The organism is Kitasatospora sp. GP30 (assembly GCF_029892145.1).
Classification (GTDB): Bacteria; Actinomycetota; Actinomycetes; order Streptomycetales; family Streptomycetaceae; genus Kitasatospora; species Kitasatospora acidiphila.
Window position 1 is genome coordinate 1 of record NZ_JARZAH010000023.1, and the last position, 115,073, is coordinate 115,073.

The window sequence follows — 115,073 nt, forward strand, 5'->3', positions numbered from 1 at the left end:
TGGTCCGCTAGCGCCAACCGGCGTTACAGGCCCGCTGCCCTGCTGGCGCCGACCGGCAGTTCGGGCCCGCTGGTCCGCTAGCGCCAACCGGCGTTACAGGCCCGCTGCCCTGCTGGCGCCGACCGGCAGTTCGGGCCCGCTGGTCCGCTAGCGCCAACCGGCGTTGCGGGCCGCTGCCCTGCTGGCGCCGACCGGCAGTTCGGGCCCGCTGGTCCGCTAGCGCCGACCGGCGTTGCGGGCCCGCTCGACCACCGGGCCGATCGCCGCCGCCAGCGCGTCCACATCCGCCGGCGTGGAGGTGTGCCCGAGCGAGAACCGCAGCGAGGAGCGGGCCAGTTTCGGCTCGGCCCCCATCGCCAGCAGCACATGGCTGGGCTGCGGCACCCCGGCGGAGCAGGCCGAGCCGGTGGAGACCTCGATGCCGGCCGCGTCCAGCAGCATCAGCAGGGCGTCGCCCTCGCAGCCGGGGAACGAGAAGTGCGCGTTGGCGGGCAGCCGGCCGGCCGGATCCGGATCGCCGTTGAGGATCGCGTCCGGCACCGCCGCCCGCACCCGCTCGATCAGGTCGTCACGGAGCTTGGTGAGCTCCAGCACATGCCCGGCTCGCCGCTCGACGGCGAGCGCGGCGGCCGTCGCGAAGCCGGCCGCGGCGGGCACGTCCAGGGTGCCGGAGCGTACGTCGCGCTCCTGGCCGCCGCCGTGCAGCAGCGGCACCGGCGCCGCGCCACGGGACAGCACCAGCGCGCCGATCCCGTACGGGCCGCCGATCTTGTGGCCGGTCACCGTCAGCGCGTCCAGCCCCGAGTCGGCGAACGAGACCGGCACCTGGCCCAGCGCCTGCACCGCGTCGGCGTGCATCGGGATGCCGAACTCCCGTGCCACGGCGGCCAGTTCGCGGATCGGCTGGACGGTGCCGACCTCGTTGTTGGCCCACATCACGGTGACCAGCGCGACCGCCGCCGGATCGCTCTCGATCGCCTCGCGCAGCGCCTGCGGGTGCACCCGGCCGTGGGCGTCCACCGGCAGGTACTCGACCCGGGCGCCCTCGTGCTCGGCCAGCCACTCCACGGCGTCCAGCACCGCGTGGTGCTCCACCGGGCTGCACAGCACCCGGGTGCGCGCCGGGTCGGCGTCGCGGCGGGCCCAGTAGAGGCCCTTGACAGCGAGGTTGTCCGATTCGGTACCACCGCCGGTGAGCACGATCTCGCTCGGCCGGGCGCCCAGCGAGGCGGCCAGCGACTCGCGGGACTCCTCGACCACCCGGCGGGCCCGGCGGCCGGCCGCGTGCAGCGAGGAGGCATTGCCGGTGACGCCGAGGTGCGCCGTCATCGCGGCGATCGCCTCGGGGAGCATCGGGGTGGTGGCCGCATGGTCGAGGTATGGCATGGCGGCACCAGTGTAGGCGGAACGCGGCCGGGCTCCCCTGCCCAAGTGTCGATTTGGCCATTGCACGCCATGCAACGCGCCATTAGCGTGCTGCGGCACGACGGCTGGGGCGTGTTCACGTTTGGGGGTGGGGCCCGATGTCGCAGACCGTGGACCGAGCGCTGACCATTCTGACCTCGCTGGGCGACGGCCCGGCCTCCCTGGAGCAGGCCGCCAACCGGATCGGGGTGCACAAGTCCACCGCGCTGCGGCTGCTGCGCACCCTGGAGGAGCACGGCTTCGTCCAACGCCAGGCCGACCACCGCTACCGGCTCGGCGGCCGGCTGCTGTCGCTGGCCCACACCGCCCTGGAGGACATCGACGTCCGCCAGGTCTGCGCGCCGTACCTGGCCTCGCTCAACGAACGCTTCGGCCACACCGTGCACCTGGCGGTGCTGGACGGCGGCGAGGTGCTCTACGTCGACAAGGTGGACGCGCGCTACCCCGCCCCACCGCACTGCCGGCCCGGCGAAGCCTCCCGGATCGGTGGCCGCGCCCCCGCCGCGGCCACCGCCGCCGGCCGCGTCCTACTGGCCGACCTGACGGATGACCAACTGGCCACCGTCATGGAGGATGCGCGGTTGCCCGTCGACCTGCACTCCGACCTCGCCGCCGTACGCCGCCAAGGCTGGTCCCTGGAGCAGGCCGACTACGCGGCGGGCGTCAACTGCCTGGCCGCCCCGATCAAGGGCAACGACGGGCGCGCCATAGCCGCGTGCGCCATCTCGGTGCCGACGTCGGTGGCGCCGCTGGGTGAACTGAACCGCCTGCTACCCGAGTTGCTCTGCACGGTGGAGGCGGTGTCCCTGGCCTACGGCGGCTCCCCCACGCCCCGCTGGTGCGACAGCCGCTGCGGGGCAAAGGCGGCGACGCAGGGCTGAGGCGTCACCCACCGAGGGCCGGGCCATTAGGTTCCGCTCGTGGATCGTCTACGCAGAGCAGCCGTGCGACTGGCCCTCGCCAACCAACCCTCCGAGGAGCTGCCGATGCTCGCGGCCGAGGCCCTCGCCGCCGGCGTCGACAGCCCCGCCCTGCGCGAACTCGCCGGGCTCTCCCGCTCGGACGCGTCCCAGGACCTCTTCATCCAGGCGATGACGGAGCTCGGCCACCCCATCCCCGGCCGACAGGACGCCTGGCGCCGGCTCATGCTCTGGGAGGCCGAGGCGCTACTCGAAGGCACTCGCCAGCCCTACCAGGCCGGCCACGAAATCTACTGGTGCGCCTGCCACTTGGAGCGCTCACCGCACATCGAGAGCGTGATCGTGGAGTTCCTCGGCCTCTGGAGCACCTGGGAGGACCACCCAATCGACCGGGAAGCCACCGAACGCGCGATGCGCGAAGCGGCCGCCAGGCTCCTGGCCCACCACCAGAACCCCCAGGCCCGCTAGAGTCTCGGCGACCCGCGTCGACCACTGCCGCGACCCCACCGCACTGGTCCGCCCTGGCCGGGTGGGTGCTGGGCTGCAGGGGCTCCTTCAGCTACCTTCTGCCTTGCCGGTTGAGCCTGGCGGCAGACCGCAACATGGATGCCAGGCTCGCAGGGCCGAGCACTGCCAGCGCCCACAATGCCGTTACGCGACTTCCCTGCTCCCATACGTCGTCCGGTGGCGTGCTGAATGGGATCACCGCGATTCCCTGCGCCCTGAAGGGCGTGTGGTCGAGGTACCGCATGCCGCCGGTCCCGCACAGGTAGCTGGTCGATCCGGATGCCACCGCGAGGTCGGCAAGGCGCTCGGAGCGCCCGCGGCGGGCTGTTAGTTCCCAGCTGTGGCGGATCTGCCCTTGCCAGTCGAGGGCGGCCAGCAGCGCCCGGGTGGAGATCTCGGCGACCACAGCCGTCCGGTCCGTTTCACGGAGGGTTGCGAGGACTGGCGCAAGCACGGCTTCGATCGCGGGCCAGGGTGGGCTGCGGCGGTAGGCGTGGTGGATCATGCCCTCCATGCGGCGGGAGCTCGGTTCGGGGTCGGCGAGTCGGGCGTCCTTCACGATGGTGGAACGCCCGCCCGGCAGGTGAGTCGGCAGGGACAGCCACCGCCAGTGCTCCGCGTCTCCGAGAGCAGCGAGACGCGTACGGTGCTGAAAGTCGCGGCGGGCGAACTGGACGTCGTCCAGCACCACCCACACGTCTGCTGCAAAGAGCTTGGCCAGGGTGCTCAGCCGTGGAAGCAGGTTGGGCTGATGGACCGCACATGCCTGGGCAAGCGGCAAAAGCAGATCAGGACTTGATGAGCCGTGTGTCGAAACCGGCACGGCAGAGCCGGTCGTAAGCGTCATGCACTTCCTCCGGAACCTCCTGCTCAATGGCAAATCCGAGCTTCGGGTACTCGATCACCCGCTGCATGTCCCCGACGAGCATGTCGATGACGTGCTTCTCGTTGCCGATGACCTTCACGTAGTCGTTGAACTCCAGCGGCGCCGAGGCACAAACCACCTCGACGGCCGGCCACACCTTGCGGCAGGTGGCGAACGCGCGTCGCTCCATGTACGGCATCGCGATCAGCATCACCGACCGGACGCCACGGCCGGCCGAGGCCAGCACCTCCCGCGAAAGTCTGATGTTCTGACCAGTGTTCGTGGCATTCGGCTCCAGCAGGATCGCCGAGTCCGGGACACCGAGTTCAAGGGCGTGCTCGCGGAAGTGCACCGCCTCGCCGCGTGGGAAGTGCTCGGGGTGAGTCGGGTTGGACCCGCCGGTGAAGACCAGGGTCGGGAACAGGCCCTGGTGGTACAGCTCGGCAGCATGGACGGGCACGCCGAAGTCGTGGCTGCCCAGCCCGATCGCCGCGTCGCACGGCCGGAGCTCGTGGTGCATCTGGTGGTAGTCCCAGATCGCCTGGGCATCACGCCACTGTTCATCCGTGATCGCAAGCTGGTTGTCCGTCACCACGTACTCCTTGATCACCGGTGTCGCAGAGCGGGCTGGCGGTCGTAACCTCGCCGGATGCCATCGATGCTCTGCAGTTGGTGACTCATACCGTACTTGGCAGCCAGATCGGCAGCCTCCGCGAGAACGGCCAGCCCATCACCGGCAGTGGCGGGATCCGACAGCAGGATGTGCCCGTGTGCCGTGTCTAGCCGGACCCGTTGCATCGGCGAGTCGGGCACAGTCGTAGCGCGGGCGACATCGATGAAGTGCAGCGCGGTCGACAGGTCACCGGCCCCACGATGGGCCAGCGCGAGCTTCTGCTGCGCAACCGACCAGTCCTCAGCCTCTGACAGGTTCTCGAAGTCGCGGCTGGCGGCCTGAATCACCGTGGCGGCGTAGTCGTGGTTCCCGTTCTTACTGAGCGCCGTTCCGACCCATAGGTGCGCCCTTGCCCGGTCGCGACGGCTGAGCCGGTCATCCGTGGCGAGCCGCTCGTACTGGCTGGCCGCGGCGTCATGCTGACCTGACATCCCCGTGACCACCGCGAGAGACAGTTCGATCTGGGCGATCCGGCGGGGAATATGGAGTTGGGCGAAGATGCTCCGCGCAGCGGAGTACGAGTGATGAGCCGAAGCCGATCCGAGCAGCTTGCCCTGGTCCCGCCGCAGATCTCCCAGCAGCGTCGTCGAACGGGCGAACAGGTAAAGCCCCTTGTCGTCCAACTCCCGTGCCGGCCAGCGGGCCAGCCATCTGCCCAGCAGGCTGCCCGCCGCCGCGAAGTTCTGGCGTCCCAGGGCCACCACAGCCCGCTCGATATCCTCCGCCCAGGACTCGTACTCCCACAAGCGGGGCCCCGTGCGCACGATTCTGGAGGAACCGCCGGTCGAAAGCCGATCGGACAGCTCAGTTTCGAAGCGCAGATGAACTGCGGAATCTGCCTGAGCAAGTGCGGTATCCAGGATCGCCTGGGTATCCGGGCGCGGGTGTGTCGCGGCGCCCAGGGCTTCCCACTTGGAGATCGTCCGCTCCGCCACACCAAGGCACTGCGCGAAAGCGCGCACACTCAACCGGAGGGCCTTGCGTAAGGCGGTGGCTTCCAGCCCTGTCCACTCGTGAACGCTCGCCATACCGTCGGCCCTCCTTTCCGGGCGCAACCATCGAAGCACGCTCCACCCGTGCGATGCAGGGGAAGTGCAGCGGAAGTGCGACAGCCGGTCATTTCGCGACCTGGTGACGAACCATCACGCTGAAGTCACGTTCGGCAGCAGAAGGCTGCAAGCCGTTCGCCGGCACCCGGATCCCCTGGATGGTCTGATCATGGACTCCTTGACCGAAAACCGCGACGTCCCCGGCCCTGTCGTCTATGGCTACCTGCGGGTCGTTGGCAGTCTCGCCAGCCAGCGGCAGTCCGCCCTCCAAGCGGCGTTGCTGAGGTACTGCCAGCAGCACGAGCTGACTCTGTCGGGGACTTTCACCGAACGCGAGCACTCCGGCAGCAGCACGCACTCGGCGTTCACTGAATTGCTGGACGTCCTACTGCTTCCCGGGACCTACGGTGCCGTCGTGCCCGCACCGGCCCACCTAGGGCCGCGCCACGTCGCGGCCGAACGGCACCGGCAGATAACCGCCATGGGCCGTCGTCTGCTGGTCATTCGCCCCATTGCAGGGCGCCGCAGCGCTGCTTCGGCAACCACAGCCGACCTTCCTCCCCCGCTCTCCCTCGGAGACCCCGTCATGCCCCAAGCCACCTCCCCGCCCACGCGCAACGCAGCCCTCAACCGCGCCGTCGACCATGCTCACCCTGCCACCCCGGCCGGAGCGAACCAATGAGCCATCAGAACCTTTCGTCCGGACCGGCGCCGGGCATGCGTCCGTTGCCGTGGGGCGCCCGTGGGGAGACTTGGACCATCGATCCGGACGCGGCCGGCGTCGGACCAACGCGGCGTCGCGCGGTCGCCGCCGTCCGCTCCTGGTACGCACAGGAACTGCCCGACCAGATCGTGGCAGCAATCGAGCAGGTCGTCTCCGAGCTCGTCACCAACGCCATCCGGCACGCCGGCGATGCCGGGCCTATCACCGCCCACCTGTGGCCCACTCCTCGGGGGAACGTCGCGATCGTGGTGACGGACGGCTCGTCGACCCCGCCCACGCCCCGCGATCCGTACAACGATGGGGCGTCCGGCTACGGTCTGGCAGTGGTCGCGTCGGAAACCCTCGCCTGGGGCTGGCGGCCCGATGGGGCCGGGAAGGCCGTATACGCCACCATCGCTCTGCCTAGTACCAGCACGATCGAGAGCGACGCCACCGCCCTCGCCCAGCCAATCGATGACGCCGAACTGGGCTCTGCATAAAGACCGTGACTTCTCGTCAGGCTGCTTCCACCATCGCCTGACCCAACAGTCTCCGCCCCGGCGTCGCCTTCCCCGTGGCGCAACTGGCCTGGGCGGACCACGGTGCCGGCCACCCATGCGTGGCCTCCTCGCAGGTGGTCGGCACCCCCCATGCAGCACGACACAGCCCGCTCCACCACACCCACCTGGAGTGTGTGATGAACCTTCTCAACGTCACGAGCGCGCAGTCCTCATCGAAGCTGGACATGACCGCGTTGCACAACTTCGCGATTCTCCGGGGGCAACTGCGAGTGTCGCTCACGCCTGACTGCAACATCGGCTGCCTGTTCTGCCACAACGAGGGCGATGTTCCTCCGGGGACCACCAGGGCAGACCGCTCCCAGCTGCCGCGTACGGGCGTCCTGTCGGCCGGGCATTTCGTTCCGATCATCGGCTCGCTGATCGCCGCTGGGCTGAAACGCGTCTACTTCACCGGTGGCGAGCCCCTGATGTCCGCCAAGGCCCGCCCGGTACTGGAGGGCATGCACCAATTCGCCGCCCCGGACGTCACGTTCAGCCTCATCACGAACGGCATCCTGCTGGTCCGCCACCTGCCGTGGCTCCAACGGACGGCGCTCGACAAGATCAAGGTCTCGCTGCACTACTTCAGCGACGACACCTTCCGCGAGATCGCCCAGACCCGGCTCCCGATCTCCACCGTCCTCGACGGCATCGAGGCCACCCGCGACGCGTTCGAGCGCGTGGAGCTGAACACCCTGCTACAGCGGCAGAACCAGCATGAGATCCCCGCGATCCTTGAATACGCGCTTGAGCGCCGCCTGCCCGTGCAGTTCATCGAACTGGTCGACACCGACTTCAACGCGACCACTGGCGCGTCATCCGTCCCCGCTGACGACCTCATTGCGCTGCTGCGGACGATGACCCACGACGAGCGCGTGGAGATCGCCGGAGTCGGCCAAGGGCGCCGTGTCTTCACCATCGACGGTCTGGAGATCGAGGTCATCCACCGACAACTCGGCCGACACCACGTCGGGCAGTGCGGCAACTGCCCTCTGCGACGCAGGTGCGTCGAAGGGTTCTGGGCCCTGCGCCTCGACCACGCGGGCGGCCTGGCGCCCTGCCTGCTACGAGAGGACCTTCGGCTCGACCTCACGTCCCTCGCCGGTCCCGCTCCGACCACCACCGTCACAGCAGCCGTCGCCCAGCACGTGGCGGCCTTCACGGAGGGAACCCTGTGACCAACGAACTGCCTGCCTGCTACCAGCCGCCCCTCACCGGCCGCGACGGCTCTCTGCTCGCTTTGGAAGGGATCAGCGGCTCCGGGAAGTCCACGCTGACCGCCCTGCTAGCCGAACGCCTCGGCGCCGAGACCCTGCACGTCATCCCGCAGCCGCTCAGCACGCTCATCGGCTACGTCAACGACCACGGCGGCGCGCTCACCCAGTTCGCCTTCCACCTCACCGGGGCCCTGGACGCCGCTGACTACGCCCGCCACCGACTCGTCAGCGGCAACCTCATCGCGGACCGGTGGATCGGCTCCGTCGTCGTCAACCACGCTGCCGTCAGCAACCTAGACCTGGATGTGGTCGTCACCATGTTCAGCCCCTACCTGGCGTATCTCCCCAAGCCCGACCTGACGGTCTACCTGGAGACCTCCGAGAAGGAGATCCGCCACCGGATGGAGACCCGCCCCCGCCGCGCTCCGCAGGACCGCTTCCTGACCCGCAGGCTCAGTCTGCTCTCCCACGTGCAGGAGCTGTACCGGCTGTTCGCCGCCAGCGACCCCACGGGTGTGCAGATCACCACTGACGGCCGTACCCCGGAGGAACTCGCCGAGGAGATCCACCTCCGCTTGGAGTCCGGCCGTGCTCAATCCCGTTGACCTCGGGGTCGTTTTCGGCGACGACCGCATTCACGGCCGCGTGCCCGACGAGATCCATCCCGCCGTCGCGTGGTGGGTCGGCTCCTGCCTCGTTCTCACCACCCGCGCACACGGTGTCGCCCTCGTTCACGACGGCACCGCACTGGCAAAGGAGTTCGCTGACAGGTTCTGCCGGGGAGCGATCAATTGCCAGCACTACGCCGCCACTGTCTCCCTCGTCGGCGAAGGCGGGGACGACCTTCTCGCCTACGCCATTCGCACTCTCCAAGTCCCCGGCGCAACCATCACCGCGAGCGGGCGGTACATCAGCATCCGCCTGTTCACCGCCAACAACGAGCCCATCGCCTCGGGCACCGGCCTGGAGCGGGTCTGCGACCTCATCGCCCGCGACAAGGTTCCCATCCCGGTCAACGACACCGCCAAAGGCCGCATCGTGCACCGCCGCGACCTCGCCCAGTACTACGCCGCCGCCGAAGGGTGAAACCTGTGATCGACGCAGCTCAGATCATCCGCTCCGGAACGAGCATCCTCTTCATCACGCTGGACTCCTTGCGGTACGACGTCGCACGGGCCACCCTCCATGCCGCACAGACCCCGCGCATCGCCGAGATCCTCCCAGGCGGCCAGTGGGAGGAGCGTCGCACCCCCGGCACGTTCACGCTGCCCGCGCACATGGCGCTCTTCTCCGGCTTCCTCCCCAAGCTCCCGCAGCCCCACCAGCCGCCCCGCCTTTGGGAGTGCCGCCCGCCCGCGTTCAAGAAGGTCGATCCACGGACGTTCGTCTTCGACGCCCCGAACCTCCTCGACGGTCTTCAGCAGCACGGCTACCGCACAGCGTGCGTCGGCGGAGTCACCTACTTCTCCCGCGAGACCCCGCTCGGGTCGGTCCTGCCCGACATGTTCCAAGAGGATCACTGGCGCCCCGAATTCTGCTCACCGGAGATCGACTCCACCCGCCACCAAGTCGACCACGCCCTCACCATCGCCCGGCGGTACGACAAGCGGCCGCTGTTCCTCTTCGTCAACGTGTCCGCCACCCACGTCCCCCACGGCCACTATCTAGGCAGCAGCACCGACACCTGGCAGTCGCAATGCGCGGCGCTCGCCTATGCGGACGCGCATCTCGGCCGCCTCATCGCCACCTTGACCGCCACGAAACGCTGGCTCGTCATCATGTGTGCCGACCACGGCGACGCCTTCGGCGAGGACGGCTACCACGGTCGCGGGATCATCCACCCGACGGTGACAAACGTTCCGTTCACCTGCACCGTGCGCTAGGTCCATCTACCCTCCGTTTCATGACCGATGACACCCGCCTGCCAACCCGAGACGCATGCGTGGTCGTCGCCCGCGACGACCACGACCTGGTCGCAGTGCTGAGCGCCTGGTTCCCCCTCCACGAGGGCGAGTACCTGTTCCTCCCGGGCGGGCGGCAGGAGGCCGGCGAGACCCTGGAGGAGTGCGCCCGGCGTGAGCTGCGTGAGGAGGCCGGAATCACCGCAGAGCAGTGGCGCGCTCTCGGGTCCTACGCGATCACCCCCGTCACCACCGCCCGCGTCCACCTCTATGAAGCCCGGTGCCTGGCCCTCGGGCCACAGCAACTCGCGCCCGGTGAGGAGGGCTTCAAGCTGACGTGGTGGCCGATGGCCGATGCCGTCACCGCAGCGGTGGACGGCCGGTTCCTCCTGCAGGGCGGACCGCTCGCGCTGCTCCTCGCAGACCGAACGGCAGCGGTCGGCCGCTGACCGGAGGAAGCCGGGCCCCTTACTCCTCGCTCACCCGCGCCCCGTTGCGGTGCCAAGCCCGCGGCGCCCGCCAGCCGTACCGCAGCGCCAGCATGCGCAGTACGAACGCGGTGAGGGCGGCGCTGGTGGCGGTGAGGGTGGTGAGGTGGTGGGCGGCGATGAGGATGGCCACCATGGTCGCGCCGACCAGGGCGGGGACGGCGTAGATCTCGCGGTCCCAGCGGAGCAGGGACGGCGTCTCCTGGGCGAGGACGTCGCGGATCACGCCGCCGCCGGCCGCGGTCAGCATGCCGAGGGCGATGGAGGGGACCGAGCCGAGACCGTAGTCGTGGGCCTTGGCGGTGCCGGTGACGCAGAAGAGGCCGAGGCCGAGGGCGTCCAGGGTCTGCACGCTGCGGTTGATCCGCTCCACCTCGGGGTGCAGGAAGAAGACCACCAGGCCGGCCACCAGCGGGGTCACGAAGTAGCCCATGTTGGTGAAGGCGACCGGCGGGACGGCGCCGATCAGCAGGTCCCGCATCACCCCGCCGCCGAGGGCGGTGGCCTCGGCGAGTACGCAGATGCCGATGATGTCCATGTTCTTTCGGACCGCGAGCAGACCCCCGGACAGGGCGAAGACGAAGATGCCGATCAGGTCCAGGGTCTGCTGCACGTCGTGGCTGAAAATCTGCGATGTCACCGGCACAGTGTCACCCGATGGAGGCCCGCCCTCCGAATTCCGGACCCCGCCCTTCCCGTCGGCAGTGCCGTTCGCCACACTGTGGGCCGTGCCCAGAACGTCATCTCGAAGCGAGATAGCCCCGTCCGCCGGTACCGTCCGCCGCGTCACGCGGTGGGCGGCCTTCGGCCCGCCGCTGATGGCCGGATTGGCACTGCTGGCCACCAATCCGGACTGGACACCGCTCGCGATGATCCTCGGGGTGCTCGTGCTGATCAGCACGGTGATCCTGATGCTCATCACCGGCTACAAGTGGCCCGGGTTCGTCGGGATCCTGGTCGGGATCGGTGTGCTGGCGCTCCCCGGCATGGCGTTCCAGGCCGAGATGATGGGCGCCCGGGGGCAGCACACCGACGTCCGGGTCGTCTCGGTGCAGACCTCGCATGGCAAGCACGGGCTGGTCTACACCTGCAAGATCCAGCGGGTGGACGGAAAGCCGCTGCCGCACGCCGAGCTGGGCAGCGACTCCTGCTACGGACCCTCCCAGGTCGGCGCCACCGAGGAGGTCCTGGTCGACCCGGCCGGCTGGTTCGCACCCGAGCCGGGCGACATGGACAACCAGGGCGCGGGCATCGGCCTCGCCGCGGCGGCCGCCCTACTCGCCCTGTACGAGCTGCTGATCTGGCTGACCTACCGCGGCGGCGTGCGCAAGGCGAAGGCCGGTTCGGCGGACAAGGCGACGAAGCGGCCGGGCCGGCCGGGAAGCGGTGCGTCGCATCGGTGACGTCGTCCCGTGCCGCGGCCGGCCCGGTGCGCACAGCTCCGGGCCGGCCGCGAAACGCAGGTCACTCCGAGGCGTCCGCCACCGGAGTGGTGGTCGCCTCCTCCTGGTTCTCCGGGAAGTGGCAAGCCACCCGGTGCCCGGTGCTCAGTTCCGCCAGCGGCGGCTCCTGGGTCGCGCACACGTCCTGCGCCTTCCAGCAGCGGGTGCGGAAGCGGCAGCCGCTCGGCGGGTTGAGGGGCGAGGGCACGTCGCCGGTGAGCAGGATGCGCTCGCGGCGTTCCTTGCGGCGCGGGTCCGGGACCGGGACGGCGGACATGAGGGCGTTGGTGTAGGGGTGGGCGGGGCTGCGGTAGAGGGCCTCGCGGTCGGCGATCTCCACGATCTTGCCCAGGTACATCACGGCGACCCGGTCCGAGACGTGCCGGACCACGGAGAGGTCGTGCGCGATGATCAGGTAGGTGAGGCCGAGCTCCCGCTGCAGGTCGTCCAGGAGGTTGACCACCTGGGCCTGGATGGAGACGTCGAGCGCGGAGACCGGCTCGTCGGCCACGACCATCTTGGGCTTGAGCGCCAGGGCGCGGGCGATCCCGATGCGCTGCCGCTGGCCGCCGGAGAACTCGTGCGGATAGCGGTTGTAGTGCTCGGGGTTGAGGCCGCACAGCTCCAGCAGGTCCTGCACGGCCCGCTTGACGCCGTGCTCGGTGGCGACCTTCTGCAGCCGGAACGGCGCGCCCACGATGGTGCCCACGGTGTGCCGGGGGTTCAGCGAGGAGTACGGGTCCTGGAAGATGATCTGGATGTCCTTGCGCAGCGGCCGCATCCGGCCGGTGCTCAGGTGGGTGATGTCCTGGCCCTCGAACTCGACCTTCCCGCCGGTGGGTTCGTCGAGCCGGGTGACCAGCCGCCCCATGGTGGACTTGCCGCAGCCGGACTCCCCCACCACGCCCAGGGTCTCGCCCGCGTTGACCGAGAAGCTGATCCCGTCCACCGCCCGCACCGCGCCGCGGTTGCTGCGCAGCATGCCACCCTTGACCGGGAAGTGCCGCTCCAGGTCGGTGACCCGCAGCAGCGGCTCCCCGGCGGACTTGCGCACCGAAACAGCGCCCTGAGTGCTCTGAGTGCTCTGAGTATCCGTCATGATCCTTGAATCCTTAGGCAGTTCAGAGCCGCGGTGCGATCTCTTCGGCGAAGATCCGGTGCCGTTCGGCGGCCGGCAGGTGGCAGGCGGCGTGGTGCCCGGTCGTCACCTCGGCCAGCACCGGCCGGTCGGTCATCGACCGGCCGCCGGTCTGCTCGGCGTAGGGGCAGCGCGGGTGGAAGGCGCATCCGCTGGGCACGTTGATCAGGCTGGGCGGGCTGCCCTTGACCGGCACCAGGCGGTCCTGGAGTGCCCGGTCCAGTCGCGGCATGGATCCCAACAAGCCCCAGGTGTACGGGTGTTCGGGGTTGTCGAAGAGGGTGGCCGCAGGGCCGCGCTCCACGCACCGCCCGGCGTACATCACCATGATGTCGTCGGCCAACTCCGCGACCACGCCCAGGTCGTGGGTGATGATGATGACGGCCGAGCCGAACTCCTCCTGCAGGTCCCGGATCAGGTCCAGGATCTGCGCCTGCACGGTGACGTCGAGCGCGGTGGTCGGCTCGTCGGCGATCAGCAGCGACGGGTCGTTGACCAGTGCCATGGCGATCATCGCGCGCTGGCGCATACCGCCGGAGAACTGGTGCGGGTAGTCGTCGACGCGGCGGTCCGGCTGCGGGATGCCGACCCTGGCCAGCATCTCGATGGCCCGGGTGCGGGCCGCCTTCTTGTTGGCCTCGGGGTGGTGCACCCGGTAGGCCTCCATGATCTGGGCGCCCACCGTGTAGTACGGGTGCATCGCGGTCAGCGGGTCCTGGAAGATCATCGCCATCGAGTGGCCGCGCAGCTTGCGCACCTGCTCGGGCCCGGCGCCGACCAACTCCTGGCCGTCCAGCCAGATTTCGCCACTGATCCGGGCCCGCTTGGAGCGGTGCAGGCCCATGATGCCCATCGAGGTGACGGACTTGCCGGAGCCGGACTCGCCGACGATGCCCAGGGTCTTGCCGCGGGCGAGGTCGAAGCTGACCCCGTCGACGGACTTCACCAGGCCGTCGTCGGTGTCGAAGTGGATGCGCAGGTCGCGCACCGAGAGGAAGGAGTCGTGGTCCTCGGCAAGGCGGTCGGTCACGGGTTCGACGATCATGAGAGCCTCACCCGGGGGTCGACGGCGGCGTACAGGAGGTCAACCAGCAGGTTGCAGAGCACGATGAAGAAGGCGGCGATCATGGTGACGCCGAGGATCTTGGGCAGGTCGTTGTCCTTGATCGCGGAGACCGCGAAGAAGCCGATGCCCTGCATCGAGAAGACCTGCTCGGTGATGACCGCGCCGCCGAGCAGCAGGCCCAGGTCCATGCCGAAGATGGTGAGGATCGGGGTGAGCGCGGCGCGCAGCCCGTGCCGGATCACCACCTTGCGCTCGATCAGGCCCTTGGCCCGCGCGGTGCGGATGTAGTCCTCGCTCATCGTCTCCAGCATCCCGGCGCGGGTGAGCCGGGCGTAGAGCGCGGAGTAGAGGAAGGCCAGCGACACCCAGGGCAGGATCAGGTTGGTGAACCAACCGACCGGGTCATCGGTGAAGTTGACGTAGTGCAGGTTGTCGAAGACGACCCACTTGTAGCTGAACAGGTAGTGCAGGATCGCGCCGGTGAAGAAGATCGGCAGCGAGACGCCGGCCAGCGCGATGCCCATCGAGAAGCGGTCGAAGAAGGACTTGGGCCGCAGCGCCGAGATCACGCCGGTGGTCACACCGGAGAGCAGCCACAGCACCGCGGCGCCGAGCGCCAGCGAGAAGGTCACCGGGATCCGGCTCTCGATCTCGGGCCAGACCTCGATGTGGTTCTTGAACGAGTAGCCGAAGCAGGGAACGTGGCAAGTGGACGCGTCCGGGCCGTACTTGTACGTGGCACCGACGAAGATCTGCTTGACGAAGTGCCAGAACTGCTCGTACAGCGGCTGGTCGAAACCCAGGTTCTTCTTGACCGCGGCCAGCGCCTCGGGGCTCGGGTTCTTGCCGATGTACTGGGCGGCCAACTGGTCGGTGGTCTCACCGGCCAGGCGCGGTAGCAGGAAGAAGATGCCGAAGGTGACCGCGCTGACGACCAGTAGCAGTACCAGGGCGGCGAACGTCCTGCGGAGGATGTAGAAGAACACAGTCGGACGGCTTGGGGCCCGCCCCGACCTTGGGTCCCGGTGGGGACCGGCGGTCGGGGCGGGGCTCCGCTCGCCTTCACCTGCCTTCAGGGATGGTGAGCCGGACTCTTACGTGGTGGGTCTCGATGACCCGGTGGTGCCGCTTAGTTGTTGCCGGTGGTACCGATGTTGAGGTAGTCGTACTCGCCACTGAACGCCGAGGTGGAGACCATGTTGGTGGCGCTGGCCGGGCGGTAGTTGAAGACCTTGAAGTCGGTCAGCGGCACGTAGGCCGCGTCACCCATGACCTGCTTGTCGATCTGGACGTAGTCCTGGTTGCGGGCGTCCCCGGAGTTGTTGGCGGCAGCGTCGTCGAGCAGGCTGTTGACCTTCGGGTCGTTCAGCAGCGCGATGTTGCTGTTGCCGGAGGCCTTGATCGCCCGGCTGTCGGTGATCTGCTGCAGGAAGCCGTAGCCGGTCGGCCAGTCGGCGCCCCACTGCATCATCATCATGCCGACACCGTGCTGGTTGATGAAGTCCGGCACGCCCGCGTAGTCGGTGAAGTACTTGCCCTGCGGGTACTGCTGGATCTCCAGCTGGATGCCGACCTTGGCCAGCGCGCCCTGGATCGCGGTGGCGGCCTTGACCTCGGTGTCACGCTCGGTGCGCGCCGTGATCACGGTCTTGAAGCCGTCCGGGTGGCCGCAGGCCTTGAGCTCGGCCTTGGCCTTGTCGTCGTCACCCTTGTTGCCGGGGGTGGCGTAGGTGTCGAAGTCCTGGTGGCCGGTGACGTCCGGCGGCAGGATGGTGGTGGCGATGTCACCGCGGATCGGGCCGCCCTCGGCGGTCTGCACCGCGACCTTGTCGATCGCGTACTCCACGGCCTTGCGGCAGTCGACGTTGTCCAGCGGCGCCTGCTTGGTGTTGAGCGCCAGATAGGCGAGCCGGCCGCCGGCCGCGTTGTCGCTCTGCGCCTTCAGCTTCGGGTCCAGCAGGATCTTGGCCTGGGTCTGCGGGTCGACACCGCCGCCGACCAGGTCGACCTGGGCGTTGCCGGACATCAGGTCCTGGTCGATGGTCTGCTGGTCGATGTTCATCTTCAGCACGATCTTGTCCGCGAGCTGCTTGCGGAGCGGGTCGGTGCTCGGGTCCCAGTTGGTGTTGGGCACCAGCACGGCGCCCTTGCCGTCGTCGTACGACTGGAACTTGTAGGAGCCGCTGGAGACGATGTGCTTCACGTAGTTGGCGCCGTCGTCCTTGGCCTGCGGCACCGGCGCGGTGTCGGGCGCGCTGACCAGGTAGTCGAAGTCGGCGAACGGCTGCTTGAGCTGGAAGGTGATGGTGGTGTCGTCCGGCGTCCCGATCGAGTGCAGGCCGGCCGGGTCCTTGTCCTTGTAGGGACCCTGGTACGGCGTGGGGTTGTCGACCAGGTACTGCTGGAAGTAGGTCGGGCCGTTGGAGAGCACGTCGGGCGCGAAGTTGCTGCGCTCGATGGCGTACTTGACGTCCTTGGAGGTGATCGGGGTGCCGTCGTCGTACTTCAGGCCCGGGCGCAGCTTGTAGGTCCAGGTCTTGCCGTCCGCGCTGACCTGGCCCATGCCCTGCGCCAGGTCCGGGGCCAGCTTGTTGCCCTGCTGACCGGCGGCGGGGGTGAAGGTGGTCAGCGAACGGGCGTACAGCCGCGCGAAGTTGTAGATGTAGGCGTAGTAGGTGTTCCCCGGGTCCAGCGAGTCCGGGGTTCCCTTCATCTCGTAGGTGACCGTCCCGCCCTTGTGGTCGGAGGCGTTCGCGATGCCCTTGGTGGCGGCGTTGGCACCGGCGGCGGACGAGGATCCGCCCGTGGTGCCGCCCTTGCTGCTGGCGCAGCCGCTCACCACCAGCACAGCGGTGGCGGCTGCCGCGGCCAGGGCGAGAGTACGATTACGGCGCATTGCTGGATCAACCCCTTGCAAGTGTGTCGTGGGTCAAACGAACTGAGTGGGACTCAGGCGAACTGAGTGGCACTCAGACGAGCCGAGTGGGACTCAGAGGATCAGTTGCTGCGCGGGTCGAGCGCGTCGCGCAGTCCGTCACCCAGCAGGTTGAAGGCGAGCACGGTGATGAAGATCGCCACGCCCGGGACGATGAGGTACTGCGGGTCCACCTGGTAGTAGTTGATCGCGTCGTTCATCATCCCGCCCCAGGAGGCCTGCGGCGGCTGGATGCCGACTCCGAGGAAGCTCAGGCCGGCCTCGAAGAGGATGTTGGTCGGGATCAGCAGGGTCGAGTAGACCAGGATCGGACCGACCAGGTTCGGCAGCAGCTCCTTGAACAGGATGAACGGGCCTCGGGCGCCCAGCGATCGGGCCGCGAAGACGAACTCCCGCTCGCGCAGCGAGAGCGTCTGCCCGCGCACGATCCGGCCCATGTAGGGCCAGTTGAAGAAGCCGATCACGAAGATCAGCACGCTGATGTGGAGCGGCAGGCCGTGCATTCCGAAGGCGCCGCCCTGGAGCGAGGCCGAGATCGAGATGGCGAACAGCAGCAGCGGGAAGGCCAGGAAGGTGTCCATCACCCGGCTGATCGCGGTGTCCACCCAGCCGCCGTAGTAGCCGGCGATCACGCCGAGCACGGTGCCGATGGTGTTGGACAGCAGGGTGGCGCCGAAGGCGACCAGCAGCGAGACCCAGGAGCCCTCGATGATCCGGGAGAGCAGGTCGCGCCCGAGCCCCGGGTCGATGCCCAGCAGGTGGCTGCCGCTCATGCCACCGAAGTTGCCGTTCGGCAGGCCGCCGAGGTCGGCGTTCAGCAGGTCGGGGTTCTGGGCGTTCGGGTCCAGACCGAAGGCCGATTCGATCGGCTTGGCCAGCACCGCGAGCAGGATCAGCAGGATGACCACGATCCCGCCGGCCATGGCCGCCTTGTCGCGCTTGAAGCGCAGCCAGGCGATCCGGCCGAGCGAGCGGCCCTCGATGCGGGTCTGCGGCGCGTCGGCGATCGGCGCCCCCGGGTCCGGCGGAATGGCGGCGGTGGTGTCGGTGGTTGTGCTCATCAGCAGTTGGCGTCCCCTCGCCGACGGTCGTCGGCCCAAGGCAGCCCGAAATCGGGCATGGCGGTGTCAGGTCCTGGTCAGAGCCTGCTTGCCATACGTTCGGGCTGCTCGGCTGGTGCGGTGCGCAGAACTCTTCACGTTCTCGCCAGTTCGGCGCCAGCCCCCATTGGTGAAGGATGCCCAACTGTGATCTACCGATTATCGAGATCCCTAAACCCGCCATGCGCACACCAGCTATGACCGCCTGGTCCAGCAGGCCACTGGATACGGTAGTTGACAGCCCGTCAGAAAGCGTGGAGGACGACATGGCTGTGCCCGGGCCGTTATCGACGACCCGGGCACCGGATACTCAGGTTCCGCTCAAGTCCCGCATGAGCGTTCGTTATGCGAACAGGGGTGTCCGCTCAGCGGCCGGGCCAGGGCTGCTGCGGCCACGGGCTCGGCGTCGGATAGCCGTAGCCGGTCGGCATCGGATACGGCGGCACGGCCGGCGGCGGGGTCGCCTCGCGGTGGTAGAACGGCCGGGCGTTGGCCCGCATCCAGAGCGCCACCGGGTCGTAGTCGTCGCTCAGCGCCACCGTGGAGACCGCCAACCCCTGCGGGGCCTGTGAGATGGCCCGCTGCATCAGCGCCCGCACCGCCTCCACGGCCGGCGGCGAGTTGTCGTACAGCTCCAGCCCGATCGCCAGATAGGGCTCCCCCAGCACCGGCCGCACCCAGGCCCGGCGCAGCGCCCGCACCGGACGCACGGAGGGCGCCTGGTGCTGCAGCAGCCCGAAGAACGCCTCGGTGCCCGGCACCTGGGGCTCACTCAGCCGCAACGGCCCGGCGGGCAACCGGTCCAAGCCGGCCGCGATCCGGCGCAGGTCGGCCCACGGCACCCCGACCCCGCCGCCGGGCGTGTGCGGGTTGAGCCACAGGCCCCAGCGGGTCCGGTAGAGGGTGGCGGCGATCTCCTTGCCGCTGATCACCTCGTGCGCCCGGCTCCAACCGCTGGCGGTCAACTGCTCGGGCGAGGTGACGGCCGGCGCGTAGCCGTGGCCGCCGATGTCCATGTTCCCGTACTGGGCGTCCGGGCTGCCCGGGCTGCCGTGCCACAGCAGCATCCACACCCGGCCCGCCGACAGCTCCCGCAGCAGCTGCTCATAGGCCTCGAACCGGTCCGGGGCGACCTCTTTGAGGGCCCGCTCCAGGGTGCCCGGGTCGGTTCCCGGGACCGAGGCCGGGCTCCACGGCCCTGCTCCGCCCGTCGCTCCCGTCGTCACCGCACGCGCCCTTCTCTCGACTCGCCCATCGCCGGATCAACCCCGCTGGTAGAACGGGCGCACCTGGGTCAGCATCCAGTCCACCACCGGGTCCGCCACCAGGTCCAGCAGCACGATGTGCACTCCCCCGGGGAGGGGGGCCACGCCCAGCGCCCGGCCCAGCGCGGCGTTCGCCCCGGCCGGGTCGGCGGGTTGGGACGGATCCAGCTGCACGCCCACGAACAGCACCGTCGGCTCGCCCTCCACCGAGGCCAGCGCCCGACGGGCCGTCAGTACTCCTGGCAGCGCGGCCAGCTCGGCGCAGACGGCGGTCAGGAACGCCACCGGCTCCTCGTTCGGCTCCGGCTCGCGCAGCGCCACCCGGGCGCCGTCGCCGACCGGCGCGTCCGGCGCCCCGGCGACCGCGTCCCAGCGCTGCTCGCGCGGCCCGCGGCGCAGCTCGCCGACGCCCTCGGGCGGCACCGGGATGCCGACGGGGGCGTCCGGGTTGACGGCGATGCCGAGCCCGAGCGGCAGCCCGCGGGCGAACTCCCAGGCCGGGGCGACCGCGCAGGACATTCCCGGCGCATGCCGGACGAACTGCTCCTCGGAGGAGAAGACCGGGACATAACGGGCGCCGGCCAGCTCGATGGTCGGCAGGTCGAGCGCCTGACCGGATGGATCGGCGCCGACCGGCAGCGGGATCCACACCTGACTGCGCGCCAGCACCTCGATCACCCGGGGCGTCGCGCCCGGGTCCCCGATCGCCGCGCTGAGCACCTGCTCCAGCTCGTTCGCCGGCCACCCTCCGCCGGTCGGCGGCTGCCCCGGCTCGGCCCACGCGGGCGCGGGCACGGCAAACCCCTGAGTCTCCACCGGAGCAGACTACTAGGCGGCGGCCGGCCGACTGGCCACTGTCCCGCCGCCGGCACCGCCCCCACTCCCGCTGAGCGAACGGGCATGCCATGATGTGCGCGACAAACCGAACTTCATACTGGCCGTTCGAACCCGCGCGGGAGAGTCCGGAGGTGCCGCAGGGCACGGACCGGCGCCGAAGGAGCAAGTCCTCCCCGGAATCTCTCAGGCACCCGATACCGCGTGGGCGAGGCGAATCTGGAAAGCGGAACACGGCCGTGCCGTGCGCCCACCCACGGTGCAAGCCGCGCCATGCTGGTCGCGGTGAAGCTCTCAGGTTGTGACGACAGACGGGGAGACTCCACCGTCCCTCCTTGCCCACCATCGGGCGAGAAGGGCCCATCTGCCTGTTACAGACCGGAGTCCCGCCATGTCCCCGCGCCTGACCGCGCTCGACGCCCTGCACCGCGCCCTCGGGGCGACCATGACCGACTTCGCCGGCTGGGACATGCCGCTGCGGTACGGCAGCGAGCGCGAGGAGCACCTCGCCGTCCGCACCAAGGCCGGCCTGTTCGACCTCTCGCACATGGGCGAGATCACCGTCTCCGGCCCGCAGGCCGGCGAGCTGCTGGACCACGCGCTGGTCGGCTTCATCTCCGCGCTCGGCGTGCTGCGCGCCCGCTACACCATGATCTGCCGGGAAGACGGCGGCATCCTGGACGACCTGATCGTCTACCGCACCGCCGAGAACGAGTACATGGTGGTCGCCAACGCCTCCAACGCCCAGGTGGTGCTGGACGCGCTGACCGAGCGCGCGGCCGGCTTCGACGCCGTGGTGCGCGACGACCGCGACGCCTACGCGCTGCTCGCCGTCCAGGGCCCGGAGGCGAACGCGATCCTCTCCTCGGTCACCGACGCCGACCTGCCGGGGCTGAAGTACTACGCGCTGCTGCCCGCCACCGTCGCCGACAAGCAGGTGTGGCTGGCCCGCACCGGCTACACCGGCGAGGACGGCTTCGAGATCTTCTGCGCCCCCGCCGACGCCGAGCACCTGTGGCACGCGCTCACCGAGGCCGGCGCCCCGCACGGCCTGGTCCCGGCCGGCCTGTCCTGCCGCGACACGCTGCGCCTGGAGGCCGGCATGCCGCTCTACGGGCACGAGCTGGACACCTCGCTGACCCCGTTCGACGCCGGCCTCGGCCGCGTGGTCCGGTTCGACAAGACCACCAACGGCGGCGACTTCGTCGGCCGCAAGGCCCTGGAGGCGGCCGCCGCCCAGGCCGAGGTGAACCCGCCGCGCAAGCTGGTCGGCCTGGTCTCCGAGGGCCGGCGGGTGCCGCGCGCCGAGTACGCCGTGGTCGACGCCGAGGGCAACCCGATCGGCCGGATCACCTCCGGCGCCCCCTCCCCGACGCTGGGCAAGCCGATCGCCATCGCCTACCTGGACGCCGCCTTCGCGGCTCCCGGCACCGCCGTCGCGGTGGACGTGCGCGGCAAGCACGAGCCGGTCGAGGTCGTCGCGCTGCCGTTCTACAAGCGCGCCCGCTGATCCCGTCCCCCACACCGTCCGCCGGACCGCGGTCCACTGAGCGGACCGCTTCCGCACACCCGCTTCGCGCTAATGGAGAATGAGCTCATGAGCAACCCGCAGAACCTGCAGTACAGCAAGGAGCACGAGTGGCTGACCGAGGCCGACGCTGACGGCGTGTCGACCGTCGGCATCACCGAGCACGCCGCCGGCGCGTTGGGCGACATCGTCTACGTGGACCTGCCGTCCGTGGGCGACACCGTGACCGCCGGCGAGACCTGTGGCGAGCTCGAGTCGACCAAGTCGGTCAGCGACCTGTACTCGCCGGCCACCGGCGAGGTCGTCGCGGTCAACCAGGACGTCATAGACGAGCCGGCCCTGGTCAACTCGGCCGCCTTCGCCGGTGGCTGGCTGTTCAAGCTCAAGGTCACCGACACCGACGACCTGCTGAGCGCCGACGAGTACACCGCGTTCACCGCGGGCTGACTCATCTGGAAGGGCGGCCGCAGCGCGGCGGCCGCCCTCCGTCCCACCCGTCGCCCGCCGCCGCCCTTCCGGCGACGCGCTGCGCGCGACACCCCCTCAGCACCAGAGCCCCACGGGAAGACGCCACCATGACGGTTCTCAACCAGTCCCTCCACGCTCTCGACCCGGAGATCGCCGCCGCGGTCGACGCCGAGCTGCACCGCCAGCAGTCCACCCTGGAAATGATCGCCTCCGAGAACTTCGCCCCGGTGGCGGTCATGGAGGCCCAGGGGTCGGTGCTGACCAACAAGTACGCCGAGGGCTACCCCGGCAAGCGCTACTACGGCGGCTGCGAGCACGTCGACGTGGTCGAGCAGATCGCCATCGACCGGATCAAGGCGCTGTTCGGCGCCGAGGCCGCCAACGTCCAGCCGCACTCCGGCGCGCAGGCCAACGCCGCCGCGATGTTCGCGCTGATCCAGCCGGGCGACACCATCCTGGGCCTCAACCTGGCCCACGGCGGTCACCTGACCCACGGCATGAAGATCAACTTCTCCGGCAAGCTCTACAACGTGGTGGCCTACCACGTGGACGAGAAGACCAGCCTGGTCGACATGGAGGAGGTGGAGCGCCTCGCCAAGGAGCACCAGCCCAAGCTGATCATCGCCGGCTGGTCCGCCTACCCCCGCCAGCTCGACTTCGCCGAGTTCCGCCGGATCGCCGACGAGGTCGGCGCCCTGCTGATGGTCGACATGGCGCACTTCGCCGGCCTGGTCGCGGCCGGCCTGCACCCGTCCCCGGTGCCCTACGCGGACGTGGTCACCACCACCACCCACAAGACCCTGGGCGGCCCGCGCGGCGGTGTGATCCTCTCCAAGGCCGCGCTGGCCAAGAAGATCAACTCCGCGGTCTTCCCCGGCCAGCAGGGCGGCCCGCTGGAGCACGTGATCGCCGGCAAGGCGGTGGCCTTCAAGGTCGCGGCCTCCGAGGAGTTCAAGGAGCGCCAGCAGCGCACCCTGGAGGGCGCCAAGATCCTGGCCGCCCGCCTGCTCCAGGACGACGCCACGGCGGCCGGTGTCTCCGTGCTCTCCGGCGGCACCGACGTCCACCTGGTCCTGGTCGACCTGCGCAACAGCGAGCTCAACGGCCAGGACGCCGAGGACCGCCTGCACGAGGTCGGCATCACGGTCAACCGCAATGCGGTGCCGAACGACCCGCGCCCGCCGATGGTCACCTCCGGCCTGCGGATCGGCACCCCGGCGCTGGCCACCCGCGGCTTCCAGGCCGAGGACTTCACCGAGGTCGCCGACATCATCGCCGAGACCCTGCTGCCGAACTTCGACGAGGCCAAGATCGCCGCGCTGCGCACCCGGGTGACCGCGCTGGCCGAGAAGTACCCGCTCTACCCGGAGCTCTAGGCAGCACCCGGCACCGTGGCCGACGTCACCCCCGTCGGCCCGGTCCGTTCCCCCGGGGCACCGCGCACACTGGAACGTGAGCCGGTGCCCCGCACCATGCAGTTCCCCGCTTTCCTTCCGGTCCACGAGACCAGACAAGGACGTCCCCCGTGGCCATCAGCGTCTTCGACCTCTTCTCCATCGGTATCGGCCCCTCCAGTTCGCACACCGTCGGCCCGATGCGAGCCGCCCGGATGTTCGCCCGCCGACTGCGCTCCGAGGACCTGCTGGACCAGGTCGCCTCGGTCAAGGCCGAGCTGTTCGGTTCGCTCGGCGCCACCGGCCACGGCCACGGCACCCCCAAGGCGGTGCTGCTCGGCCTGGAGGGCAAGTCCCCGCGCACCGTGGACGTCGCCAAGGCCGACCTTGACGTGGAGCGGATCAAGGAGACCAAGCGGATCGCGCTGCTCGGTGTCCACCTGATCGACTTCGACCCCGACCTCCAGGTGGTGCTGCACCGCCGCAAGTCGCTCCCGTACCACGCCAACGGCATGACCCTGGTGGCCCACGACGCGACCGGCGCCGAGCTGCTCACCAAGACCTACTACTCGGTCGGCGGCGGCTTCGTGGTGGACGAGGACGCGATCGGCGCCGACCGGGTGGTCCCGGACGACACCCAGTTGCGCTACCCGTTCCGCACCGGCGAGGAGCTGCTCCGGCTCACCCGGGAGACCGGCCTGTCGATCTCCGGCCTGATGCTGGAGAACGAGAAGGCCTGGCGCTCCGAGGAGGAGATCCGGGCCGGCCTGCTGGAGATCTGGGCGGTGATGAAGGAGTGCGTGTCGGCCGGCATGTCCCGCGAGGGCATCCTGCCGGGCGGCCTCAAGGTGCGCCGCCGCGCCGCCTCCGGGGCCCGGGCGCTGCGCGCCGAGGGCATCGGCCCGGCCAACGCGATGGAGTGGGTGACCCTCTACGCGATGGCGGTCAACGAGGAGAACGCCTCCGGCCAGCGGGTGGTGACCGCACCCACCAACGGCGCGGCCGGCATCATCCCGGCCGTCCTGCACTACTACCAGAACTTCGTACCGGGCGCCGATGACGAGGGCATCGTCCGGTTCCTGCTGGCGGCCGGTGCGATCGGCATGCTCTTCAAGGAGAACGCCTCCATCTCCGGCGCCGAGGTGGGCTGCCAGGGCGAGGTCGGCTCGGCCTGCTCGATGGCGGCCGGCGGCCTGGCCGAGGTGCTCGGCGGCTCCCCCGAGCAGGTGGAGAACGCCGCCGAGATCGGCATCGAGCACAACCTCGGCCTCACCTGCGACCCGGTCGGCGGCCTGGTCCAGATCCCCTGCATCGAGCGCAACGGCATGGCCTCGGTCAAGGCCGTCACCGCCGCCCGGATGGCGCTGCGCGGCGACGGCCGCCACCACGTCTCCCTCGACAAGGCGATCAAGACCATGAAGGAGACCGGCGCCGACATGAAGGTCAAGTACAAGGAGACCAGCCGCGGCGGCCTGGCGGTCAACGTCATCGAGTGCTGATCACTCATCGGGGGCCCGTGCCGTGGTGACGGTGCGGGCCCCCGGCGCGTTCTCAGGCCCGTTCGCGGACCTTGAGTTCGAACCAGACGCCCTTGCCGCGCGGCAGCAGGTCGGCGCCCCAGCGGTCGGCCAGGGCGTCCACCACGGTGAGGCCGCGGCCGTACTCGGTCAGACTGGGCTCGGCGACGATCAGGCAGGGCAGCGCCCGCGAGGAGTCGCGGACCTCCACCTTCAGCCAGCCGGGCCGGCGTTGGAGCTTCAGGCCGATGGTCCGCCCGCCGGTGTGCCGCACGGCATTGGCCACCAGCTCGGCGGTGAGTAACTCGCCGATCTCCAGCAGGTGGTGCAGGCCCCAGGACTGCAGCACCGAGAGCACCAGCCGCCGGGCCAGCGGCGCGGACTCGCACCGGGCCGGCAGCCGCACCTCCTCGGCGCCCGCCGGGTCGCGCAGCCGGGGCAGCACGGCCCGCTCCAACTCCCATGCGGAGAGCCGTTCCAGGGCGGCCAGCGAGGACCGCTCGGGTACCGGTGGGGCGTCAGCCGTCAGACTGAGCCCGAGATGTGATGACTGATCGACTTCGCCCCATCCCGCCATGCGCACCATCATCGCGGTTCGCACCCGCCCGCGTACGGACAATGACCAAAGGATCACTATTCAGTTGGCATATGACTGGAACAAGCCCGGCGGCCTACCAAGCGCTCCAGTCCATGTTCCAGCCGCTCAGGCCGTTGTCCGGGGCAACCTGGGCGCCCTTGGAGTTGACGACCTTCACGACATCTCCAACCAGCGACGAGTTGTAGAACTTCGCGGCGGGGGTGTCCGGGCCGCCCTGGTTGCCGGGGTCGTCCTCCAGACCGATGCAGCCGTGGCTGACGTTCTCCGAGCCGAAGGTGTCGTGCGAGGACCAGTTGTTGCCGTGCACATAGGTGCCGGAGTCGGTCAGCCGCGCCGAGTGCGGCACCTGCAGGTCGTACTCGCCGGGCTTGAGGCCGGGCACCGAGGCGGAGGTCATGTGGGCGGTGCCCTCCTTGGCCTCGATCACCATGGTGCCGTTGTAGGTGGGGTGCTCGTCGGAGCCGGAGCTGATCGGGATGGTCTGGTCGGGCTGGCCGTCGGTCTGCACGGTCATGGTGTGCTTGGCGGCGTCCACCGTGGAGACCTGGGAGCGGCCGATGGTGAACGACTCGTCGCGGTCGGAGTTGCCGTAGACGCCCGGGGAGACCTCGACGTTCTTCAACCGGAAGTGGACCTTGACGGTGGTGCCGGGCTTCCAGAAGGTCTGCGGGCGCAGGTCGAGGCGCTGGTTGCCCATCCAGTGGCCCTTCACCTGCTGGCCGTCGGAGGCCTCGAAGGTGATCCCGGCCTCGGCCGCCTTCTGGTTCTTGATCGGCATGCCGAAGTCGACCGAGACGATCATGCCGACGCCGTAGGTGGACCCGGTGACCACGTTGTCCTGGCTGCGCGAGGTCTTCGACGGGGTGAGCGTGGTGAACGAGCTGGACGCCGTGGTGGCGACGCCCTTGTCGTCCGTGGCCGAGGCCTTGACCTGGTAGGTGTCGGAGACCGAGAGGGCGGTGGCCGGCACCCAGTCGGTGCCGTCCGCGGAGATGCTGCCCTGGACCGCGGCGCCGCTCTTGTCGGTCACCGTCACCTGGGTCAGCTTGCCATTGGCAACCCCGACCTTGAGGGCGGTCGGCGCGGCGTCCTGGGTGCCGTCCTTGGGCTCGAGGTCCAGCACCGCGCTGGACGCGGTCGGCGACGGCGAACTCGCCGCACGGCCCTTGCCGCCGCCCGGCGGGACGGGTGCCGGGGTGCCGCCGGCCTTGGGGCTGCTACTGCCGCAAGCAGTGGCCAGCAGCAGCGTGCCGCCGACCGCCAGTGCCGCGCCCACGCGTATCGAACGCATTCCACTACTCCCCATCACTCGATCCCCGACTTCTACACGCAGCCCCGTCGCCGCCCGGTTCCCGGGCGGAGGGCCCTGGCCCCGGCTGTGACACCAGAATGCCCCGCGGCCCGTACCGGTGAACGAGGTGGCACGGGCCGCGGGTTGCGTCATGCGCCGGACTACCAGCTGCTCCACGGCATCGTCCAGCCGCTCAGGCCGTTGCTGCCGCTCACCGTCTTGCCCTTGGAGTTCTTGATGATCACCACGTCGCCGATCAGCGACGAGTTGTAGAACTTGCCGGCCACCGAGTTGTCGTCGCCGCCCTTGCTGTCCTGCAGGCCGACGCAGCCGTGGCTGGCGTTGGAGACACCGAAGGCGCTGCCCCAGTAGTTGCCGTGCACATAGGTGCCGGAGTCGGTCAGCCGCATCGCGTGCGGCACGTCCGGCACGTCGTACTCGGCGCCGACCACGTTGGACACGGTGGCCGAGTTCATCCGGGTGACCCGGTCCTTCTCCTCGATCGTCATGGTGCCGTTCCAGGACGGGTTCTGGTCGTTGCCCGCGGTGATCGGGATGGTCTGCACCACCTGGCCGTCGCGGCTGACGCTCATCTTGTCACTGGAGGCGTCGACCGTGGAGATCTGCGAGCGGCCGACCGTGAACGCCTCGTCGCTGTTCTTGGGGCCGTAGACGCCGGTGGCCACCTCGGTGCCGGCCAGCCGGAAGTGGATCTTCACATTGGTGCCGGACTTCCAGTACTGCTCGGGCCGGAAGTCCAGCCGGCGGGAGCTGAACCAGTGGCCCTTCACCTGGGTGCCGTCCGAGGCCTCGAAGGTGATGCCCTTGAGGACGTCGTCCTTGTTACTGACGTCCTTGCTGAAGTTCACCGAGACGATCATCCCGACGCCGTAGGTGGTGCCGGTGGTGACGTTGTCGTTCACCGCGACGGTCTTGGCGGGGGTGAGCGTGGTGAAGCTGCTGTCCAGCGCGGACTGCAGGCCGGCCGCGTCCACCGCCTGGGCGTTCACCTTGTAGAGCATGCCGACCGCCAGCGGACCGGACGGCGTCCAGGAGGAGCCGTCCGCCGCGATCGCGCCCGTCACCTTGTTGCCGTCCTTGTCGGCCACCGTGACCTGGGTCAGCTTGCCGTCGGCCACCGAGACCTTGACCGCGCCGCTGGGCGCCACGTCGTCGGTGCCGTCCTTGGGGCTGACGCTCAGCACCGCCGCCGAGAGCTTCGGCGACGCCGACGCCGCCGGACCGCCGGAACTCCCGCCGGAGCCACCCGCCTTGGAGGTGTCGTCCGGGCCGCAGGCGGTGGCCAGCACCAGCACCCCGCCCGCCAGCAGCGCGGCGGCCGTTCGCCGGTACCCGGCCCTGACCTGGCTGCTTCCTCTCGCGGCGGCTGCCGCCTGCACCGGCTCCACTAGGGTGGCCCCTCCCGTTCACGTCCATGGGTCCGCGCCTCAGCGTCCGGGCGCGCGCGAGCGCCAGGATAACTGGGCTGCATGAGTGGATCCCCGCCAGGAGGGCGGTGGCCCGCGGGCGGAAGATCACCGATCGGAAAGCGGCCAGTCCGCTGCGTGTCAGCCGGATTCCCACTGGTACACGAGGGAACGATTCCACTCGGCGGACATCTGCCCGTAACAGAACCCTCGGCTCGGAAGGGCACGGCTCATGACGGCATCTCAGGAGGCGTCGCGCCCGGCGCCGGCGCACCTGCCCCCCGCCGCCCCGTGGCCGGGCAGCTGGCAACCGCTCGGCGCCTGCTACCGGCCCGGCGCCGACGGCAGGGGCGGCACCAACTTCGCGCTCTGGGCGCCCGGCGCCGAGGCGGTCGAGCTCTGCCTGTTCGACGAGGACGGCGCCGAGACCCGGCACCCGCTGCCCGAGCAGACCTTCCAGACCTGGCACGGCTACCTGCCCGGCGTGGACCCCGGCGCCCGCTACGGCTACCGGGTGCACGGCCGCTGGGACCCGTGGACCGGCGCCCGCTGGAACCCGGCCAAGCTGCTGCTCGATCCGTACGCCAGAGCCGTCGACGGGGTCTTCACCGGCCACGCCGCCTGCTGCGGCTCGGTGCGCGACTGGCCCGAGCCGCAGGCCGCGGACACGGTGCGCGACAACCGCGACTCGGCGCCGTACACCGCCCGATCGGTGGTGGTGCACGACGATGACGACTGGGCGGACGACCACCGCCCCAAGACCCCGTGGGCCGAGACCGTCATCTACGAGCTGCACGTGGCCGGCTTCACCCGCCGCCACCCCGGGGTGCCGCCCGAACTGCGCGGCAGCTACGCCGGGTTGGGCCACCCGGCGGCGATCGAGCACCTGGTCTCGCTGGGCGTCACCGCGGTCGAGCTGCTGCCGGTGCACCAGTTCGCCGACGAGGACTTCCTGCGCGGGCGCGGGCTGGCCAACTACTGGGGCTACAACTCGATCGCCTGGTTCGCCCCGCACGGCGGCTACTCCGCCTCCGGCACCCGCGGCCAGCAGGTCGGCGAGTTCAAGCGGATGGTGCGGGCCCTGCACGCGGCCGGCATCGAGGTGATCCTCGACGTGGTCTACAACCACACCGCCGAGGGCGGCGAGCAGGGCCCGACGCTGTCGCTGCGCGGCATCGACAACGCCGGCTACTACCGGCTGGGCCGCGGCCGCCGCGGCTACACCGACTACACCGGCTGCGGCAACACCCTGGACACCCGGCAGCCGCAGGCCGTGCGCCTGATCACCGACTCGCTGCGCTACTGGGCCGCCGAGATGGGCGTGGACGGCTTCCGGTTCGACCTGGCCGCCGCCCTGACCCGCGGCAGCGACGGGGTCGACATGCACCACCCGCTGCTCGCCGCGATCTCCCAGGACCCGCTGCTCAGCCGGGTCAAGCTGATCGCCGAGCCGTGGGACCTCGGCCCGGGCGGCTACCAGGTCGGCAACTTCCCACCGCTGTGGGCCGAATGGAACGACAAGTACCGCGACGGCGTACGGGACTTCTGGCGCGGCGCCCGGGCCGACGTCGCCGAGCTCGGCTACCGGCTCTCCGGCTCCTCCGACCTCTACCAGCTCGGCGGCCGGCGCCCCTACGCCTCGGTCAACTACGTCACCGCGCACGACGGTTTCACGCTGCGCGACCTGGTCTCCTACAACGCCAAGCACAACCAGGCCAACGGCGAGGACAACCGGGACGGCACCGACGACAACCGCTCCTGGAACTGCGGCGCCGAGGGCGAGACCGACGACCCGTCGGTCATCGAGCTGCGGGACCGCCAGATCCGCAACCTGCTGGCCACCCTGCTGCTCTCCACCGGGGTGCCGATGCTCACCGCGGGCGACGAGATGGGCCGCACCCAGGGCGGCAACAACAACGCCTACTGCCAGGACAACGAGGTCAGTTGGGTGGACTGGAGCCTGCTGGACGAGCCGCGCTGGCAGTCCCTGCGGGAGCTGACCGCCCGGCTGATCCGGCTGCGCCGCCGGCACCCGGTGCTGCGCCAGCGGGCCTTCTTCTCCGGCCTGGCCCCGCTGCCCGGCCAACTGCCCGACCTGACCTGGTACACCGCCCGCGGCAACGAGATGACGCCGGCCGACTGGCCCGCCCCGACCGCCGTGCTCGGCATGCTGCTGAACGGCGGCGCGATGTCCGAACGCGACCGGCACGGCTGCCCGTTGACCGACGACAGCTTCCTGCTGCTGCTCAACGGCAGTGCCCGCCCTGTGGAGTTCACGCTGCCGCCGCGCGGGCCGTTCGAACTGCTCCTCGACACTGCCGGAACCACCGCCGGAACCACCGGCGGAGCCGTCGGCGGACCGTTGGCGCCGCGCTCACTCCGACTGCTCCGACTGCTCCGGTTGCCGCAGTCCTGACCGGAAAACCTGATGAGAACAGGTACGGGTGCGGCCTACCCTCCGAAGGATGGCAGAGAACCCCGCTCCCTTGCCGCAGCCGCCCACCCCCGAACCCACCAGGTCCACGGTGCGCTCGCTGCTGAGACTCCGCGCCTACGCGTACCCGATCCGCTGGCACCTGGCCGGAGCCGTACTGGCCGCCCTGCTGGCCTCCGGCGCGGTGCTGGTCACCCCGCTGGTGCTCGGCCGGATCGTGGACGGCCCGATCGCCCACCGCGACACCGGCTCGCTCTGGCCACTGGTCGGGCTGCTGCTGGTGCTGGGGCTGGCCGAGGCCGGCCTGTTCGGACTGCGCCGGATCCTGGTCGCCCGGCCGCTGGCCCGGGTCGAGGCGGCGATGCGCGGTGACCTGTACGCCAAGCTGCAGCGGCTGCCGGTGGCGTTCCACGACCGCTGGGCCTCCGGGCAGTTGCTCTCCCGGGCCACCTCGGACATGTACACCCTGCGGCTCTTCCTGGCCTTCGGGTTCATCTTCCTGATCGTCAACTCGCTGACGTTCCTGGTCGGTTCGGTGGTCATGCTGGTCCTGGACTGGCGGCTCGGACTGATCGCGCTGGCACCCTCGGTGCCGCTGATGCTGTTCTGCACCCGGTTCGAGTCCAAGTACTCGCTGGCCGCCCGCACCGCCCAGGACCAGAACGGCGACCTGGCCACCGTCCTTGAGGAGTCGGTGCTGGGCATCCGGATCCTCAAGTCGTTCGGCCGGCACCGCACCATGGCCCGGCAGTTCGCCGAGCGCGCCGCGCGGCTGCGCGGCACCGAGCTGCACAAGACCCGGCTGCTGGCCGACCTGTGGGCGGTGATCGTGCTGCTGCCCGAACTGGCGCTCGGCTCCGCACTGGCAGTCGGCGCGGTGCTGGTCGCGCATGACCAGCTGAGCACCGGCGCCCTGGTCGCCTTCCTCTCCACCGCGCTGGCGCTGCGCTGGCCGGTGGAGTCGATGGGCTGGCTGCTGGCCTACAGCAACGAGGCCGGCACCACCACCGACCGGCTCTTCGAGGTGCTGGACGCCCCCGAGCCCCCGTTGACGCACGGCACCGCCGGCACCGCCACCGGCGACGGCATCCGGCTGCGCGACGTGCGGTTCCGCTACCCCGACGCCCCCGACGGCACCCCCGACCTGCTGCGCGGCGTCGACCTGCACGTCCGGCGCGGCGAGACCATGGCCCTGGTCGGCGCGACCGGCAGCGGCAAGACCACGCTGACCGCGCTGCTGCCCCGGCTCTACGACGCCACCGCCGGCAGCATCACGCTGGACGGCCGGGACACCGCCGCGCTGGAGCCGGCCGAGCTGCGCTCGCTGGTCGCGGTGGCCTTCGAGGACCCGATCCTGTTCTCCGCCACCGTCCGGGAGAACGTGCTGATGGGCGCCCCGGAGGCGACCGACGCGGCGCTGGAGAAGGCGCTGGCCGTGGCGCAGGCCGACTTCGTCACCGACCTGCCCGACGGCGTCGACACCGAGGTCGGCGAGCAGGGCCTGAGCCTGTCCGGCGGCCAGCGGCAGCGCCTGGCGCTGGCCCGGGCCGTGGTCGGCGGCCCGCCGTTCCTGGTGCTCGACGACCCGCTGTCCGCGCTGGACGTGCGCACCGAGGCGCTGGTCGAGGCCGCGCTGCGCGACGTGCTGGCCGACAGCACCGCCCTGGTGGTGGCGCACCGACCGAGCACGGTGCTGCTGGCCGACCGGGTCGCGGTGCTGGCCGACGGCCGGATCCTCGACGTCGGCACCCATCCCGAGCTGTTGGCGCGGTGCCCCGAGTACCGCGCGCTGATGAGCGGTGCGCTGGAAGGGAGCGTGGCCTGATGGCGGTGCTGGAAGCCCCCGCCCCCGTCGCCGACGAGGAGATCCCGGTCCCGCCCGGCGCCCCGGCGAGGCTGCTGCGTTCACTGCTGGGCCCGCAGCGCGGCCGGGTGGTGCTGGCCGCCGTGCTGATCCTGGTGCAGCAGGCCGCGCTGCAGTCCGGGCCGCTGCTGGTCGCGTACGCCATCGACCAGGGCATCCCGGCGCTGCGCCGGCACGACTCCGGTCCGCTGGTCGCGATCATCGCCGGCTATCTGGGCTGCGCGCTGCTGAGCACCGTGCTGCAGCGTGCCTTCATCCGGCTCACCGGGCTGATCAACCAGGACATCCTGCTTCAGCTGCGCACCCGGATCTTCCGGCACGCCCAGGCGCTCGGCCTGGACTTCCACGAGCGCTACACCTCCGGGCGGATCATCTCCCGGGCCACCAGCGATGTGGACACCCTGCGCGAGCTGCTCAACGAGGGCCTGCAGGAGCTGCTCTCGGTCGCCATCTCGGTCTGCTACATCGGGGTGCTGCTGCTGGTGATGGACTGGCGGCTCGGGCTGCTGGCGCTGGCCTCCGTGGTGCCGATGGGACTGCTGGTGCGGATGTTCCGGCGGCGCAGCACCCGGGTCTACCGGACCGGGCGGACCGCGGTCGCCTCGGTGATCGTGCGCTTCACCGAGACCATGAACGGCATCCGCCCGGTGCAGGCGTTCCGCCGCGAGGACGCCAACCTGGCCGCCTTCGCCGAGTCCAACGAGGCGTACACCCGGTCCAACGCCGGCGGCCTGCTGGAGATGGCCCGGTACGTCGGCTTCTCCCGGGCCACCGCCAACGTGTGGATCACCGCGGTGGTGCTGGCCGGCGCCTACCTGGTGACCGACCGCAGCCTGGAGATCGGGGTGCTCACCGGCTTCGTGCTCTACCTGCGCCGGCTCTACGACCCGATCGACCAGCTGGCGATGTTCCTGAACAGCTATCAGGCGGCGGTCGCGGCCCTGGAGAAGATCTCCGGCCTGCTGGCCCACCAGCCCTCGGTGGCGCCGCCCGCCACCGCGCGCCGGCTGCCGGCCGGCACCGGCAAGGGCCGCACGGTGGCCTTCGACCGGGTCGCGTTCGGCTACCGGGACGGCACCGAGGTGCTGCCGCTCTTCGACCTGACCCTGGCGGCCGGCAGCACCACCGCGGTGGTCGGTGCCACCGGCGCCGGCAAGTCCACCCTGGCCAAGCTGCTGGCCCGGTTCTACGACCCGTCGGCCGGCCGGATCACCCTGGACGGCGTGGACCTGCGCGACCTCGCCACCGAGGAGCTGCGGCGCGGCGTGGTGATGGTGACCCAGGAGTCCTTCCTGTTCTCCGGCACCGTCGCCGAGAACATCGCGATCGGCCGCCCGGAGGCCACCCGCGCCGAGATCGAGCAGGCCGCCCGGGAGATCGGCGCCCACGAGTTCATCACCGCCCTGCCCGACGGCTACGACACCGACGTCCGCAAGCGCGGCGGCCGGATCTCCGCCGGCCAGCGCCAACTGGTCGCCTTCGCCCGCGCGTTGCTCGCCGACCCCGCCGTCCTGATCCTCGACGAGGCCACCAGCTCCCTCGACATCCCCGGCGAACAGGCCATCCAGCACGCCATGCGCACCGTCCTCGCCGGCCGCACCGCGGTGATCATCGCCCACCGCCTCTCCACCGTGGAGATCGCCGACCGCGTCCTGGTCATGGACCGCGGCCACATCGTCGAGGACGGCACCCCCGCCGCCCTGATCGCCGGCACCGGCCGCTTCGCGCAGCTGCACTCGGCCTGGCGGGAGAGCCTGGTCTGAGCCCGGTGCGCGGGAAGTCGGCCCACCCGACGTCCCGCGCACCCTCTTGGCGGGCCCGCTAGCGCAGCACCCCCGCGTCCATGCCCGCCGACTCCACCGGCAGTGCCACCAGGCCCAGTTCGGCCGAGGCGGCGAGCAGCGGGTGGGAGGGGAGGACGCGGACGGTGTAGCCGAACGGGCCGGTGCGGTTGAGCTCCAGGGTGCCCTCGTAGCGCTGGCAGCCGGTCAGGTCGGGGCCGCCGGCCGGCTTGAGGGTGCCCAGGTCGATCTCGCGGAGGCGGTCCTGTTCGTCGACCGTGCCGGAGACCACCTGCACCTCGACGTCCTCGGCGGTCAGGGTGCCCAGGGTCACCTGCACTTTCAGGGCCAGCGCGGTGCCGAGCTCGGCGGCCTCGGCGACCGCCGCGTCCACCGGGCCGACCACGATCTGGGGCCAGGCCTGGCGGACCCGGGCCTTCCAGTCGGCCAGTTGCCGGGCGCCCGGGCCGTCCAGCCGCCGCTGGGCCTGCGCCGCCGGGGCGTAGAGCCGCTCCACGTACTCGCGGACCATCCGGCCGGCCGGCACCTTGGGGCCCAGGGTGGCCAGGGTGTGCCGGACCATGGCGATCCAGCGGTGCGGCAGCCCGTCCGGCCCGCGCTCGTAGTAGCGGGCCGCCACCTGGTGCTCGATCAGGTCGTAGAGCGCCGCGGCCTCGATGTCGTCGCGCTGGTCCTCGTCGATCCCCGCGGCGTCGGCGGTGGGGATCGCCCAGCCGTTGCGCCCGTCGTACCACTCGTCCCACCAGCCGTCCAGCACCGAGAGGTTGAGGCAGCCGTTGAGCGCCGCCTTCATCCCCGAGGTGCCGCAGGCCTCCAGCGGGCGCAGCGGGTTGTTCAGCCAGACGTCGCAGCCCGGGTAGAGGCGGGTGGCCATCGCCATGTCGTAGTCGGGCAGGAAGACGATCCGGTGCCGCACCGCCGGGTCGTCGGCGAACGCCACCAGCTGCTGGATCAGCCGCTTGCCGCCGTCGTCGGCCGGGTGCGCCTTGCCGGCCACCACGATCTGCACCGGGCGGGTCGGGTGCAGCAGCAGCGAGCGCAGCCGCTCCTGGTCCCGGAGCATCAGGGTGAGCCGCTTGTAGGAGGGCACCCGGCGGGCGAAGCCGATGGTGAGCACCTCCGGGTCGAGCACCGTGCCGGTCCAGCCCAGCTCGGCGTCGCCGGCGCCGCGGACCCGCCAGGAGGCGCGCAGCCGCCGCCGGGCCTCCTCGACCAGCTGGGCCCGCAGCCTGCCCCGGACCTCCCAGATCTCGCCGTCGTCGATGTGCTCCACGGCGCTCCACGGCCCGGCCTCGCCGGCCGTCATCGCCGCCTCGGCCTGGTCGGCGCCGATCCGGGCGGCACCGAGGCGGACCACCGCCGGGTCCATCCAGGTGGGCGCGTGCACCCCGTTGGTGACCGAGGTGATCGGCACCTCGGCGGGGTCGAAGCCCGGCCAGAGGGCTCCGAACATGCCGCGGCTGACCGCGCCGTGCAGGGTGGAGACGCCGTTCGCCCGCTGGGCCAGCCGCAGGCCCATGGCGGCCATGTTGAACAGCTTGGGGTCGCCGCCCGGCCAGTTCTCCAGGCCGAGCGCCAGCACCCGGTCCACCGGCACCCCGCGCAGCGCCGCGTCGCCGCTGAAGTGACGGGCCACCAGCTCGGCCTCGAAGCGGTCGATGCCGGCGGGCACCGGGGTGTGGGTGGTGAACAGGGTGCCGGCCCGCACCGCCTCCAGCGCGGCGCCGAAGTCGTGCCCGCGGTCGTCGGCCACCAGCTCGCGGATCCGCTCGACGCCCAGGAACCCGGCGTGGCCCTCGTTGGTGTGGAAGACCTCGGGCGCGGGGTGCCCGGTGATCCGGCAGAACGCCCGCACCGCGCGCACCCCGCCGATGCCCAGCAGCATCTCCTGGAGCAGCCGGTGCTCGCTGCCGCCGCCGTACAGCCGGTCGGTGACGTCCCGTTCGCCGGCCGCGTTGGCCGCCACGTCGGAGTCGAGCAGCAGCAGCGGCACCCGCCCGACCTGGGCTCGCCAGATCTGCGCGGCGAGCCGCCGCCCGGCGGGCAGTGCCAGCTCGACCCGGGCCGGGGTGCCGTCGGCCTCGCGCAGCAGGGTGACGGCCAGCTCCTCCGGGTCGAGCACCGGGTAGCGCTCCTGCTGCCAGCCGTCCCGGCTGAGCGACTGGCGGAAGTAGCCGTGCCGGTAGAACAGCCCGACCCCGATCAGCGGCACCCCGAGGTCGCTGGCGGCCTTGAGGTGGTCGCCGGCCAGGATGCCCAGGCCGCCGGAGTACTGCGGCAGCGCGGCGGCGATGCCGTACTCCGGCGAGAAGTAGGCGATGGCGGCCGGCAGCGCCTCGGCGCCCGGGGCCGACTGGTACCAGCGCGGCGCGCCCAGGTAGTCGGCCAGGTCGTCGGTGAGGTCGCCGAGGCGGCGCAGGAAGCGGCGGTCGCAGGCCAGTGCGGCGAGCCGGCGGGCCGGCACCTCGCCGAGCAGGCGGACCGGGTCCTCGCCGACGGCCTCCCAGACTCCCGGATCGACCGCGCGGAACAGCTCCCGGGTCTCCGGGTGCCAGGACCAGCGCAGGTTGAGCGCGAGCTCGTGCAACGGCTGGAGCTGCTCGGGCAGGACGGTGCGGACGGTGAATCTGCGGATGGCCTTCACGGCTCGAAGCGTAGACCGCCGAGGGTGGCTGATGTGGCGTCAACTCCCGTAGCTGCTACCCATTCGGGCGATTGAAGAGATCACGTCCGGCGCAGTCGAAGCTCCCAGGGGCGCACACGGCGCACTTGCCCCGCGAGGCGCACGCCGGGCGCGGATTTCCGCCACCCGGGGGTTGAGACGACTGGCCGAACTGCTCCCCCGCACCACCGCGCTGGCCTCATACCGAGTGGTAAGAGCTACGAACAGTGCGAGGATGTGCACAGGCCGCGCTCGCAGGGTCGGCATGGGTGGCGATTCCCGTGCGGCTCGGCCGGTCCTCCGCGTATCCGTTGCCTTCCCTGACCGTCCGTTAGCCCACTCGGCTCACCGGAGTACTCCCTGGTGGGTCGTCGCGTGTCCTCACCCCTGCCCCGGTCGTTTCCGCGGGTGGGTCGGAATCGCCCTACCGGGCGTGCCACGAGGCCGCGCGCCGGGACGTGCGCCGTCTCACCGTCCCGGGCCCCGTGGGCGCCGCCAGCAGCAAAACAGCTGTCGGCCATACCCCGGACACGGCGGTACGGGCAGGCACCGGTCGCTCCTCAGTCCCCCCACCCAGAAGTCCTCCGGCACTCCCCGGCGCCCTGACGCCCCGGGACTGCCGCCGATCTCGGGCAGGAGTCTCGGCATGCACGGCGATACACGGAATCAGTCCGCACTGGTGTCCGAAGGATTGGAGTCATCCGCCCTGCCTTCGGTATCGATTCCGGCCATAGCGGCACCGGCTCCCACGCCGCTGCGGCGCCGCGCCACCCGAACGGCCGAGACGCCCGCGAAGTCCGGCGGTGCCAAGCCCGCCACCCCCAGGAAGCGCACGGCCGCGCCCCGGACGAAGACCAAGGAGAGCGACCCGATGATCGGTCGGATCCCCGTGCTCGACGTCGCCCCCGTGGTGGACGGCGGCCGACGCCCGGCCCGCGCGGTGGTCGGCGAGACCTTCCTGGTCACCGCGACGGTGTTCCGCGAGGGCCATGACGCGGTGGGCGCCAATGTGCTGCTGCGTGATCCCAAGGGCCGCGGCGGACTGAGGGTTGCGATGCGGGAGCTGGCGCCCGGCACCGACCGCTGGGGCGCCGAGGTCACCCCGACGGCCGAGGGCCGGTGGAGCTACACCGTGGAGGCCTGGAGCGATCCGGTGGCCACCTGGCGGCACGCGGCCGCCATCAAGATCCCGGCCGGCCAGGACGTCGAGCTGATCCTGGAGGAGGGCGCGCTGCTGCTCGAGCGCGCCGCCGCCGAGGTGCCCAAGCGGGACGGGCGCCCGCTGGTGCTGCGCGCGGTCACCGCGCTGCGCGATCCGTCCCGCCCGCCGCTCACCCGGTTGGCCGCCGCGCTGACTCCCGAGGTGACCGCCGTGCTGGCCCGCCACCCGCTGCGGGAGTTGGTGACCTCCTCGGCGCCCCTGCCGCTGCAGGTGGAGCGGCGGCGGGCGCTGTACGGGTCGTGGTACGAGTTCTTCCCGCGGTCCGAGGGCGCCACCTTGAACCCCCCGCGCTCGGGCACCTTCCAGACCGCTGCGGAGCGGCTGCCGGCGGTCGCCGCGATGGGCTTCGACGTGGTCTACCTGCCGCCGATCCACCCGATCGGGCAGGCCTACCGCAAGGGCCCCAACAACACCCTGACCCCGGGCCCCGACGACGTCGGCTCGCCGTGGGCGATCGGCTCCCCCGAGGGCGGCCACGACGCGATCCACCCGGACCTGGGCACCATCGAGGACTTCGACGCCTTCGTCGCCCGCGCCGGCGAACTCGGCCTGGAGATCGCCCTGGACTTCGCCCTCCAGGCCTCCCCCGACCACCCCTGGGTCAACAAGCACCCCGAGTGGTTCAGCCACCGCATCGACGGCACCATCGCCTACGCCGAGAACCCGCCCAAGAAGTACCAGGACATCTACCCGATCAACTTCGACCAGGACTTCGACGGCCTGGTGCGCGAGACGCTCAAGCTGCTGCGCCACTGGATGGGCCACGGCGTGCGGATCTTCCGGGTCGACAACCCGCACACCAAGCCCGTCCACTTCTGGGAGAAGGTGATCGGCGAGATCAACCGCACCGACCCGGACGTCATCTTCCTGGCCGAGGCCTTCACCCGCCCCGCCATGATGCACACCCTGGCGAAGATCGGCTTCCAGCAGTCCTACACCTACTTCACCTGGCGCAACAGCAAGCACGAACTCACCGAGTACCTCACCGAGCTGTCCGGTGCGGCGGCCGCCTACATGCGGCCCAACTTCTTCGCCAACACCCCGGACATCCTGCCCCGGCACCTGCAGCACACCGGCCCCGCCGCGTTCGCGGTCCGCGCGGTGCTGGCCGCCACCCTCTCCCCCAGCTGGGGCGTCTACGCGGGCTTCGAGCACGCCGAGTGCGTACCGGCCGGCCCGGACACCGAGGAGTACCTGGACTCGGAGAAGTACCAGCTGCGCCCGCGCGACTGGACCCGCACCGACACCCTGGCCCCGCTGCTCACCCGGCTCAACGAGCTGCGCCGGGCCCACCCGGCGCTCCAGGAACTGCGCAACCTCGCCTTCCTGCCCACCGACAACGACCAGGTGATCGCCTACACCAAGCGCACCGGCGAGGACGAGGTCATCGTCGTGGCCAACCTCGACCCGTGGCACCCGCAGGAGGCCACCGTCACCCTTCCGAGTGACGGTCCGTTCGCCGTCACCGACGAGCTGAACGGCGAGCAGTACACCTGGCACCGCCACAACTACGTCCGGCTCGACCCCTCAGCGTCGCCGGCCCACCTCCTCACCGTTCGGAGGATCTCCCTGTGATTGTGAACGAGCCCGTCCCCGACACCTTCGCGGACACCGAGCAGAAGGACCTGGACCCGGAGTGGTTCAAGCGTGCGGTCTTCTACGAGGTGCTGGTGCGGTCCTTCCAGGACAGCAACGGCGACGGTGTGGGTGACCTCAAGGGGCTCACCACCAAGCTCGACTACCTCCAGTGGCTGGGAGTGGACTGCCTCTGGCTCCCGCCGTTCTTCGCCTCCCCGCTGCGCGACGGCGGCTACGACGTGGCCGACTACACGGCGGTGCTCCCGGAGTTCGGCGACCTGGCCGACTTCGTGGAGTTCGTGGACGCGGCGCACAAGCGCGGCATGCGGGTGATCATCGACTTCGTGATGAACCACACCAGCGACCAGCACCCGTGGTTCCAGGCCTCCCGCAACGATCCTGACGGCCCGTACGGCGACTTCTACATGTGGGCCGACGACGACAAGCAGTACCCGGACGCGCGGATCATCTTCGTCGACACCGAGACCTCCAACTGGACCTACGACCCGGTCCGCAAGCAGTACTTCTGGCACCGGTTCTTCTCCCACCAGCCGGACCTCAACTACGACAACCCGCGGGTCCAGGACGAGATCATGGCGGCCCTGCGGTTCTGGCTGGACCTGGGCATCGACGGCTTCCGGCTGGACGCGGTGCCGTACCTGTTCGCCCGCGAGGGGACCAACTGCGAGAACCTGTCGGAGACCCACGAGTTCCTCCAGCGGGTCCGCAAGGAGATCGACGCCGACTACCCGGACACCGTGCTGCTGGCCGAGGCCAACCAGTGGCCGGAAGACGTGGTGGACTACTTCGGCGACTTCACCTCCGGCGGCGACGAGTGCCACATGGCCTTCCACTTCCCGGTGATGCCGCGGATCTTCATGGCGGTGCGCCGGGAGTCCCGCTACCCGGTCTCGGAAATCCTCGCCAAGACGCCGGCCATCCCGCACGGCTGCCAGTGGGGCATCTTCCTGCGCAACCACGACGAGCTGACCCTGGAGATGGTCACCGACGAGGAGCGCGACTACATGTACGCGGAGTACGCCAAGGACCCGCGGATGCGGGCCAACGTGGGCATCCGCCGCCGGCTCGCCCCGCTGCTGGAGAACGACCGCAACCAGACCGAGCTGTTCACCGCGCTGCTGCTGTCGCTGCCCGGTTCCCCGGTGCTCTACTACGGTGACGAGATCGGCATGGGCGACAACATCTGGCTGGGGGATCGCGACGGCGTGCGCACGCCGATGCAGTGGACGCCCGACCGCAACGCGGGTTTCTCCTCCGCCGACCCGGGCAGGCTCAGTCTGCCGCCCATCATGGATCCGGTCTACGGATACCAGGTGACCAACGTCGAGGCGCAGCAGAGCAGTTCGTCCTCGCTGCTGCACTGGACCCGGCGCATGATCGAGATCCGCAAGCTCAACCCGGCCTTCGGGCTCGGCAGTTACACCGAACTCCCGTCCAGCAACCCGGCCGTTCTGGCGTTCGTCCGGGAGTACGAGGGTGACCTGGTGATGTGCGTCAACAACTTCTCCCGCTTCCCCCAGCCCACCGAGCTGGACCTGCGGCAGTACGGCGGGCGCTACCCGGTCGAGCTGATCGGCGGGGTGCGGTTCCCGTCGATCGGCGAGTGGCCGTACCTGCTCACCCTGGCCGGGCACGGCTTCTACTGGTTCCAGCTGCGCAGGCCCGTGGCGCAGTAGCGATCCAGCGGCCCCGGGGGCGCACGGCGCGAGGCAGCTGCGCCCCCGGGCACACCGCGCGCCACCTCGTACGGAGAACAGCCCAATGCCTACCCCTCAGGCGTGACACCCGAGCCAGACTCGCGTGCCGCCGCCGCAGCGCCGCCGAAATCCGGAAGACTGGCGGGCCCGGCCTGATCCACCGGGCCGTCAGCCTGTTTCCGGGGAAAGGGAGTCATGTCGGAAATCTCCCGTTCTCAAGCCCACGCCCACCGCGACGCGGGAACCGCGCCCCGCGGCCAGGGCGGCGCGGGCGGTCCACACGGTGCCGGCGGCGCGGGCCGCGGCGTCGGCGGGCAGTCCGGGCACACCGACAGACCGCGCGGCAGCACCTCCCTGGCGGTCGGCGAGCTGGTCGAGGCCGCGCTGCCGATGATCGCCGACTGGCTGCCCGGCCAGCGCTGGTACGCCGGCAAGGGCCAGGCGATCACCGGCCTGCGCCCGGTCACCGCGACCCCGCTGGTGACCGGCGACCCGGCGATGCTGCACCTGCTGCTCAGGGTGGAGCACGGCGAGCAGTCCGACCTCTACCAACTACTGCTCGGCCTGCGGGCCGAGGCACCGGCCGACCTGCTGCCCGAGGCCTCGCTCGGCAGCCTGACCCACGGCCCGTACGACGGCGCGGCGCTCTACGACGCGGTGCACGACCCGGAGCTGACCGGCCGGCTGCTCGCCCACCTGGCCACCGCCGACCGGTTCGGCCCGCTGGCGTTCCGCCGCACCCCCGGCCCCGGCCTGCCGAGCGATCTGCTGGGCCGGGCCGGCACCGCCGAGCAGTCCAACACCTCGGTCATCTTCGGCACCGCGTTCATCCTCAAGCTGTTCCGCCGGATCAGCCCCGGCACCAACCCCGACCTGGAGCTCTCGCTGGCGCTCTCCAGGGCCGGCAGCACCCGGATCCCCCGGGTGGCGGCCTGGTTCGAGAGCCGGATGGCCGGCTCCGAGCCGGCCACCCTGGGCCTGCTGCAGCGGTTCCTACCGGACGCGGAGGACGGCTGGGAGCTGGCCCTGGACCAGGTGGCCCGGCTCAAGGGCGACCCCAGTCCGGGCAACTTCGCGGTGGAGGCGCACCGGCTCGGCCGGGCCACCGCCGAGGTGCACCGGGTGCTGGCCCGCGCGCTGCCGGTGGCCCGGCTGGACCGCGAGCAGACCGGGCGGCTGGCCACCGGGATGGCCGAGCGGCTGGACGTGGCCGCCGCCGCGGTGCCCGCGCTGCGGCGCTACCGGCCGGCCCTGCACGCCGCCTTCCAGCAGCTGACGGCGGACCACCTGACCGGCCTGATGGTGCAGCGGATCCACGGCGACCTGCACCTGGGCCAGGCGATGCGCACCCCGCACGGCTGGGTGCTGCTGGACTTCGAGGGCGAGCCGGCCAAGTCGGTGGCCGAGCGGCGGCTGCCGCAACCGGCCCTGCGGGACGTGGCGGCGATGCTGCGCTCCTTCGACTACGCGGCCGCCCACCTGCTGGCCGGCGCACCGCAGCCGGACCCCCAGTTGGCCCATCTGGCGGCCAGCTGGGCGGCCCGCAACCGCACCGCCTACTGCGCCGGCTACACGGCGGCCGGCGGCACCGATCCGGCGGCCTGCCCGGAGCTGCTGCGGGCCCTGGAGATCGACAAGGCGGTCTACGAGGTGGTCTACGAGGCCCGGCACCGGCCCAGCTGGCTGCCGATCCCACTGACCGCCATCCACAGGCTCGCCACCGCGATCTGACCTATGGTCAGAGCAATTGCCCCGCCCGTTCCGTAGCCGTCCCAGGAGGATCCAGCCGTGGCCCCGCTCGACCGCCCCACCCCGAACGTGCCCGCCACCTTCCTGCCGGGCCGCCCGGGCAGCGGCGGCGGCCGAGCCCAGGCGGCACACCAGGCCGGTCAGCCGGGTCAGCCGAACCGTCGGAGCCGGGGCGGGGGCCGGTCGGCGCCCGTGCCGGTCGTCCCGAAGGCGCCGGCAGTCCCGGCCATCGAGGCCCCGGCGGTGGACGGTCCGGTGCTGCGGCTCGCCGAGGCGCCGCTGCCGCCCGCCGAGATCGAGCGGCTGGTGAGCGGCGCGCACCACGACCCGCACGCACTGCTCGGTGCCCATCCGACCACCGGGGGGACGGCCATCCGGGTGCTTCGCCCGCTGGCCGAGCGGGTCACCGTGGAGACCGCCTACGGCCCGGCCGAGCTGACCCACCAGCAGGGCGGCCTCTTCACCGGGCTGCTGCCGGGCTCGGCGATCCCCGCCTACCGGCTGCTGGTGAGCTACCCGGGCGGCGAACCGCTGCCCCAGGAGGACGGCTACCGGTTGCCGCCCACCCTGGGCGAGCTGGACCTGCACCTGATCCGGGAGGGCCGGCACGAGAGGCTCTGGCAGGCCCTGGGCGCGCACCGGCGCACCGTGGCCGGGGTGGCCGGGATCGGCTTCGCGGTCTGGGCGCCGAACGCCGTCGGGGTCCGGCTGGTGGGCGACTTCAACCACTGGGACGGCACCGGGTTCCCGATGCGCTCGCTGGGCGCCAGCGGGGTCTGGGAGCTGTTCGTGCCGCACCTGCCGGTCGGCACCCGGTACAAGTTCGAGATCCGCGGCCGGGACGGGCAGCTGCGGCAGAAGGCCGACCCGCTGGCCCGGCAGGCCCAGCTGCCGCCGGAGACGGCCTCGGTGGTCGCCGACTCCGACTACGTCTGGGGCGACGCCGAGTGGCTGGCCAAGCGCGCCGAGGCCCACCACCACCGCGAGCCGATGTCCGTCTACGAGGTGCACCTGCCGTCCTGGCGCCCCGGCCTGGACTACCGCCGGTTGGCGGTTGAACTCCCCGCGTACCTACGGGAGTTGAACTTCACGCATGTGGAGTTCATGCCGCTGCTGGAGCATCCGTTCGGCGGGTCGTGGGGCTACCAGGTGTCGGGGTTCTACGCGCCCACGTCGCGGCTGGGCTCGCCCGACGACTTCCGCCACCTGGTGGACGCGCTGCACCGGGCCGGCATCGGCGTGATCATGGACTGGGTGCCGGCCCACTTCCCCAAGGACGACTTCGCGCTGGCCCGGTTCGACGGCGAGCCGCTCTACGAGCCGGCCGACCCGCGCCGCGCCGAGCACCCCGACTGGGGCACCCTGACCTTCGACTACGGCCGCACCGAGGTGCGCAACTTCCTGGTCGCCAACGCGGTCTACTGGTGCGAGGAGTTCCACATCGACGGCCTGCGGGTCGACGCCGTCGCCTCCATGCTCTACCTCGACTACTCGCGGGCCGACGGCGAGTGGGCGCCCAACCAGTTCGGCGGCCGGGAGAACCTGGACGCGGTGCGGTTCCTCCAGGAGATGAACGCCACCGTCTACCGCCGCTGCCCCGGCGTCGTCACCGTCGCCGAGGAGTCCACCGCCTGGGACGGCGTCACCCGCCCCACCGACAGCGGCGGTCTGGGCTTCGGCCTGAAGTGGAACATGGGCTGGATGCACGACTCGCTGGTCTACATGTCCAAGGAGCCGGTGCACCGCAAGTACCACCACAACGAGATCACCTTCTCGATGGTGTACGCCTACTCGGAGAACTACGTGCTGCCGATCTCGCACGACGAGGTGGTGCACGGCAAGCGGGCGCTGGTGAGCAAGATGCCCGGCGACTGGTGGCAGCAGCGCGCCAACCACCGGGCGTACCTGGGCTTCATGTGGGCCCACCCGGGCAAGCAACTGCTGTTCATGGGCCAGGAGTTCGCGCAGGGCGCGGAGTTCCACCACGAGCAGGGACCGCAGTGGTGGGTGCTGGACGAGGGCTGGCCGGCCGCCGAGGACCACCTCGGGGTGCGCCGGCTGGTCGCCGCACTGAACCGGAGCTACCTGGACGTCCCCGCGCTCTGGGAGCAGGACACCCGGCCCGCCGGCTTCCGCTGGCTGGACGCCGGCGCGGCCGAGGACAACCTGCTCGCCTTCGTCCGCTACGCCGCCGACGGCACGCCGCTGGTGGTCGTCTGCAACTTCTCCCCCGTGGTCCGGCACGGCCACCGGATCGGGCTGCCCAAGCTGGCCGGCACCGACCAGCTCTGGCGCGAACTGCTCAACACCGACGATCCGCGGTTCGGCGGCAGCGGGGTGGCCAACGCCGCGCCGATCAAGGCCGAGAGCATCGCCTGGAACGACCAGCCGCAGAGCGCGGAGCTGATCATTCCGCCGCTCGCCACCCTCTGGTTGCTCCCAGCCTGATTCCCAGCGCTCTCCCAGTTACGCAACCGAACACCCGTACTGGCAGTCTTTGCTCTCGTGGAACTGACCGGCACGCCCTTCTTCATCCTGACCATCGTCCTCTTCGCGGCCTCGATAGCCCTGGCCCTGGCGTACTGGGGACGCGGCCGGGGCGGCCACGCGGAGGCCCTCGGCGGCCGCCGACGCGGCCGGGGCCGCCGCACGGGCGGTGCCACCCCGCTGGGCTACCTCGGCTCGTTCGCAACCGTCCTTTTCTGCCAGTTCACTGCCATTGCGGTGGTGTTCACCTGGGTGAACGACGACAACCAGCTGTATGCCAACTGGGACGACCTGCTCGGCACCACCAGCCACGTCCGCTCGGTACCGGTGCCGCCCAAGGACAACGGCCTGGCGGGCGACCAGAAGTCCGGCACCCCCAAGGTGGTCGCCTCCTTCCACGCGCCCAGCTCCGACGCGGTGCCGCGGGACGTCAAGGAGACCGACCTGAAGGGCCGGCTCTCCGGAGTGGACGGCGAGGTGCTGGTCTGGACGCCGCCGCAGTACGACGACCCGGCGTACAAGGACAAGAACTTCCCGGTGGTCGAGCTGCTGGCCGGCTACCCCGGCAGCACCAGCACCTGGTACGGCGCCACCGGCATGAACGTCACCCAGCAGCTCGCGCCGCTGATGAAGTCCGGCCAGATCACCCCGTTCATCCTGGTCACCCCGCGGGTCAACCTGCTGCAGAACGCCGACACCGGCTGCGCGGACGTCCCCGGCAAGGTCAACGCCGAGACCTGGCTGTCCCGCGACGTGCCGCAGATGGTCCTGGACAACTTCCGCACCACCGCCTCCCCCGACCAGTGGGCGGTGGCCGGCTACTCGGCCGGCGCGCACTGCGCGGCGCTGCTCGCCCTGGGCCACCCGGACCGGTACCGGGCCGCGATCGCCATGTCCGGCTACAACGACCCGAGTGGGGAGAGCGACTCGCTGACCGCCAAGGACCCCAAGCTGAGCCAGACCTCCAACCCGCTCTACCTGCTCACCCACGCCGCCACCCCGCCGAACGTCTCGCTCTGGGTGAGCGGCCGCAAGACCGACGGCCTGCCGGACGCCACCGCGCTGCAGCAGGCCGCCAAGCCGCCGACGTCGGTCACCCCGATCGAGACCACCGGGGCGCACCTGATGTCCACCTGGCGGCCGCTGGTGGTGCCGTCCTTCAAGTGGCTGAGCGGCATCATCCCGGCCCCCAAGTGATCTTCGTCCCTTGCCCCGACCGGCCACTGCACATGCGAACGCCTGACCCGGCTGCGAAGGTATGGTCGAAGCGACCCGGCCCGCTGGGGCCTGAGGAATCGGACGGAACGGGGTAGCACGCGTGGCACGCAGTGTGTACGTGACCGGGATCGACCGGGGGGACGGCCGGCAGGCGGTCGAGCTCGGGGTCATGGAACTGCTGAGCCGCCAGGTGGACCGGGTCGGGGTGTTCCGCCCGCTGGTGCACACCGACGCGCCGGGGCGGGCCGACCACATGCTGCAACTGCTGCGCTCCCGCTACCGGGTGGACCTGCCGGCCAGCGAGCTCTACGGGCTCAGCTACGAGGAGGCGGCCGCGCTGGCCGCCACCCTGGGCCAGGACGAGCTGGTCTCGGTGCTGGTCGAGCGGTTCCGCGCCCTGGAGCGCAAGTGCGAGGCGGTCCTGGTGCTCGGCACCGACTTCGCCGACACCAACATCCCCGACGAGCTGGCCTTCAACGCCCGGCTGGCCAACGAGTTCGGCGCCCTGGTGCTGCCGGTGGTCGGCGGCCAGCAGAAGGACCAGCAGACCGTCACCGCCGAGGTGCTCAACGCCCACCGCGCCTACGCCGACCTGGGCTGCTCGATACTGGCGACGATCGCCAACCGGGTGCTGCCGAGCGCCGAGTCGCAGGTGCTGCTCGGACTCGCCGGCAAGCTGCCGGAGCCGGTCTACGTGATCCCCGAGGAGCCGGCGCTGGCCGCCCCGACGGTGGCCCAGCTGGTCGAGGCGACCGGGGCCGAGGTGCTGCTGGGCGACGCCGCCGGGCTGGCCCGGGACGTCCGCGGCTTCGTCTTCGGCGGGGCGATGCTGCCGGCCTTCCTCGGCGCGCTGACCGAGGGCGCCCTGGTGGTCACCCCCGGGGACCGGGCCGACCTGCTGATCGGCTCGCTGGCCGCACACGCGGCCGGCGCCCCGCCGCTGGCCGGCGTGCTGCTGACGCTGGACCAGCACCCGGGCCCCGACGTGCTGGCGCTGGCCGCCCGGCTGGCCCCCGGCACCCCGGTGGCCGTGGTGCACGAGGGCAGCTGGCCGACCGCCGCGGCGCTCACCCACATCGAGGGCCGGCTCGGCGCCGCCAGCCCGCGGAAGGCCGAGATCGCCCTGGGCCTGTTCGAACTGCACGTCGACTCCGCCGAGTTGACCAGCCGGATCGAGCTGGGCCGGTCGGACCGGGTGACCCCGATGATGTTCGAGCACGAGCTGCTGGAACGGGCCCGCACCGACCGCCGGCACGTGGTGCTGCCGGAGGGCACCGAGGAGCGGGTGCTGCGCGCCGCCGAGATCCTGCTGCGCCGCAACATCTGCGACCTGACCCTGCTCGGCCCGGAGGACGCCGTCCGGCGCAAGGCGGCGAGCCTGGGCATCTCACTGCCGGAGCCGGCCGAGCCGGTGGAGCCGGCCGACCGGGCCCGGCTGTGGATCGTCGACCCGGCCACCTCGCCGCTGCGCCGCCGGTTCGCCCAGCGCTACGCCGAGCTGCGCGCGCACAAGGGCATGACCGTCGAACTGGCCCTGGACGTGGTCACCGACGTCAGCTACTTCGGCACCCTGATGGTCCAGGAGGGCATCGCCGACGGCATGGTCTCCGGCTCGGTGCACTCCACCGCCGCCACCATCCGCCCCGCCTTCGAGGTGATCAAGACCTCGCCGGGCGCCTCGATCGTCTCCTCGGTCTTCTTCATGTGCCTGGCCGACCGGGTGCTGGTCTACGGCGACTGCGCGGTCAACCCCGACCCGGACGCCCCGCAGCTGGCCGACATCGCCATCCGGTCCGCCGAGACCGCCGCCCAGTTCGGGGTCGAGCCTCGGGTGGCGATGCTCTCCTACTCCACCGGCAGCTCCGGCTCGGGCGTCGACGTGGACAAGGTCCGCAAGGCCACCGAGCTGATCCGCGAGCGCCGCCCCGACCTGCTGGTGGAGGGCCCGATCCAGTACGACGCCGCCGTCGACCCGCAGGTGGCCGCCACCAAGCTGCCGGGCTCCGAGGTCGCCGGGCGGGCCACCGTGCTGGTCTTCCCGGACCTCAACACCGGCAACAACACCTACAAGGCGGTGCAGCGCTCGGCCGGCGCGGTGGCGGTCGGCCCGGTGCTGCAGGGCCTGCGCAAGCCGGTCAACGACCTGTCCCGCGGCGCGCTGGTGCAGGACATCGTCAACACGGTGGCGATCACCGCCATCCAGGCCGCCAAGGAGATCGACGGTGTCAAGGAGTTCGGCGGTGCGTGAGGCGACCCGGATCCTGGTGCTCAACGCCGGCTCCTCGTCGGTCAAGTACCAGCTGATCGAGATGCTGGACGGCCGGCGGCTGGCGGTCGGCCTGGTGGAGAAGATCGGCGAGCGCACCGGTCGGCTGGTGCACACCCCGGTCCACGGCGAGCGGCGCGAGTCGGAGCGGGTCTTCGCCGACCACGCGGCCGCGCTCAAAGCGGTGGCCGCCGAACTGGCCGCCGACGGTGTCGGCCTGGACTCCCCGGAGCTGGCCGCGATCGGCCACCGGGTGGTGCACGGCGGCAAGCGGTTCACCGCACCGACCGTGATCACCGACGAGGTGCTGAAGGAGATCCGCCGGCTGGTCCCGGTGGCCCCGCTGCACAACCCCGCCAACATCACCGGCATCGAGGTGGCCCGGGCGCTGCGCCCCGACCTGCCGCAGGTGGCCGTCTTCGACACCGCCTTCCACACCACCATTCCGGACTACGCGGCCCGCTACGCGATCGACACCGCGGTCGCCGACGAGCACCGGGTGCGGCGCTACGGCTTCCACGGCACCTCGCACCAGTACGTCTCCCGGGCCACCGCCCGGCTGCTCGGCAAGGACCCGGCCGAGGTCAATGTGATCGTGCTGCACCTGGGCAACGGCGCCTCCGCGGCCGCGGTGGCCGGCGGGGTCTGCATGGACACCTCGATGGGCCTGACCCCGCTGGAGGGCCTGGTGATGGGCACCCGTTCGGGTGACATCGACCCGGGCGTGGTGTTCCATCTGCACCGGGTCGGCGGGCTCTCCATCGACGAGATCGACGACCTGCTGAACCGCCGCAGCGGCCTGCTCGGGCTGTGCGGCGAGAACGACATGCGCGAGATCATGCGGCGGGCCGAGGACGGCGACCAGGCCGCCAGGCTCGCCTTCGACGCCTATGTGCACCGGCTGCGCAAGTACCTCGGCGGCTACTACGCGGTGCTCGGCCGGGTGGACGCGATCGTCTTCACCGCAGGCGTGGGCGAGAACGCCGCGCCGGTGCGGGCCGCCGCCTGCGCAGGCCTGACCGAGCTGGGGATCGAGGTCGATCCGGAGCTCAACTCGGTGCGTTCCGACCAGGCTCGGGTGATCTCACCGGAATACTCGCGAGTAGTGGTCGCGGTGGTGCCGACCGACGAGGAACTGGAGATTGCCCAGCAGGCGTACACCGTGGTCCACCAGGGTTAATGGCCGGGGCCAACGGCTCGTCCCCCGTTCCGGGATTAACTCATACGGATAGGATCATCGATATGCGCCGAGCAAAAATTGTCTGCACCCTGGGTCCGGCGACGGACTCGTATGAACAGTTGAAGGCCATTGTCGAGGCGGGCATGAACGTCGCCCGGCTCAACATGAGCCACGGCTCCCACTCGGAGCACGAGGAGCGGTACCTGAAGGTCCGCCAGGTGGCCGAGGACACCGGCCGCACCATCGGTGTGCTGGCCGACCTGCAGGGCCCCAAGATCCGTCTGGCGACCTTCGCCAACGGCCCGGTGACCGTTGACAACGGCGACACGTTCACCATCACCACCGAAGACGTCCCCGGTGACCAGCACATCTGCGGCACCACCTACAAGGGCCTGCCCGGCGACGTGAAGCCCGGCGACCCGATCCTGATCAACGATGGCGTCATCGCCCTGGAGGTCGTCAGCGTCGACGGCCCGCGGGTGAAGACCGTGGTGGTCGAGGGCGGGGTGCTCTCCAACAACAAGGGCATCAACCTGCCCGGGGCGGCCGTCAACGTGCCGGCCCTGTCCGAGAAGGACAAGGACGACCTGCGCTTCGCGCTCCGCCTCGGCGTCGACATGGTCGCGCTCTCCTTCGTGCGCAACGCCGCCGACATCGACGACGTGCACAAGGTCATGGACGAGGTCGGCATCCGGGTGCCGGTGATCGCCAAGATCGAGAAGCCGCAGGCCGTCGAGGCGATGGAGGAGATCGTCCTCGCCTTCGACGCGATCATGGTGGCCCGCGGCGACCTGGCGGTGGAGTACCCGCTGGAGAAGGTGCCGCTGGTCCAGAAGAAGCTGATCACGCTGGCCCGCCGCAACGCCAAGCCGGTCATCGTCGCCACCCAGATGATGGAGTCGATGATCCACGCCTCCCGGCCGACCCGCGCCGAGGTGTCGGACGTGGCCAACGCCATCCTGGACGGCGCGGACGCCGTGATGCTGTCGGCCGAGTCCAGCGTCGGCAAGTACCCGGTCGAGACCGTCAAGACGATGAGCCGGATCGCCGAGCAGGCCGAGGTGGAACTGCTCTCCCAGGGCCTGCAGCCGCTCAACCCGGGCCGCAAGCCGCGCACCCAGGGCGGTTCGGTGGCCCGCGCCGCCTGCGAGCTGGGCGACTTCCTGAACGCCCAGGCGCTGGTGGCCTTCACCAAGTCGGGTGACACCGCCCGCCGGCTCTCCCGCTACCGCTCGCCGATCCCGGTGATCGCCTTCACCCCGGACTCGGCCACCCGCAACCAGCTGTCGCTGAGCTGGGGCGTGGAGGCCTATGTGACCGAGCAGGTCGAAACCACCGACGAGATGGTGCTCCAGGTCGACCAGGAACTGCTCAGCATGAAGCGGCTCGGCGCGGCCGAGACGGTGATCGTCACCGCCGGCTCACCGCCCGGCATCCCGGGCAACACCAACATGGTCCAGGTGCACCACCTGGGCTCCCGGGTCGGTCACTGACCCCGGACACGTCAGTGGGCCCCGCCGGTGGTTGACACCGGCGGGGCCCACCGCGTTTGTCGGTCAGAGCCCGTCGTAGGGCTGGTCGTCGTTGTAGAGGTGCATCCCCGGGATGTGCAGGTCACCGCCGAACTGGCCGGCCTGCACCGCCTTGACACCGGTCAGCGCCATGTCGATCGGGATCGGGATGGCGCCGATCAGGTTGTAGAGCCACTGCGGCAGGGTGTCCGGGGTGAGCGTGATGGTACCCAGCGGCGGCAGCGGGATGCCGTACAGCGAGGCCAGCTGGCCGCTGAGGCTCTCCACGTACATGGTGATCGGGCCGTTGCGCATGGTCGAGGTGGTGTTCGGGCCGCCCTTCACATGGAAGGTCTTGGCCTGGTTGCCGCCGGCCGCGGTGTCCTCGACCGTCGACATGTCGAGATTGTCGATGTCCACCGAGGAGACGGTGAACTTGAGCACCCGGTAGGTGCGGGTCGGGCTGTGCACCTCGTAGACACCGCCGAAGACCGCGCCGTAGAGCGACAGCTTGGTGGTGTGCAGGGTCCAGCTCTGGTCCGGCACCACATTGCCGGTCAGCGCGCCCGACGCGGTCAGCTTGCTGGTGTCCACCGGGCAGAGCGGGCGGGTGTCGCCGTTCGCCAGGGCCGAGGCGACCGCGGAGGGCGAGGGGGTGCCGGTCGGCGAGGCGGAGTCGCTCGGGGACGGTGACGCGGTGGCCGAGTCGCTGGGGGGCGCGCCAGGGCCGTCCGAGGATGCGGCGGCCGACGGGCTCGTGACAGTGCCGCTCGGGGTGGCACCGGGTGCCACCGGGACGGCGTCCCGGGGCGCCGGGGCGGCCGGGGAGCTCGCCGCGGTCGGGGAGTTCCCCGCCGTCGGGGCGCCGCTCGGGCTCGCGGCGCTGCTCGGCGACGAGGTGCCGCTCGGGCTCGGGCTGCTGGACGGGCTCGGCGGGTTCTGCTGGTTCTGGTGGCCCGGGTCGAAGATCCCGGCGATGCCGCCCAGGATGCTCCCGATCAGGTCCTGGCTCTGCGCGGTGCCCGGCTGGGTGGCGGCGGTCTGCACCGCCTGCCGGGTCACGTTGGTGGCGGCCTGCTGCTGGGCGGCGCTGGCCGGGGCAGCGGCGGGCTTGGCGGCGCCGGCGGGCACGGCGGCAGCGGGCTTGGCGGCAGCGGGCTTGGCGGCAGCGGGCTCGGCGGCGCCGGCCGGCTTGGTGCCGGTGGCCGGAGCCGACTGGGCGCCCCCGGCAGCGGCGCCCGACTGGCCGGAGGCTCCGGCGGGAGCGGCCGCCTGGCCGCCCCCGGTGGCGGCGCTCGGCTTGCCGCCCGCGGTCTGGCCCCCCGCGGCGGCGGGCGTGCTGGGCCCGGGCAGCGGCGTGAGCGAGCTCTTGGGCACCGGGGTGACGGTGGTGGCCGGGGTGGTCGCGGGGGTGCAGTTGGCCGCGCTGCCGGCGGTCGCCGCGTGGGCCAGCTCGGGGGCCACGGTGGCGGCCATCAGCAGCGCGGTCGGCACCGCGGCGGCGCCCAGCAGCTTGGCCCGGTTCCGGCCCCGCACCCGCGGCGCGGCATGCCGGCCGGAGCCGCGGCGCCGGTCGGGCTGGGCCGGCTCGGCTTGGTTGTCGCTCCCGCTCACTCGTCCGCTCCCGTCTGCTCGGCCTGAGCCGCCCCGGTGGCGGCGGACTCGGCAGGCGCCCCGTCGGCCTGCCCACTGGCCGCCTCCCCGGCGGCCACCGACTGCGCCAGCCCGGCCGGCGCGGTGCCATCGCCCGCCCAGCGGGTGCCGAGCTTCTCCTCGACCGGGCGCCGGAAGGCCTCCGCCTCGGCGTGCGCGGCCAGCTGCTCCTCGGTCAGCGGAGTCCAGGCGCAGAGCAGGCCGCCGCCGATCAGGCCCAGGATCAGGCCCGTCCCGAAGCCGCCCAGGTTGGAGACCGGGATCGAGATCAGGGTCAGGATGGTGACGCCGACCCCGCAGAACACCCGGCTCATCGGCTGGAACCAGGCGGCCACGCCGAGCAGCATCAGCAGCAGCCCGATGACCAGCGAACCGGCTCCCGCGGTGGTCGCCATCGCGATGCTGAGCCCGCCCAGGCTGAGGTGCGCGTACGGGAAGTACAGGATCGGGACACCGGCGAGGACCGCGACCATGCCGCCCCAGAACGGCCGGCTGCGGCGCCAGGCGCGGAACCGCACTCCCAGCGGGACTGAGCGGTCGGCGCCGTCGGGCTGAAGGTTGGCAGTTGCGGTGGTCACGATGGAACTCCTCGCGGATCTGTCCGAGGGTGAAGACTCTGGGTGTGCGGCCAGGGGACGGCTCGAAACAGCCGCCCCCTGCCCAACGGGTCCGCGGTCGCGGTCCCGGTTCCGTTCCGTCGGTGCCGCCCGGCGCTGTGACCCGGCCGGACGGACCGTCAGATCCGGATCAGTAGCACTCGTTGGCGCCCTGCGAGATGTTCAGCTTCAGGCCGGGGAGCTTGAAGGTGCCCGCCGAGGTGGCCCAGGCGGTCTGCTGGACGTTGTGCAGCTCGGCCTTGGGGGCGGACTGGGCGAAGCCCATGGCTCCGGTCGGCAGGCCGCCGCCCTTGATGTCCTTGTAGCCCTGGGCGGCGCTGCCCGGCAGGGTGGACGCGTCCTGGCCGATGTTGATCGAGTGGAAGGTCGCGTCCGCGTTCAGGTCGGTCATGTCGATCAGCAGGTTGCTGGCCTGGATCTGAGTCGGGTCGCTCGACGGGTCGTAGCTGTTCTGGTCGTCGGTCGGGTTCTGCTCGGGGGCACCACCCGCGTGCAGCTGCAGCGTCCACTTGCCGAGCGGGCCCAGGTCGGTGACCACGGACTGGCACATGTCGTGGAGGGTGGCCTTGTCGAACGCCGAGACGGCCACGGGGTGCGCGGTCTTGCCGTCGGCCTGGACGTCGACCGAACCGAACTGCGCGAAGTTCGAGCCGCGCAGGTGGTTGACGGTGACCTTGAACTGCTGGCCGGAGACGGCGAACGAGGCGGCCAGGGTGCTCTGCGCGATGCTGATGCCGATACCGGCGGTGGCGGCGATGCTGGGCACCATCACGAGGGCGAAGCGCTTCCAGCGGGTCTTGCCATAAGTCTTGGACATGCGAGTCCTCCTTCTCGGACGTACATCTCCGGGCGGCCGGAGGGACCGGCCGGGGATGGGAGAAGAGCTACGTCCTCGGTGGCGACGAGCACCGGTAAACAGCGAGCCGACAACCGGTGTTCACCCCCCGAGCGACAACCAGCCGGGCACGCGGGGTCGCGTGACCGGAACGAGGACAGGAACCGCGGTGGGACGCGGACACCCCCCTGCCCTCTCAACCGCCGAACGGGTCCGGCGGTTACCCGGTGGGGATCCCGCACTCCAGGTGTCCGGCAAGCTGCCGGGGGATGAAGTGAGGGACCGGGCGTCGCCGATCGTGCTGGAATCCTGGCCGAAGCACAAGAGGCGCCTTACTGACGGGTAATCCAACATTTGGTGATGATGATCATGAACCGGCCATGACATTGACGCAGAGTGACGAAACTCGGCGGCAGGCTCGGAGAAATCTGCTGGAAACAGGAATGAAACACCCGCACACCGTCACCTGAGGTGATGATGCGCGGGTGTTGTCAAGATTTGATAACCCCTCGTCCGGGTCGCCCTTTGTCGCCTTGTCTCTGACGACACCGCAGGTCACCCGCCGTGCCACCGGCGGCACCCAGGGACGGTCCGACCGGACGTCAGAAGAGCAGCCGGGCCAGCGCGCTGCGCGCCGCCGTCACCCGCGGATCGTCCGGGCCGATCACCTCGAACAGCTCCAGCAGACGCACCCGGGCGACGTTCCGGTCGGCGCCGGCGGTCCGGCCCACGGCGTCCAGCAGCCGTCCGAAGGCGTCCTCGACATGGCCGCCCACCAGCTCCAGGTCGGCCGCGTCCAGCTGGGCCCGCACATCGGAGGGGTTGTCCGCCGCCGCGGTCCGCACCGCCTGGGCGTCGAAGCCCTCCACCCGGCGCAGCAGCTCGGCCTGGGCCAGGCCGAGCTGGGCCTCGGTGTTGCCCGGCTGCTCGTCCAGCACGTTCTGGTAGGCCTGGATCGCGCCGCCCAGGTCGCCGCGGTCCAGCGCCTCGTGGGCGGCGTTCAGCGCCGGGTCGCCGGGCGCGGCCGGGGCCGCCGGGGCACCCGCGCCGACCGTACCGGCCGTGCCGCCGACGACGCCGAAGCGCTGCTCGGCCACCATGATCAGCTGGTCCAGCACCTGGCGGACGTTGGCCTCGTTCTCCGCACCCTGGAAGAGCGGCACCAGCTGGCCCGCCACCACCGCCATCACGGCCGGGATGCCCTGGATACCGAACTGCTGGGCGATCAGCTGGTTGGCGTCCACGTCGATCTTGGCGAGCACGATCCGGCCGGCGTACTCCTCGGCGAGCCGCTCCAGGATCGGGCTGAGCTGCTTGCACGGACCGCACCACTCGGCCCAGAAGTCGATCACCACCGGAACCTCGGTGGAGCGCTGCACGACCTCGGCCTCGAAGGTCTCCTCGGTGACGTCGATCACCAGCGGATAGCCGGCCGCCGGGGCGCTCTCCCCGTCGCCCCCGGCGGCGGCCTGACGGGCGCGTTCGGCGCGGGCCTGCTCGGCCTTCTGGGCGGCCTCCCCGGCCGCCTTCACCGCGGCGAGGTCGACCGCGCCGCGCAGGGCGGCGCTGTTCAGATGCGTGTTCCGTGGCTGCATGGCACCATCCTCCCCCGTCCGCGCCGGTGCCGGGCGCCATCCGCGAGGAAAAGCCGCGGACGCCCCCGGTAGCTGAGCCTCTCGCGCGGATCCCCACCCGCGCTGCCGCGCCCGCCCCTCCCACAGGGCCGGCGCGTGGTTGTCGCTCTATTCGCTACAGGTCGTAGCGTATCTCCCTCGATCCCCCGGGGCGCAACCCCCACCCGGCGCTCGCCGACGTGACGTGGCCCACTTTCGACGACGACTTCCGCCGCCCGGCCCGGTGCGGCTACCGTGGCAGTTCCCCACCCAAGCTACTGACCAGTACCAATGAGGAGACGCGGTGGCCCCCACCCCGCAGCCCGCGACCCAGCCTGCGCCACCCCGTGCAAAAGGCCGCCCGCGCAGTGCCGCCGCGGACCGCGCCATCCTCGACGCCACCCGCGAGGCCCTGGCCGACCTCGGCTGGGGTGGCCTGACCATGGGCGATGTCGCAGTGCGGGCCGGTGTCGCCAAGACCACCCTCTACCGCCGCTGGCCGTCCAAGAACGAGCTGGTGGTGGACGCAGTGGCGAGCCTCTTCGACGAACTGTCGATCGCCGACCGGGGCAGCCTGCGGGCCGACATCGCCGACGTGGTCACGCAGTTCGCCGATCTGCTGGCCCGCCCGGAGAGCCAGGCCGCGCTGCTCGCGCTGTTCGCCGAGGGCAGCCGCGACCCGCAGCTGCGCCGGCGGATCCGCGAGCACATCGTCGACCCGCAGAAGCGGCTGGTGCACGAGGGCCTGGCCCACGCGGTGGCCCGCGGCGAGATACCGGCCGAGGGCGACGCCGTGGAGATCGCCGAGCAGATCGACATCATCTTCGACACCATCGCCGGCGCGGTCGAGCACCGGATGCTGGTGATCGGCGAGCCGGCCGATCCCGACTGGATCAGCCGCTTCATCGACCTGCTGCTCAACCAGGGCCTCGTTCCCGGCTGCCCCGGATGCTGACATGACGAACCGCCGGGCGGCGAGGCCGACCCGGCGGTTGCGTTCGGAGCGACCGACTCAGAAGCCGGCCGGCTCCCGGTAGATCCCCCACTCCTTGCGCAGCACGTCGCAGATCTCCCCGAGGGTGGCCTCGGCCCGCACCGCGTCCAGCATCGCCGGGATCATGTTGGCGCCGTCCCGGGCGGCGGCCAGCATCGCGTCCAGCCCCGCGCGCACCGCGGCCTCGTCGCGCGCCGCCTTGCGCGCGCCCAGCGCCCGGACCTGCTCCCGCTCCACCTCGTGGCTGACCCGGAGGATCTCCAGCTCCTTGGTGACCGAGCCCGGGAAGCAGTTGACGCCCACCACCCGCTTCTCGCCCTTCTCCACCTTCTGCTGGTACTGGAAGGCGGCCTCGGCGATCTCGCCGGTGAAGTAGCCCTCCTCTATCCCGCGCAGGATGCCGGCCGTCATCGGGCCGATCGGGTGGTCCTCGGAGCCCTTGGCCAGGATCTTCGCGAAGATCTCCTCGGCCTGCGCCTCGATCCGGTCGGTCAGCGCCTCCACGTACCAGGAACCGCCCAGCGGGTCGGCCACGTTGGCCACCCCGGTCTCCTCCATCAGCACCTGCTGGGTGCGCAGCGCGATCTCGGCGGCCTGCTCGCTGGGCAGCGCCAGGGTCTCGTCGAGGGCGTTGGTGTGCAGCGAGTTGGTGCCGCCGAGCACCGCGGACAGCGCCTCCACGGCGGTGCGCACCACGTTGTTGTAGGGCTGCTGGGCGGTCAGCGAGACACCGGCGGTCTGGGTGTGGAAGCGCAGCCACTGCGCCTTCTCGGTCTTCGCGCCGTACCGGTCGCGCAGCCAGCGGGCCCAGATGCGGCGGGCCGCACGGAACTTGGCGATCTCCTCGAAGAAGTCCAGGTGCGCGTCGAAGAAGAACGACAGGCCCGGGGCGAAGACGTCCACGTCCAGCCCGCGGGAGAGGCCCAGCTCCACGTAGGCGAAGCCGTCGGCCAGGGTGTAGGCGAGCTCCTGGGCGGCGGTGGCCCCGGCCTCGCGGATGTGGTAGCCGGAGACGGAGAGCGGCTTGTAGGCGGGGATGCCCTGCGCGCAGTACTCCATCAGGTCGCCGATCAGGCGCAGGTGCGGCTCGGGGGCGAAGAGCCACTCCTTCTGCGCGATGTACTCCTTGAAGATGTCGGTCTGCAGGGTGCCGTTGAGCACGCCCGGGTCGACCCCCTGGCGCTCGGCGGCCACCAGGTACATGCAGAAGATCGGCACGGCCGGGCCGCTGATCGTCATCGAGGTGGTGACGTCGCCCAGCGGGATGCTGTTGAACAGCACCTCCATGTCGGCGGCCGAGTCGATCGCCACGCCGCAGTGGCCGACCTCGCCGAGCGAACGGGCGTCATCCGAGTCGTAGCCCATCAGGGTCGGCATGTCGAAGGCGACCGAGAGGCCGCCGCCGCCCGCCTCCAGGATCATCCGGTAGCGCTCGTTGGTCTGCTCGGCGTTGCCGAAGCCGGCGAACTGGCGGATGGTCCAGGTCCGGCCGCGGTAGCCGGTGGGGTGCAGGCCGCGGGTGTAGGGGTACTCGCCCGGCCAGCCGATCCGCTCGAAGCCCTCGTAGGACTGGTCGGCGGGCGGGCCGTAGACCGGCTGCACCTCGTCACCCGAGAGGGTGGTGAAGTCGGCGTCGCGCTTGCGGGCCCGGTCGTAGCGCTGCTGCCAGCGCTGCCGGCCCTGCTCGATCTCCTCGGCGTCCATGGGCTCCGCTCCGGTCAAGTAGTAGGACGTCCTATCAATTTACTCGGACGTCCTAGTAATTGTCGATGGCAGTCTCGCCCCTCGAACGCGCGAACCCCCGCCGTGGCGGGGGTTCGCGGGTGCTGCGTGCGGTCGTCAGGCGCTGACCGGCTCCTTGGCGGCGGCCGGGGCGGTGGCGGCCGCGGCCTCCCGGACCACCCGGCGCTCGGCGATGAAGGAGGCGAACGGGATGCAGCCGGCCGCCAGCGTGAAGATCAGGCGACCCAGCGGCCACTTGAGCTTCTGGCCCAGCAGGAAGGTCACGATGAAGTACCCGATGTACAGGTAGCCGTGCAGCATCGCCACGTACATGGTGGCGTTCTGGGCGACGTCGAAGCCGTACTTCGCGATCATGAAGCCGCAGAAGATCAGCAGCGCGCAGCCGGTGGCGATGGCCAGGGCGCGGTACCAGGCCAGCAGGGGGGTGGGCTTCATTGGTCGACAGCCTTCACTAGACAAGGGGCTCCGGTAGAGGGTAACCGGCTTTGTTCAGGACTCCTCGGCGCGCCCCTCGGCGAAGTCCCCGGCGGCCACCCGCAACGGCTTGAGCAGGTCGAACACCTGTCGGCACTGCCCCTCGTCGTAGGCCTCCAGACCGAACTCGATCGCCATCAGCTCCCGGGTGGCCCGCTCCACCACCTCCCGGCCGCGCGGGGTGATGGTGGCCAGCACCCCTCGCCCGTCCAGCGGGTTGGGGCGGCGGGAGACCAGCCCGGACTTCTCCAGCCGGTCCACCGTGTTGGTCACGCTGGTCGGATGGACCATCAGCCGCTCGCCGATCTTGGAGAGCGGCAGCTCGCCGGTCCGGCTGAAGGTGAGCAGCACCAGCGCCTCGTAGCGGGCGAAGGTCAGGCCGTAGGGCTTGACCACCGCGTCCACCCGGGCCAGCAGGATCTGGTGGGCGCGCATCACGGAGGTGATCGCCGCCATCGCGGGCACCCGACCCCAGCGCTGCGTCCACAGCTCGTCGGCGCGGGCGATCGGGTCGAAGTCGAGCGAGAGGGGTTTGGCCACGTCCCACACCGTACCGGCGGCCCGAGCGGCCTCCGGCCCGCGCCCGCATGGTGGACCGCCCACCTGCCAGGACCGGCTATGCGGCCTCGGCCGCGAACTGCCCCTTCTCCTCCTTGGCGAGCATCCGCTCGGCGAAGAAGCCGCCGGTCGGGAGCACCGAGAGGACGAACAGCAGCGCCACCTTCTTGAGGTCCCAGCGCTGCTTCTGCCAGGCCAGGTAGAGGAAGGCCACGTAGGCGATGAACAGCATCCCGTGGACCCAGCCGAGCACCGGGACCGGGTTGAAGCTGGTGTTCGCCTTCAGCACCACCCCGACCAGCAGGAGTATGAAGGACAGGCCTTCGGGGGCGGAGACGAGACGCAGGCGGTGCGCGGCGCTGTTCTGCATGGCGGGGATTACCTCACGGGGGCGGAGTGCGAACGGGGGAGCTTGTGAAGGAGAGCACAAGCCGCCGCCCATTATGTGTCGCTCGTTCGGGCGAACGGGGAGCGGGGCCGGGTAGCGATGGTCACACCCGTGGCCGGGCGTCGGAGGGCATCGCTATCCTGCTGGCGCACGGCAGCCATCAAGGCCCGACGGGGGAAAGCACCACATGTTCACACGCGACTGGAACCGCCGTACCTGCGCCAAGCGCGGCCACATCACCTACGCACCGACCGAGCCCGACCTGCGCTCCCGGCTGCACGCCGCAACCGCCATGGGCGACGCCTGGCGCTGCCTGCGCTGCGGCGACTTCTCGCTGGGCGCGCCGCACGGCGGCGGCCCGGCGTCCGACGCCCCGCTGGTGCCGCGCGGCAAGGCGCTGCGCGAGCTCTTCGTGCTGCGCTTCCTGGCGGCGGAGCGGGTGCTCCGCGCGGTGCTCGGCCTGCTGATCGCCTGGGCCGTCTGGAAGTTCTCCAACAGCCAGGACGCGGTGCGCCAGCTCTTCGAGCACGACCTGACGACACTGAGGCCGGTGGCCGACCACTTCCACTGGGACCTGGAGCACGCCTCGGTGGTGGACACCATCCGCAAGTCCTTCGACTACAAGCCGAAGACCCTGGTGTTCGTGGCCCTCGGGGTGGCGGTCTACTCGCTGATCGAGGGCGTCGAGGGCGTCGGGCTGTGGCTGAACAAGCGCTGGGCGGAGTACCTGGCCGTGGTGGCCACCGGCGTGTTCCTGATTCCCGAGGGGTACGAGCTGAGCCACCACGTCTCGGCGATCAAGATCGCGACCACCATCGTGAACATCGCCGCCGTCCTGTGGATCCTGCTCTCCAAGCGGCTGTTCGGCCTGCGCGGCGGCTTCGCGGCCTTCGAGGCGGAGCGCCACTCGGCCTCGCTCCTCGAGGTGCGGACCATGGCCGCCCCGGCGCCGGCGGCCGCTTAGGCATGGGCGAGATTGTAGAAGATTGAACAATTCCGGGTATGCTGTCGATATGGATACGCACGCTGACGAGCCGACGGAGCTGCCGGCCGCTGCCACGGAGGACGACGCCCCCTGGCTGACCGCCCGTGAACAGCGCTTCTGGCGTGCCCATCTGGAGGTCAGCAAGCTGCTGGAGTACCAGCTGGGCCGCGAACTGGCGCAGTACGACCTGGCGATCAACGACTACGAGATCCTCGTGGTGCTCTCCGAGTCCCCGGACCGACGGATGCGGATGACCGACCTGGCCGCCGCCACCCTGCAGTCCAAGAGCCGGCTCAGCCACCAGATCACCCGGATGGAGAACGCCGGCCTGGTGCTCCGCCAGGAGTGCCCGGGCGACCGCCGGGGCCTGTACGCGCACCTCACCGAGCAGGGCTGGCAGACCCTGCGCAAGGCCGCGCCCGACCATGTGCGCAGCGTCCGGGCGCACTTCATCGACCGGCTGGACGACGACCAGCTGGACGCCACGTACCAGGCGCTGGCCCCGATCGCCGAGCATCTGCGCGGCCTGCGCGGCAAGCCCTGACCGGGTACTGAAAACGCTGATGGGCCCTCAACCGAGGGCCCATCAGCGTTTCGGTGCTCAGCGGTCGGTGAGGCCCGCCACCAGGCGGTCGGCCGCGCCGTACGGGTCCAGCCGGCCACCGGCCACCTGGTCGGCCAGCGAATCCAGGTGGCGGTCGCCGTGCAGGTCGCCGATCCGGGCCCGCAGCTGGGCCAGCGCGATCGCCTCGATCTCCTGGGCGGCCCGGCGACGCCGGCGGGCCGCCAGCTCGCCGCCCTCCTCCAGCCAGGCGCGGTGCTTCTCCAGCGCCTCGACGACCTCGTCCACGCCCTCGTTGCGGGCCGCGACGGTCTTGACGATCGGCGGGCGCCAGTCCCCCGGCTGCCGGGCCTCGCCCAGGCCGAGCATGTGGCTCAGCTCCCGCGCGGTGGCGTCCGCGCCGTCCCGGTCGGCCTTGTTGACCACGAAGACGTCGCCGATCTCCAGGATGCCCGCCTTGGCGGCCTGGATCCCGTCGCCCATGCCGGGCGCCATCAGCACCACGGTGGTGTCCGCCTGGGCGGCCACCTCCACCTCGGACTGGCCGACCCCGACGGTCTCCACCAGGATCACCTCGCAGCCGGCCGCGTCCAGCACCCGCAGTGCCTGCGGCGCGGCCCAGGAGAGCCCGCCCAGGTGGCCGCGGGTGGCCATGGAGCGGATGAACACGTCCGGGTCGGTGGCGTGGTCCTGCATCCGCACCCGGTCGCCGAGCAGCGCGCCGCCGGAGAACGGCGAGGACGGGTCGACCGCCAGCACCCCGACCCGCTTGCCGAGCCGCCGGTAGGCGGAGACCAGCGCGGAGGTGGAGGTCGACTTGCCCACCCCGGGCGAGCCGGTCAGACCGACCGTGTAGGCCTGACCGGTGTACGGCGCCAGCGCGGCCATCGCCTCGCGCAGCTGCGGGGCCGCGTTCTCGACCAGCGAGATCAGCCGGGCCACCGCACGCGGGCGTCCCGCGCGGGCCTGCTCGACCAGGGTGGGCACATCGATCATCGAACTGTTCTCCTCGCTGGGGTTCAGGCCTTCGGCACCCGGATGATCAGGGCGTCGCCCTGGCCGCCGCCACCGCACAGCGCGGCCGCGCCGATGCCGCCGCCGCGCCGGCCCAGCTCCAGCGCCAGGTGCAGCACCACGCGGGCGCCGGACATGCCGATCGGGTGGCCGAGGGCGATCGCGCCGCCGTTGACGTTGACGATGTCGTGGCTGACGCCCAGGTCCTTGACGGACTGGTAGGCGACCGCGGCGAACGCCTCGTTGATCTCGATCAGGTCCAGGTCCTCGACCGCGATGCCCTCCTTGGCCACCGCGTGCTTGATCGCGTTGGACGGCTGGGACTGCAGCGAGGTGTCCGGGCCGGCCACGTTGCCGTGCGCGCCGATCTCGGCGATCCAGCTCAGGCCCAGCTCCTCGGCCTTGGCCTTGCTCATCACGACCACCGCGGCGGCGCCGTCGGAGATCTGCGAGGAGGTGCCGGCGGTGATGGTGCCGTCCTTGGTGAAGGCCGGACGCAGCTTGCCCAGGCTCTCGGCCGTGGTGTCGGCGCGGATGCCCTCGTCCAGGCTGAACAGCACCGGGTCGCCCTTGCGCTGTGGGATCTCCACCGGCACGATCTCGGCCTCGAAGACGCCGTTCTTCTGGGCGGCGGCGGCCCGCTGGTGCGAGCGGGCGGCGATCTCGTCCTGCGGCTCGCGCGGGATGCCCAGGCGGGTGTTGTGCTTCTCGGTGGACTCGCCCATCGGGATGTTCGCCCACGGGTCGGTCAGGCCGTCGTAGGCCATCGCGTCGAGCATCTCGACCGCGCCGTACTTGAAGCCCTCGCGGGACTTCGGCAGCAGGTGGGGGGCGTTGGTCATGGACTCCTGGCCGCCGGCCACCACGATGTCGAACTCGCCGGCCCGGATCAGCTGGTCGGCCAGCGCGATGGCGTCCAGCCCGGAGAGGCAGACCTTGTTGATGGTCAGCGCCGGCACCGACATCGGGATCCCGGCGGCGACCGCGGCCTGGCGGGCCGGGATCTGGCCGGTGCCGGCCTGCAGCACCTGGCCCATGATCACGTACTGCACCTGGTCGCCCGCCACCCCGGCGCGCTCCAGCGCGGCCTTGATCGCCAGGCCGCCGAGCTGGGCACCGGAGAAGTTCTTGAGCGAGCCGAGCAGGCGGCCCATCGGAGTGCGAGCGCCCGCGACGATCACGGACGTAGTTGCGGAAGCAGTAGGCATGGCACGAGCCCCTTCGCACGTCTTGGCCAGCGAGTCCGTCGGATCGATGCGTGAGCACGGCGACGAGCCCGGGGAGAGGGATGCTGCTCAATGTACTGACCCGTAACTCGGGCGTCACCGGAGCCGCGGTGTGATCAGGCTCGCACGCGACCGCCACCCGCCGAGGTGGGACACTGCGCAGCACTGGCCGCGACCGCTTCTCCCCAAGGGGGCCCCGAGTGCTGACCCGCATCGACCACATCGGCATCGCCTGCTTCGACCTCGACAAGACGGTCGAGTTCTACCGTGCCACGTACGGCTTCGAGGTGTTCCACTCCGAGGTCAACGAGGAGCAGGGGGTCCGCGAGGCCATGCTCAAGATCAACGACACCGGCGACGGCGGCGCCTCCTACCTCCAGCTGCTGGAGCCGACCCGCGAGGACTCCACGGTCGCCAAGTGGCTGGCGAAGAACGGCGAGGGCGTCCACCACATCGCCTTCGGCACGGCCGACGTCGACGGCGACGCGGCCGACATCCGTTCGAAGGGCGTCCGGGTGCTCTACGACCAGCCGCGGATCGGCTCGATGGGCTCGCGGATCACCTTCCTGCACCCCAAGGACTGCGGCGGAGTGCTGACCGAGCTGGTCACCTCCGCCGAGCACCCCGAGCAGCACTGAGCCGCCCGACCCGCCGGTAACCTGGTTAGCGGCCACCCTCGGCGGTTACAACGCCGCATCGGCCCACTACACTGCCCAGGGTCACAGGGGAGTCCATTACCAGGGCACGGCTGAACAGTCGCTCGTCGGATCTGTCACCATTCTCCACAGGCAAGAGTTCGCCCAGGAGTCCACCCGGTCGGCGGAGTGCGGTGCCCCGCGCTCTGGCGGCCGTTCGGCTCCGACCGTGACCGTCCGGACTGGTCGCGGATGCAAGGACCGGCACGGCCGGCCCCCGGGCGGGGCCGACAGCCCTTCGGGGTACGGGGGACCGTACCGGTCGAAGACGCGACCAGGAGATGGATGGGACCGCGCAGTGCGGGGCAACGACCGCTACGAGGTTGAGGATCACCTCTCCCAGTTCGAGGCCGAGATGGAGCGGCTTCGCAAGGAGCGGGACAAGACGGTCGAGCATGCCGAGGACCTCGCCTACCAGGTGGAGGTGCTCCGGGCCAAGCTGCACGAATGCCGTCGGCAGCTCGCCCAGCCGCGCGCCTTCGACGCCGTCTCCGGTCAGGCCGAGCAGATGCTGCGCACCGCCGAGATGCAGGCCCAGCAACTGCGTGAGCAGGCCGAGCGGCAGCTGCGCGAGTCCCAGGCGGCCACCCAGCGGATCATGGCCGAGACCGCCGAGCGCACCGCCCGGCTGGAGGCCGAGCTCACCGCCCGCCGCCGCCAGCTCGAGGAGGAGCTGGCCGACCTGCGCCGGGCCGCCGAGCAGCACGTCAACGAGAACGTCAACTGGGCCGAGCAGACCCGGGCCGGCACCGAGCAGGAGGCCCAGCGGCTGCTCAAGGAGGCCCGGGCCGAGGCCGAGCGGCTGATGGCCGGCGCCCGCGCCGAGGCCACCGCACTGGCCGACCAGGCCCGCGCCCAGACCGCCGCCGACCTGGACGCCGCCCGTGGCGAGGCCCAGGCCGCCGCCCAGGCAGCCCTGAAGCGCGCCCAGAGCGACGCCGAGCGGCTGCTCGCCGGCGCCAGCGCCGAGGCCGCCGAGCAGCGCTCCGCCGCCGCCAGCGAGGCCCAGCAGCAGCTGGCCGGCGCGCAGGCCGCCGCCGAGCGCGGGCTGGCCGAGGCCCAGGCCCAGATCACCGAGCTCAAGCAGGCCGCGATCCGCGACCGGGAGCTGGCCGAGGCGGCCGCCGCCCAGGCCGCCGCCGAGATCGAGCGGCTGCGCGAGCACGCCCGGGCCGAGGCCGAGCGGGCCCGGCTGGAGGCCGGCGAGCTGCGCGAGCAGGCCGCCCGCGCCGCCGAGCGGCTGCAGGCCGACGCCGAGGCCGCCGCCACCCGGCGGGTCGCCGACGGCGAGGCGGCCAGCGAGCAGCGCTCCCAGACGGCCAAGGCCGAGGTGGCCCGGATGGTCGCCAAGGCCACCGAGGAGGCCGACCGGATCCGTACCGAGGCCGCCGAGCAGCTGGCCCGGGCGCAGACCGCGCAGGCCGAGGCGGACGCCGCCAAGGCCGCCGCCGACGACGAGAACGCCCGGCTGCGCGCCGCCGCCGAGACCGTGGCCCAGCAGCTGCGCTCCGAGGCCGAGGCGGCCATCGCCGAGCTGCGGTCCGCCGCGCTGGCCGAGGCCACCGAGGTGCGCGCGCAGGCCGAGGCCGCCGCCGAGGCGATCCGCGACGACGCCCGCGAGCAGGGCCGGGCCGAGGGCGCCAAGGACGCCACCATGCACCTGGCCAAGGCCGCCAAGAGCGCCGAGGAGGCGCTGGCCCGGGCCACCCAGGACGCCGAAGCCACCCGGGCGGCCGCCGCCGCGGAGGCCGAGCGGATCCGGACACAGGCCGCCGCCGAGGCCGAGCTGCTGCGCGAGCAGGCGCAGGAGGCCGTGGCGCAGGCGCAGAACGCCGCGCTGGACGACGCCGCCGACATCCGCGCCCGGATGGAGCGGATGCAGGACGAGGCGGCCCGGCTGCGGGCCGAGGCCGAGGAGCTGCGCGCCCAGGCCGCCGCCGAGGCCGACAAGACCCGCGGCGACGCCCGCCGGCAGGCCGTGGCGCAGATCGAGGAGTCCGCCAAGACCGCGGAGGAGCTGCTCACCAAGGCCAAGGCCGACTCGGACGAGCTGCGCGGGGGCGCCGCCGCCGAGGTGGTCCGGATGCGCGCCGAGGCCACCGAGCAGGTGGGGCAGAAGCAGGCCCGGGCCGAGCAGATGCTGGACCGGGCCCGCGCCGAGGCCGAGAAGCTCACCACCACCGCCACCCAGCAGGGCAAGGACGCGCTGGCGGCCGCCAAGGCGGCGGCCGCCGAGAACCGTGCCGCCGCCGAGCGGGAGACCGCCGAGCTGCGCCGGACCACCGCCGAGTACGACCAGCGGGTGCGGACCGAGGCCGAGGCCGCCGCCACCGCCGTGCAGGCCGCCGCCCAGCAGGCCGCCGAGGAGCGCGAGGCGCAGGCCCGCACCGAGGCGGAGCGGCTGCTGGCCGAGGCCGAGGCGGCGGCTGCCGCGGCCCGTGCTCAGGCCCAGCGGGACGCCGAGGAGATCGCCGCCACCGTCGCCCGGGACCGGGAGGAGACGACGGTTCAGCTGACGGCCGCTCAGCAGCTGCGCGAGCAGGCCGAGGCGACCGCCCAGCAGGAGCTGGAGGCGGCCCGGACGGCCCGCCAGGAGGCCGAGACCGCCGCCCGCCAGACCCATGAGCAGGCGCAGGCGGCGGCCGCCGAGCTGACCGCGCGCACCACCGCCGAGCTGGCCGAGCTGCGGGCCGCGACCGACCGGGAGACCGCCGAGCTGCGCGAGCGCACCGGGGCGGAGACGGCTGCCGAGCGGGCCGGCGCCGAGCAGGAGGCGGCCCGGATCGCCGCCGACGCGCAGAGCGCCGCCGAGGCACTGCGGGCGCAGGCCGCCGACCAGCTGGAGCAGGCCGCGGCCGCCGCCGACCAGGAGCGGGCGCAGGCCGCCGAAGAGGCCGTCACGCTGCGCACCGAGGCCGCCGAGGCGCTGGAGCAGGCGCTGTTGGAGGCCGCCGAGGCCACCGCCGCCGCCACCGCGCGGGCCGCCGAGCTGGTCACCGCCGCCGAGGAGGAGGCCGCCGCGGTCCGCCACTCGGTGGCCGGGCTGCACGAGCGGGCCGCCCAGCAGGTCGCCGAGCAGACGGCGCAGGCCGAGCGGGACGCCGCCGAGTTGCGCGAGCGCACCACCGCCGAGGTCACCGAGCTGCGGGCCACCGCGGAGCGCGAGACCAGCGAGCTGCGCGAGCGCACCACCGCCGAGGTCACCGAGCTGCGGGCCACCGCCGAGCGGGAGACCGCCGAGCTGCGTCAGCGCACCGCCGCCGAACTCGCCGAGCTGCGCGGCACCGCCGAGCGGGAGACCGACGAGCTGCGTCAGCGCACCGCCGCCGAGACCGCCGCCGAGCGCCATGCGGCCGAGCAGGAGGCGGCCCGGATCGCCGCCGAGGCGGACGCCTACAGCGAGCAGCTGCGGGCCGAGTCCGACGCGGCGCGGGCCGAGGCGCTGGCGTTCCAGGAGCGGTCCAACGCCGAGGCCGAGGCGGCCGCCGCCCGGATCACCGCCGAGGCCCGCGACTTCGACGCGGCGCTGCGTGCGGATGCCGAGCAGTACGCCGAGCGGCAGCACGCCGAGTCCGACGCCCAGGCCCGGCAGACCGTGGCCGAGGCCGAGGAGCTGGCCCACCGCACCGTCGCCCAGGCCGAGGAGCGGTCCGCCGCCCTGCTGGCCGACGCCGAGCAGTACGCGGCCCGGCTGCGCGCCGAGGCGGACGAGTTCGCCGCCGCCACCCGCGCCCTGGCCGAGGAGTACGACACCACGACCCGGGCCAACGCGGACGCCTACGACCGCACCGTCCGGGACCAGGCCGAGCAGTACGACTCGGCCACCCGCGCCCAGGCCATCTCGGTGCTGGAGAAGGCCTTCGCGGACGCCGAGTCGCTCGGCGAGGAGGCCCAGACCACCGCGCTGGCCACCACCGCCGCGGCCGAGGAGCAGGCGGACGCCATGGTGGCGGCCGCCCGCCAGGAGGCCGAGCGGCTGGTCGCGGCCGGCGAGGCCGCCGGCCAGGCGGAGGTGGAGCGGGCCCGTTCCGACGCCGACGCGCTGCTCTCCGAGGCCCGCCGGGACGCCACCGCGATCCGGGAGCGGGCCGAGGAGCTGCGCGAGCGCACCGAGGCGGAGATCGAGGCGCTGCACGAGCGTTCCCGCAAGGAGAACGCGCAGGCCATGAAGTCCGCCGGGGAGCGGGTGGACGCGCTGGTGACGGCGGCTCAGGAGCAGCTCACCGAGGCCGAGGAGCAGGCGGTGGCCGCCGTCGCCGAGGCCGAGGAGCGGGCCGCCGCCCTGGTCGCCGCCGCTGAGGAGCGGGCCGCCGAGCTCACCTCGGAGGCGTCCGCGGAGGCCTCCAAGGTGCGGATAGCGGCTGTTCGCAAGGCCGAGGGCCTGCTGAAGGAGGCGGAGCAGAAGCTCTCCGCGTCCACCACCAAGGCGGAGCAGCTGACCGGTGAGGCCGAGCAGAAGCTCAGCGCCGCCCAGAACGAGGCCGAGGAGCAGCTGGAGGCCGCCGCCGAGGAGGCTGCCAAGCGGCTGCGGGCCGCCGAGGAGGCCGCCGCCGAGCAGCTGCGGCTGGCCGAGGAGGAGGCCGACCGGGTGCAGGAGTCGGCCCGGACCGAGGCGAAGCGGGTGACCGACGAGGGCCGGCGGGAGCTGGAGGAGCTGGTCCGGCGCCGCAAGGACATCAACACCGAGATCTCGCGGGTGCAGGACGTGCTGTCCGCACTGGAGGCCTTCGAGGCGCCGTCGCCGGTTCAGCAGGCGGCGCCACGGGAGGCGGCAGCGCCGGAGAAGCCGGCCGGCCGCAAGGGCGGTTCTGGAGCCAACGGGGGATCGAAGGCGGGCGCAGGAGTGGGCGCCCCCCGATCGGGTGGCAGTCGGTCCGAGAGGACACCACCCGATTGAGCGGACATTGTCCGTCAACCATAGGCTTTTTGCCTACGACACTCCGGTAACGTGTCAGGATTCCCTCAACCACCTCATTGGTTTGACGACAGGAAGCCCAGTCCCATGAGCGACAGTCACTCCCCTCACGGCTTCGACCTGGTGCGCCGTGGGTACGAGCGCGCGCAGGTCGACGAGCGGATCACCAAGCTGGTGGCCGATCGTGACAGCGCGTTGGCCCGGATCGGCGCCCTGGAGAAGCGCATCGAGGAGCTTCACCTAGAGACGCAGTCCGCCCAGGCCGCGGTGGCCGACGCCGAGCCGTCGTACGCCGGTCTCGGTGCCCGGGTCGAGAAGATCCTGCGTCTGGCCGAGGAGGAGGCCAAGGACCTGCGTGAGGAGGCGCACCGCGCCGCCGAGCAGCACCGTGAGCTGGCCGAGGCGGCCGCCCAGCAGGTCCGCACCGAGGCCGAGAACTACGCCAAGGACCGCAAGGCCAAGGCCGAGGACGAGGGCGTCCGGATCGTCGAGAAGGCCAAGAGCGACAGCGCCCAGCTGCGCGCCGAGGCCAACAAGGACGCGCAGAACAAGCGCGAGGAGGCGGACGCCCTCTTCGAGGAGACCCGCACCAAGGCCGCCCAGGCCGCGCTGGAGTTCGAGACCAACCTGGCCAAGCGCCGCGAGCAGTCGGAGCGCGACCTGGCGGCCCGTCAGGCGAAGGCCGAGAAGCGCCTCGCCGAGATCGAGCACCGCGCCGAGCAGCTGCGCCTGGAGGCCGAGAAGCTGCGCACCGATGCCGAGCGCCGGGCCCGCCAGACGGTGGAGACCGCGCAGCGCCAGGCCGAGGACATCGTGGCCGACGCCAACGCCAAGGCGGACCGGATCCGCAGCGAATCCGAGCGTGAGCTCGCCGCGCTGACCAACCGCCGCGACTCGATCAACGCCCAACTGACCAACGTCCGCGAGATGCTGGCCACGCTGACCGGTGCCGCCGTCGCCGCGGCCACCGTGCCGGCCGAGGACTCGCTCGGCGTGCCGGCCCAGCAGTCCCGCTGACCCCGGCTCAGCCGCCCGTCGGCCCCGACCCGCTCCCGGGTCGGGGCCGACGGTTTTTCGCGTCCGTCGCCGGTTCTGACGTCAGTTCGGCTTGACCCGGCGCAGCAGGTCGCGCACCGCCGCATCGAAGGTCTCCGGGGCCTCCAGGGAGCTCAGGTGCCCGACCGAGGGGATCACGGTGAGTTCGGCGTCCGGGATCACCTCGGCCATCAACTGGGCCTCGGCGACCGGGCTGAGGGCGTCCTCCTCGCCGACCACCACCGCGGCCGGCACCCGCAGCCCGGCCAGCACCTCCAGCGAGTCGGACCGGGCGGCCATCGCGCGCTGCGCCCAGGCGACCGCGGCCGGCGCGGCCTTGGCGATCATCGAGCGTACCTGGGCGACCAGTTCGGGCATCGGGGCCGGTCCGAGCTGCCCCTCCGCGACCTTCTCGTCCAGCAGCAGCTGCACGCTGTTGCGGGCCAGCACCGCCGCCGCGACCCGCTCCCGGTTGGCCCGGGCCTGCTCGGTGTCCAGGGTGGCCTTGGTGTCCGCCAGCAGCAGCCCGCGCAGCCGGTCCGGGTGGCGGCGGGCGAAGGCCATCGTGACGTAGCCGCCCATCGAGAGGCCGCCGACCACCGCCCGGTCGATCTCCAAGGCGTCCAGCAGCCGGGCCACGTCGTCCGCGATCTCGTCCAACGAGGGCTCCGCGGAGCCGAGTTCGGCGATGCCGAAGCCGCGCTGGTCCGGGGTGATCACCCGGGCCTGGTCGCCGGCCGGTCCGGGCAGCCGCTCCAGCTGGGCGACGAACATCCGGGCCGACAGCGGAAAGGCGTGCAGCAGGACGAGCGGGATGCCGGAGCCGTTCTCGTGGACGGTCGGGGCGCTGGGGATCGTCATGCAGCCACCGTAGGGGGCCCGGCCCCACGACACACGTGATCCCACGGGCCAACGTGTCCGGCTTGTCATAGTGTGATCACAAATGAGGGAGAGCGCATGATCGAGCTGCACGATCTGACGAAACGTTACGGTGACAAGCTGGCGGTCGACTCGCTCAGCTTCCAGGTGCCCAAGGGCGTGGTCACCGGCTTCCTCGGACCGAACGGCGCCGGCAAGTCCACCACCATGCGGCTGATCCTCGACCTGGACCGGCCCACCAGCGGCTCGGTCACCATCGACGCCAAGGGCTACGGCGTGCTCAAGGAGCCGCTCAAGTACATCGGCGCGCTGCTGGAGGCCTCCGCGTCGCACCCCGGCCGGACCGCCCGCAACCACCTGCTCTGGCTGGCCCAGAGCAACCGGATCCCGGTGCGCCGGGTGGGCGAGGTGCTCGCCCTGGTCGGCCTGACCGAGGTGGCCGACAAGAAGGCCCGGGGCTTCTCCCTCGGCATGCGCCAGCGGCTCGGCATCGCCTCCGCGCTGCTCGGCGACCCGGAGATCCTGATGTTCGACGAGCCGGTCAACGGGCTCGACCCCGAGGGCATCCTGTGGATCCGCACCCTGATGAAGCAGTTGGCCGCCGAGGGCCGCACCGTCTTCGTCTCCTCCCACCTGATGAGCGAGATGGCGCTCACCGCGGAGCACCTGGTGGTGATCGGCAAGGGCCGGCTGCTGGCCGACCTGCCGATGGCCGACTTCATCGCGCAGAACTCGCACTCCGCGGTGCGGTTGCGCACCCCGCACCCGGAGCAGCTGCTGGACGCGCTGGCCGCCGAGTCGATCCCGGTCGCGCCGGGCCCGGAGGGCAGCTTCGAGGTGACCGGCGGCGACCCGGCGCGGCTCGGCGAGCTGGCCGCCGCCCACGGCATCACCCTGCACGAACTGAGCCTGCAGCGCGCCTCGTTGGAGGAGGCGTTCATGCGGATGACCGCCGACGCGGTGGAGTACCACGCGGGACCCGAAGCAGCCGCGGGGCAGGGCCAGGAGCACGACGCGGCGGGCGCGCCCGGCAGCTGGGGCACCGACTGGCAGCGAACCCGGAAAGGCGCGAACTGAACCATGGCGATGGCCTCCTTCCCTGCGATCCTGAGCTCCGAGTGGACCAAGATCCGCACGGTCCGCTCCACGGTCTGGACCCTGCTGCTCTCCTTCCTGGTCACGGCGGCGCTCGGCGCGCTTCTCTCGCTGCTCACCAAGAACAACTTCGCCGACTTCCGCAAGGGCGCCACCACCCCGTTCGACGCCACCTCGACCAGCTTCTCCGGGATCGTGCTGGGCGAGATCGCGATGATCGTCTTCGGCGTGCTGGCGATCGGCAACGAGTACAGCAGCGGAATGATCCGGGTCTCGCTGGCCGCCGTGCCGCAGCGCGGCACACTACTGACCGGCAAGCTGGTGGTGATCGGTGCGCTGTCGCTGGTGGTCTCGCTGGTGACCGCGTTCGTCACGTTCTTCCTGGGCCAGGCGCTGCTGGGCGTGCACCACACCACGCTGGGCGCACCGCACGTGCTGCGCGCGGTCTTCGGGGCGGCGGTCTACCTGACCCTGCTCTGCCTCTTCTCGGCGGGCGTCACCGCGATGCTGCACAACCAGACGCTGGCGCTGGGCGTGCTGGTGCCGTTCTTCTTCCTGCTCTCGCCGATCCTGTCGGCGGTGCCCAAGGTGAAGACGGTGGCGCACTACTTCCCCGACTACGCCGGGCGGCAGATGCTGACGGTCTTCCAGGAACCCGGCGCGCCCTACGGCTGGCTGGCCGGCTTCTTCCTCTGCGGCGCCTGGACGCTGGCCGCGATGCTCGGCGGGGCCGCGGTGCTCAAGTCCCGGGACGCCTGACGGGCCGACGCCGCGTCAGTAGCGCGGGGCGCCACGCCCGCGCTGGACGGCCGTGGTGCGCCGCTCCCGCGCGCCCCAGCACGCCCGGTGCCAGTGCCGCCGGTCCTCCACTCCGGCCCCGTGGTCCGGCCAGGCCACCACATGGCCCACCCCGGGCGGGATCTCCTGGTCGCAGCCCGGGCAGCGGTAGTACCGGCCGGGCGACCCGGCCACCGTCTGCACGACCCAGTCCTCGCCCCGGTAACTCTCCACCCGGCGCAGCGAACTCCCCATCGGCGCCGGGGTCGCGCTGCTGCGGTCGGCGGAGTCGCCGGTCCGATTGCGACGGGGAGACACCGGTTCACCTCTCAGGGGCGTTCGGGAGCGTGGGCAGTGCATCCAGGGTACGGGCCCACCGAGCGCGACCGGTCCGGTACCTCGGGTGGCCGCACGGCGCCCCGGCACACCTATCACGGAAGTCGCCCGCGCCATGGGGAATTCGGGGTAATCCACTCGTTCTCCGGGGAAATCGGAGGATCCGGGTGCCAATGGCACATGACATGGGTTACTCACGACAGGAAGAGCGGGGCGCACTGCCTGCGCGCACCCGAGGAGGGCAATCCCGTGACCCAGATCCGCGCCGACATCCCCGCTGCGGACCGCGCGCCGGCCGACCTCGCCGTCCGCGGCCAGCGCCCCGCCGTCGAACCGCCGCCGGCACCCGCCCCCGAGCGCGGCGGCAGCCATCCGGCGGCGCAGGACACCCTGCGGGTGGGGGTCTTCCTGCTCTCCGCGCAGTTCCCGGGCCAGAGCCACAGCCAGGCCCTGGACCGCACGGTGGCCGCCGCGGTGGCCGCCGAGCGGGCCGGGCTGGACGCGGCCTGGCTCGCCGAGCACCACTTCGTGCCGTACGGGGTCTGCCCGAACGCCGCCACCCTGGCCGCCCTGCTGCTCGGCCGGACCCGCCGGCTCCAGCTGGGCACCGCGGTCAGCGTGCTCTCCACCACCCACCCGGTGACCCTGGGCGAGCAGGCCGCGCTGCTGCACCTCACCGCCGGCGGCCGGTTCACGCTCGGCGTCGGGCGCGGCGGCCCGTGGATCGACCTGGCCGTCTTCGGCACCGGGGTGGCCGCCTACGAGGAGGGCTTCGCCGAGCGGCTCGACCTGCTGCTCGGGTTCCTGCGCGGCTCCCGGCTGAGGGCCGACGGGCCGCAGTTCAGCTTTCCCGAGGTGTCGGTGGTGCCTCGGGCCGCCGAGCCGGGCCGGCCGCCGCGCGGTGCCGAGCTGACCGACTGGCTGGGCCTGCCCGGCGAGATGCCGCTGCGGTTCCCCCGGCAGCGGACCGAGACCGGGTCCGCCACCGGGGCCGAGGGCAGGCCGGTCGGCCCGCCGGTGATCGTGGCCTGCACCTCGCCCGCCAGCGTCCGGCTGGCCGCCGAGCGCGGCCTGCCGATGCTGCTCGGCATGCACTCCGGCGACGAGGACAAGCGGGAGATGCTGACCGCCTACCGCGCGGCCTGGCGGGCCGCCGGGCGCGGCGAGGAGCACCTGGCACGGGTCGAGCGCGAGCACGTGGCCGCCGGGGTCGCCCAGATCGACGACCGCTCCCCCGCCGCGCGAGCCGTACTGCTGCGCTCGATGCCCGGCTGGTTCGAGTACGGGCTGGGCGCGCACCGCACGGTGGACGGGCGGGAGCGCCGGATGCGCGACCCGTACGCGTACACCGAGCTGCTCTGCGACCTGCACGCGGTCGGCACCCCCCGGCAGTGCGCCGACCGGCTGCTGGCCACCGCCGAGCGGACCGGGATCCGCCGGTTCGCGCTGCTCGCCGAGGGCTCCGGGGAGCAGGACGGCACCCTGCACAACATCGCCCGACTCGGCGCCGAGGTACTGCCGCAGCTCAGCTGAGGCCGGGTCGGTCCGCCTGTTCCGACCGGCGCCACCCCCCTCCCGCGCGGGCCGGGCTCAGCAGTCCCTCAGCAGCGGCGACTGGTTCAGCAGCTGGGCCCGGACCGAGGTGAACCGCAGGCGGCGCTCCTCGGCATCGGACGTGGGGCCGAAGACGGCCACCCGGTGACAGTTCTGGAAGGCCAGCTTGACCCCGAAGTGCCGCTGCAGCGCGCCACGGATGGCGTCGCTCGCCATGGCGCGCAGCAGTTGGCCGCGCGCCTGCTCACTGGGCGGGGGGACCTGGTTGTCCGCGAAGCCGGTGCCGTCGACCTCCATCTGGGCGACGAGCGAGCTGATCAGGTCCCAGGCATAGGGCAGGGACGTACGGACGCAGTCGACGAACTCCCGCTCGTCGACCTCGCCTCGCTCGGCCTTCTCCAGAAGAGCCGGTGAGACGTCGAGCGACATGGGTTCTCCTCTCGCGGTCCGCCCACGCTCCCCGCGCGGGCGGTGGTGCCTTGAAGCGGATGGTGCTTTTGGTGCGATTGGTACAAATGTGCTGACCACACCCATGACTGGGCGGACGCGGCTCAAACAAGAGTGGCAGTCCGAGCCCGGCGGATCTGGCGAATGCCACGATTGCCGCTGAAAACGTCATGATCTTGGGCACAATGGCCGGAATCGATCCTCGGGCTCATCTCCACTCCATCCCCGTTGGCTACGCGGGCGTCCCGAGGCGTCACCCAACGTAGCGGTCCGTGCGCGTAGACGCCAGACTTCGGGCGGTACGGACTGCTGGGTTCCCATGGTTCGCCCCCTTCTAGCGTCTGGCACACCCTTCGGACGGAGTCGCTTCAAATGGCTCTGCGAGGCCGAGCGGGCCGACCGGACGTTCAAGCGCGGACGTGAACAAGGGCCGCGCATCATGTCCGCAGTCGAACGACAGTCCGACGGCTTGACGTACGGACGGTCGCCGCTACGTCACTTCCGGTGAGCGGGTCAGGGGCGCCCGAAGAAGCGCCTAGGCTTACCGCCATGCGTCTTGTCATCGCCCGCTGCTCGGTCGACTACGCCGGCCGGCTCTCCGCCCACCTGCCCTCCGCCACCCGCCTGATCCTGGTCAAGGCCGACGGAAGCGTGAGCATCCATGCCGACGACCGTGCCTACAAGCCGCTCAACTGGATGTCACCGCCGTGCTCCCTCAAGGAGGCCGACGGGATGTGGACGGTGGAGAACAAGGCCGGGGAGAAGCTGATCATCACCCTGGAGGAGGTCCTGCACGACTCCTCGCACGAGCTCGGCGTGGACCCGGGACTGATCAAGGACGGCGTCGAGGCGCACCTGCAGGAGCTCCTCGCCGACCGGATGGAGGTGCTCGGCGCCGGCTGGTCGCTGGTGCGCCGCGAGTACCCGACGGCGATCGGGCCGGTCGACATCCTCTGCCGGGACGCCGAGGGCGGCACCGTCGCCGTGGAGATCAAGCGCCGCGGCGAGATCGACGGCGTCGAGCAGCTCACCCGCTACCTGGAGCTGCTCAACCGCGACCCGCTGCTGGCACCGGTCAAGGGCATCTTCGCGGCCCAGGAGATCAAGCCGCAGGCCCGGGTGCTGGCCACCGACCGCGGCATCGGCTGCGTCGTCCTCGACTACGACGCGCTGCGCGGCATCGACGACGACAAGCTCAAGCTGTTCTGAGCCGGTAGCCCGCCCGTTCGGAGGCGCTGCCCACGCTCTCCCCCAGCGCCCCCGGCCTGACGGCTGGGGCGCTGGGGTCAGCTCGGCCGGTCCTCGCTCGGCCCCGCCGCGAAGCGGCTGGGGCAGGGCTCGGAACGCGGTGCTCAGCCCGCGGCCGCGGGCTTGAGCGTCGGGCTCCCCGAGACCGGGGGCGGCGTGGTCGGCGGGACGGCGCTGCTCGCCGGGGCGCTCGGGGTCGTCGGGTTCTGGGTGGGCGGCGGGGGCGGCGAGACCGAATGGCTCGGCGACGCAGGGCCGGGGTCCGACGGCGCCGGCGCGCTCGGCGTGGTCGGCGCGGCCACCGGCGGGGCCGGCTGGTCGGGGGTGCCCGGTGCCGTGGTGCCGCCGCCCGTGGTCTGCTGGGTGGTCGGTACGGCCGAGTGCGACCGGCCGGCGGTGGCAGTCGCCGAGGCCGGAGTACCGGCCGTGGCCGTCGTGCTCGCCGAGGCCGAGGCCGAGGCGCTGCCGGAGGCCGTCGCACTCGCCGTCGCACCGCCGGCGCTGACCGCCGTGCCGGTGCCGGTCATTGTGTTCCCCGACACCCCGTTGTCGCCGCCGACCGTCGCCCCGGCCGGAGCCGGAGCAGGCGATGACCCGGCGCCCAGCACCCCCACCGTGGTACCCACCACGGCGAGCACCACCAGCCCGCCCGCGGCCACCAGCACGTTCCGCCTCGACCAGCCGCGCAGCACCGACGCCGACTGCGAGGCCGACTGCCAGGAGCGCTCCGCCAGCGCCCGGATGACGGGCCGTCGGATCGCCTGGGTCTGCGCCTCGGAAGCCGCCGGCTCCAACTCCAGCCGCTGACTCATCGTCAGCAGCCGCCGCGAGGCCAGCATCCCGCGCGAGTCCCCGGCCCCCGAGCGCAGCCGCCCGGCCGCCTCCAGGGCCGTCCTGGCCTGCTCCTGCTGGTCCTGGCAGAGCCACAGCACCCCGAGCTCATGCCGGAACCAGGCCTCGTCCCGGGCGCTGCCGAGCGCCCTGGCCTGCTCCGCGCCCAGCTCCAGCACCTGCCGCCAGGCGCCCCAGCGCAGCGCCAGGGCCAGCGCCGGCGCGGCCGACCGGGCCAGGCCCAGCACGGCGTCCGGGCGGCCGGCCGCCCGCTCCGCGCGCAGTGCGCCGAGCAGCACCTCGGCCTCCGCCGCGATCTGGGCACCGCTCACCGAGGCGTGGCCGACCCACCAGGCGAAGTGCTCGGCCGCGCCCTCGGTGATCTGCGCATCGGTGCCCCAGCGCGGCGCCAGCGCGGTCAGCACGCCGGCGGTGAGCCGGTGGTGGCCGCCGAGCGACTCGGCGAGGCCGCACTCGGTCAGCTCGCGCAGTGCGCTCTCGCCGTGGTCCACGTCGATCAGGGCCGGCAGGTGCGGGGCGGTCGGGCACTCGCCGCCGAACGCCACCGCCAGCCGGAGCACCGCCAGCGCCTCGTCGCTGAGCCCCTCCAGCAACAGCTGGGCCGGCGCGGCGACCTCGGCCACCGACGGCAGCGCCACCGTGGCACGCAGCTCGGCCTCGCGGATCGCCGGATCGGTGAGCCCGGCGGGCTCGGCCGGGCGCCCGAACAGTGTGCCGCGGTCCTCCGCGGCGGCCAGCCGGGCGTCCACCTCGGCGTCCCGGCGGCGCAGCAGCGCGGCGGCCTGGACGAAGCGCAGCGGCAGGCCCTGCGACTCGAACCAGAGGTCCACCGCCCAGGACCGCTCGGCCTCGTCCAGCGGCCGCCCGGTCAGCCGGGCCAGCAGCGCCAGGCAGGCCTCCCGGGACAGGCCGCCCAGCAGCTGGTCCTCCAGCCGGGATCCGACCGGCAGTGCGCCGCCGGAGCCGGGCGCCACCGAGAGCAGGAACGCGCACTCGGGGGCGGCGGCCAGCAGCTCCTCCAGCTCGGCGCCGTCCGGGCCCACCTCGTCGATCACCACGACCGCGCCCACCCGGGCCAGCAGCTCCAGCAGCCGGGCCCGGTCAGGCCGGTAGCCGTCGGCCTGGTAGCCGGCGGCGAACAGGTCCTGCAGCAGGTCGTCGGCGGTGCGCCGGTAGCCGGACAGCTGCACCACGCCGTCCGGGGCCAGCCCGGCGGCCGCCTCCGCGACGGCCGCGAGCAGCGCGCTGCGGCCCGAGCCCGGGTCGCCGAGCAGCCGGATCGAGCGGCCCTCGGAGAGCATCCCGACCAGCTGGGCGACCTGTCCCTCGCGGTCCAGCAGCGGCAGATCGCCCGGGGCCGCGCCGAGTGCGACCGGGCCCACGGCCGGCATGGGACCGGGCCCGGCGGCGGCGCCCGCCCCGGAGCCGGCACCGCCGACCGGGCGGCGGCGCGGCTCCGGGTAGCGGTGCGGCGGGCACGGCTGGACCTCCGATCCGTCCGGTCCCGCCACGGTCACCAGGTACCGCCCGGCGACCAGGTCGCCCGACCGCACGCGCAGGTTCTCCTGTCCGATGCCATCGGATGGCTGTGCCACGATTGCGCTCCGCCTGTGCTCCGCCGGGCGGCCGCGGGCCGCCGGCCGCTGTGAGGGACCGAACCGTACGGACACCCGGTTGCGTCCGACGGGCGACCAACCGTCGCCCCCGTACGGCGGCGCCGCCACAGCCGGCCCACGGGGATCAACAGTCCTGTCGACCGCAGACTCTCGCACACTTGGGCGACCCCACGCAGGTTCGGTCCCCGCCGGGGCCCCGGCAGGGACTCAGCGCCCCCGCGCGGTCACGGTGAGGTGATCACCGGCGGGAGCGGCCCGGCGCCCGGCACCCCGGCCAGGCCGGGCAGCGCGGCACTCAGCGGATCCGGCGAGCCGCCCTCGACGGCCAGGATCCGGTGCAGCCGGGTGGCCACCAGCAGCCGCTGCAACTGCTGCGGCACCGCGCGCAGCACCAGTCGGCGGCCGAGCCGCCCGGCCCGGCGGTGGGTGCCCATGATCACGCCGAGGCCGGTGGCGTCCCAGGAGCGCAGGGCGGCCAGGTCGAGCACCAGATCGCCGGCGCCGTGGTCGACCGCCTGGTGCAGCCGGGCCCGGGCGTCGGCCGCGCTGCGCACGTCCAGGCTGCCGTCCAGCGCCAGGACAGCCTGGCCGCCGGTTCCCGGGTACTCCACGATGCGCACGCTGTCCTCCTCAGGCAGTGAGTTCGGCGGTGAATTTGGCACTGAGCTCGGCACGAGACCCCCACCGTCTCAACCATCTGACGTCGGACCAGCGGCCCGGGTTGCTGCTCCCCGCCCGTTCTGAAGCAACTTCACTCGTCCGAGGGAATATACGCAGAGCAGCCCGGCACTCATGCTGCTTTGCGGTGCAAATCACCCGTCCGAGGCACCCCAGGTGAGCAAGCTCACCCGGGGTGGGACCGCGCTGGCGGCCAGGGTGAGGCTCGGTCAGCTCTGGTAGTCGTAGAAGCCCTTGCCGGACTTGCGGCCCAGATCGCCGGCGGTGACCATCCGGGCCATCAGCTCCGGGGCGGCGAACTTCTCGTCCTGGGTCTCCGCGTAGATGTTGCGGGCCGCGTGCAGCAGGATGTCGACGCCGGTCAGGTCGGCGGTCTGCAGCGGCCCCATCGGGTGGCCGAATCCCAGCCGGCAGGCGGTGTCGATGTCCTCGGCGCTGGCCACGCCCGACTCGTAGAGCTTGGCCGCCTCCACCACCAGGGCGGTGATCAGCCGGGTGGTGATGAAGCCGGCCACATCCCGGTTGACCACGACCACGTCCTTGCCCACCCCCTCGGCGAAGGCCCGCGCGGCGGCCAGCGTGGCGTCGCTGGTCTTGTAGCCGCGCACCAGCTCGACCAGCCGCATCAGCGGGACCGGTGAGAAGAAGTGCACGCCGACCACGGCCTCCGGGCGCTCGGTGACCGCCGCGATCCGGGTGATCGGGATCGCCGAGGTGTTGCTGCCCAGCACCGCGCCGTCCTTGGCGATCTTGTCCAGCTCGCGGAAGACGCCCTCCTTGACCTCCAGCTGCTCGAACACCGCCTCGATCACGATGTCAGCCTCGGCGACCCCGCCCAGATCGGTGGTGGTGGTGATCCGGCCCAGCGCGGCGGCGGCCTCCTCCTCGGTCATCCGGCCCTTCGCGACGAACTTCGCGTAGGAGGCCTCGATGCCGTCCAGCCCGCGCCGCAGAGCCTGCTCGGTGACGTCCCGCAGCACCACCGGGTGGCCGGCCTGCGCCGACACCTGGGCGATGCCGGCACCCATCAGGCCGGCACCGATGACCGCGACCTGCTGGCCCTGCGTGGAAACACTGCTCATGGCTGGTTCTCCCGAAGTCCCGTACGGGCGGGCCCGCCACGAGGTCGTCCCCGGGAGCCGCGCCGCTCACGGCTGGGACTGTAGTGGTCCGGCGCGGGTGATGAAACGACTCCCGGGTGTGATCTGCGTCGGGCGGGCAACCGCCCCGAGCTGCGGTCCTTGTGGAGAATGACCGGCATGAGCACAGCCCCCGAACCGGACCCGCTCCCGCACGAAAGCCCGGCTCAGCGCGCCGACCGCAACCTGCTCGAACTGCTGCAGGAGCTGCGGGTCATCCAGACCGGCGTGCAGATCGTCTTCGCCTTCCTGCTCGGCCTGGCCTTCACCAGCCGCTTCCCCCAGCTGACCGACTTCCAGGTCGACCTCTACATCATCACGCTGCTGCTCACCGCGATCGCCGCCGCGGTGCTGGCCACCCCGGTGGCGATCCACCGGGCGCTCTTCCACCGCGGCTACAAGCGACAGATCGTCAAGGTCTCGTCCCGGCTGACGGTGCTCGGCCTGGTGATCCTCTCGCTGGCGCTGAACGGCGCGGTGCTGCTGGTCACCGACGTGGTCCTGGGCCACGCCGCGGCAGCCGCGATCACCGCGACCACCGCGTCGGTCTTCGCCGGGCTCTGGTTCGTACTCCCCTGGACCCTGCGCCCGGACCGCCTCGGCGGCCAGGAGTAGGCGGACCCGCGCCGCTAGCGGTTCTCGCCCGGCACCCAGAGCACGTCGCCGCGCTCCTTGTTGGCCACCCGGGCCAGGATGAACAGCAGGTCGGAGAGCCGGTTCAGGTACTTCGCGGTGAGCGGGTTGACGGTGTCGCCATGCTCCTCGATCGCCAGCCAGGTGGCCCGCTCGGCCCGCCGCACCACGGTGCAGGCCAGGTGCAGGTAGGCGGCCCCCGGGGTGCCGCCCGGCAGGATGAAGCTGCGCAGCTTCTCCAACTGCTCCAGGTAGGCGTCGCACTGGCCCTCCAGCCAGTCGATGTAGCCCTGCTCGACCCGCAGCGGCGGGTACTTGGGATCCGGCACCACGGGCGTCGCCAAGTCCGCGCCGACGTCGAACAGGTCGTTCTGGATCCGGGTCAGCACGGTCACCAGGTCCTCGGCCAGCCCGCCGACCGCGATCGCCACCCCGAGCGCGGCGTTGGCCTCGTTGGCGTCGGCGTAGGCGATCAGCCGCGGGTCGGTCTTCCTGGTGCGGCTCATGTCGCCGAGCGCGGTGCTGCCGTCATCGCCGGTACGGGTGTAAATGCGCGTCAGATTGACCATGAGCTGAAGCCTACTCAGCGCTGCGCGGCTCGCCGGTGACGGCGGTGTCGATCACGAACCCCTTGGCGGGGCCTTCGGGGATGGTGACGGGGGTGCCGTAAGGCATGCGGACTTCGGCCAAGTAGGCGCTCGTCTGCGGGTCGGGATCAGTGAGGACGCTGACATGCCCATTGCCGTCGTAGTCGTCAATGATCACGTAGACCGGAACCCCTGCTCGTGCGTAGCAGCGACGCTTGCGAATGAGATCACGCGTCCGCCCGTCATGCCCTGGTGACACGACCTCGGCGACCAGGGACACCCGGGTCGCGTCGGCACCCCAGCCATCGGGATCCGGAATGTCCTCCAGATCCTCGGGGCCGATTACCAGATCCGGGATGTACACCTGATGACCGTGAAGCACATTGAGATCCTGGAAGGAGGCGAACCCAGTCCCCTTCAGGAAATAGACAAGCGCTTCACGAAGGCGGTTGGCGATCTGAGCATGGCTCCGCCGTCCGGTAGGCGACACGTCGATGAACCCCTCGATGATCTCGGCACGAAAGCCCTCGGGGAGTTCCAGCGTGAGCCAGGCCTGCCACAGTGCCTCACTCAGTCCCGGCTCAAGATCCAGTTCCGTGGCCATAGCGGTCATCGAGCACACACCTCCTCGGTACAGTCTGGGCGGACACCTCCATCCTCCACAACAGCCCCGCCCGGCCGCCCCCAAACCAAAAGGTGGCCGCTCGAACGAGCGACCACCTCTCACGCGACATTGTCCCCCACGCTCCGCGCGGGGGTACCCCCACAGGGTCTCGTCGCTACGCGACATTGTCCCCCACGCTCCGCGCGGGGGTACCCCCACAGGGTCTCGTCGCTACGCGACATTGACCCTCTGTCCCGGCGGGGCCGCCTCCAGCCAGGCCAGGAAGCCGGTCAGGGCGTCCTCGCTCATGGCCAGCTCCAGCGGGGAGCCGTTGTGCAGGCAGCGCAGCACCACTGAGCCGGAGAGCAGGGCGAGTTCCTCCTGGCCCTCGGGGTAGCGGCGGCCGAGCACCTCGATCTCGCGGCGCGGCAGCACCCGGCGCGGGCGGGGGGCGTAGGAGAAGACCCGGAACCACTCGATGTGGTCGCCGCTGTACCGCCCGATACCGAAAACCCACCCCTTGCCGTCGGTCGCGGGGACCGGGGCGGAGGTGGGCTGTCCGTTCTCGTCGAGATCCGGGAGTGTGGAGGCGTCCGCGGGCATTTTGAGCCGGTAGCTGCAGTCGAACGTGCCGCCGACCCGCTGGATCAGCCGGCGCCGTACCGCGAACCCCAACAGGCCGACCACCCCGAGAGCAATCACCGCCGCGCACACCACAAGGGCGAGGACCATGCCCACCGACCTCCTCGCTTGCTCGCTGACGCCGGCGGCCGTGTGCAGCGGCCCCGCATCTCCCCGTCCCGGCAGCTCCCGTCGGGCCACCGGGTTGAACTCTCCAACCGATACGACGGTCCCGGGGTCACGCTGGCGCGTCCCCGGGACCGTCGGTCAAGCTCAGTGTCAGGCTGCCTTGCGGCGGCCTGCGGCGACGAGGCGGACCTCGGCGCGGCGCGCGGCGTGCGCGTCGCTGTCGGACTTGGCGGCCTCCAGCGCGCGCTCGGCGCGGTTGACGTCGATCTCGTCCGCCAGCTCCGCGATCTCGGCGAGCAGCGACAGCTTGTTGTCGGCGAACGAGATGAAGCCACCGTGCACGGCGGCGACGACGGTGCCGCCGTCGGTCGTGCGGATGGTGACCGGACCGGACTCCAGCACGCTCAGCACCGGGGTGTGGTTCGGCATGATGCCGGTGTCACCGGAGGCCGTGCGGGCGACAACCAGGGTGGCCGCACCGGACCAGACCTTGCGGTCGGCTGCGACCAGCTCGACGTGCAGCTCAGCCAACGTGGGCTCCTAGGCTCTTGCAACGCCCGATTACTCGGGAGTTTCGGTAAGAATAACGGGCTCGCGCCGCTGGCATGAAACGCACGGCGCACAGATGACCGGAATCACAGCCGTTGTGCCATGAGGGGTGGTCCCCGACGCGCGGGGACCACCCCTCATGGTCACTTGGCCATCAGCCGGTGCTTACTTCTTGGCCAGCTCGGCAGCGTTCTTCTCGAGGTCTTCGATGCCACCGCACATGAAGAAGGCCTGCTCCGGAACGGCGTCGTACTTGCCGTCCGCGATCGCGTTGAAGGCCTCGATGGTCTCCGACAGCGGCACGGTCGAACCCTCGACACCGGTGAACTGCTTCGCCACGTAGGTGTTCTGCGAGAGGAAGCGCTCGATGCGGCGAGCCCGCTGCACCGTGATCTTGTCCTCCTCGGACAGCTCGTCCATACCGAGGATGGCGATGATGTCCTGGAGGTCCTTGTACTTCTGCAGGATCCCCTTGACCCGGAGCGCGCAGTCGTAGTGGTCCTGCGCGATGTAGCGCGGGTCCAGGATGCGGGAGGTCGAGTCCAGCGGGTCGACGGCCGGGTAGATGCCCTTCTCCGAGATCGGGCGCGACAGCACGGTGGTCGCGTCCAGGTGGGCGAAGGTGGTGGCCGGCGCCGGGTCGGTCAGGTCGTCCGCGGGGACGTAGATCGCCTGCATCGAGGTGATCGAGTGACCGCGGGTCGAGGTGATGCGCTCCTGCAGGAGGCCCATCTCGTCGGCCAGGTTCGGCTGGTAGCCCACCGCGGAGGGCATGCGGCCGAGCAGGGTCGACACCTCGGAACCGGCCTGGGTGAACCGGAAGATGTTGTCGATGAAGAGGAGCACGTCCTGCTGCTGCACATCGCGGAAGTACTCCGCCATGGTCAGGGCGGACAGCGCGACCCGCAGACGGGTGCCCGGCGGCTCGTCCATCTGGCCGAAGACCAGCGCGGTCTTGTCCAGAACGTCGGAGTCGATCATCTCCTGGATGAGGTCGTTGCCCTCACGGGTGCGCTCGCCGACGCCGGCGAACACGGAGACGCCACCGAAGTTACGGGCGACGCGGTAGATCATCTCCTGGATCAGAACGGTCTTGCCGACGCCGGCACCACCGAACAGACCGATCTTGCCACCGCGGACGTACGGGGTGAGCAGGTCGATGACCTTGATGCCGGTCTCGAACATCTCGGTCTTGGGCTCGAGCTCCGAGAAGTTCGGCGCCTTGCGGTGGATCGGCCAGCGGACCGTCGCCTGGGCCTTGAACTCCTCCGGGTCGACGTTCAGCACGTCGCCGAGGGCGTTGAACACCTTGCCCTTGGTGATGTCGCCGACCGGCACCGAGATGGCCGCGCCGGTGTCGGTGACGGTGGCGCCACGGACCAGGCCGTCGGTCGGCTGCATCGAGATGGCCTTGACCAGGCCGTCACCCAGGTGCTGGGCGACCTCCAGGGTCAGGGTCTTCTTGCCGCCGCCCGCCGGGTCCTCGACCTCGACGTGCAGGGCGTTGAACATGTCCGGAATCGCGTCGACGGGGAACTCCACGTCGACGACCGGGCCGATGACCCGCGCGACGCGGCCCGTCGCCGTGGTCGGCTCAACAGTGGTGGTCATTCTCATTCGCTCCCCGCGCTAGCGTCGGCCAGCGCGTTGGCGCCACCGACGATCTCGCTGATTTCCTGGGTGATCTCGGCCTGACGGGCCGAGTTGGCAAGCCGCGTCAGCGACTTGATGAGCTCGCCGGCGTTGTCCGTCGCGCTCTTCATCGCGCGACGGCGGGCGGCGTGCTCGGAAGCAGCCGACTGCAGCATCGCGTTGTAGATCCGGCTCTCGACGTACCGCGGCAGCAGTGCGTCCAGGACGCCCTCCGCCGACGGCTCGAAGTCGTACAGCGGGAAGATCTCCGCCTTGGCCGGCCGGTTGTCGCTCAGCTCGACCTCGTCCAGCTTGAGCGGCATCAGCCGGGCGTCCTGGGCGGTCTGCGTCAGCATCGACACGAACTTGGTCGACACCAGGTGCAGTTCGTCCACCTCGCCGGTCGTGAAGGCCTCGATCAGGAGACCCGCCACGTTCTTGGCGTCCGCGTAGGTGGGCTTGTCGGAGAAGCCCTCCCAGGAGCCGGCCACCTGCAGGTTGCGGAACCCGTAGTACTGCTTGCCCTTGCGACCCGCGATGTAGGTGACCACCTCCTTGCCCTCCGCCTTGAGGCGCTCGGTCAGCGCGAGCGCCTGCTTGATGGCGTTGGTGGAGTAGCCGCCGGCCAGACCACGGTCCGCCGTCACCAGCAGGACCGCGGCCCGCTTGGCATCCGGGTTCTCGTGGGTGAGCGGGTGCTTGGCGTTGGACCGGGTGGCCACCGCCGTCACCGCCCGGGTCAGCTCATCGGCGTACGGAGTGGAGGCGGCCACCGCGCGCTGCGCCTTGACGATGCGCGCCGCGGAGATCATCTCCATCGCCTTGGTGATCTTCTTCGTCGCGGTGACAGAGCGGATCCGGCGCTTGTAGACCCGAAGCTGTGCTCCCATGGGTCGTTACGTCCTTTCCCTCGCTACCGGACTCAGGCCTGCTCGCTGAGCAGCTTGCCGTCAGCCGTGGTGAAGCCCAGCTTGAAGGAGTTGATCGCCTCGGTCAGGGCGTCGATGGTGCCGTCCTCAAGCTTGGAGGTCTCGACGATCGCGGCCAGCAGGTTCTTGTGCGAGCCACGCAGGAAGTCGAGGAACTCGCGCTCGAAGCGGCGGATGTCGGCGACCGGGACGTCGTCCAGCTTGCCGGTGGTGCCGGCCCAGATCGAGACGACCTGCTCCTCCACCGGGAACGGCTGGTACTGGCCCTGCTTCAGCAGCTCGACCATGCGGGAACCGCGCTCCAGCTGGGCCTTGGAGGCCGAGTCCAGGTCGGAACCGAAGGCGGCGAACGCCTCCAGCTCGCGGTACTGGGCCAGGTCCAGGCGAAGGCGGCCGGCGACCGACTTCATCGCCTTGATCTGGGCGGAGCCACCGACGCGGGAGACCGAGATGCCGACGTTCACGGCCGGGCGGATGCCGGCGTTGAACAGGTCGGACTCCAGGAAGCACTGGCCGTCGGTGATGGAGATGACGTTGGTCGGGATGTACGCCGAAACGTCGTTGGCCTTGGTCTCGATGATCGGCAGACCGGTCATCGAGCCGGCGCCCATCTCGTCGGAGAGCTTGGCGCAGCGCTCCAGCAGGCGCGAGTGCAGGTAGAAGACGTCGCCCGGGTAGGCCTCGCGGCCCGGCGGACGGCGCAGCAGCAGGGAGACGGAGCGGTAGGCCTCGGCCTGCTTCGACAGGTCGTCGAAGACGATCAGGACGTGCTTGCCGGCGTACATCCAGTGCTGGCCGATGGCCGAACCGGTGTACGGGGCAAGGTACTTGAAGCCAGCCGGGTCAGAGGCAGGAGCCGCCACGATGGTGGTGTACTCCAGCGCGCCGGCCTCCTCCAGGGCGCCGCGCACGGACGCGATGGTGGAGCCCTTCTGGCCGACCGCGACGTAGATGCAGCGGACCTGCTTCTTCGGGTCGCCGGAGGCCCAGTTGTCCTTCTGGTTGATGATCGTGTCGATCGCCACCGCGGTCTTGCCGGTCTGGCGGTCGCCGATGATCAGCTGGCGCTGGCCGCGGCCGATCGGGGTCATCGCGTCGATGGCCTTGATGCCGGTCTGCATCGGCTCGTGCACCGACTTGCGGACCATGACGCCGGGGGCCTGCAGCTCCAGGGCGCGGCGGCCCTCGGAGGCGATCTCGCCCAGACCGTCGATCGGGTTGCCCAGCGGGTCCACCACGCGGCCGAGGTAGCCGTCGCCGACCGGAACCGAGAGGATCTCGCCGGTGCGGCGGACCGTCTGGCCCTCTTCGATGCCGCCGAACTCACCGAGGACGACGACACCGATCTCGCGGTCCTCGAGGTTCAGCGCGAGGCCGAGGGTGCCGTCCTCGAACTTCAGCAGTTCGTTGGCCATGACCGAGGGCAGGCCCTCGACATGGGCGATGCCGTCCATCGCGTCAGTGACCGTGCCGACCTCTTCACGCGAGGCGGCGTCCGGCTGGTACGACTGGACAAAGTCGGCCAGCGCGTCCCGGATCTCCTCCGGCCGGATCGTAAGCTCCGCCATCAGGCTTCCCTGCTCTCCTAGGTTGCGTCCTCGGCCCGCCCAAGGAGGGCCGCAAGTATTCGATCCTCGGCCGGTGCTGTTGGACCGGCCGTACGTATGTGCCGGCTGCCCCGTGGGTGGGACCGGCGCCCGACCGAGGGTCGGATGTGCTGTGCGGGTGGCTCAGCCTTCGAGGGCCTGACGAGCGCCCTCGAGGCGGCTCGACACGGTGCCCTCGATGATCTCGTCACCGATCTGCACCCGGACACCGCCGACGACCTCGGGGTCGACGTCGATGTTCAGGAGCACCGCCCGGCCGTACAGCTTGGCCAGCGCGCCGGAGAGGCGCTGCTTCTGGCCGTCGCTGAGCGGCACCGCGGTGGTGACCAGGGCCACCACACGGTCGCGGCGGTCGGCGGCGAGCTTGGCGTAGGACTCCAGGCCCTGTTCCAGGCTACGGCCACGCGGGGTGGTGACCAGCGAGGTGACCAGGCGGACGGTGCCCGGCAGGGCGCGGCCGCCGAGCAGCTTCCGGACCAGCTCCGCCTTGGCGGCGGTGCCGGCCTTCGGCTCGGTCAGACCGGCGCGCAGCTCGTGCGAGCCGCTGACGATCCGTCCGAACCGGAAGAGCTCGTCCTCCATGTCGTCGAGCTTGCCGGCCTTGTCGGCGGCGACCACCTCGGCGTAGGCGGACAGCTGCTCGGTGGCGTCGACCAGGTCGCGCCCACCCGACCAGCGGGACCGGACCAGGCCGGAGACCAGGTCGACGGTCTCACCGGAGACCTGGCCGGACAGCAGCGAGGTGACCAGCGACGCCTTGTCCTGACCGGACCGCGAGGGGTCGGTCAGCACGCGGCGGAGCGAGACCTCGCGGTCGAGCAGCGTGGTGACGGCGCTGAGCTCCTCGGCCAGCTTGCCCGCGTCCACCGAGGTGTTGTCGGTCAGGCTGTCGAGGTTCTCGCGACCGGCACTCAGGGCCTCGCGGCTGGCGCCGATCACTTGGCAACCGCCGCGTTGGCAGCGGCCTTGGCCTCCAGCTCGTCCAGGAAGCGGTCGATGACACCGCTCTGCCGCGCGTGGTCCTCCAGGGACTCACCCACGATCCGGGAGGCCAGCTGCGAAGCGAGCGAACCCACGTCCTGGCGCAGGGCGGCGGTCGCCTGCTTCTTGTCGGCCTCGATCTGGGCGTGGCCGGCCGCGATGATGGCCTCGCGCTGGCGCTGGCCCTCCTCGCGCATCTCGGTGATCAGGGCAGCGCCCTGCTCACGGGACTGCTCGACGATTCGAGCGGCCTCGTGACGCGCCTCAGCGAGATCGGCGCGGTACTGCTCAAGGAGGGCCTGAGCCTCAGCCTGCGCGGCGTCGGCGCGCTCAATGCCGCCCTCGATCATGTCCCGGCGCTCCGCCAGCGTCTTCTCGATGCTGGGGAGGAGCTTCTTGCCGAGCAGACCGAAGACCACGAAGAAGCAGATCAGGCCGATGATGAGCTCAGGCGCCTTGGGGATCAGAGGGTTGAAGTCCTCCGCGGCCAAGTGCATCGCGACGAGCGACATATCTGGACCTTCCGTCTGATGGGTCTACGGCGGGCTTACTTGGGGCCCTGGCCGTAAACGAACGGCATGACGATGCCGATCAGGGCGAGGGCCTCGGTCAGCGCGAAGCCGATGAACATGTTGGAGCGGATCAGGTTGGTGGCCTCGGGCTGGCGAGCCATGGCCTGCACACCGTTGCCGAAGATCAGACCGACGCCGATGCCGGGGCCGATGGCGGCGAGGCCGTAGCCGAGGGAAGCGACGGAGCCGTAGACACCGGTGGCGGCGAGGAGAGCGGACATCTCAGCTAGTCCTTTTCGGGGTAGAGATACCGGTGGTGGTTGGCCACCGGGGGTTCAGGGGCGCAGCCGGGGCTGCGCAGGATCAGTGCGCCTCTTCCAGCGCACCGGCGATGTAGCTGCTGGCCAGGGTCACGAAGATGTAAGCCTGCAGGAACTGCACCAGGAGCTCGAAGCCGGTGAGGGCGAGCGTCACCACGAAGGAGGTGGTGCCGTACAGCGCGCCGATGGTCGGGCTCAGCAGGTACCAGGTCGCGACGGAGAACACCACGATCAGCAGGTGGCCGGCGAACATGTTGGCGAAGGCACGGACCGCGAGCGTGAAGGGCCGGACGAAGATGTTCGAGAAGAACTCGATCGGCACCAGGATGACCATGACCCAGCCGGGAACACCGGACGGCCAGCAGAGGTTCTTCAGACCGCCGACGAAGCCGTGCTTCTTGAAGGTCAGCGACATGTAGGTGATCCAGCACACCAGCGCCAGACCGGCCGGCCAGCCGATGACCGCGGTCACCGGGAACTGCGCCACCGGGATCACGGACATGACGTTCATGATCCAGACGAAGAAGAACAGCGAGACCATCATCGGGACGTACTTCTCGCCCTTTTTGCCGATGTTCTCGTAGACGATCGCGCGCTTGACGAAGTCGTAACCGATCTCGCCGACCAGCTGCATCTTGCCCGGCAGCACCTTGGGCTTGGCGAAGGCGACCCAGAAGAAGACGATGATCAGCAGGGCGCAGATGAACGACAGCAGCATCGGCTTGTTGAAGCCGAAGCCGGCGACCGTGAAGATCGGGTGGAACTGGAACTCGTTCAGGCCCGGCGCCGGGAAGCCGCAGCCGGAGAACAGGTGGCAGCCCCCGGAGGCAAGCTGCACGGCGAGCTGGTCAGCACTCACCACGGACTCCTTCGTCGTGACGCATGGTTACGGCAACCTCGGTGTGTCGGCGCGGCACGAGGCCACGGAGCGGCACTGAAACTAGATGGGTTTCTCCTGGACGACCCGGCGCACCGGCGCTTCGTGTCGGCGCGGGATCTGTCAAGACTGCGTGAGCTCGGGGGGCGATCCGTCCGTTGGGCGGAGGGACCAGGCCGCGTCCCGTACTCGATTGTTGCGACGGACGATAGCAGCCTGTCAGGACCGCATAAACACCGCCCCCCTCGCCAGGGGGACAGCCAGGGCGACTCACTGTTGACGCCCTGGCTTCGACTGTTCGTCAGGCTTGTCGTCGTCGGTCTGCACGTAGAACTGCTTGGTCTTGAGGTGGGCGCGCACCTGCATGCCGCACCACACGAAGACGCAGCCGAGCAGGGTGAAGCCGAAGACCTTGGTGTCGAAGAGGGTGGTGTCCTTGAACACCGCCAGCACGATGCCCACCAGCAGGATCTGCGTCGTGTACACCAGCAGCGCCACAGCCATCATCAGCTGCGGGTTGTTCCTGGTCAGGCGGTCGAGGGCGAACTGGCCCGCGCCGAAGAAGACCATGACCAGCACCGCCGCGAAGCCGGCGCCGATGGCGCCCTTGCCCCCTGCCACCGCAGCGGAGATCGCAGTGGCGAGAATGCCGGCGACCGCAGTGGGGATTGCGGCGCCGCGGATGGTCCGGGCGTCGTGGGACGGCATGTCGGCTACTCCGGCGGCATGTCGAGGACAGGGAGGCTCAGGAAAGCAGGGGTTGCGCACTGGTGCGGGGACACCGGACCGAGCGAGTCGGCCGCGATACCGGCCGACGAGCGGGCCGGGATCGACCAAACAAACCCACTGCGGGACGGAGGTCCTGCACCACTGGGTCTTTCGGCGCTCTCTCGGTACTCGTGAACGGTATCACAAACTATTTGATGAGAGCTTTACCATGAACGTGTGGTGCCTGTCACACCAGCGGGCTACTCGTGCCGCCGAACGGGTGAGGCAAACAGAGTAAGGGAGTTGACGTCCCCTCAGACCCATTCGGCTCACTCCCACCGGGTGCACTGGCACTCCGTCAGCTCCGTCGGCCCCGTCAGCTCTGCCGGCGGTCGCCGACGGCGTGCGCGCCGGTGCCCAGGCTCCCGAGCAGCTCCTGATCACGGGCCGACAGCTCGGCCATCGCGCCCTGCTCGGCTTGCACCGGTGCCTCCGAGCCGGCCGCGGCCTCGGTCCCGGTGGCGGCCTTGCCGCCCCGGCGGTAGCGCGGCGGCACGAACGCCTGCACCGCGCTCGGCGCCTTGGGCCGGAACCACGGCAGCAGCAGCACCACCAGGCCGACCAGGCAGAGCCCGGCGCAGGCCAGCACCACGGCCCGCCCGGTGTTGGTGACCGAGATCCCCACCGTGCCGAAGGCGATCAGCGCCGCCCAGAAGTACATGATCAGCACGGCCCGGCTGTGCGAGTGGCCGATCTCCAGCAGCCGGTGGTGCAGGTGCTTCTTGTCGGCGGCGAACGGCGAGCGGCCCGCCCAGCTGCGGCGCACCACGGCCAGCACCAGGTCGGCCAGCGGCAGCGCGATCACCGCCAGCGGCAGCAGCAGCGGGATGTAGGTCGGCACCAGGATGTGGGTGGCGGCGGTCTGCGAACCGGCCTGCGCGGTGATCAGGTCGGGGTCGACGCGGCCGGTCACCGAGACCGCGGAGACCGCCAGCATCAGGCCCAGCATCATCGAGCCGGAGTCGCCCATGAAGATCCGGGCCGGGTGCAGGTTGTGCGGCAGGAAGCCCAGGCACATGCCGATCAGCAGCGCGCTGAACAGCACCGAGGGCGCCGCCTCGCTGATCTGGTAGACGTACCAGAGGCGGTAGGAGTACAGGAAGAACGCGATCCCGGCGATGCAGACCATGCCGCCGGCCAGCCCGTCCAGGCCGTCGATGAAGTTGACCGCGTTGACCATCACCACGACCAGCGCGACCGTGATGACCATGCCCAGGGTCGGGCTGAGCGCGACCGGGCCGACGCCGGGCACCGGGATCGAGATCACCGTGATGCCCTGGTAGACCATCACACCGGCGGCGATCATCTGCCCGCCGAGCTTCACCAGCGCGTCCACGCCCCACTTGTCGTCGAGCACGCCGAGCACCCACATGATGCCGACCCCGGAGAGCAGCGCCCGGATGTCCGAGGAGTCGCTGAACACCTTGCCGAGGCCGTGCAGCTGGGAGGCGACCAGCAGGCCCGCGCAGAGCCCGCCGAACATCGCGATGCCGCCGAGCCGCGGGGTCGGCTCCCGGTGCACGTCACGGGCCCGGACCGCCGGCATCGCCCCGGCCATGATGGCGAACTTCCGCACCGGGCCGGTCAGCAGGTAGGTGACGGCCGCGGTGCAGAACAGCACCAGCAGATACTCACGCACCGCCGTCCTCCTTCCGTGCGCACGACCGGGTGCGTACGGGAGCTGCTCCCGCACGGGCAAGGGGTTCGAGGTGCGTCGCCACGGCACCCACCTTATTGAGTCGGACGAGCGCGGTGTGCACCGCGGTTCGCTCTAGCGCCCGGCTTTCCCCGGGAATGCGCGGGCCAGCTCCCGCACCCGGGCCGCCACCGGGTCCGGCTCGGCACCCGCGATCAGGCCCCCGACCAGCGCACCCGCCTCGGCGAGCTCGGCCGGACCCATGCCGAGCGCGGCGCAGCAGCCGGTGCCCAGCCGGATCCCGGAAGTCTCGACGGCCGGTGCCGGATCGAACGGCACCGCGCACTTGCCGAGCATCAGGCCGACGGCCGCGCAGCGCCGCTCGGCCTGGGCACCGGTCATGCCGAGCGCACCGATGTCGGCCACCACCAGGTGGGTGTCGGTGCCGCCGGTCAGCGGCCGGGCCCCGGTCTCGGCCAGGGCGCCGGCCAGGGCGCGTGCGCCGTCCACCGCACGCCGGATGTACGCGCCGAACTCCGGAGTGGCCGCCTGCGCGAACGCGACCGCCTTGGCCGCCACCTCGTTCATCGCGGCCCCGCCCTGGCTGAACGGGAAGACCGCCCGGTCGATCCGCTCGCCCAGCTCCCCGGTGCAGAGCAGCAGCCCGCCGCGCGGCCCGCGCAGCAGCTTGTGGGTGGCGGCCACCACCACATCGGCGTACGGCACCGGGGACGGCGCGGCGCCGGCCGCGATCAGCCCGGTGGTCTGGGCGGCGGCGGCGATCAGGTAGGCGTCCACCTCGTCGGCGATCTCCCGGAAGGCCGCCCAGTCCGGGTGCCGCGGGTAGGAGATCCCGCCGGCCACGATCGCCTTCGGCCGGTGCGCCTTGGCCAGCTCGCGCACCTGGTCCAGGTCGATCCGGCCGTCCTCCTCGCGGACCCCGTAGCCGATGAAGTCGAACCAGCGACCGGAGAAGTTGGCCCGGGAGCCGCAGGAGAGGTGCCCGCCGTGCTCCAGCGACATCGCCAGCACCGCGTCACCCGGCCGCAGCAGCGCCGCACAGGTCGCCAGCATCGCCGAAGTCCCGGACCGGGCTTGGACGTTGGCGTGCTCGGCGGCGAACAGGGTGCGGGCCCGGGAGACGGCGAGCAGCTCGGTGGCGTCGGCCACGGCGCAGCCGGTGTGGTGGCGGTGGCCCGGGTAGCCCTCGGCGTACTTGTCGACCAGCGGTCCGGCCAGGGCGGCCAGCACCGCCTCGGTCGCGAGGTTCTCCCCCGCCAGCAGCTGCAGCCCGCCGGCTCGCCGCTCGGCCTCGGCCGCCAGCAGGTCGGCCACTTCGGGATCGGCGGTGCGCAGGGCCTCAGCGGGCTCCCAGTGACGGTGCTCGACGAAACCGTGCGCGGCATCGGTGAGGGTCATGGCGGCGCTCCGGAGCTACTCGGCTGGTGGAGCCCAGCCTAGGACCGTGCGCCGTGGCTGTCCTGGGGGCGCGGACCGGGTACGCCCGTCAGGGCGGTCAGTACCGGGTCGAGCGCGTCGAATATCTCCTCGCCGCAGTGCCGGAACATGCCGATCGGCGCGCCGTAGGGGTCGTCCACCTCGTCCGTGACCGGGTCCGCGGACGGCCGCCAGCCGCGCAGTGCGGCCGCCGCCCGGACCAGCGCCCGGGCCCGCTCGGTCACCTCGGCGCCCTGGCCGACGGCCGGCAGGGTGGCCGCGTCTATCAGCTGCACCAGCCGGGTGAACTCCTTGAGCGTGAAGGTGCGCAGGCCCGCGGCGTGGCCCATGGAGATCACCTGGGCCCGGTGGTCCAGGGTGGCGGTCAGCACCAGGTCGGCCTCGACCACGTGCTCGTCCAGCAGCTCGCGGCCGGCGAAGTTGCCGCTGTCCACGCCGTACTCGTCGAGCACGGTGGCGGCGTGCGCCTCCATCGGCGCGCCCTCGTGGCCCCAGGTGCCGGCGCTCTCCACGACGATCCGGCCGGCCGCCCGCCAGTCCAGGCGGGTGTCCAGCTCATGGCGGGTCAGCCGCTCGGCGATCGGCGAGCGGCAGATGTTGCCGGTGCAGACGAAGAGGATCTTGAAGTTGTCCGCGGTGCGCGGCGGCAGGGCGCGGCGCACCGCCGGGCGGGCGTGCGCCGGGCCGGGGTGGAGCGAGGCCGTCAACTGCCGGCCTCCAGGTCGGGGACGACCTCCCTCAGCTGCTCCAGGCTGACCGCACCGGCCCGCAGCAGCACCGGGGTCTTCCCGGTGACGTCGACGATCGAGGAGGCCTGCCCGTGCTCGGTCCTGCCGCCGTCCAGGTAGACCGCCACCGAGTCGCCCAGCTGGTACTCGGCGTCCTCGCAGTCGGCGGGGGCCGGCTGGCCGGACTTGTTGGCGCTGGAGACGGCCAGCGGGCCGGTGGTGTTGAGCAGCTCGATGGCGACCGGGTGCAGCGGCATCCGGACCGCGACGGTGCCGCGGGTCTCGCCCAGGTCCCAGCGCAGCGACGGCTGGTGGCGGGCCACCAGGGTCAGGCCGCCCGGCCAGAACGCGTCGACCAGCTCCCAGGCCTTCTCGGAGAAGTCGGTGACCAGGCCGTGCAGCGTGGTCGGGGAGCCGATCAGCACCGGGGAGGGCATGTGGCGGCCGCGGCCCTTGGCGGCGAACAGGCCGGCCACCGCGTCGGCGTTGAAGGCGTCCGCGGCGATCCCGTAGACCGTGTCGGTCGGCATGACGACCACTTCGCCGCGGCGGATCGCCGAGGCGGCCTCACGCAGACCGGTGGCGCGGTCGCCGGCGTCGGCGCAGTCGTAACGGCGGCTCATCGGAGCACTCTCCTCTTCGAATTACAGCGACTTACAGCGACGTCTTGCGAGCGGTGGTGAACCTTGGGCGGCCATTGAGATCCCGGTGGTCGGCCGTGTCCGTCCAGCCGCCCTCCTCATTGAAGATCCACGGCACCTGCCCGCCCTGGGTGTCGGCGTGCTCGATCACCACCGCGCCGCCGGGCCGCAGCAGCCGGGCCGCCACCCGCTCGATGCCGCGGATGGTGTCCAGGCCGTCCTCGCCGGAGAAGAGCGACATCTGCGGGTCGTGGTCCCGGGCCTCCGGCGCCACGTACTCCCACTCGGTGAGCGGGATGTACGGCGGGTTGCTGATCACCAGGTCGAACCGGCCGTTCCAGGACGGATCGTCGGCGAAGGCCTTGGTGGCGTCCCCGGCGTGCAGGGTGACCCGGTCCCGGTCGCCGCTGGCCGCGATGTTGCGCCGGGTGTACTGCATCGCGCCCTCGTCCATCTCGAAGGCGTGCACGATGGAGCGCGGCAGCTCCTGGGCCAGGGCGAGCGCGATGGCGCCGGAGCCCGTGCACAGGTCGACCACCAGCGGCTCGGCCACGTCCATCTCGCGGACGGCCTCTATGGCCCACTCCACCACGCTCTCGGTCTCCGGCCGGGGCACGAAGACCCCGGGGCCGACCTCCAGCTCCAGGTAGCGGAAGAACGCCCGCCCGGTGATGTGCTGCAGCGGCTCGCGCGCCTCCCGGCGCGACACCGCCTCCCAGTACCGGGCGTCGAAGTCGGCGTCCTGCACGGTGTGCAGCTGGCTGCGCTTGACGTGGTGGATGTGCGCCGCCAGCTCCTCCGCGTCGAAGCGCGGCGACGGCACTCCGGCCGCGGCCAACCGCTGGGTGGCCTGGGCCACCTCGGCGAGCAGCAGGTTCATCCGACCCGACCCCTCAGTCTCAGTTCTCCTGGGCGGCGGCCAGCTTGGCCGCCGCGTCGGCGTCGACCGCCGACTGGATCAGCGCGCCCAGATCGCCGTCCAGCACCTGGTCCAGGTTGTACGCCTTGAAGCCGGTGCGATGGTCGGAGATGCGGTTCTCCGGGAAGTTGTAGGTCCGGATCCGCTCCGAGCGGTCGACCGTGCGGACCTGGCTCCGCCGGGCGTCCGAGGCCTCCTGCTCGGCCGCCTCCTGCGCCGCGGCCAGCAGCCGGGACCGCAGGATGCGCATCGCCTGCTCCTTGTTCTGCAGCTGGCTCTTCTCGTTCTGGCAGGACGCCACGATACCGGTCGGCAGGTGGGTGATCCGGACCGCCGAGTCGGTGGTGTTGACCGACTGGCCGCCCGGGCCGGACGAACGGTAGACGTCGATCCGCAGGTCGTTGTTGTTGATCTCGACCTCGACCTCCTCGGCCTCCGGGGTGACCAGCACGCCCGCCGCCGAGGTGTGGATGCGGCCCTGCGACTCGGTCGCGGGCACCCGCTGCACCCGGTGCACGCCGCCCTCGTACTTCAGTCGGGCCCAGACGCCCTGGCCGGGCTCGGAAGTGCCCTTGGTCTTCACGGCCACCGAGACGTCCTTGTAGCCGCCGAGGTCGGACTCGTTGGAGTCGATGAGCTCGGTCTTCCAGCCCACCCGCTCGGCGAACCGCAGGTACATCCGCAGCAGGTCGCCGGCGAACAGCGCGGACTCCTCGCCGCCCTCGCCCGCCTTGATCTCCAGGATCACGTCCTTGTCGTCGCTGGGGTCGCGCGGCACCAGCAGCAGCCGCAGCTCCTCGGTCAGCTCGGCCTGGCGCTTCTCGGCGGCCTTGGCCTCGGCCAGGAAGCCGGGGTCCTCGGCGGCGAACTCGCGGGCCGCCTCGATGTCCTCGCCGGCCTGCCTCCAGGCGCGGTAGGTGCGGGTGATCGGGGTGAGCTCGGCGTAGCGCTTGGACAGCTTGCGCGCGTTGGCCTGGTCCGCGTGGACGGACGGGTCGGCAAGCCGCTCTTCGAGGGCGGCGTGCTCGACGAGGAGCTCTTCGACTGCCTCGAACATGGGGGGCCTACTTTCCCGGGAGAACGTGGATGACTGAGGAGGACGGACGGGCAGACGCGAACGGCGCCGGTCCCCGACGCCCCCGTGGATACGGGGACGCCGGAGACCGGCGCCGCGTGAGCGCTAGGCCTTCGCGCTGTGCTGCTTGCCGAAGCGGGCCTCGAAGCGGGCCACGCGGCCACCGGTGTCGAGGATCTTCTGCTTGCCGGTGTAGAAGGGGTGGCACTGCGAGCACACCTCGGCGCGGATCACGCCGGAGGGCTCGGTGGAGCGAGTGGTGAACTCGGCGCCACAGGTGCAGGTCACGTTGGTGACCACATACGTGGGGTGAACGTCGCGCTTCAAGGGGATCTCCTAGGTTTCGGGAGGGTACCGGGTCGGCGGCAGGGAAGCCGCACGTGAACCGGGACCGACGGACCAGTGTGCCAGCACCGGCCGCTTCTTCCCAAACCGGCCGGGTACTCCAGAAATTCCGCGGGCCCCGATCAAGAGCCGCGGCCAGGAGCCACGGCGCCCGAACCCGGCTGCTAGCGGCTCCTGGTGGCGCCGGGCGCCGGGCTGGGAGCCGCACTCGGGCCCGCCGAGGCGGTCGGATCGGCCGGGTTGGCCGGGTTTGCCGGCTGGCTGCTGACGACCTGGGCCGGGGCCGGCCGATCGGCCCGCAGTGCGGCCCAGAGCTGGTCGGCGTCGGGCGCCTTGGCCACCACCCGGTTGAGGTCGGTGGGCGCGGGTACCACCGGCAGCGTGACCATGGTCAGCTGGTCGGTCCCTATCGCCTTCAGCTCCTCCCCCAGCCCGGTCAGCGCCGAGACCGAGGCCAGCGCGGAGTCGGTGGTGATCGACTTGGTCAGGGTGTCGCCGACCGAGTACAGCTTGACCGGGTTGCCGAACAGCCCGATCGACGAGACCTGCTTGACGATCGACTTCACCATCTGCTTCTGCAGCTCAATCCGGCCCAGGTCGCTGCCGTCGCCGACGCCGTGCCGGGTGCGCACGAAGGCCAGCGCCTGGGTGCCGTTGAGATGGTTGGTGCCGGCCGGCAGGTTCAGTCCGCTCTCCTTGTCGTGGATGTTGACCGTGGTGGTGACGGTGGCACCGCCGATCGCGTCGATGAAGCTCGCGAAGCCGCTGAAGTCGATCTCCACGAAGTGGTTCATCCGCATTCCGGTCAGCTGCTCGGTGGTCTTCACCGCGCAGGCCGCCCCGCCCGTCTCGAACGCGCTGTTGTACATCACGCTCTTCGTGGCCGGCACCGTGCTGCCGTTCTTGGCGGTGCAGGCCGGCCGGGAGACCAGGGTGTCGCGCGGGATGGAGACCACGGTGGCGCTCTTGTGGTCCTGGGCGACGTGCACCACCATCGCGGTGTCGGAGCGGGCGGTGCCGTCGGTGTTGCCGCCGGCCAGCGAACTGTTGGAGCCGGCCCGCGAGTCGGAGCCGAGCACCAGCACGTTGAACGAGCCGTCGCTGGGCGCGCTGGGGCGGTTGGTGCCCAGCTGGGCGTCGATGTCGACGCTCTTGATGTTGCCGTTCAGCTTCCAGTACGCGTAGCCCGCCGCGCCGCCGCCGACCAGCACCAGACCGGCCGCCGTGAACGCACCGGCCCGCAGCAGCTTGGACCTGCGGCTGCGCACCTTGCGGTGCCGGCGCGCGGGCCGGGAGTTCTCGTTCTGCTGCTGCGATTCGGACATCTTTTGAGCATATGCGAGCGTATGTCCGGTTCGCGTAACAGCCGTGCGGCGCACCGGAACACCGAGGGCCGCCCGGCCTGTCGCCCCTCGGAGATCCTTGGGTCAACAGGCCGGGCGGCCCTGGTGTCACACACCGTCAGACGACGGTCCGTCAGTCGCCGGAACCCGGAGTGGTCTTGGCGATCTGCATCAGGAACTCGGCGTTCGACTTGGTCTGCTTCATCTTGTCCAGCAGCAGCTCGATCGCCTGCTGGGAGTCGAGCGCGTGCAGCACCCGGCGCAGCTTCCAGGTGATCGCCAGCTCCTCGCTGCCGAGCAGGATCTCCTCCTTGCGGGTGCTGGACGCGTCCACGTCCACCGCCGGGAAGATCCGCTTGTCGGCGAGCTTGCGGTCCAGGCGCAGCTCCATGTTGCCGGTGCCCTTGAACTCCTCGAAGACCACCTCGTCGGCCCGGGAGCCGGTCTCCACCAGGGCGGTGGCGAGGATGGTCAGCGAGCCGCCGTTCTCGATGTTGCGGGCGGCACCGAAGAACTTCTTCGGCGGGTAGAGCGCGGTCGAGTCGACACCACCGGACAGGATGCGGCCGGAGGCCGGGGCCGCCAGGTTGTAGGCACGGCCCAGGCGGGTGATCGAGTCGAGCAGGATCACCACGTCGTGGCCCAGCTCCACCAGGCGCTTGGCGCGCTCGATGGCGAGCTCGGCAACGGTGGTGTGGTCCTCGGCCGGGCGGTCGAAGGTCGAGGAGATGACCTCGCCCTTGACCGACCGCTGCATGTCGGTGACCTCTTCCGGACGCTCGTCGACCAGGACGACCATCAGGTGGCACTCGGGATTGTTGCGGGTGATCGCGTTGGCGATCGCCTGCATGATCATCGTCTTACCGGTCTTCGGCGGGGCGACGATCAGACCGCGCTGGCCCTTGCCGATCGGCGACACCATGTCGATGATGCGGGTGGTCAGCACGCCCGGGTCGGTCTCCAGGCGCAGCCGCTCCTGCGGGTAGAGCGGGGTGAGCTTGCCGAACTCGGGGCGGTTGCGGCCGCTCTCCGGGTCCATGCCGTTCACCGAGTCCAGCCGCACCATGGCGTTGAACTTCTCGCGGCGCTCGCCGTCCCGCGGCTGGCGCACCGCACCGGTGATCGCGTCACCCTTGCGCAGGCCGTTCTTGCGGACCTGGGCGAGCGAGACGTAGACGTCGTTGGAGCCCGGCAGGTAGCCGGAGGTCCGGACGAAGGCGTAGTTGTCCAGGATGTCCAGGATGCCCGCGACCGGGATCAGCACGTCGTCGTCGCCGACCTGCGGCTCGGCCACGCCCTCGAAGCCCTCGCGGCGGCCGCCCCGGCGGTTGCGGTCGCGGTAGCGGCCACGGCGGCCACGGCGGCCGTCGCCGAACTCGTCGTCGTCGAAGCCGCCCTGCTGGGCGGCGGCGGCGGGCTGGGCGGCCGGCTGCTGCTGGGCCGGCGGGGCGCCCTGCTCGCCGCGGCGGTCGGCCCGCTCCCGGCGGTTGCGGCGCTCGCGGCGGGACTCGCGGCCATCGCCGTCGCCCTCGCCGCCCTCGGTGCGGTCGCCGCGGTCGGCCCGGTCGCGCCGGTCCCGGCGCTCCCGACGGCCGTCGCGCTGCTCGTCGCGGCCCTCGCGGGTCTCGGTCTTCGCCTCGGCCTTGGCCTCGGCGGCCGGCTCGGCGGTCTCCACAGCGGTGGCGGTCGCGGCCTCGACGGCGGTCGGCGCACCGGCGGCGGCGGTGGCACGGCGGCGGCCGCGCTCACGGGCCGGGGCGGCGGCCTCGGGGGCGGCCTGGCCCGGGATGTCAATCTGGGTGGGGGCCTCGGCCGGCTCGGTGGCGGCAGCGGCGGCGGCCCGGGTCCGACGGGCCGGCTTCTCGGCTGCCGGGGCGGTCTCCTTGGCAGCGGCGCGGGCGGGCGCCGGCGCGGCCGGAGCGGAGGCGAGCAGCGGGTCGCCGCCGCTCTTCTCCTTGATCGCCTCGATCAGCTGGCTCTTGCGCATCCGCCCGGTGCCGCTGATGCCGAGCGTCGAGGCGAGCTTCTGCAGCTCGGCCAGGACCAGACCGTCAAGGCCTGCGGCAGCGGTACGGCGGCGCTTGGCCGGCGCCGCGGGGGCGGCGGGCGCGTCCGTCGCGTCGGCGTCCGGGCGCGCGCCCATCAGATCGGTGGTGTCGCTCACTAAGGGTCCTTCCCTGGAGCGGACGTCGGCCTGTCTGGCTCGGCGACCGGTTGTGCTGTCTGACCTGCGCTCTGCGGTGCGCAGGTCCGATGCGGTGGGTCCCGCCACCGCTAGGTGCAAGGTGGCGGAAGAGGTGCGAGGTGCGGTGCACGGGGCACCGTGGTGCAAAAGGGCACGGTGGGCGATCTCATGCCGACCGCGCTGCCTGCGAAACCCGGGCCCCCGTCGCGTGACGTTCTCCCGCGCTCCCGCCCGGCTGGTCCGTGACCAGTTGCGGCGGGTGGGGTTCAGGATTCGACACGGCTTCGGGATGCGGCCGCAATCGCGCAGGCAGGCTGCGTACGCGCTGTGGCGGGCTCCCGGAGAATCGTGGTCCCCGACAACGCCTCGGGCCCGTGGAGTCGGGTCCTGGGGAGGGGGACGCGGCGCACCGGGCCCCGCGGGGCGCCTGATGCAGACATGAGGTTAACACTACCGACCCCCTCACACATTCCCCAGCCTTGAGCTTGCCAATCGTGTCCGTCCCTCCCGCCCGGTCGCGCGTTGGGCGCACGGCCGTGCGGAAGCCGACCGTGCTCACCACACGGTCGAATCCGGTCGGGAACGGTCACCCGTCCAACGGTCGAATGCCCGCTCCGTCACGGTCCAGCCGCAGTCGGTGCGCGGCGAACCGCTCACCGGCGAACTGCAGCAGCTTTTCGGCGCCGGCCTCGTCGGTCAGCGCGAGCACGGTCGGACCGGCTCCGGAGATCACCGCCGGCACGCCCTCCGCGCGCAACGCGCCCACCAGGGCGGCACTGTCGGGCATCGCGGCGGCCCGGTAGTCCTGGTGCAGCCGGTCCTCGGTGGCGGCCAGCAGCAGCTCGGGGCGCCGGGTGAGCGCCTCCACGAGCAGCGCCGAACGGCCCGCGTTGACCGCGGCGTCGGCCAGCGGGACGGTCTTCGGGAGCAGATCGCGGGCCGTCTTGGTGAGCACCTCGGTGGCCGGGATGAAGACCACCGGGACCACACCCTCGTGCGGGTCCAGCCGGACCGCCTTGGCCGAGTCCTCATCGGTCCAGGCGATGGTGAAACCGCCGGTCAGGCAGGCCGCGACATTGTCCGGGTGGCCCTCCAGCTCGGAGGCCAGAGCCAGCACCGCGGTGTCGTCAAGGGCCGCCGGGCCGCCGATGGTGACCGCACGGGCGGCGATGACGCCGGCGCAGATCGCGGCCGACGAGGAGCCCAGGCCACGGCCGTGGGGTATCCGGTTGGCGCAGACCACTTCGAGGCCGCGGGGCTGCCCGCCGAGCCGGTCGAAGGCGGCCCGCATCGAGCGGACCAGCAGGTGGTCCTCGTTCCTGGGCAGCGTGTCGGCGCCCTCGCCGGCGATGTCCACCGACAGGCCCGAGTCGGCGACCCGGACCACGACGTCGTCGTAGAGGCCCAGCGCGAGTCCGAAGGCGTCGAACCCGGGGCCCAGGTTGGCGCTGGTAGCGGGGACCCGCACCCGGACGGCGGCGGCACGGAACGCGGGACCGGCCATGCGGTGGACTCTCCTGGAGAACTGGGGCAGGCCCGTCATCGGGGGCCGGCGGTGCTGTGATTCGAAACTGGGGCGATGGGGGGTGTCAGGGCACTGCGAGCGGGTCAGTCACTGAACAGCTCTCGGCATGTGCCACACCGCCAAGGCTCAGCGTATCGAAGAGAGGTTCCACAGCGGTACACCCCGTTCCCCTTCGATCTGCCGTGTTGCAGGTTATGGCCGGAATTCATGCCGATTCAGCACCGGTTGGAACAGCACAGCGCACATGCCAGGAACAACGAAAGCGACACCGAGGCGTTACCCCGGATCGGCGGGGTAACACCTCGGTGTGACGATCCCTCAGGCTCCGTTCGGTTCGGCCGGGCCCTGGGTTCAGTCCAGCAGGCCCAGGTGCTGCGCGGCGGCAGCGGCGGAGACCGGGACGACCTGCGGCTGCGGGGCACCGGCCACGGCCCAGTCCGGATCCTTCAGACCGTTGCCGGTGACGGTGCAGACGATCCGCTGGCCCGGGTCGACCAGGCCGGCCTCCGCCTTGGCCAGCAGTCCGGCCACACCGGCGGCCGAGGCGGGCTCCACGAAGACGCCCTCCCGGGAGGCCAACATCCGGTAGGCGGCCAGGATCTGACGGTCCGTCACCTTGTCGATCAGGCCGCCGGACTCGTCCCGGGCGGCCTCCGCGAAGGCCCAGGAGGCCGGGTTGCCGATCCGGATCGCGGTGGCGATGGTCTGCGGCTTGAGCACCGGGGCGCCGTCCACGATCGGGGCCGAGCCGGCGGCCTGGAAGCCCCACATCCGCGGGGTGCGGGTGGCGAGCCCGGGGAGGGTGCGACGCGGTGGGGGTCCCCCCGGCCGAAGGCTGGGGGAGTCTCCGTCAAGGGTGGCGGCGGGCGACGGGTGGGCGTACTCGCGGTAGCCCTTCCAGTAGGCGGTGATGTTGCCCGCGTTGCCGACCGGCAGCACATGGATGTCGGGGGCGTCCCCGAGCATGTCCACGATCTCGAAGGCGGCGGTCTTCTGACCCTCGATCCGCACCGGGTTGACCGAGTTCACCAGCGCGACCGGGTAGTTCTCGGACAGCTCGCGCGCCAGGGTGAGGCAGTCGTCGAAGTTCCCGTCCACCTGGAGGATCCGCGAGCCGTGCACCAGCGCCTGGCCCATCTTGCCGAGCGCGATCTTGCCCTGCGGCACCAGCACCGCGCAGACCAGGCCGGCCCGCACCGCGTAGGCGGCGGCCGAGGCCGAGGTGTTGCCGGTGGAGGCGCAGATCACCGCCTGGGCGCCGGCCTCCTTGGCCTTGGAGATCGCCATCGTCATGCCCCGGTCCTTGAAGGAGCCGGTCGGGTTGGCGCCCTCGACCTTGAGATAGACGTCACAGCCGGTGCGCTCGGAGAGCACCTGGGCGGGGACCAGCGGCGTGCCGCCCTCCAACAGGGTGACCACGGGAGTGGCCTCGGAGACCGGCAGGCGGTCGCGGTACTCCTCGATCAGGCCCCGCCACTGGTGGGTGTGCCCGCCGACGCGGTCGATCACGGCGTTCATGCTCATTCCCCTTCAACCCGCATGATGCTGGCCACATCCCGCACGCTGTCCAGCGCGCGGATCTTGTCCACGGTCGCCGACAGCGCGGCGTCGGTGGCCCGGTGGGTGACCACGACGAGCGAGGCGTCGCCGTCGCGGCCCTGCTGGCGCACGGTGTCGATGGAGACCCCGTGCTCGGCGAAGACCGAGGCCACCTGCGCCAGCACGCCGGCCCGGTCGTCCACGTCCAGGCTGACGTGGTAGCGGGTGACGACCTCGTCCATCGGCTTGGCCGGCAGCTGGGTGTAGACCGAGTCGCCCGGCCCGGTGCTGCCGTTCAGCTTGTTGCGGCAGACCGCGACCAGGTCGCCGAGCACCGCCGAGGCGGTCGGCGCGCCGCCCGCGCCCGGCCCGTAGAACATCAGCCGGCCAGCCGCCTCGGCCTCCACGAAGACCGCGTTGTAGGCCTCCCGGACGCTGGCCAGCGGGTGGCTGAGCGGGATCATCGCCGGGTGCACCCGGGCGGTGACCGACTCGCCGTCGGCGGCGCGCTCGCAGATCGCCAGCAGCTTGACCACGCAGCCCATCTGCTTGGCGCTGGCGATGTCGGCGGCGGTCACCTCGGTCAGGCCCTCGCGGTAGACGTCGGCGGCGGTGACCTTGGTGTGGAAGGCGATGCCGGCCAGGATCGCGGCCTTGGCGGCGGCGTCGAAGCCCTCCACGTCGGCGGTCGGGTCGGCCTCGGCGTAGCCCAGCGCGGTGGCCTCCTCCAGCGCCTCCGAGTAGCCGGCGCCGGTGGAGTCCATCTTGTCCAGGATGAAGTTGGTGGTGCCGTTGACGATGCCCAGCACCCGGTTCACCCGGTCGCCGGCCAGCGACTCGCGCAGCGGGCGGATCAGCGGGATGGCGCCGGCCACCGCGGCCTCGTAGTACAGGTCCACGCCGGCCTCGGCGGCCGCCTGGTGCAGCTCGGCGCCGTCCTTGGCGAGCAGCGCCTTGTTGGCGCTGACCACCGAGGCGCCCTGTTTGAAGGCGGCGAGGATCAGGCCCTTGGACGGCTCGATGCCGCCGACCACCTCGATCACCACATCGATGTCGCCGCGGTTGACCAGCGCCTCGGCGTCGGTGGTGATCAGGTGCCCGGGCACTCCCGGGCGGGGCCGGCCGGCCCGGCGGACCGCGATGCCGGCGAGCTCGACCGGCGCGCCGATGCGCGCGGCGAGGTCGGCGGCGTCCGTCGTCATGATGCGCGCCACCTCGGAGCCCACCACACCACAGCCCAGCAACGCCACCTTCAGCGGCCGCGTACGCATCATCCGACTCCGCTCATTCCGTTCGGGTATTCCGGGCCTGGGATCCGGCGTTCGGATCCGGCCTTGGGGTCAAGTCTCGGGGACGATCGGTAAAGATCTATCGCCGTTTCAGGATCTGAGACAGGATTTTCGTTATCCGATATCCAGTCGCAGCAGATCCTCTTCCGTCTCGCGCCGCACGATCACCCGGGCCGTGCCGTCGGAAACGGCCACCACGGGGGGGCGGAGCGCGTGGTTGTAGTTGCTCGCCATCGAGCGGCAGTAGGCGCCGGTGGCCGGCACCGCGATCAGGTCGCCGGGAGCCAGGTCGGCCGGCAGATAGGCGTCCTTCACCACGATGTCGCCGGACTCGCAGTGCTTGCCGACCACCCGCACCAGCATCGGCCCGGCCGTGCTGGTCCGGGAGACCAGGGCCACCGAATAGGCGGCGTCGTAGAGCGCGGTGCGGATGTTGTCGGACATTCCGCCGTCCACGCTGATGTAACTGCGCAGCCCGGCCAGCGGCTTGACCGTGCCCACCCGGTAGAGCGTGCAGGTGGTCGGGCCGGCGATGGCCCGGCCCGGCTCCACGCTGAGCCGGGGAACCGCCAGATCGGCCGCGGCGCACTCGCGGCGGACGATCTCGGTGAGCGAGGCGGCGATCTCGGCGGGCTCGCTCGGGTCGTCCTCGTCGGTGTAGGCGATGCCCAGGCCGCCGCCCAGGTCGATCTCCGGCAGCTCCACGCCGTGCTCGTCGCGGATCCCGGCGAGCAGGCCGACCACCCGGCGGGCCGCCACCTCGAAGCCGGCGGTGTCGAAGATCTGCGAGCCGATGTGCGAGTGCAGGCCGCGCAGCTCCAGGGCGTCGTGCTCGGCCAGGGTGCGCCGGACCGCCTCGGCGGCCGCGCCGTCGGCCAGCGAAAGACCGAACTTCTGGTCCTCGTGGGCCGTCGCGATGAACTCGTGGGTGTGCGCCTCGACGCCGACCGTGATCCGGATCAGCACCGGCTGGCGCACCCCGTGGGCCCGGGCGACGGCAGCCAGCCGGTCGATCTCCTGGAACGAGTCCAGCACGATGTGGCCCACCCCGGCCTTCACCGCCAGCTCCAGTTCCTCGGGCGACTTGTTGTTGCCGTGCAGCGCCAGGCGCCCCGCAGGCATCCCGGCGGCCAGCGCCACCGCGAGCTCCCCGGCGCTGCACACGTCGAGGTTGAGCCCCTCCTCGTGCAGCCAGCGGACCACCGCCTTGCAGAGGAAGGCCTTGCCCGCGTAGTAGACGTCCGCCCCGGGGCCGAAGGCGTCCCGCCAGGCCCGGGCCCTGGCCCGGAAGTCGGCCTCGTCCAGCAGGTACGCCGGGGTGCCGAACTCCTCGGCCAGCTCGGTCACCGGGATCCCGCCCACGGTGGCGGCGCCGGCGGCGCCGCGGCTGACGGTGTGGGACCAGATCTTCGGGTCCAGCGTGTTCAAGTCGCCGGGCGGGGCCGGGTGGTGGCCCTCCGACAGCACGTCTGCGTAGCGCGGACCGGCGGGGTGCGCGGAGCGGCTCATGGTGCTTCTCCTTGTGCTCTGCTGGCTCTACTAGCGGACAGGGGCGGTGACGGTTCCCGATGAACCGTCACCGCCCCTGCCAGGCAAGGCGATTGGCGGCTACATCCGCTCGGGGGCCGAAACCCCGAGGAGCGTCAGGCCGTTGGCCAGCACCGTACGCGTCGCCTCGACCAGCCAGAGGCGGGCCCGGTGCGTGTCGTTCAGCTCCTCGTCGCCCTTCGGCAGGAACTGGCAGTTCTCGTAGAGCCGGTGGTACTTGCCGGCCAGGTCCTCCAGGTAGCGCGCGACGTGGTGCGGCTCGCGCAGCTCGCCGGCCCGGGCCACGATCCGCGGGAACTCGCCGAGCGCGCCGAGCATGTCGCTCTCCCACTCGGTGGCCAGCAGCTCCGGCTTGAACTCGGCGGCCGTGCCCTTGTCCACGCCCAGCTCGGCGGCCTTGCGGGCCACCCCGCACATCCGGGTGTGCGCGTACTGCACGTAGTAGACCGGGTTCTCGTTGGTCTGGCTGGTCAGGATGTTGATGTCGAGGGTGATCGTGGAGTCGGTGGAGGAGCGGCTCAGGGTGTAGCGCGCGGCGTCCACGCCGATCCAGTCGACCACGTCGTCGATGGTGATGATGTTGCCGGCCCGCTTGGACATGCGGACCTCCTCGCCATCACGCAGCATCTTGACGAACTGGCCGATCTTGACCTCGATGTTGCGGTTCATGTCGTCGCCCGCGCAGGCCGCGATGGCCTTGAGCCGGCCGACGTAGCCGTGGTGGTCGGCGCCCAGCATGTAGACGCTGACCTCGGCGCCGCGGTCTCGCTTGGAGAGGTAGTAGGCGGCGTCGGCGGCGAAGTAGGTGGTCTCGCCGTCGGCCTTGATCAGCACCCGGTCCTTGTCGTCACCGAAGTCGGTGGTGCGCAGCCAGATCGCGCCGTCCCGGTCGAAGACGTGGCCCTGCTCGCGCAGCCGCTCCATGGCCTTGGTGACGGCGCCGGAGTCGTGCAGCGACTTCTCCGAGAACCAGGTGTCGAAGTGGGTGCCGAACTCGTCCATGGAGCGCTGGATCTCGGCCACCATGAGCTGCAGCCCGTGGGTGCGGAAGGCCTGCAGCTGCTCGTCCTCGGGCAGGTCGAGGATGCCCGGCACGCCGTCGGTGATCGCCTTGGCGATGTCGTTGATGTACTCGCCGACGTAGCCGTCCGCCGGGACCGGCTGCCCGTTGGCGGCGGCCTTGAGCGAGGCGGCGAACTTGGAGATCTGCACGCCCGCGTCGTTGAGGTAGTACTCGGTGGACACCTCGGCGCCGGTCGCGCGCAGGATGCGGGCCAGCGAGTCGCCGACGGCCGCCCAGCGGACGCCACCGATGTGGATCGGGCCGGTGGGATTGGCCGAGACGAACTCCAGGTTGATCTTCAGACCCTTGAGCGCCTCGTTGCGGCCGTACGCCGTGCCCGTCTCGACGATGACGCGGGCCAGCTCGCCCTGGGTGGCGGCGTCCAGCGTGATGTTGAGGAAGCCCGGGCCTGCGATGTCGACCTTGGCCACGCCGGGCAGCTCGCGCAGTCGGGCGGCGACCAGCTCGGCCACCGCGCGCGGCGGCATGCCGGCGGGCTTGGCCAGCTGGAGCGCCACATTGGTGGCGTAGTCGCCGTGGTCGCGGTTCTTCGGTCGCTCGACCGTCACCTGCTCGGGAACGTCGACGGACAGCTCGCCCGCCTCGACGGCGGCGCGCACGGCGACCTGGACTGCCTGGGAGAGCTCTGCGGGTGTCACGCGCCCAAGCCTAGGCGAGAGGCGGGTAGGGACCGCGCGGTGGCTGCCCTTCGAGATCCTGTTCACTCTGGGCGAACAGGGTGCTCGCCTCCCCCGCGCCGAAGGTGAACCCCGCCCGCGGCTGCCCGCGCAGCGCCAGCAGGCGGTGCACCAGGGCCACCAGATCCGCCGGGTCGAACGGCTTGGCCAGGTAGCCGTCCACCCCGACCGACTCGCCCTTCTCCAGATCCGCCGGCGTACAGGCACTCACGATCGCGATCGGCAACCCGGCCGTGCCGGGCTCGGAACGCAGCCGGGCCGCCGTCCGCAGCCCGTCGAGGCGGGGCATCATCACGTCCAGCGTCACCACGTCCGGACGCACCCGGCGGACCACCTCCAGGCACTCGGCACCGTCGGCCGCGGTCACCACCTCGAAGCCCTCCAGCTCCAGGTTGACCCTGATCAGCTGACGGATCACCTCGCTGTCGTCCACCACGAGGACCCGCCCGGACACACCCGACACCCCACCGAGCCTAGGCCCGCCCACCCGCTCCCGTCCGGGCTTTCCCGCACCCGGCCCGAGCCGGTCCTGCCGCCCGCTGCGGTCCTGTCGTGGTCCTGCCGTGGTCCTGCGAAAACCCGTGCACGGAGTGCTCCGCGGAGCTGGTAATGTTCTCCACGTCGCCGGAACGCGAGGGAAAGCGACGAAGGCAAGCCCCCGTAGCTCAGGGGATAGAGCACCGCCCTCCGGAGGCGGGTGCGTAGGTTCGAATCCTACCGGGGGCACTTCGCGAGAAGTGCTTGAGTGAGGCCCAGGTCCAGTGGATCTGGGCCTTTCGTCATGCACACGGAGAGCCGCGCCGCCCGCCGAGCCCGCGGCGCCTCATCTGTACACGGGCACGAACAGCGCGAACAGCAGCGCGAGCACCGGCACCAGCCCGGCCAGCACGCCCACCCCCAGACACACCCACCCGGCCCACCTGGCCCCCGGCGTCGCGCGCTGCCGCAGGACGCCGTAGGCACCCAACGCCATCGCGCAAACCAGCACCGCGCCGAACAAGATGATCACACCGGCGTTATTCATGTCCCCCCTCTACGCACTGAGCGGGAGCGATCGTAGCCCTACAAGATCCACAACCGCGCACCCGCGCAGCACCCGCACCAGCTGGGCAGCCGGACGCATTGTCCTGCCCTGCTCCAGGCCGAGGAACTGGCACCGGAGTTGATTCGCACACACCTCACGGCACGGAACGCCATCCGTGAGTTGGTGCTCCTCTCGGGTAGAAGGACACCGGCAACGTTGAAGGCGCTCGCGGAACAGGCTGACGCTCGGCCGTAGCGCTGCTGTGCGAGGAGAGGGAAGCGCATGGCGGGTGACCGGGTCGTATGGCCGCTGCGACGGCGGGGAATCCCGCGCCTGGCGGAGAGTCAGTGGGGTGCGGGCGCGTCGATCTGGGCGGCGGACATCGGGGACCGGGATCTGGAAGTCGACCGGGTCGACGTTTCGGTAATGCCTGCGCGGCCCGAGATCGCCGCGCTACTCGGCGAATCGGTCCTGATCCGGCGTCGGCGATTCGTGCTGGACCGCAAGCCGGTCCTGCTCTCCGACTCCCACTTCCCCGCCGCCCTGGTCGCCGGCACCCGGATCACCGAACCGGACACCGGCCCTGGCGGGAGCTATGCGCGGCTGGCCGAGGTCGGGGGGAAGCCGGTGCGGTTCCGGGAGGAGATCCGGTCGCGGATGCCGAGCGCCGAGGAGGCGGCGGCGCTGGAGTTGGCGGCGGGGACTCCGGTGGTGCTGGTCTGCCGCACGGCGTTCAGTGCCGACGGCCGGGCCGTGGAGGTCAACGAGATGGTGCTGGACGCGGGCGCCTATGTGCTGGAGTACGAGTTCGAGGCCTGATCAACTCAACTGCCGCACGCGGAGCTGCTCTTCCAGGTCGGCGCGGGCGGCCCGTTCCAGAAGGACGGCGGGGCACAGTGCGTCGATGACCGCAGCGAGGTAGATGCCGGGCGTCACGGCGATCAAGAACGCGTAGGGCACCACCAGGATGACGAACAGGCCCCGGAGCGGCTTGCGACGGTTGCCGGCCAGCCGGGAGAGCGAGGACTGCTTGAAGAGCAGGAGCCGGAGGCCCTCGACGGTGCCCAGCAGGCTGACGGCCAGGATCCACCAGGCATGGGCGTCCAGGCGCCCGCCCAGTCCGTCCCACCACGCACCGGCCGTGACGAACGCCATCAGCCCGCCGACGGCCAGGTACCCCGCCCGCCCCAGCCGGTAGCGCACCCCGCGCCGGTACCAGCTGACCCCTAGGAAGGGCACCGACTGCACGGTCACCCCGGCCGGGTGCTCCGCCAGGTGGACTCGCCGCGGCAGGAACCGGTAGCCGCCGGGATCCTCGGTTTCGGCCAGGCTGGCGGGCATGCGCGCGTCCGCGGTCTTGCGGTACTCGCGCAGGGCGCTCGTCCCGGCCTTGCGGGCCCGGAGTTGGGCGTCCAGGTCGGCGCGGGCGATGCGCTCGTCCCAGGGGACGGGGCGCAGCGACTCGACGGCGGCGGCCAGGGACATGCCCGGGGCCAGGAAGAGGACGCTGACCAAGTAGACCAGCGCCGGCAGGGCCAGCAGGTTCTGGACGGGCTTGGGTTGGCGGCGCCTCAGCTCCGCGAACGGGAAGGCCCGGCTGAGGAAGGCCACCCGGAAGCCCTCGACGGTCGCGAGGAGGCCGAATGCCGCCACCGCCCACCACTCGGCGCCGAAGCGGGTGGTGTGGGGGTCGTCCGCCAGGATCAGCTTGTAGAAGAGGCACTGGACGCCCGCCAACGCGGCCATGATCACCACAAGAGCCGCCCGCGCCGCCCAGTACCGCCCACCGCGCCGGTACCAGTCCGTCCCGACCCCGGGGATCGACAGCACCGCCACCCCCGACGGGAGGCCCTGGAGGTGGACGCGCTTCAAGCGGGGCGGGATGGCACCGGTCGGTGTGGGCATGCGGACGGTTCCTCGACGTCGGAACGGGGACCGTCCGCACCCTACCGGCCGGTCACGACCCTGTCGCCGTGCTGTACAGGTTCCCGATCGTCGAGTCGAAGTACGCGCTGTACGAGGTGTCGTCGGTGTAGCCGCCCTGCTGGTAGCCGCCGATGACGCCGATGACGTTGCCGGTGGCGGTGGAGATCCAGGGGCCGCCGCTGGTGCCGTTGGGGTAGGCCGGGCAGTCGATGCGGCGCTGGTAGGCGGACTGCTGGGTGGTGGCGTTGCTGCAGACGATCGGCTCGTCGCTGGCGTTCGGGTAGCCGTAGAGGCGGACGGTGGCGGTGAAGGGCTCGTTGAGGCCCAGGTTCTCGCTGCCGACCACGTCCTCGACCTGCTGGCCGCTGCTGTTGGCCGCGACCTGGAGGAACGCGAAGTCCTGGTCGGGGTCGCCGGTCTGGGACCAGCCGTTGGTGGTGAAGACCTTGGTGACCTGCCAGGTGCCGAACGGGGCCTTGCCGTCGCGGTAGCCGGGGGCGAAGGTGACGCCGCTGGCGCCGCTGGAGACGCAGTGCGCGGCGGTGAGGATCAGGTCGTGGCCGGCGCTGTGCACCACGCTGGCCGTGCAGAAGTGGTCGCCGGGGCCGACCGGTGAGTTGAACAGGGCGCCGACCCGGTTGGACTCCGCGCCGGGCGGGGCGGGCGAGGTGGTGGGGGTCGTGCGGGTGTCGGAGGCGACGGGGGCCGGCGAGGAGGGGGCGGCCGAGCTCGGCGGGTCGGACGGCGAGGGGGCCGGCGGCGTGTCGCTCGGGGTCGGCGTGGCTGACGGCGACGGGGAGTTCAGCGGCGGCAGCTGGGCCACCGGGGAGCTGGTGGACGGCTCGGCGACGGCGGCTCCGCCGGCCGGGTCGGCGGCGGGGGTGCTGGGGGCGGCCGAGGTGGCGGACGGCTGGCCGCTCTTGACGGTCTTGGCCGGCGCGCCTGACCGGTGCGCACCCGAGCCACCGGTCAGCCCGGTGAACGCGGCGGCGCTGGGGGTGAGCATGCTGACCCCCGTTATGGCCCCGAGCAGCACCAGGGCGAGCACGGCCACCAGGACCACCGGACGGAACCTGCGGACGCGGGCGGTACCGCGCTGGTGCTCACTGGTCATCAGGACGTGACTCCTGCCCACGATCGCTCGTGCTCGTGCTCGATGGCCCGGTCGGTCGACTGCTCAGCGCCTGGGTGCGGCGCCGCGGACCCTACCGACTATTACCCGGCACGCTGGTCGCTAGGTGATCCTCGGCTGAGATCCGCCTGAGAATCCACCGGCCGGGGTAAGGCAGGAGACGAGAACGTGTCCGGCTGGTGGACTGCGGAACATCATGACTGACGCTTCGCGCCGGAAGGAAGAGGGGCTGCGGGAGCGACGGGACGGGCCTTCGGATAGCCCCGTCGCCTCCGCAACCGCCGCGTCAGGTGGCCTCCGGCTCCGCGGCCTCCGCGGTC

The 115,073-nt window shown here is 71.4% G+C and carries 99 protein-coding genes, 1 tRNA gene, 1 pseudogene and 1 riboswitch (1 of these 102 running past the window's edge); of the genes and pseudogenes, 37 read left to right on the forward strand and 64 right to left on the reverse strand.

Annotation, left to right across the window (positions count from 1 at the left end; translation table 11 throughout):
* Positions 1-216 precede the first annotated feature (216 nt).
* A complete protein-coding gene (locus P3T35_RS26360; protein ID WP_101382286.1) occupies positions 217-1,386 on the reverse strand; it encodes a cysteine desulfurase family protein in 1,170 nt (389 codons plus the stop codon).
* Positions 1,387-1,523: 137 nt separating this feature from the next.
* Between P3T35_RS26360 and P3T35_RS26365 the strand changes: the two genes are divergently transcribed.
* Both P3T35_RS26365 and P3T35_RS26370 read left to right on the forward strand, forming a co-directional pair.
* Positions 1,524-2,306 carry an IclR family transcriptional regulator gene (locus tag P3T35_RS26365; RefSeq protein ID WP_101382285.1) on the forward strand — a complete coding sequence of 261 codons (783 nt, stop codon included), beginning with the start codon at positions 1,524-1,526 and terminating at the stop codon, positions 2,304-2,306.
* Positions 2,307-2,345: 39 nt separating this feature from the next.
* Positions 2,346-2,813 carry a hypothetical protein gene (locus P3T35_RS26370; RefSeq protein WP_143676903.1) on the forward strand — a complete coding sequence of 156 codons (468 nt, stop codon included), beginning with the start codon at positions 2,346-2,348 and terminating at the stop codon, positions 2,811-2,813.
* A gap of 91 nt (positions 2,814-2,904) precedes the next feature.
* Here the strand turns inward: P3T35_RS26370 and P3T35_RS26375 are convergent, their stop codons facing one another.
* From P3T35_RS26375 to P3T35_RS26390, 4 genes are all read right to left on the reverse strand, one after another.
* The gene (locus tag P3T35_RS26375; protein WP_101382283.1) at positions 2,905-3,699 is read right to left on the reverse strand and encodes a WbqC family protein; all 795 of its coding nucleotides are present in this window, start codon (positions 3,697-3,699) and stop codon (positions 2,905-2,907) included.
* Positions 3,641-4,309 (reverse strand): YdcF family protein, encoded by a 669-nt coding sequence (locus P3T35_RS26380; protein WP_101385274.1) that lies wholly within the window; start codon positions 4,307-4,309, stop codon positions 3,641-3,643. Before P3T35_RS26380 ends, P3T35_RS26375 begins: the two co-directional genes overlap by 59 nt.
* Positions 4,310-4,323: 14 nt before the next feature.
* A complete protein-coding gene (locus tag P3T35_RS26385) occupies positions 4,324-5,418 on the reverse strand; it encodes a hypothetical protein (RefSeq protein WP_101382282.1) in 1,095 nt (364 codons plus the stop codon).
* Positions 5,419-5,506: 88 nt separating this feature from the next.
* Complete coding sequence (locus P3T35_RS26390) at positions 5,507-5,740, reverse strand: hypothetical protein (RefSeq protein WP_180356586.1); 234 nt, start codon at positions 5,738-5,740, stop codon at positions 5,507-5,509.
* A gap of 377 nt (positions 5,741-6,117) precedes the next feature.
* Between P3T35_RS26390 and P3T35_RS26395 the strand changes: the two genes are divergently transcribed.
* The 6 genes from P3T35_RS26395 to P3T35_RS26420 all read left to right on the forward strand — a co-directional run bounded on the left by P3T35_RS26395 (position 6,118) and on the right by P3T35_RS26420 (position 10,269).
* Complete coding sequence (locus P3T35_RS26395) at positions 6,118-6,642, forward strand: ATP-binding protein (RefSeq protein WP_107503362.1); 525 nt, start codon at positions 6,118-6,120, stop codon at positions 6,640-6,642.
* Between the two features lie 197 nt (positions 6,643-6,839).
* A complete protein-coding gene (locus P3T35_RS26400; RefSeq protein ID WP_101382280.1) occupies positions 6,840-7,880 on the forward strand; it encodes a radical SAM protein in 1,041 nt (346 codons plus the stop codon).
* Positions 7,877-8,524 (forward strand): deoxynucleoside kinase, encoded by a 648-nt coding sequence (locus P3T35_RS26405; protein ID WP_101382279.1) that lies wholly within the window; start codon positions 7,877-7,879, stop codon positions 8,522-8,524. The genes P3T35_RS26400 and P3T35_RS26405 overlap by 4 nt, the downstream gene beginning before the upstream one ends.
* Positions 8,508-9,005: a hypothetical protein gene (locus P3T35_RS26410; RefSeq protein ID WP_101382278.1), complete on the forward strand. Its 498-nt coding sequence runs from the start codon at positions 8,508-8,510 to the stop codon at positions 9,003-9,005. Before P3T35_RS26405 ends, P3T35_RS26410 begins: the two co-directional genes overlap by 17 nt.
* Positions 9,006-9,010: 5 nt before the next feature.
* The gene (locus tag P3T35_RS26415; RefSeq protein ID WP_101382277.1) at positions 9,011-9,802 is read left to right on the forward strand and encodes an STM4013/SEN3800 family hydrolase; all 792 of its coding nucleotides are present in this window, start codon (positions 9,011-9,013) and stop codon (positions 9,800-9,802) included.
* 20 nt (positions 9,803-9,822) lie between these two features.
* Positions 9,823-10,269: an NUDIX hydrolase gene (locus P3T35_RS26420; RefSeq protein ID WP_101382276.1), complete on the forward strand. Its 447-nt coding sequence runs from the start codon at positions 9,823-9,825 to the stop codon at positions 10,267-10,269.
* Between the two features lie 19 nt (positions 10,270-10,288).
* Here P3T35_RS26420 and P3T35_RS26425 read toward each other — a convergent pair whose 3' ends face one another.
* The gene (locus P3T35_RS26425; protein WP_101385273.1) at positions 10,289-10,948 is read right to left on the reverse strand and encodes a trimeric intracellular cation channel family protein; all 660 of its coding nucleotides are present in this window, start codon (positions 10,946-10,948) and stop codon (positions 10,289-10,291) included.
* A gap of 88 nt (positions 10,949-11,036) precedes the next feature.
* Here P3T35_RS26425 and P3T35_RS26430 point away from each other — a divergent pair, with 88 nt between their 5' ends.
* On the forward strand, positions 11,037-11,711 hold the full coding sequence (locus P3T35_RS26430) for a hypothetical protein (protein WP_143676901.1): 675 nt from the start codon (positions 11,037-11,039) through the stop codon (positions 11,709-11,711).
* Between the two features lie 61 nt (positions 11,712-11,772).
* Here P3T35_RS26430 and P3T35_RS26435 read toward each other — a convergent pair whose 3' ends face one another.
* From P3T35_RS26435 to P3T35_RS26465, 7 genes are all read right to left on the reverse strand, one after another.
* Positions 11,773-12,849 (reverse strand): dipeptide ABC transporter ATP-binding protein, encoded by a 1,077-nt coding sequence (locus P3T35_RS26435; protein ID WP_101382274.1) that lies wholly within the window; start codon positions 12,847-12,849, stop codon positions 11,773-11,775.
* Positions 12,850-12,871: 22 nt separating this feature from the next.
* Complete coding sequence (locus tag P3T35_RS26440; RefSeq protein ID WP_101382273.1) at positions 12,872-13,933, reverse strand: ABC transporter ATP-binding protein; 1,062 nt, start codon at positions 13,931-13,933, stop codon at positions 12,872-12,874.
* Positions 13,930-14,940: an ABC transporter permease gene (locus P3T35_RS26445; protein WP_101382272.1), complete on the reverse strand. Its 1,011-nt coding sequence runs from the start codon at positions 14,938-14,940 to the stop codon at positions 13,930-13,932. Before P3T35_RS26445 ends, P3T35_RS26440 begins: the two co-directional genes overlap by 4 nt.
* A 143-nt stretch (positions 14,941-15,083) precedes the next feature.
* Complete coding sequence (locus P3T35_RS26450) at positions 15,084-16,850, reverse strand: ABC transporter substrate-binding protein (RefSeq protein ID WP_101382271.1); 1,767 nt, start codon at positions 16,848-16,850, stop codon at positions 15,084-15,086.
* Positions 16,851-16,951: 101 nt separating this feature from the next.
* On the reverse strand, positions 16,952-17,950 hold the full coding sequence (locus tag P3T35_RS26455) for an ABC transporter permease (RefSeq protein WP_101382270.1): 999 nt from the start codon (positions 17,948-17,950) through the stop codon (positions 16,952-16,954).
* A 404-nt stretch (positions 17,951-18,354) separates the two neighbouring features.
* Positions 18,355-19,143 carry an enhanced serine sensitivity protein SseB C-terminal domain-containing protein gene (locus P3T35_RS26460; RefSeq protein WP_228718674.1) on the reverse strand — a complete coding sequence of 263 codons (789 nt, stop codon included), beginning with the start codon at positions 19,141-19,143 and terminating at the stop codon, positions 18,355-18,357.
* Positions 19,144-19,251: 108 nt separating this feature from the next.
* Entirely contained in the window at positions 19,252-20,049 is a 798-nt protein-coding gene (locus P3T35_RS26465; RefSeq protein WP_180356584.1) for an enhanced serine sensitivity protein SseB, read from the reverse strand.
* Positions 20,050-20,197: 148 nt separating this feature from the next.
* Positions 20,198-20,301, forward strand: a riboswitch (glycine riboswitch).
* A 178-nt stretch (positions 20,302-20,479) separates the two neighbouring features.
* On the opposite strand from P3T35_RS26465, the gene gcvT reads away from it, so the two are divergent.
* The 4 genes from gcvT (at position 20,480) to P3T35_RS26485 (ending at position 24,977) form a co-directional block, all read left to right on the forward strand.
* On the forward strand, positions 20,480-21,598 hold the full coding sequence (gene gcvT, locus P3T35_RS26470) for a glycine cleavage system aminomethyltransferase GcvT (RefSeq protein ID WP_101382268.1): 1,119 nt from the start codon (positions 20,480-20,482) through the stop codon (positions 21,596-21,598).
* Between the two features lie 87 nt (positions 21,599-21,685).
* Complete coding sequence (gcvH, locus tag P3T35_RS26475) at positions 21,686-22,063, forward strand: glycine cleavage system protein GcvH (RefSeq protein WP_101382267.1); 378 nt, start codon at positions 21,686-21,688, stop codon at positions 22,061-22,063.
* Positions 22,064-22,191: 128 nt separating this feature from the next.
* Complete coding sequence (gene glyA, locus P3T35_RS26480; protein WP_101382266.1) at positions 22,192-23,460, forward strand: serine hydroxymethyltransferase; 1,269 nt, start codon at positions 22,192-22,194, stop codon at positions 23,458-23,460.
* 149 nt (positions 23,461-23,609) lie between these two features.
* Complete coding sequence (locus P3T35_RS26485; protein WP_101382265.1) at positions 23,610-24,977, forward strand: L-serine ammonia-lyase; 1,368 nt, start codon at positions 23,610-23,612, stop codon at positions 24,975-24,977.
* 52 nt (positions 24,978-25,029) lie between these two features.
* Here P3T35_RS26485 and P3T35_RS26490 read toward each other — a convergent pair whose 3' ends face one another.
* From P3T35_RS26490 to P3T35_RS26500, 3 genes are all read right to left on the reverse strand, one after another.
* Complete coding sequence (locus P3T35_RS26490; RefSeq protein WP_101382264.1) at positions 25,030-25,584, reverse strand: ATP-binding protein; 555 nt, start codon at positions 25,582-25,584, stop codon at positions 25,030-25,032.
* Positions 25,585-25,666: 82 nt separating this feature from the next.
* Complete coding sequence (locus tag P3T35_RS26495; protein ID WP_280708010.1) at positions 25,667-26,884, reverse strand: Ig-like domain-containing protein; 1,218 nt, start codon at positions 26,882-26,884, stop codon at positions 25,667-25,669.
* 161 nt (positions 26,885-27,045) lie between these two features.
* Entirely contained in the window at positions 27,046-28,293 is a 1,248-nt protein-coding gene (locus P3T35_RS26500; RefSeq protein WP_101382262.1) for an Ig-like domain-containing protein, read from the reverse strand.
* A gap of 250 nt (positions 28,294-28,543) precedes the next feature.
* Here P3T35_RS26500 and glgX point away from each other — a divergent pair, with 250 nt between their 5' ends.
* From glgX to P3T35_RS26515, 3 genes are read left to right on the forward strand one after another with little or no spacing between them, the layout of a single operon-like run.
* Positions 28,544-30,727, forward strand: a complete 2,184-nt coding sequence (gene glgX / locus P3T35_RS26505) for a glycogen debranching protein GlgX (RefSeq protein WP_101382261.1) — start codon at positions 28,544-28,546, stop codon at positions 30,725-30,727.
* A gap of 49 nt (positions 30,728-30,776) precedes the next feature.
* On the forward strand, positions 30,777-32,570 hold the full coding sequence (locus tag P3T35_RS26510) for an ABC transporter ATP-binding protein (protein ID WP_101382260.1): 1,794 nt from the start codon (positions 30,777-30,779) through the stop codon (positions 32,568-32,570).
* Positions 32,570-34,372 (forward strand): ABC transporter ATP-binding protein, encoded by a 1,803-nt coding sequence (locus P3T35_RS26515; protein ID WP_101382259.1) that lies wholly within the window; start codon positions 32,570-32,572, stop codon positions 34,370-34,372. Before P3T35_RS26510 ends, P3T35_RS26515 begins: the two co-directional genes overlap by 1 nt.
* Positions 34,373-34,430: 58 nt before the next feature.
* On the opposite strand, the gene glgP is transcribed toward P3T35_RS26515, so the two are convergent.
* Positions 34,431-37,055 (reverse strand): alpha-glucan family phosphorylase, encoded by a 2,625-nt coding sequence (glgP, locus tag P3T35_RS26520; RefSeq protein ID WP_101382258.1) that lies wholly within the window; start codon positions 37,053-37,055, stop codon positions 34,431-34,433.
* A gap of 889 nt (positions 37,056-37,944) precedes the next feature.
* On the opposite strand from glgP, the gene P3T35_RS26525 reads away from it, so the two are divergent.
* The 8 genes from P3T35_RS26525 to pyk all read left to right on the forward strand — a co-directional run bounded on the left by P3T35_RS26525 (position 37,945) and on the right by pyk (position 51,984).
* Positions 37,945-39,870: an alpha-1,4-glucan--maltose-1-phosphate maltosyltransferase gene (locus P3T35_RS26525; RefSeq protein ID WP_101382257.1), complete on the forward strand. Its 1,926-nt coding sequence runs from the start codon at positions 37,945-37,947 to the stop codon at positions 39,868-39,870.
* A complete protein-coding gene (gene treS / locus P3T35_RS26530) occupies positions 39,867-41,570 on the forward strand; it encodes a maltose alpha-D-glucosyltransferase (RefSeq protein ID WP_101382256.1) in 1,704 nt (567 codons plus the stop codon). Before P3T35_RS26525 ends, treS begins: the two co-directional genes overlap by 4 nt.
* 216 nt (positions 41,571-41,786) lie before the next feature.
* Entirely contained in the window at positions 41,787-43,322 is a 1,536-nt protein-coding gene (locus tag P3T35_RS26535) for a maltokinase (protein ID WP_180356583.1), read from the forward strand.
* Between the two features lie 261 nt (positions 43,323-43,583).
* On the forward strand, positions 43,584-45,788 hold the full coding sequence (glgB, locus tag P3T35_RS26540) for a 1,4-alpha-glucan branching enzyme (protein ID WP_280708054.1): 2,205 nt from the start codon (positions 43,584-43,586) through the stop codon (positions 45,786-45,788).
* A gap of 57 nt (positions 45,789-45,845) precedes the next feature.
* Positions 45,846-47,024, forward strand: a complete 1,179-nt coding sequence (locus tag P3T35_RS26545; RefSeq protein WP_101382255.1) for an alpha/beta hydrolase-fold protein — start codon at positions 45,846-45,848, stop codon at positions 47,022-47,024.
* Between the two features lie 121 nt (positions 47,025-47,145).
* Positions 47,146-49,293, forward strand: coding sequence for a phosphate acetyltransferase (gene pta / locus P3T35_RS26550; RefSeq protein WP_101382254.1), 2,148 nt, complete (start codon positions 47,146-47,148; stop codon positions 49,291-49,293).
* Positions 49,286-50,491, forward strand: coding sequence for an acetate kinase (locus P3T35_RS26555; RefSeq protein WP_101382253.1), 1,206 nt, complete (start codon positions 49,286-49,288; stop codon positions 50,489-50,491). Before pta ends, P3T35_RS26555 begins: the two co-directional genes overlap by 8 nt.
* A 62-nt stretch (positions 50,492-50,553) precedes the next feature.
* Entirely contained in the window at positions 50,554-51,984 is a 1,431-nt protein-coding gene (gene pyk / locus P3T35_RS26560) for a pyruvate kinase (protein WP_101382252.1), read from the forward strand.
* A 63-nt stretch (positions 51,985-52,047) separates the two neighbouring features.
* On the opposite strand, the gene P3T35_RS26565 is transcribed toward pyk, so the two are convergent.
* The 4 genes from P3T35_RS26565 to trxA form a co-directional block, all read right to left on the reverse strand.
* Positions 52,048-53,616, reverse strand: a complete 1,569-nt coding sequence (locus tag P3T35_RS26565; RefSeq protein WP_101382251.1) for a hypothetical protein — start codon at positions 53,614-53,616, stop codon at positions 52,048-52,050.
* The gene (locus P3T35_RS26570; RefSeq protein ID WP_101382250.1) at positions 53,613-54,233 is read right to left on the reverse strand and encodes a DUF6114 domain-containing protein; all 621 of its coding nucleotides are present in this window, start codon (positions 54,231-54,233) and stop codon (positions 53,613-53,615) included. The genes P3T35_RS26565 and P3T35_RS26570 overlap by 4 nt, the downstream gene beginning before the upstream one ends.
* A 169-nt stretch (positions 54,234-54,402) precedes the next feature.
* Positions 54,403-55,089, reverse strand: coding sequence for a DUF6230 family protein (locus P3T35_RS26575; protein ID WP_101382249.1), 687 nt, complete (start codon positions 55,087-55,089; stop codon positions 54,403-54,405).
* Between the two features lie 620 nt (positions 55,090-55,709).
* Positions 55,710-56,702 (reverse strand): thioredoxin, encoded by a 993-nt coding sequence (trxA, locus tag P3T35_RS26580; RefSeq protein ID WP_101382248.1) that lies wholly within the window; start codon positions 56,700-56,702, stop codon positions 55,710-55,712.
* A 322-nt stretch (positions 56,703-57,024) separates the two neighbouring features.
* On the opposite strand from trxA, the gene P3T35_RS26585 reads away from it, so the two are divergent.
* Positions 57,025-57,675, forward strand: coding sequence for a TetR/AcrR family transcriptional regulator (locus tag P3T35_RS26585; RefSeq protein ID WP_101382247.1), 651 nt, complete (start codon positions 57,025-57,027; stop codon positions 57,673-57,675).
* A 57-nt stretch (positions 57,676-57,732) separates the two neighbouring features.
* On the opposite strand, the gene P3T35_RS26590 is transcribed toward P3T35_RS26585, so the two are convergent.
* The 4 genes from P3T35_RS26590 to P3T35_RS26605 form a co-directional block, all read right to left on the reverse strand.
* The gene (locus tag P3T35_RS26590; RefSeq protein WP_101382246.1) at positions 57,733-59,418 is read right to left on the reverse strand and encodes a methylmalonyl-CoA mutase family protein; all 1,686 of its coding nucleotides are present in this window, start codon (positions 59,416-59,418) and stop codon (positions 57,733-57,735) included.
* Between the two features lie 135 nt (positions 59,419-59,553).
* Entirely contained in the window at positions 59,554-59,892 is a 339-nt protein-coding gene (locus tag P3T35_RS26595; RefSeq protein ID WP_101382245.1) for a DUF3817 domain-containing protein, read from the reverse strand.
* A gap of 54 nt (positions 59,893-59,946) precedes the next feature.
* The gene (locus P3T35_RS26600; protein WP_101385269.1) at positions 59,947-60,471 is read right to left on the reverse strand and encodes a MarR family transcriptional regulator; all 525 of its coding nucleotides are present in this window, start codon (positions 60,469-60,471) and stop codon (positions 59,947-59,949) included.
* 76 nt (positions 60,472-60,547) lie between these two features.
* Entirely contained in the window at positions 60,548-60,859 is a 312-nt protein-coding gene (locus P3T35_RS26605; protein ID WP_101382244.1) for a DUF3817 domain-containing protein, read from the reverse strand.
* A gap of 205 nt (positions 60,860-61,064) precedes the next feature.
* On the opposite strand from P3T35_RS26605, the gene P3T35_RS26610 reads away from it, so the two are divergent.
* Both P3T35_RS26610 and P3T35_RS26615 read left to right on the forward strand, forming a co-directional pair.
* Positions 61,065-61,841, forward strand: a complete 777-nt coding sequence (locus P3T35_RS26610; protein WP_101382243.1) for a DUF2127 domain-containing protein — start codon at positions 61,065-61,067, stop codon at positions 61,839-61,841.
* 49 nt (positions 61,842-61,890) lie between these two features.
* A complete protein-coding gene (locus P3T35_RS26615; protein ID WP_101382242.1) occupies positions 61,891-62,406 on the forward strand; it encodes a MarR family transcriptional regulator in 516 nt (171 codons plus the stop codon).
* 57 nt (positions 62,407-62,463) lie between these two features.
* Here P3T35_RS26615 and meaB read toward each other — a convergent pair whose 3' ends face one another.
* A complete protein-coding gene (gene meaB / locus P3T35_RS26620; protein WP_101382241.1) occupies positions 62,464-63,420 on the reverse strand; it encodes a methylmalonyl Co-A mutase-associated GTPase MeaB in 957 nt (318 codons plus the stop codon).
* Between the two features lie 23 nt (positions 63,421-63,443).
* Positions 63,444-64,646: an acetyl-CoA C-acetyltransferase gene (locus P3T35_RS26625; protein WP_101382240.1), complete on the reverse strand. Its 1,203-nt coding sequence runs from the start codon at positions 64,644-64,646 to the stop codon at positions 63,444-63,446.
* A 218-nt stretch (positions 64,647-64,864) separates the two neighbouring features.
* On the opposite strand from P3T35_RS26625, the gene mce reads away from it, so the two are divergent.
* The 3 genes from mce (at position 64,865) to P3T35_RS26640 (ending at position 71,291) form a co-directional block, all read left to right on the forward strand.
* A complete protein-coding gene (gene mce / locus P3T35_RS26630; RefSeq protein ID WP_101382239.1) occupies positions 64,865-65,302 on the forward strand; it encodes a methylmalonyl-CoA epimerase in 438 nt (145 codons plus the stop codon).
* 355 nt (positions 65,303-65,657) lie between these two features.
* Positions 65,658-70,256: a hypothetical protein gene (locus P3T35_RS26635; protein WP_180356581.1), complete on the forward strand. Its 4,599-nt coding sequence runs from the start codon at positions 65,658-65,660 to the stop codon at positions 70,254-70,256.
* Positions 70,257-70,361: 105 nt separating this feature from the next.
* Positions 70,362-71,291 (forward strand): cellulose-binding protein, encoded by a 930-nt coding sequence (locus P3T35_RS26640; protein ID WP_101382238.1) that lies wholly within the window; start codon positions 70,362-70,364, stop codon positions 71,289-71,291.
* An 81-nt stretch (positions 71,292-71,372) separates the two neighbouring features.
* On the opposite strand, the gene P3T35_RS26645 is transcribed toward P3T35_RS26640, so the two are convergent.
* Positions 71,373-72,170, reverse strand: coding sequence for an alpha/beta hydrolase (locus P3T35_RS26645; protein ID WP_101385268.1), 798 nt, complete (start codon positions 72,168-72,170; stop codon positions 71,373-71,375).
* Positions 72,171-72,266: 96 nt separating this feature from the next.
* On the opposite strand from P3T35_RS26645, the gene P3T35_RS26650 reads away from it, so the two are divergent.
* On the forward strand, positions 72,267-73,265 hold the full coding sequence (locus P3T35_RS26650; RefSeq protein ID WP_101382237.1) for an ATP-binding cassette domain-containing protein: 999 nt from the start codon (positions 72,267-72,269) through the stop codon (positions 73,263-73,265).
* Between the two features lie 9 nt (positions 73,266-73,274).
* The gene (locus tag P3T35_RS26655) at positions 73,275-74,042 is read left to right on the forward strand and encodes an ABC transporter permease (RefSeq protein ID WP_101385267.1); all 768 of its coding nucleotides are present in this window, start codon (positions 73,275-73,277) and stop codon (positions 74,040-74,042) included.
* A 15-nt stretch (positions 74,043-74,057) separates the two neighbouring features.
* Here P3T35_RS26655 and P3T35_RS26660 read toward each other — a convergent pair whose 3' ends face one another.
* On the reverse strand, positions 74,058-74,378 hold the full coding sequence (locus P3T35_RS26660; protein ID WP_101382236.1) for an ATP/GTP-binding protein: 321 nt from the start codon (positions 74,376-74,378) through the stop codon (positions 74,058-74,060).
* A gap of 408 nt (positions 74,379-74,786) precedes the next feature.
* On the opposite strand from P3T35_RS26660, the gene P3T35_RS26665 reads away from it, so the two are divergent.
* Positions 74,787-75,929: an LLM class flavin-dependent oxidoreductase gene (locus tag P3T35_RS26665; protein ID WP_101385266.1), complete on the forward strand. Its 1,143-nt coding sequence runs from the start codon at positions 74,787-74,789 to the stop codon at positions 75,927-75,929.
* A 57-nt stretch (positions 75,930-75,986) separates the two neighbouring features.
* Here the strand turns inward: P3T35_RS26665 and P3T35_RS26670 are convergent, their stop codons facing one another.
* Positions 75,987-76,379 (reverse strand): SCO5389 family protein, encoded by a 393-nt coding sequence (locus P3T35_RS26670; protein WP_101382235.1) that lies wholly within the window; start codon positions 76,377-76,379, stop codon positions 75,987-75,989.
* Between the two features lie 567 nt (positions 76,380-76,946).
* Between P3T35_RS26670 and nucS the strand changes: the two genes are divergently transcribed.
* A complete protein-coding gene (nucS, locus tag P3T35_RS26675) occupies positions 76,947-77,606 on the forward strand; it encodes an endonuclease NucS (RefSeq protein ID WP_101382234.1) in 660 nt (219 codons plus the stop codon).
* A gap of 143 nt (positions 77,607-77,749) precedes the next feature.
* Here nucS and P3T35_RS26680 read toward each other — a convergent pair whose 3' ends face one another.
* The 3 genes from P3T35_RS26680 to P3T35_RS26690 form a co-directional block, all read right to left on the reverse strand.
* Positions 77,750-80,092, reverse strand: coding sequence for an ATP-binding protein (locus P3T35_RS26680; RefSeq protein ID WP_143676900.1), 2,343 nt, complete (start codon positions 80,090-80,092; stop codon positions 77,750-77,752).
* A gap of 245 nt (positions 80,093-80,337) precedes the next feature.
* Positions 80,338-80,724, reverse strand: a complete 387-nt coding sequence (locus tag P3T35_RS26685; protein ID WP_101385265.1) for an STAS domain-containing protein — start codon at positions 80,722-80,724, stop codon at positions 80,338-80,340.
* 276 nt (positions 80,725-81,000) lie between these two features.
* Complete coding sequence (locus tag P3T35_RS26690) at positions 81,001-81,873, reverse strand: 3-hydroxyacyl-CoA dehydrogenase family protein (protein WP_101382232.1); 873 nt, start codon at positions 81,871-81,873, stop codon at positions 81,001-81,003.
* Between the two features lie 177 nt (positions 81,874-82,050).
* Between P3T35_RS26690 and P3T35_RS26695 the strand changes: the two genes are divergently transcribed.
* Positions 82,051-82,545, forward strand: coding sequence for a DUF6328 family protein (locus P3T35_RS26695; protein WP_101385264.1), 495 nt, complete (start codon positions 82,051-82,053; stop codon positions 82,543-82,545).
* Positions 82,546-82,559: 14 nt separating this feature from the next.
* Here P3T35_RS26695 and P3T35_RS26700 read toward each other — a convergent pair whose 3' ends face one another.
* The 27 genes from P3T35_RS26700 to P3T35_RS26830 all read right to left on the reverse strand — a co-directional run bounded on the left by P3T35_RS26700 (position 82,560) and on the right by P3T35_RS26830 (position 111,134).
* Positions 82,560-83,132: a cob(I)yrinic acid a,c-diamide adenosyltransferase gene (locus P3T35_RS26700; protein ID WP_101382231.1), complete on the reverse strand. Its 573-nt coding sequence runs from the start codon at positions 83,130-83,132 to the stop codon at positions 82,560-82,562.
* A 10-nt stretch (positions 83,133-83,142) separates the two neighbouring features.
* A complete protein-coding gene (locus tag P3T35_RS26705; protein WP_280708028.1) occupies positions 83,143-83,754 on the reverse strand; it encodes a Uma2 family endonuclease in 612 nt (203 codons plus the stop codon).
* Between the two features lie 231 nt (positions 83,755-83,985).
* On the reverse strand, positions 83,986-84,486 hold the full coding sequence (locus P3T35_RS26710; RefSeq protein ID WP_101382229.1) for a DUF2550 domain-containing protein: 501 nt from the start codon (positions 84,484-84,486) through the stop codon (positions 83,986-83,988).
* Between the two features lie 168 nt (positions 84,487-84,654).
* On the reverse strand, positions 84,655-85,035 hold the full coding sequence (locus tag P3T35_RS26715; RefSeq protein ID WP_101382228.1) for a F0F1 ATP synthase subunit epsilon: 381 nt from the start codon (positions 85,033-85,035) through the stop codon (positions 84,655-84,657).
* 183 nt (positions 85,036-85,218) lie between these two features.
* Positions 85,219-86,664, reverse strand: a complete 1,446-nt coding sequence (gene atpD, locus P3T35_RS26720; RefSeq protein WP_101382227.1) for a F0F1 ATP synthase subunit beta — start codon at positions 86,662-86,664, stop codon at positions 85,219-85,221.
* 2 nt (positions 86,665-86,666) lie between these two features.
* Complete coding sequence (locus tag P3T35_RS26725; RefSeq protein WP_101382226.1) at positions 86,667-87,575, reverse strand: F0F1 ATP synthase subunit gamma; 909 nt, start codon at positions 87,573-87,575, stop codon at positions 86,667-86,669.
* 32 nt (positions 87,576-87,607) lie between these two features.
* Positions 87,608-89,182, reverse strand: coding sequence for a F0F1 ATP synthase subunit alpha (gene atpA / locus P3T35_RS26730; RefSeq protein WP_101382225.1), 1,575 nt, complete (start codon positions 89,180-89,182; stop codon positions 87,608-87,610).
* A gap of 162 nt (positions 89,183-89,344) precedes the next feature.
* Positions 89,345-90,160, reverse strand: coding sequence for a F0F1 ATP synthase subunit delta (locus tag P3T35_RS26735; protein ID WP_101382224.1), 816 nt, complete (start codon positions 90,158-90,160; stop codon positions 89,345-89,347).
* Entirely contained in the window at positions 90,157-90,714 is a 558-nt protein-coding gene (locus P3T35_RS26740; RefSeq protein ID WP_101382223.1) for a F0F1 ATP synthase subunit B, read from the reverse strand. Before P3T35_RS26740 ends, P3T35_RS26735 begins: the two co-directional genes overlap by 4 nt.
* Before the next feature lie 35 nt (positions 90,715-90,749).
* On the reverse strand, positions 90,750-90,995 hold the full coding sequence (gene atpE / locus P3T35_RS26745) for an ATP synthase F0 subunit C (protein WP_101382222.1): 246 nt from the start codon (positions 90,993-90,995) through the stop codon (positions 90,750-90,752).
* Between the two features lie 82 nt (positions 90,996-91,077).
* On the reverse strand, positions 91,078-91,896 hold the full coding sequence (gene atpB, locus P3T35_RS26750; protein ID WP_101382221.1) for a F0F1 ATP synthase subunit A: 819 nt from the start codon (positions 91,894-91,896) through the stop codon (positions 91,078-91,080).
* A 285-nt stretch (positions 91,897-92,181) separates the two neighbouring features.
* On the reverse strand, positions 92,182-92,619 hold the full coding sequence (locus tag P3T35_RS26755) for a hypothetical protein (protein ID WP_101382220.1): 438 nt from the start codon (positions 92,617-92,619) through the stop codon (positions 92,182-92,184).
* Positions 92,620-92,995: 376 nt separating this feature from the next.
* The gene (locus P3T35_RS26760) at positions 92,996-94,318 is read right to left on the reverse strand and encodes an MraY family glycosyltransferase (RefSeq protein WP_101382219.1); all 1,323 of its coding nucleotides are present in this window, start codon (positions 94,316-94,318) and stop codon (positions 92,996-92,998) included.
* 132 nt (positions 94,319-94,450) lie between these two features.
* Entirely contained in the window at positions 94,451-95,734 is a 1,284-nt protein-coding gene (locus tag P3T35_RS26765; protein ID WP_101382218.1) for a serine hydroxymethyltransferase, read from the reverse strand.
* A 38-nt stretch (positions 95,735-95,772) separates the two neighbouring features.
* Positions 95,773-96,435, reverse strand: a complete 663-nt coding sequence (locus P3T35_RS26770; protein ID WP_101385263.1) for a protein-tyrosine-phosphatase — start codon at positions 96,433-96,435, stop codon at positions 95,773-95,775.
* A 41-nt stretch (positions 96,436-96,476) separates the two neighbouring features.
* Positions 96,477-97,124 (reverse strand): L-threonylcarbamoyladenylate synthase, encoded by a 648-nt coding sequence (locus tag P3T35_RS26775; RefSeq protein ID WP_101382217.1) that lies wholly within the window; start codon positions 97,122-97,124, stop codon positions 96,477-96,479.
* A gap of 31 nt (positions 97,125-97,155) precedes the next feature.
* On the reverse strand, positions 97,156-98,022 hold the full coding sequence (gene prmC / locus P3T35_RS26780; RefSeq protein WP_101382216.1) for a peptide chain release factor N(5)-glutamine methyltransferase: 867 nt from the start codon (positions 98,020-98,022) through the stop codon (positions 97,156-97,158).
* A gap of 19 nt (positions 98,023-98,041) precedes the next feature.
* Positions 98,042-99,118 carry a peptide chain release factor 1 gene (prfA, locus tag P3T35_RS26785; RefSeq protein ID WP_101382215.1) on the reverse strand — a complete coding sequence of 359 codons (1,077 nt, stop codon included), beginning with the start codon at positions 99,116-99,118 and terminating at the stop codon, positions 98,042-98,044.
* Positions 99,119-99,241: 123 nt separating this feature from the next.
* Positions 99,242-99,463: a 50S ribosomal protein L31 gene (rpmE, locus tag P3T35_RS26790; RefSeq protein ID WP_101382214.1), complete on the reverse strand. Its 222-nt coding sequence runs from the start codon at positions 99,461-99,463 to the stop codon at positions 99,242-99,244.
* 182 nt (positions 99,464-99,645) lie between these two features.
* The gene (locus P3T35_RS26795) at positions 99,646-100,806 is read right to left on the reverse strand and encodes an LCP family protein (RefSeq protein WP_101382213.1); all 1,161 of its coding nucleotides are present in this window, start codon (positions 100,804-100,806) and stop codon (positions 99,646-99,648) included.
* Between the two features lie 151 nt (positions 100,807-100,957).
* On the reverse strand, positions 100,958-102,988 hold the full coding sequence (gene rho / locus P3T35_RS26800; protein ID WP_101382212.1) for a transcription termination factor Rho: 2,031 nt from the start codon (positions 102,986-102,988) through the stop codon (positions 100,958-100,960).
* Positions 102,989-103,595: 607 nt separating this feature from the next.
* Positions 103,596-104,513, reverse strand: a complete 918-nt coding sequence (gene thrB / locus P3T35_RS26805) for a homoserine kinase (protein ID WP_101382211.1) — start codon at positions 104,511-104,513, stop codon at positions 103,596-103,598.
* Between the two features lie 372 nt (positions 104,514-104,885).
* Positions 104,886-106,052, reverse strand: a complete 1,167-nt coding sequence (thrC, locus tag P3T35_RS26810) for a threonine synthase (RefSeq protein ID WP_101382210.1) — start codon at positions 106,050-106,052, stop codon at positions 104,886-104,888.
* A gap of 2 nt (positions 106,053-106,054) precedes the next feature.
* Positions 106,055-107,347: a homoserine dehydrogenase gene (locus P3T35_RS26815; protein ID WP_101382209.1), complete on the reverse strand. Its 1,293-nt coding sequence runs from the start codon at positions 107,345-107,347 to the stop codon at positions 106,055-106,057.
* Positions 107,348-107,476: 129 nt separating this feature from the next.
* Positions 107,477-108,871, reverse strand: a complete 1,395-nt coding sequence (gene lysA / locus P3T35_RS26820) for a diaminopimelate decarboxylase (protein WP_101382208.1) — start codon at positions 108,869-108,871, stop codon at positions 107,477-107,479.
* Positions 108,872-108,970: 99 nt separating this feature from the next.
* Entirely contained in the window at positions 108,971-110,632 is a 1,662-nt protein-coding gene (gene argS, locus P3T35_RS26825; RefSeq protein ID WP_101382207.1) for an arginine--tRNA ligase, read from the reverse strand.
* A 10-nt stretch (positions 110,633-110,642) separates the two neighbouring features.
* Complete coding sequence (locus P3T35_RS26830; RefSeq protein ID WP_180356580.1) at positions 110,643-111,134, reverse strand: response regulator; 492 nt, start codon at positions 111,132-111,134, stop codon at positions 110,643-110,645.
* A gap of 191 nt (positions 111,135-111,325) precedes the next feature.
* On the opposite strand from P3T35_RS26830, the gene P3T35_RS26835 reads away from it, so the two are divergent.
* Positions 111,326-111,397 (forward strand) — tRNA-Arg (locus P3T35_RS26835).
* A gap of 97 nt (positions 111,398-111,494) precedes the next feature.
* Here the strand turns inward: P3T35_RS26835 and P3T35_RS26840 are convergent.
* Positions 111,495-111,680: a hypothetical protein gene (locus P3T35_RS26840; protein WP_101382206.1), complete on the reverse strand. Its 186-nt coding sequence runs from the start codon at positions 111,678-111,680 to the stop codon at positions 111,495-111,497.
* A gap of 321 nt (positions 111,681-112,001) precedes the next feature.
* Here P3T35_RS26840 and P3T35_RS26845 point away from each other — a divergent pair.
* A pseudogene (locus P3T35_RS26845) lies at positions 112,002-112,514 on the forward strand (UTRA domain-containing protein); the annotation flags it as partial.
* On the opposite strand, the gene P3T35_RS26850 reads toward P3T35_RS26845, so the two are convergent.
* From P3T35_RS26850 to P3T35_RS26860, 3 genes are all read right to left on the reverse strand, one after another.
* Positions 112,515-113,600 carry a hypothetical protein gene (locus P3T35_RS26850; RefSeq protein ID WP_101382204.1) on the reverse strand — a complete coding sequence of 362 codons (1,086 nt, stop codon included), beginning with the start codon at positions 113,598-113,600 and terminating at the stop codon, positions 112,515-112,517.
* Between the two features lie 52 nt (positions 113,601-113,652).
* Positions 113,653-114,735: a serine protease gene (locus tag P3T35_RS26855; protein WP_101382203.1), complete on the reverse strand. Its 1,083-nt coding sequence runs from the start codon at positions 114,733-114,735 to the stop codon at positions 113,653-113,655.
* Between the two features lie 304 nt (positions 114,736-115,039).
* A protein-coding gene (locus P3T35_RS26860) for an MFS transporter (protein WP_101382202.1) crosses the window boundary here: on the reverse strand, positions 115,040-115,073 show its 3' end. Its footprint extends 1,487 nt past the window's final position; only the last 34 of its 1,521 coding nucleotides appear in the window; its start codon lies off the right edge, out of view — the gene reads right to left on this strand; the stop codon is at positions 115,040-115,042.

Excerpts from the sequence above, each read along its gene's own strand:
- P3T35_RS26360 (WP_101382286.1), bottom strand. The coding sequence starts at position 1,386 with ATGCCATACCTCGACCATGCGGCCACCACCCCGATGCTCCCCGAGGCG.
- P3T35_RS26365 (WP_101382285.1), top strand. The coding sequence starts at position 1,524 with ATGTCGCAGACCGTGGACCGAGCGCTGACCATTCTGACCTCGCTGGGC.
- P3T35_RS26375 (WP_101382283.1), bottom strand. The coding sequence starts at position 3,699 with ATGACGCTTACGACCGGCTCTGCCGTGCCGGTTTCGACACACGGCTCA.
- P3T35_RS26385 (WP_101382282.1), bottom strand. The coding sequence starts at position 5,418 with ATGGCGAGCGTTCACGAGTGGACAGGGCTGGAAGCCACCGCCTTACGC.
- P3T35_RS26395 (WP_107503362.1), top strand. The coding sequence starts at position 6,118 with ATGAGCCATCAGAACCTTTCGTCCGGACCGGCGCCGGGCATGCGTCCG.
- P3T35_RS26400 (WP_101382280.1), top strand. The coding sequence starts at position 6,840 with ATGAACCTTCTCAACGTCACGAGCGCGCAGTCCTCATCGAAGCTGGAC.
- P3T35_RS26420 (WP_101382276.1), top strand. The coding sequence starts at position 9,823 with ATGACCGATGACACCCGCCTGCCAACCCGAGACGCATGCGTGGTCGTC.
- P3T35_RS26435 (WP_101382274.1), bottom strand. The coding sequence starts at position 12,849 with ATGACGGATACTCAGAGCACTCAGAGCACTCAGGGCGCTGTTTCGGTG.
- P3T35_RS26440 (WP_101382273.1), bottom strand. The coding sequence starts at position 13,933 with ATGATCGTCGAACCCGTGACCGACCGCCTTGCCGAGGACCACGACTCC.
- P3T35_RS26450 (WP_101382271.1), bottom strand. The coding sequence starts at position 16,850 with ATGCGCCGTAATCGTACTCTCGCCCTGGCCGCGGCAGCCGCCACCGCT.
- P3T35_RS26455 (WP_101382270.1), bottom strand. The coding sequence starts at position 17,950 with ATGAGCACAACCACCGACACCACCGCCGCCATTCCGCCGGACCCGGGG.
- gcvT (WP_101382268.1), top strand. The coding sequence starts at position 20,480 with ATGTCCCCGCGCCTGACCGCGCTCGACGCCCTGCACCGCGCCCTCGGG.
- gcvH (WP_101382267.1), top strand. The coding sequence starts at position 21,686 with ATGAGCAACCCGCAGAACCTGCAGTACAGCAAGGAGCACGAGTGGCTG.
- glyA (WP_101382266.1), top strand. The coding sequence starts at position 22,192 with ATGACGGTTCTCAACCAGTCCCTCCACGCTCTCGACCCGGAGATCGCC.
- P3T35_RS26490 (WP_101382264.1), bottom strand. The coding sequence starts at position 25,584 with ATGATGGTGCGCATGGCGGGATGGGGCGAAGTCGATCAGTCATCACAT.
- P3T35_RS26495 (WP_280708010.1), bottom strand. The coding sequence starts at position 26,884 with ATGCGTTCGATACGCGTGGGCGCGGCACTGGCGGTCGGCGGCACGCTG.
- glgX (WP_101382261.1), top strand. The coding sequence starts at position 28,544 with ATGACGGCATCTCAGGAGGCGTCGCGCCCGGCGCCGGCGCACCTGCCC.
- P3T35_RS26510 (WP_101382260.1), top strand. The coding sequence starts at position 30,777 with ATGGCAGAGAACCCCGCTCCCTTGCCGCAGCCGCCCACCCCCGAACCC.
- P3T35_RS26515 (WP_101382259.1), top strand. The coding sequence starts at position 32,570 with ATGGCGGTGCTGGAAGCCCCCGCCCCCGTCGCCGACGAGGAGATCCCG.
- P3T35_RS26525 (WP_101382257.1), top strand. The coding sequence starts at position 37,945 with ATGATCGGTCGGATCCCCGTGCTCGACGTCGCCCCCGTGGTGGACGGC.
- P3T35_RS26535 (WP_180356583.1), top strand. The coding sequence starts at position 41,787 with ATGTCGGAAATCTCCCGTTCTCAAGCCCACGCCCACCGCGACGCGGGA.
- pyk (WP_101382252.1), top strand. The coding sequence starts at position 50,554 with ATGCGCCGAGCAAAAATTGTCTGCACCCTGGGTCCGGCGACGGACTCG.
- P3T35_RS26575 (WP_101382249.1), bottom strand. The coding sequence starts at position 55,089 with ATGTCCAAGACTTATGGCAAGACCCGCTGGAAGCGCTTCGCCCTCGTG.
- trxA (WP_101382248.1), bottom strand. The coding sequence starts at position 56,702 with ATGCAGCCACGGAACACGCATCTGAACAGCGCCGCCCTGCGCGGCGCG.
- P3T35_RS26590 (WP_101382246.1), bottom strand. The coding sequence starts at position 59,418 with ATGGACGCCGAGGAGATCGAGCAGGGCCGGCAGCGCTGGCAGCAGCGC.
- P3T35_RS26595 (WP_101382245.1), bottom strand. The coding sequence starts at position 59,892 with ATGAAGCCCACCCCCCTGCTGGCCTGGTACCGCGCCCTGGCCATCGCC.
- P3T35_RS26605 (WP_101382244.1), bottom strand. The coding sequence starts at position 60,859 with ATGCAGAACAGCGCCGCGCACCGCCTGCGTCTCGTCTCCGCCCCCGAA.
- P3T35_RS26610 (WP_101382243.1), top strand. The coding sequence starts at position 61,065 with ATGTTCACACGCGACTGGAACCGCCGTACCTGCGCCAAGCGCGGCCAC.
- P3T35_RS26615 (WP_101382242.1), top strand. The coding sequence starts at position 61,891 with ATGGATACGCACGCTGACGAGCCGACGGAGCTGCCGGCCGCTGCCACG.
- meaB (WP_101382241.1), bottom strand. The coding sequence starts at position 63,420 with ATGATCGATGTGCCCACCCTGGTCGAGCAGGCCCGCGCGGGACGCCCG.
- P3T35_RS26625 (WP_101382240.1), bottom strand. The coding sequence starts at position 64,646 with ATGCCTACTGCTTCCGCAACTACGTCCGTGATCGTCGCGGGCGCTCGC.
- P3T35_RS26640 (WP_101382238.1), top strand. The coding sequence starts at position 70,362 with ATGAGCGACAGTCACTCCCCTCACGGCTTCGACCTGGTGCGCCGTGGG.
- P3T35_RS26645 (WP_101385268.1), bottom strand. The coding sequence starts at position 72,170 with ATGACGATCCCCAGCGCCCCGACCGTCCACGAGAACGGCTCCGGCATC.
- P3T35_RS26650 (WP_101382237.1), top strand. The coding sequence starts at position 72,267 with ATGATCGAGCTGCACGATCTGACGAAACGTTACGGTGACAAGCTGGCG.
- P3T35_RS26655 (WP_101385267.1), top strand. The coding sequence starts at position 73,275 with ATGGCCTCCTTCCCTGCGATCCTGAGCTCCGAGTGGACCAAGATCCGC.
- P3T35_RS26670 (WP_101382235.1), bottom strand. The coding sequence starts at position 76,379 with ATGTCGCTCGACGTCTCACCGGCTCTTCTGGAGAAGGCCGAGCGAGGC.
- nucS (WP_101382234.1), top strand. The coding sequence starts at position 76,947 with ATGCGTCTTGTCATCGCCCGCTGCTCGGTCGACTACGCCGGCCGGCTC.
- P3T35_RS26690 (WP_101382232.1), bottom strand. The coding sequence starts at position 81,873 with ATGAGCAGTGTTTCCACGCAGGGCCAGCAGGTCGCGGTCATCGGTGCC.
- P3T35_RS26695 (WP_101385264.1), top strand. The coding sequence starts at position 82,051 with ATGAGCACAGCCCCCGAACCGGACCCGCTCCCGCACGAAAGCCCGGCT.
- P3T35_RS26700 (WP_101382231.1), bottom strand. The coding sequence starts at position 83,132 with ATGGTCAATCTGACGCGCATTTACACCCGTACCGGCGATGACGGCAGC.
- P3T35_RS26705 (WP_280708028.1), bottom strand. The coding sequence starts at position 83,754 with ATGGCCACGGAACTGGATCTTGAGCCGGGACTGAGTGAGGCACTGTGG.
- P3T35_RS26710 (WP_101382229.1), bottom strand. The coding sequence starts at position 84,486 with ATGGTCCTCGCCCTTGTGGTGTGCGCGGCGGTGATTGCTCTCGGGGTG.
- atpD (WP_101382227.1), bottom strand. The coding sequence starts at position 86,664 with ATGACCACCACTGTTGAGCCGACCACGGCGACGGGCCGCGTCGCGCGG.
- P3T35_RS26725 (WP_101382226.1), bottom strand. The coding sequence starts at position 87,575 with ATGGGAGCACAGCTTCGGGTCTACAAGCGCCGGATCCGCTCTGTCACC.
- atpA (WP_101382225.1), bottom strand. The coding sequence starts at position 89,182 with ATGGCGGAGCTTACGATCCGGCCGGAGGAGATCCGGGACGCGCTGGCC.
- P3T35_RS26740 (WP_101382223.1), bottom strand. The coding sequence starts at position 90,714 with ATGTCGCTCGTCGCGATGCACTTGGCCGCGGAGGACTTCAACCCTCTG.
- atpE (WP_101382222.1), bottom strand. The coding sequence starts at position 90,995 with ATGTCCGCTCTCCTCGCCGCCACCGGTGTCTACGGCTCCGTCGCTTCC.
- P3T35_RS26755 (WP_101382220.1), bottom strand. The coding sequence starts at position 92,619 with ATGCCGTCCCACGACGCCCGGACCATCCGCGGCGCCGCAATCCCCACT.
- P3T35_RS26765 (WP_101382218.1), bottom strand. The coding sequence starts at position 95,734 with ATGACCCTCACCGATGCCGCGCACGGTTTCGTCGAGCACCGTCACTGG.
- P3T35_RS26775 (WP_101382217.1), bottom strand. The coding sequence starts at position 97,124 with ATGAGCCGCCGTTACGACTGCGCCGACGCCGGCGACCGCGCCACCGGT.
- prmC (WP_101382216.1), bottom strand. The coding sequence starts at position 98,022 with ATGAACCTGCTGCTCGCCGAGGTGGCCCAGGCCACCCAGCGGTTGGCC.
- prfA (WP_101382215.1), bottom strand. The coding sequence starts at position 99,118 with ATGTTCGAGGCAGTCGAAGAGCTCCTCGTCGAGCACGCCGCCCTCGAA.
- P3T35_RS26795 (WP_101382213.1), bottom strand. The coding sequence starts at position 100,806 with ATGTCCGAATCGCAGCAGCAGAACGAGAACTCCCGGCCCGCGCGCCGG.
- thrB (WP_101382211.1), bottom strand. The coding sequence starts at position 104,513 with ATGGCCGGTCCCGCGTTCCGTGCCGCCGCCGTCCGGGTGCGGGTCCCC.
- thrC (WP_101382210.1), bottom strand. The coding sequence starts at position 106,052 with ATGAACGCCGTGATCGACCGCGTCGGCGGGCACACCCACCAGTGGCGG.
- P3T35_RS26815 (WP_101382209.1), bottom strand. The coding sequence starts at position 107,347 with ATGATGCGTACGCGGCCGCTGAAGGTGGCGTTGCTGGGCTGTGGTGTG.
- lysA (WP_101382208.1), bottom strand. The coding sequence starts at position 108,871 with ATGAGCCGCTCCGCGCACCCCGCCGGTCCGCGCTACGCAGACGTGCTG.
- P3T35_RS26850 (WP_101382204.1), bottom strand. The coding sequence starts at position 113,600 with ATGCCCACACCGACCGGTGCCATCCCGCCCCGCTTGAAGCGCGTCCAC.
- P3T35_RS26855 (WP_101382203.1), bottom strand. The coding sequence starts at position 114,735 with ATGACCAGTGAGCACCAGCGCGGTACCGCCCGCGTCCGCAGGTTCCGT.